Origin of the sequence: Celeribacter halophilus, assembly GCF_900114135.1 — a bacterium.
In the GTDB taxonomy this organism is placed as follows: domain Bacteria; phylum Pseudomonadota; class Alphaproteobacteria; order Rhodobacterales; family Rhodobacteraceae; genus Celeribacter; species Celeribacter halophilus.
This window is the reverse complement of sequence record NZ_FORY01000009.1, coordinates 57,091-157,618: the sequence shown is the minus strand read 5'-3', so window position 1 is coordinate 157,618 and position 100,528 is coordinate 57,091. Positions and strand designations below refer to the sequence as shown.

101 protein-coding genes, 1 tRNA gene and 1 riboswitch (1 of these 103 cut by a window edge) are annotated in these 100,528 nt (G+C 58.0%); of the genes, 41 read left to right on the top strand and 61 right to left on the bottom strand.

All coding sequences use genetic code 11. The features are described from left to right. Positions 1-9 precede the first annotated feature (9 nt). From BM152_RS11420 to BM152_RS11410, 3 genes are all read right to left on the bottom strand, one after another. A complete protein-coding gene (locus BM152_RS11420; RefSeq protein WP_066598943.1) occupies positions 10-237 on the bottom strand; it encodes an IS3 family transposase in 228 nt (75 codons plus the stop codon). Positions 238-667: 430 nt separating this feature from the next. Beyond that, positions 668-744, bottom strand: a tRNA-Pro gene (locus tag BM152_RS11415). A gap of 69 nt (positions 745-813) precedes the next feature. Continuing rightward, a complete protein-coding gene (locus BM152_RS11410) occupies positions 814-1,758 on the bottom strand; it encodes a DMT family transporter (protein ID WP_066601233.1) in 945 nt (314 codons plus the stop codon). A gap of 327 nt (positions 1,759-2,085) precedes the next feature. On the opposite strand from BM152_RS11410, the gene BM152_RS19535 reads away from it, so the two are divergent. Continuing rightward, positions 2,086-2,259: a hypothetical protein gene (locus tag BM152_RS19535; protein ID WP_231730488.1), complete on the top strand. Its 174-nt coding sequence runs from the start codon at positions 2,086-2,088 to the stop codon at positions 2,257-2,259. A 57-nt stretch (positions 2,260-2,316) separates the two neighbouring features. Here BM152_RS19535 and leuB read toward each other — a convergent pair whose 3' ends face one another. The 3 genes from leuB to BM152_RS11390 form a co-directional block, all read right to left on the bottom strand. Next, complete coding sequence (gene leuB, locus BM152_RS11400) at positions 2,317-3,420, bottom strand: 3-isopropylmalate dehydrogenase (protein WP_066601229.1); 1,104 nt, start codon at positions 3,418-3,420, stop codon at positions 2,317-2,319. Between the two features lie 63 nt (positions 3,421-3,483). Beyond that, positions 3,484-4,464 carry an endonuclease/exonuclease/phosphatase family protein gene (locus tag BM152_RS11395; protein WP_231730487.1) on the bottom strand — a complete coding sequence of 327 codons (981 nt, stop codon included), beginning with the start codon at positions 4,462-4,464 and terminating at the stop codon, positions 3,484-3,486. A gap of 59 nt (positions 4,465-4,523) precedes the next feature. Further along, complete coding sequence (locus BM152_RS11390; protein ID WP_066601247.1) at positions 4,524-5,360, bottom strand: hypothetical protein; 837 nt, start codon at positions 5,358-5,360, stop codon at positions 4,524-4,526. Positions 5,361-5,981: 621 nt separating this feature from the next. On the opposite strand from BM152_RS11390, the gene BM152_RS11385 reads away from it, so the two are divergent. After that, a complete protein-coding gene (locus tag BM152_RS11385; RefSeq protein ID WP_066601225.1) occupies positions 5,982-6,221 on the top strand; it encodes an EF-hand domain-containing protein in 240 nt (79 codons plus the stop codon). A gap of 37 nt (positions 6,222-6,258) precedes the next feature. Here the strand turns inward: BM152_RS11385 and BM152_RS11380 are convergent, their stop codons facing one another. From BM152_RS11380 to leuC, 3 genes are all read right to left on the bottom strand, one after another. After that, the gene (locus tag BM152_RS11380) at positions 6,259-6,777 is read right to left on the bottom strand and encodes an HdeD family acid-resistance protein (protein ID WP_066601222.1); all 519 of its coding nucleotides are present in this window, start codon (positions 6,775-6,777) and stop codon (positions 6,259-6,261) included. A gap of 104 nt (positions 6,778-6,881) precedes the next feature. Next, positions 6,882-7,487 carry a 3-isopropylmalate dehydratase small subunit gene (gene leuD, locus BM152_RS11375; protein ID WP_066601218.1) on the bottom strand — a complete coding sequence of 202 codons (606 nt, stop codon included), beginning with the start codon at positions 7,485-7,487 and terminating at the stop codon, positions 6,882-6,884. Between the two features lie 11 nt (positions 7,488-7,498). After that, positions 7,499-8,926 (bottom strand): 3-isopropylmalate dehydratase large subunit, encoded by a 1,428-nt coding sequence (gene leuC / locus BM152_RS11370; protein ID WP_066601217.1) that lies wholly within the window; start codon positions 8,924-8,926, stop codon positions 7,499-7,501. A 405-nt stretch (positions 8,927-9,331) separates the two neighbouring features. On the opposite strand from leuC, the gene rsfS reads away from it, so the two are divergent. The 6 genes from rsfS to BM152_RS11340 all read left to right on the top strand — a co-directional run bounded on the left by rsfS (position 9,332) and on the right by BM152_RS11340 (position 14,893). Then, positions 9,332-9,721: a ribosome silencing factor gene (gene rsfS, locus BM152_RS11365; protein WP_066601215.1), complete on the top strand. Its 390-nt coding sequence runs from the start codon at positions 9,332-9,334 to the stop codon at positions 9,719-9,721. After that, on the top strand, positions 9,721-10,191 hold the full coding sequence (gene rlmH / locus BM152_RS11360) for a 23S rRNA (pseudouridine(1915)-N(3))-methyltransferase RlmH (protein ID WP_066601213.1): 471 nt from the start codon (positions 9,721-9,723) through the stop codon (positions 10,189-10,191). Before rsfS ends, rlmH begins: the two co-directional genes overlap by 1 nt. A 150-nt stretch (positions 10,192-10,341) precedes the next feature. After that, the gene (gene gpmI / locus BM152_RS11355; protein ID WP_066601212.1) at positions 10,342-11,868 is read left to right on the top strand and encodes a 2,3-bisphosphoglycerate-independent phosphoglycerate mutase; all 1,527 of its coding nucleotides are present in this window, start codon (positions 10,342-10,344) and stop codon (positions 11,866-11,868) included. Further along, complete coding sequence (locus BM152_RS11350; RefSeq protein ID WP_066601211.1) at positions 11,865-12,995, top strand: murein hydrolase activator EnvC family protein; 1,131 nt, start codon at positions 11,865-11,867, stop codon at positions 12,993-12,995. The genes gpmI and BM152_RS11350 overlap by 4 nt, the downstream gene beginning before the upstream one ends. Before the next feature lie 41 nt (positions 12,996-13,036). Beyond that, entirely contained in the window at positions 13,037-14,362 is a 1,326-nt protein-coding gene (locus BM152_RS11345; protein WP_066601208.1) for a S41 family peptidase, read from the top strand. 51 nt (positions 14,363-14,413) lie between these two features. Beyond that, the gene (locus BM152_RS11340) at positions 14,414-14,893 is read left to right on the top strand and encodes an RNA pyrophosphohydrolase (protein ID WP_066601206.1); all 480 of its coding nucleotides are present in this window, start codon (positions 14,414-14,416) and stop codon (positions 14,891-14,893) included. 25 nt (positions 14,894-14,918) lie between these two features. Here the strand turns inward: BM152_RS11340 and BM152_RS11335 are convergent, their stop codons facing one another. The 4 genes from BM152_RS11335 to dapE all read right to left on the bottom strand — a co-directional run bounded on the left by BM152_RS11335 (position 14,919) and on the right by dapE (position 20,205). Further along, complete coding sequence (locus BM152_RS11335) at positions 14,919-16,175, bottom strand: lytic murein transglycosylase (protein ID WP_066601201.1); 1,257 nt, start codon at positions 16,173-16,175, stop codon at positions 14,919-14,921. A 94-nt stretch (positions 16,176-16,269) separates the two neighbouring features. Further along, complete coding sequence (gene rnr / locus BM152_RS11330; RefSeq protein ID WP_066601197.1) at positions 16,270-18,525, bottom strand: ribonuclease R; 2,256 nt, start codon at positions 18,523-18,525, stop codon at positions 16,270-16,272. A gap of 112 nt (positions 18,526-18,637) precedes the next feature. Further along, positions 18,638-19,063, bottom strand: a complete 426-nt coding sequence (locus tag BM152_RS11325; protein WP_066601194.1) for a GNAT family N-acetyltransferase — start codon at positions 19,061-19,063, stop codon at positions 18,638-18,640. Then, on the bottom strand, positions 19,060-20,205 hold the full coding sequence (dapE, locus tag BM152_RS11320) for a succinyl-diaminopimelate desuccinylase (protein WP_066601193.1): 1,146 nt from the start codon (positions 20,203-20,205) through the stop codon (positions 19,060-19,062). Before dapE ends, BM152_RS11325 begins: the two co-directional genes overlap by 4 nt. 260 nt (positions 20,206-20,465) lie before the next feature. Here dapE and BM152_RS11315 point away from each other — a divergent pair, with 260 nt between their 5' ends. Next, positions 20,466-21,518 carry a transporter substrate-binding domain-containing protein gene (locus BM152_RS11315; protein WP_066601191.1) on the top strand — a complete coding sequence of 351 codons (1,053 nt, stop codon included), beginning with the start codon at positions 20,466-20,468 and terminating at the stop codon, positions 21,516-21,518. Positions 21,519-21,567: 49 nt separating this feature from the next. On the opposite strand, the gene BM152_RS11310 is transcribed toward BM152_RS11315, so the two are convergent. Beyond that, positions 21,568-21,918, bottom strand: coding sequence for a hypothetical protein (locus BM152_RS11310; protein ID WP_066601189.1), 351 nt, complete (start codon positions 21,916-21,918; stop codon positions 21,568-21,570). Positions 21,919-22,045: 127 nt separating this feature from the next. On the opposite strand from BM152_RS11310, the gene BM152_RS11305 reads away from it, so the two are divergent. Both BM152_RS11305 and BM152_RS11300 read left to right on the top strand, forming a co-directional pair. After that, the gene (locus BM152_RS11305; protein WP_066601187.1) at positions 22,046-23,251 is read left to right on the top strand and encodes a GTP-binding protein; all 1,206 of its coding nucleotides are present in this window, start codon (positions 22,046-22,048) and stop codon (positions 23,249-23,251) included. Then, positions 23,248-23,511: a DUF6525 family protein gene (locus BM152_RS11300; RefSeq protein WP_066601245.1), complete on the top strand. Its 264-nt coding sequence runs from the start codon at positions 23,248-23,250 to the stop codon at positions 23,509-23,511. The genes BM152_RS11305 and BM152_RS11300 overlap by 4 nt, the downstream gene beginning before the upstream one ends. On the opposite strand, the gene BM152_RS11295 is transcribed toward BM152_RS11300, so the two are convergent. Further along, a complete protein-coding gene (locus BM152_RS11295) occupies positions 23,504-23,746 on the bottom strand; it encodes a GlsB/YeaQ/YmgE family stress response membrane protein (protein ID WP_066601186.1) in 243 nt (80 codons plus the stop codon). The genes BM152_RS11300 and BM152_RS11295 overlap by 8 nt on opposite strands. A gap of 158 nt (positions 23,747-23,904) precedes the next feature. Continuing rightward, entirely contained in the window at positions 23,905-24,732 is an 828-nt protein-coding gene (gene dapD / locus BM152_RS11290; RefSeq protein WP_066601243.1) for a 2,3,4,5-tetrahydropyridine-2,6-dicarboxylate N-succinyltransferase, read from the bottom strand. Between the two features lie 120 nt (positions 24,733-24,852). On the opposite strand from dapD, the gene BM152_RS11285 reads away from it, so the two are divergent. Beyond that, positions 24,853-25,713 carry an LOG family protein gene (locus BM152_RS11285; RefSeq protein WP_066601184.1) on the top strand — a complete coding sequence of 287 codons (861 nt, stop codon included), beginning with the start codon at positions 24,853-24,855 and terminating at the stop codon, positions 25,711-25,713. A 112-nt stretch (positions 25,714-25,825) separates the two neighbouring features. On the opposite strand, the gene rlmN is transcribed toward BM152_RS11285, so the two are convergent. Continuing rightward, positions 25,826-27,010, bottom strand: coding sequence for a dual-specificity RNA methyltransferase RlmN (gene rlmN / locus BM152_RS11280; RefSeq protein ID WP_066601182.1), 1,185 nt, complete (start codon positions 27,008-27,010; stop codon positions 25,826-25,828). A 228-nt stretch (positions 27,011-27,238) separates the two neighbouring features. Then, a complete protein-coding gene (locus BM152_RS11275) occupies positions 27,239-27,778 on the bottom strand; it encodes an invasion associated locus B family protein (RefSeq protein WP_066601180.1) in 540 nt (179 codons plus the stop codon). A gap of 179 nt (positions 27,779-27,957) precedes the next feature. Between BM152_RS11275 and BM152_RS11270 the strand changes: the two genes are divergently transcribed. Continuing rightward, positions 27,958-28,956, top strand: a complete 999-nt coding sequence (locus BM152_RS11270) for an asparaginase (protein WP_066601178.1) — start codon at positions 27,958-27,960, stop codon at positions 28,954-28,956. Positions 28,957-28,999: 43 nt separating this feature from the next. On the opposite strand, the gene BM152_RS11265 is transcribed toward BM152_RS11270, so the two are convergent. The 4 genes from BM152_RS11265 to BM152_RS11250 form a co-directional block, all read right to left on the bottom strand. Continuing rightward, a complete protein-coding gene (locus tag BM152_RS11265) occupies positions 29,000-29,758 on the bottom strand; it encodes a TSUP family transporter (protein WP_066601176.1) in 759 nt (252 codons plus the stop codon). Then, on the bottom strand, positions 29,751-30,629 hold the full coding sequence (serB, locus tag BM152_RS11260; protein ID WP_066601174.1) for a phosphoserine phosphatase SerB: 879 nt from the start codon (positions 30,627-30,629) through the stop codon (positions 29,751-29,753). Before serB ends, BM152_RS11265 begins: the two co-directional genes overlap by 8 nt. A gap of 141 nt (positions 30,630-30,770) precedes the next feature. Further along, positions 30,771-32,231, bottom strand: coding sequence for a sodium:solute symporter family protein (locus BM152_RS11255; protein ID WP_066601172.1), 1,461 nt, complete (start codon positions 32,229-32,231; stop codon positions 30,771-30,773). Beyond that, positions 32,228-32,413 (bottom strand): hypothetical protein, encoded by a 186-nt coding sequence (locus BM152_RS11250; RefSeq protein WP_066601170.1) that lies wholly within the window; start codon positions 32,411-32,413, stop codon positions 32,228-32,230. The genes BM152_RS11255 and BM152_RS11250 overlap by 4 nt, the downstream gene beginning before the upstream one ends. A gap of 510 nt (positions 32,414-32,923) precedes the next feature. Here BM152_RS11250 and BM152_RS11245 point away from each other — a divergent pair. From BM152_RS11245 to BM152_RS11220, 6 genes are all read left to right on the top strand, one after another. Further along, positions 32,924-34,066 carry a phosphoserine transaminase gene (locus BM152_RS11245; RefSeq protein WP_066601169.1) on the top strand — a complete coding sequence of 381 codons (1,143 nt, stop codon included), beginning with the start codon at positions 32,924-32,926 and terminating at the stop codon, positions 34,064-34,066. 127 nt (positions 34,067-34,193) lie between these two features. Continuing rightward, positions 34,194-35,786, top strand: coding sequence for a phosphoglycerate dehydrogenase (serA, locus tag BM152_RS11240; protein WP_066601167.1), 1,593 nt, complete (start codon positions 34,194-34,196; stop codon positions 35,784-35,786). Between the two features lie 143 nt (positions 35,787-35,929). Continuing rightward, the gene (locus BM152_RS11235) at positions 35,930-37,060 is read left to right on the top strand and encodes an S-(hydroxymethyl)glutathione dehydrogenase/class III alcohol dehydrogenase (protein ID WP_066601164.1); all 1,131 of its coding nucleotides are present in this window, start codon (positions 35,930-35,932) and stop codon (positions 37,058-37,060) included. An 11-nt stretch (positions 37,061-37,071) separates the two neighbouring features. Further along, positions 37,072-37,911 (top strand): S-formylglutathione hydrolase, encoded by an 840-nt coding sequence (gene fghA / locus BM152_RS11230; RefSeq protein ID WP_066601163.1) that lies wholly within the window; start codon positions 37,072-37,074, stop codon positions 37,909-37,911. A gap of 12 nt (positions 37,912-37,923) precedes the next feature. After that, positions 37,924-38,667: a metallophosphoesterase family protein gene (locus BM152_RS11225; RefSeq protein WP_066601158.1), complete on the top strand. Its 744-nt coding sequence runs from the start codon at positions 37,924-37,926 to the stop codon at positions 38,665-38,667. Between the two features lie 273 nt (positions 38,668-38,940). Further along, on the top strand, positions 38,941-41,106 hold the full coding sequence (locus BM152_RS11220) for an ATP-binding protein (RefSeq protein WP_066601156.1): 2,166 nt from the start codon (positions 38,941-38,943) through the stop codon (positions 41,104-41,106). A gap of 18 nt (positions 41,107-41,124) precedes the next feature. On the opposite strand, the gene recQ is transcribed toward BM152_RS11220, so the two are convergent. Further along, a complete protein-coding gene (recQ, locus tag BM152_RS11215) occupies positions 41,125-43,164 on the bottom strand; it encodes a DNA helicase RecQ (protein WP_066601154.1) in 2,040 nt (679 codons plus the stop codon). 73 nt (positions 43,165-43,237) lie between these two features. Then, on the bottom strand, positions 43,238-43,525 hold the full coding sequence (locus tag BM152_RS11210; protein ID WP_066601153.1) for a YggT family protein: 288 nt from the start codon (positions 43,523-43,525) through the stop codon (positions 43,238-43,240). 129 nt (positions 43,526-43,654) lie between these two features. On the opposite strand from BM152_RS11210, the gene BM152_RS11205 reads away from it, so the two are divergent. From BM152_RS11205 to arfB, 6 genes are all read left to right on the top strand, one after another. Then, entirely contained in the window at positions 43,655-44,188 is a 534-nt protein-coding gene (locus tag BM152_RS11205; protein ID WP_066601242.1) for an acyl-CoA thioesterase, read from the top strand. Between the two features lie 95 nt (positions 44,189-44,283). Continuing rightward, the gene (locus BM152_RS11200) at positions 44,284-45,666 is read left to right on the top strand and encodes an MFS transporter (protein ID WP_066601151.1); all 1,383 of its coding nucleotides are present in this window, start codon (positions 44,284-44,286) and stop codon (positions 45,664-45,666) included. Then, complete coding sequence (mepA, locus tag BM152_RS11195) at positions 45,659-46,567, top strand: penicillin-insensitive murein endopeptidase (RefSeq protein ID WP_066601149.1); 909 nt, start codon at positions 45,659-45,661, stop codon at positions 46,565-46,567. The genes BM152_RS11200 and mepA overlap by 8 nt, the downstream gene beginning before the upstream one ends. Continuing rightward, entirely contained in the window at positions 46,540-47,418 is an 879-nt protein-coding gene (locus tag BM152_RS11190; RefSeq protein WP_074914214.1) for an esterase-like activity of phytase family protein, read from the top strand. The genes mepA and BM152_RS11190 overlap by 28 nt, the downstream gene beginning before the upstream one ends. A gap of 163 nt (positions 47,419-47,581) precedes the next feature. After that, positions 47,582-48,223 carry a queuosine precursor transporter gene (locus tag BM152_RS11185; protein ID WP_066601146.1) on the top strand — a complete coding sequence of 214 codons (642 nt, stop codon included), beginning with the start codon at positions 47,582-47,584 and terminating at the stop codon, positions 48,221-48,223. Positions 48,224-48,464: 241 nt separating this feature from the next. Beyond that, the gene (gene arfB / locus BM152_RS11180; RefSeq protein ID WP_066601144.1) at positions 48,465-48,881 is read left to right on the top strand and encodes an alternative ribosome rescue aminoacyl-tRNA hydrolase ArfB; all 417 of its coding nucleotides are present in this window, start codon (positions 48,465-48,467) and stop codon (positions 48,879-48,881) included. Between the two features lie 137 nt (positions 48,882-49,018). Here arfB and nqrF read toward each other — a convergent pair whose 3' ends face one another. The 6 genes from nqrF to BM152_RS11150 are packed head-to-tail and all read right to left on the bottom strand — an operon-like array spanning position 49,019 to position 54,869. Then, entirely contained in the window at positions 49,019-50,242 is a 1,224-nt protein-coding gene (gene nqrF, locus BM152_RS11175) for an NADH:ubiquinone reductase (Na(+)-transporting) subunit F (protein WP_066601142.1), read from the bottom strand. A 13-nt stretch (positions 50,243-50,255) separates the two neighbouring features. Next, positions 50,256-50,864 (bottom strand): NADH:ubiquinone reductase (Na(+)-transporting) subunit E, encoded by a 609-nt coding sequence (gene nqrE, locus BM152_RS11170; protein ID WP_066601138.1) that lies wholly within the window; start codon positions 50,862-50,864, stop codon positions 50,256-50,258. Further along, positions 50,864-51,517, bottom strand: a complete 654-nt coding sequence (locus BM152_RS11165) for an NADH:ubiquinone reductase (Na(+)-transporting) subunit D (protein WP_066601134.1) — start codon at positions 51,515-51,517, stop codon at positions 50,864-50,866. The genes nqrE and BM152_RS11165 overlap by 1 nt, the downstream gene beginning before the upstream one ends. Next, entirely contained in the window at positions 51,517-52,329 is an 813-nt protein-coding gene (locus BM152_RS11160; protein WP_066601133.1) for a Na(+)-translocating NADH-quinone reductase subunit C, read from the bottom strand. The genes BM152_RS11165 and BM152_RS11160 overlap by 1 nt, the downstream gene beginning before the upstream one ends. Further along, complete coding sequence (locus tag BM152_RS11155; protein WP_066601132.1) at positions 52,322-53,521, bottom strand: NADH:ubiquinone reductase (Na(+)-transporting) subunit B; 1,200 nt, start codon at positions 53,519-53,521, stop codon at positions 52,322-52,324. The genes BM152_RS11160 and BM152_RS11155 overlap by 8 nt, the downstream gene beginning before the upstream one ends. Positions 53,522-53,525: 4 nt before the next feature. Then, positions 53,526-54,869 (bottom strand): Na(+)-translocating NADH-quinone reductase subunit A, encoded by a 1,344-nt coding sequence (locus BM152_RS11150; RefSeq protein WP_066601130.1) that lies wholly within the window; start codon positions 54,867-54,869, stop codon positions 53,526-53,528. Between the two features lie 169 nt (positions 54,870-55,038). Between BM152_RS11150 and BM152_RS11145 the strand changes: the two genes are divergently transcribed. Further along, complete coding sequence (locus tag BM152_RS11145; RefSeq protein ID WP_066601127.1) at positions 55,039-56,070, top strand: FAD:protein FMN transferase; 1,032 nt, start codon at positions 55,039-55,041, stop codon at positions 56,068-56,070. A gap of 36 nt (positions 56,071-56,106) precedes the next feature. Further along, positions 56,107-56,343: a (Na+)-NQR maturation NqrM gene (gene nqrM, locus BM152_RS11140; protein WP_066601125.1), complete on the top strand. Its 237-nt coding sequence runs from the start codon at positions 56,107-56,109 to the stop codon at positions 56,341-56,343. A gap of 106 nt (positions 56,344-56,449) precedes the next feature. Here nqrM and BM152_RS11135 read toward each other — a convergent pair whose 3' ends face one another. From BM152_RS11135 to mutM, 9 genes are all read right to left on the bottom strand, one after another. Beyond that, positions 56,450-58,915, bottom strand: a complete 2,466-nt coding sequence (locus BM152_RS11135; protein ID WP_066601122.1) for a calcium-binding protein — start codon at positions 58,913-58,915, stop codon at positions 56,450-56,452. A gap of 200 nt (positions 58,916-59,115) precedes the next feature. Further along, a complete protein-coding gene (gene gyrB, locus BM152_RS11130) occupies positions 59,116-61,551 on the bottom strand; it encodes a DNA topoisomerase (ATP-hydrolyzing) subunit B (protein ID WP_066601118.1) in 2,436 nt (811 codons plus the stop codon). Between the two features lie 101 nt (positions 61,552-61,652). After that, complete coding sequence (locus BM152_RS11125) at positions 61,653-62,273, bottom strand: LysE family translocator (protein WP_066601117.1); 621 nt, start codon at positions 62,271-62,273, stop codon at positions 61,653-61,655. Continuing rightward, positions 62,270-63,379, bottom strand: a complete 1,110-nt coding sequence (gene recF / locus BM152_RS11120; protein WP_066601116.1) for a DNA replication/repair protein RecF — start codon at positions 63,377-63,379, stop codon at positions 62,270-62,272. Before recF ends, BM152_RS11125 begins: the two co-directional genes overlap by 4 nt. Positions 63,380-63,413: 34 nt before the next feature. Next, a complete protein-coding gene (gene dnaN / locus BM152_RS11115; protein ID WP_066601115.1) occupies positions 63,414-64,532 on the bottom strand; it encodes a DNA polymerase III subunit beta in 1,119 nt (372 codons plus the stop codon). A 178-nt stretch (positions 64,533-64,710) separates the two neighbouring features. Then, on the bottom strand, positions 64,711-66,096 hold the full coding sequence (dnaA, locus tag BM152_RS11110) for a chromosomal replication initiator protein DnaA (protein WP_066601113.1): 1,386 nt from the start codon (positions 66,094-66,096) through the stop codon (positions 64,711-64,713). Between the two features lie 783 nt (positions 66,097-66,879). Beyond that, a complete protein-coding gene (gene rpsT / locus BM152_RS11105; protein ID WP_066601111.1) occupies positions 66,880-67,143 on the bottom strand; it encodes a 30S ribosomal protein S20 in 264 nt (87 codons plus the stop codon). 169 nt (positions 67,144-67,312) lie between these two features. Beyond that, the gene (locus tag BM152_RS11100; protein WP_066601109.1) at positions 67,313-68,089 is read right to left on the bottom strand and encodes an enoyl-CoA hydratase; all 777 of its coding nucleotides are present in this window, start codon (positions 68,087-68,089) and stop codon (positions 67,313-67,315) included. A 60-nt stretch (positions 68,090-68,149) separates the two neighbouring features. After that, positions 68,150-69,001: a bifunctional DNA-formamidopyrimidine glycosylase/DNA-(apurinic or apyrimidinic site) lyase gene (gene mutM, locus BM152_RS11095; RefSeq protein WP_066601240.1), complete on the bottom strand. Its 852-nt coding sequence runs from the start codon at positions 68,999-69,001 to the stop codon at positions 68,150-68,152. Between the two features lie 87 nt (positions 69,002-69,088). On the opposite strand from mutM, the gene ubiE reads away from it, so the two are divergent. Both ubiE and ubiB read left to right on the top strand, forming a co-directional pair. Next, positions 69,089-69,838 (top strand): bifunctional demethylmenaquinone methyltransferase/2-methoxy-6-polyprenyl-1,4-benzoquinol methylase UbiE, encoded by a 750-nt coding sequence (ubiE, locus tag BM152_RS11090; RefSeq protein ID WP_066601107.1) that lies wholly within the window; start codon positions 69,089-69,091, stop codon positions 69,836-69,838. Next, on the top strand, positions 69,838-71,373 hold the full coding sequence (gene ubiB / locus BM152_RS11085; RefSeq protein ID WP_066601105.1) for a 2-polyprenylphenol 6-hydroxylase: 1,536 nt from the start codon (positions 69,838-69,840) through the stop codon (positions 71,371-71,373). The genes ubiE and ubiB overlap by 1 nt, the downstream gene beginning before the upstream one ends. Here the strand turns inward: ubiB and BM152_RS11080 are convergent. Together BM152_RS11080 and BM152_RS11075 are read right to left on the bottom strand one after the other, a co-directional pair. Continuing rightward, complete coding sequence (locus BM152_RS11080; protein WP_231730489.1) at positions 71,370-72,215, bottom strand: aminoglycoside phosphotransferase family protein; 846 nt, start codon at positions 72,213-72,215, stop codon at positions 71,370-71,372. The two genes, ubiB and BM152_RS11080, sit on opposite strands and share 4 nt — an antisense overlap. 37 nt (positions 72,216-72,252) lie before the next feature. Beyond that, positions 72,253-72,450 (bottom strand): hypothetical protein, encoded by a 198-nt coding sequence (locus tag BM152_RS11075; RefSeq protein WP_231730485.1) that lies wholly within the window; start codon positions 72,448-72,450, stop codon positions 72,253-72,255. Positions 72,451-72,528: 78 nt separating this feature from the next. On the opposite strand from BM152_RS11075, the gene BM152_RS11070 reads away from it, so the two are divergent. From BM152_RS11070 to tenA, 5 genes are all read left to right on the top strand, one after another. Continuing rightward, entirely contained in the window at positions 72,529-73,050 is a 522-nt protein-coding gene (locus tag BM152_RS11070) for a CBS domain-containing protein (RefSeq protein ID WP_066601103.1), read from the top strand. A gap of 118 nt (positions 73,051-73,168) precedes the next feature. Continuing rightward, positions 73,169-73,266: riboswitch (TPP riboswitch) on the top strand. Positions 73,267-73,334: 68 nt separating this feature from the next. Next, positions 73,335-74,120, top strand: coding sequence for a hydroxyethylthiazole kinase (thiM, locus tag BM152_RS11065; protein ID WP_066601102.1), 786 nt, complete (start codon positions 73,335-73,337; stop codon positions 74,118-74,120). Then, complete coding sequence (gene thiE, locus BM152_RS11060; protein WP_066601101.1) at positions 74,120-74,743, top strand: thiamine phosphate synthase; 624 nt, start codon at positions 74,120-74,122, stop codon at positions 74,741-74,743. Before thiM ends, thiE begins: the two co-directional genes overlap by 1 nt. Continuing rightward, positions 74,740-75,549 (top strand): bifunctional hydroxymethylpyrimidine kinase/phosphomethylpyrimidine kinase, encoded by an 810-nt coding sequence (gene thiD, locus BM152_RS11055; protein WP_066601100.1) that lies wholly within the window; start codon positions 74,740-74,742, stop codon positions 75,547-75,549. Before thiE ends, thiD begins: the two co-directional genes overlap by 4 nt. Further along, positions 75,546-76,235: a thiaminase II gene (gene tenA, locus BM152_RS11050; protein WP_066601094.1), complete on the top strand. Its 690-nt coding sequence runs from the start codon at positions 75,546-75,548 to the stop codon at positions 76,233-76,235. The genes thiD and tenA overlap by 4 nt, the downstream gene beginning before the upstream one ends. 21 nt (positions 76,236-76,256) lie before the next feature. Here tenA and BM152_RS11045 read toward each other — a convergent pair whose 3' ends face one another. Genes BM152_RS11045 through BM152_RS11020 form a run of 6 tightly spaced genes read right to left on the bottom strand, consistent with a single transcriptional unit; the run spans position 76,257 to position 82,030 of the window. Beyond that, complete coding sequence (locus BM152_RS11045; protein WP_066601092.1) at positions 76,257-76,718, bottom strand: phosphatase domain-containing protein; 462 nt, start codon at positions 76,716-76,718, stop codon at positions 76,257-76,259. Beyond that, positions 76,715-77,257, bottom strand: coding sequence for a histidine phosphatase family protein (locus BM152_RS11040; RefSeq protein WP_066601091.1), 543 nt, complete (start codon positions 77,255-77,257; stop codon positions 76,715-76,717). The genes BM152_RS11045 and BM152_RS11040 overlap by 4 nt, the downstream gene beginning before the upstream one ends. Beyond that, positions 77,254-78,270 carry an MBL fold metallo-hydrolase gene (locus BM152_RS11035; RefSeq protein WP_066601089.1) on the bottom strand — a complete coding sequence of 339 codons (1,017 nt, stop codon included), beginning with the start codon at positions 78,268-78,270 and terminating at the stop codon, positions 77,254-77,256. The genes BM152_RS11040 and BM152_RS11035 overlap by 4 nt, the downstream gene beginning before the upstream one ends. A gap of 51 nt (positions 78,271-78,321) precedes the next feature. Then, positions 78,322-79,371 (bottom strand): ABC transporter ATP-binding protein, encoded by a 1,050-nt coding sequence (locus tag BM152_RS11030; RefSeq protein WP_066601085.1) that lies wholly within the window; start codon positions 79,369-79,371, stop codon positions 78,322-78,324. Beyond that, positions 79,359-81,062: an ABC transporter permease gene (locus tag BM152_RS11025; protein WP_066601082.1), complete on the bottom strand. Its 1,704-nt coding sequence runs from the start codon at positions 81,060-81,062 to the stop codon at positions 79,359-79,361. Before BM152_RS11025 ends, BM152_RS11030 begins: the two co-directional genes overlap by 13 nt. Continuing rightward, entirely contained in the window at positions 81,062-82,030 is a 969-nt protein-coding gene (locus BM152_RS11020; protein ID WP_066601080.1) for an ABC transporter substrate-binding protein, read from the bottom strand. The genes BM152_RS11025 and BM152_RS11020 overlap by 1 nt, the downstream gene beginning before the upstream one ends. Before the next feature lie 168 nt (positions 82,031-82,198). Between BM152_RS11020 and BM152_RS11015 the strand changes: the two genes are divergently transcribed. Together BM152_RS11015 and aroC are read left to right on the top strand one after the other, a co-directional pair. Continuing rightward, positions 82,199-82,966 (top strand): DeoR/GlpR family DNA-binding transcription regulator, encoded by a 768-nt coding sequence (locus tag BM152_RS11015; protein WP_066601076.1) that lies wholly within the window; start codon positions 82,199-82,201, stop codon positions 82,964-82,966. A 108-nt stretch (positions 82,967-83,074) separates the two neighbouring features. Continuing rightward, positions 83,075-84,175 carry a chorismate synthase gene (gene aroC / locus BM152_RS11010; protein ID WP_066601074.1) on the top strand — a complete coding sequence of 367 codons (1,101 nt, stop codon included), beginning with the start codon at positions 83,075-83,077 and terminating at the stop codon, positions 84,173-84,175. A 54-nt stretch (positions 84,176-84,229) separates the two neighbouring features. On the opposite strand, the gene BM152_RS11005 is transcribed toward aroC, so the two are convergent. The 7 genes from BM152_RS11005 to BM152_RS10975 all read right to left on the bottom strand — a co-directional run bounded on the left by BM152_RS11005 (position 84,230) and on the right by BM152_RS10975 (position 89,024). Then, positions 84,230-84,694, bottom strand: a complete 465-nt coding sequence (locus BM152_RS11005; protein ID WP_066601072.1) for a PTS sugar transporter subunit IIA — start codon at positions 84,692-84,694, stop codon at positions 84,230-84,232. Between the two features lie 43 nt (positions 84,695-84,737). Next, positions 84,738-85,313: a ribosome hibernation-promoting factor, HPF/YfiA family gene (gene hpf, locus BM152_RS11000; protein WP_066601069.1), complete on the bottom strand. Its 576-nt coding sequence runs from the start codon at positions 85,311-85,313 to the stop codon at positions 84,738-84,740. A 246-nt stretch (positions 85,314-85,559) separates the two neighbouring features. Beyond that, positions 85,560-86,291 (bottom strand): LPS export ABC transporter ATP-binding protein, encoded by a 732-nt coding sequence (gene lptB / locus BM152_RS10995; RefSeq protein WP_066601067.1) that lies wholly within the window; start codon positions 86,289-86,291, stop codon positions 85,560-85,562. Then, entirely contained in the window at positions 86,291-86,803 is a 513-nt protein-coding gene (gene lptA, locus BM152_RS10990; protein ID WP_111481371.1) for a lipopolysaccharide transport periplasmic protein LptA, read from the bottom strand. The genes lptB and lptA overlap by 1 nt, the downstream gene beginning before the upstream one ends. Before the next feature lie 17 nt (positions 86,804-86,820). After that, on the bottom strand, positions 86,821-87,387 hold the full coding sequence (gene lptC / locus BM152_RS10985; protein ID WP_158527961.1) for an LPS export ABC transporter periplasmic protein LptC: 567 nt from the start codon (positions 87,385-87,387) through the stop codon (positions 86,821-86,823). Positions 87,388-87,429: 42 nt separating this feature from the next. Beyond that, positions 87,430-88,392: a KpsF/GutQ family sugar-phosphate isomerase gene (locus tag BM152_RS10980; protein WP_066601060.1), complete on the bottom strand. Its 963-nt coding sequence runs from the start codon at positions 88,390-88,392 to the stop codon at positions 87,430-87,432. A gap of 20 nt (positions 88,393-88,412) precedes the next feature. After that, positions 88,413-89,024, bottom strand: coding sequence for a ribonuclease D (locus BM152_RS10975; RefSeq protein ID WP_066601237.1), 612 nt, complete (start codon positions 89,022-89,024; stop codon positions 88,413-88,415). A gap of 225 nt (positions 89,025-89,249) precedes the next feature. Here BM152_RS10975 and BM152_RS10970 point away from each other — a divergent pair, with 225 nt between their 5' ends. The 4 genes from BM152_RS10970 (at position 89,250) to BM152_RS10955 (ending at position 92,894) form a co-directional block, all read left to right on the top strand. Next, a complete protein-coding gene (locus BM152_RS10970; RefSeq protein ID WP_066601059.1) occupies positions 89,250-90,152 on the top strand; it encodes a siderophore ABC transporter substrate-binding protein in 903 nt (300 codons plus the stop codon). A 6-nt stretch (positions 90,153-90,158) separates the two neighbouring features. Beyond that, positions 90,159-91,130 (top strand): ABC transporter permease, encoded by a 972-nt coding sequence (locus BM152_RS10965; protein WP_066601058.1) that lies wholly within the window; start codon positions 90,159-90,161, stop codon positions 91,128-91,130. A 61-nt stretch (positions 91,131-91,191) separates the two neighbouring features. Beyond that, positions 91,192-92,118 (top strand): iron chelate uptake ABC transporter family permease subunit, encoded by a 927-nt coding sequence (locus BM152_RS10960; RefSeq protein WP_244524888.1) that lies wholly within the window; start codon positions 91,192-91,194, stop codon positions 92,116-92,118. Then, positions 92,115-92,894: an iron ABC transporter ATP-binding protein gene (locus tag BM152_RS10955; protein WP_066601052.1), complete on the top strand. Its 780-nt coding sequence runs from the start codon at positions 92,115-92,117 to the stop codon at positions 92,892-92,894. The genes BM152_RS10960 and BM152_RS10955 overlap by 4 nt, the downstream gene beginning before the upstream one ends. Before the next feature lie 67 nt (positions 92,895-92,961). Here BM152_RS10955 and BM152_RS10950 read toward each other — a convergent pair whose 3' ends face one another. The 3 genes from BM152_RS10950 to BM152_RS10940 all read right to left on the bottom strand — a co-directional run bounded on the left by BM152_RS10950 (position 92,962) and on the right by BM152_RS10940 (position 96,072). Beyond that, positions 92,962-94,509 (bottom strand): tripartite tricarboxylate transporter permease, encoded by a 1,548-nt coding sequence (locus BM152_RS10950; RefSeq protein WP_066601048.1) that lies wholly within the window; start codon positions 94,507-94,509, stop codon positions 92,962-92,964. Further along, a complete protein-coding gene (locus tag BM152_RS10945; protein WP_066601045.1) occupies positions 94,510-94,998 on the bottom strand; it encodes a tripartite tricarboxylate transporter TctB family protein in 489 nt (162 codons plus the stop codon). 69 nt (positions 94,999-95,067) lie between these two features. Then, entirely contained in the window at positions 95,068-96,072 is a 1,005-nt protein-coding gene (locus tag BM152_RS10940; RefSeq protein WP_066601043.1) for a Bug family tripartite tricarboxylate transporter substrate binding protein, read from the bottom strand. 251 nt (positions 96,073-96,323) lie between these two features. Between BM152_RS10940 and BM152_RS10935 the strand changes: the two genes are divergently transcribed. Further along, positions 96,324-97,325, top strand: a complete 1,002-nt coding sequence (locus BM152_RS10935; RefSeq protein WP_066601042.1) for a Gfo/Idh/MocA family protein — start codon at positions 96,324-96,326, stop codon at positions 97,323-97,325. A 75-nt stretch (positions 97,326-97,400) separates the two neighbouring features. Here BM152_RS10935 and BM152_RS10930 read toward each other — a convergent pair whose 3' ends face one another. From BM152_RS10930 to BM152_RS10915, 4 genes are all read right to left on the bottom strand, one after another. Further along, complete coding sequence (locus BM152_RS10930; protein WP_066601039.1) at positions 97,401-98,096, bottom strand: GntR family transcriptional regulator; 696 nt, start codon at positions 98,094-98,096, stop codon at positions 97,401-97,403. Positions 98,097-98,251: 155 nt separating this feature from the next. Beyond that, positions 98,252-99,559, bottom strand: a complete 1,308-nt coding sequence (locus BM152_RS10925) for a TRAP transporter large permease (RefSeq protein WP_066601037.1) — start codon at positions 99,557-99,559, stop codon at positions 98,252-98,254. Then, the gene (locus BM152_RS10920) at positions 99,556-100,050 is read right to left on the bottom strand and encodes a TRAP transporter small permease (protein ID WP_066601035.1); all 495 of its coding nucleotides are present in this window, start codon (positions 100,048-100,050) and stop codon (positions 99,556-99,558) included. The genes BM152_RS10925 and BM152_RS10920 overlap by 4 nt, the downstream gene beginning before the upstream one ends. Positions 100,051-100,139: 89 nt before the next feature. After that, positions 100,140-100,528 carry the final stretch of a TRAP transporter substrate-binding protein gene (locus BM152_RS10915; RefSeq protein ID WP_082715303.1) on the bottom strand. It continues 613 nt past the right edge of the window, so only the last 389 of its 1,002 coding nucleotides appear in the window; the start codon falls outside the window, past its right edge; its stop codon occupies positions 100,140-100,142.

Genomic DNA, 100,528 nt, shown 5'->3' with positions numbered 1-100,528 from the left:
CCCCACGATCTAGGCGTGGAGTTCCTTCACCTGCTCCTCATTGATCTCGGGATTCTTTCTGCCACCGCGTTCAAACACGCCGGAGGCGCCCTCAAAGAGCGCACGTTTCCATTGATGGATCATCGTCGGATGCACCCCGAACCGGCTTGCCAGCTCGGCGGCGGTCTCCTCACCCTTCAAGGCTTCCAGCGCGACCTTCGCCTTAAATTCAGGCGCATGTTGTTTGCGTTTCGACATCTCTGATCTCCTTTTCGTCGAAGATCAGCAGACTGCAAATCGTAGCTTACGTCACTGTCCGAATTTCGGGGGGTAGCTCAGTGTGGGTAATCGCGTATCGCAAATAGGCTACCGCCCCTTTGCTTAGGCCGAGAACCCGACGGCCGCTTTCGATCATTTTCAAGAGGTCCCAGCGCGTCATGCCAGCCGGCAACCCCCGGTGCGTCAACTGATTACTCATGCGGCACCTCCACGAATAAAAGTCGCAAAGATTGCATGCTTAGGCAGAAGCGGGTAAACTGAGATTAGACAGCTTAACTGAGAGCTTGTGACCCCGATCGCGCCCGCCAGCGCGTCGGGGTTTTCTTTTGGAAATTTGCGAATCTGTGTGACCGCACAGTTTCGTACATTTACGAAACCTGCGGAAAATCCCGTAAGCGATTGATTTAATTGGTCGGAGCGAGAGGATTCGAACCTCCGGCCCCTGCCTCCCGAAGACAGTGCTCTACCAGGCTGAGCTACGCTCCGACCGTGAGGGGCGGAATATAGCGACATTGCGGGTTTTGCAAGAGCCAATTCCATGTTTCATAACATGGTTCAGCGAAGTTTTCCGCGTCTGACAAAGGGAGATATTCGGAAGGACGCTGCCGAAGAGGCGCGGGAGCGGGTTCGGAGTACGGGGGTGTTCTCCGAATGACCTCCGTGCGACTCGCGGAAAACAATGTAAAGACCCGAGAGGATGATGATGCCTGCCCCGATGACTGTCGGCGAATCGATCGTTTCGCCAAAGATGAAATAACCGAAAATCGTGGCCCAAATGATCTGGGAATATTGCATAGGCGCAACGATGGCGGCTTCGGATGCGCGATAGGCAAAGATCAGGATCACACCGCCGCTAAAGCCCAGAATCGAGACCATCCCGATACCCCCAAGATCCATAAGCGGCAGCGGCTTGTAGAAGAAAGTCATTGCCAGCCCCATCACGAGGAAGTTCGCGATCAACGGGTAGAGCATCAGCACCGCAGTCCGCTCTTCGCGGCCCACCTTACGCACGACGACGGAGGCAAAGGCCCCGAAACCCGCGCAAGAGAGTGCAGCCAAATGTCCGGGAGTGATCTCCGTGGAGCCGGGGCGCAGAACCACAAGCACACCGACCAGCCCCATCACGACCGCAGCCCAACGGTGAAATCCAACCCGTTCACCCAACACCGGAATGGAGAGTATTGTGACGACCAAAGGCGTGGCAAAGATAAGCGCATAGACCTGCGCCAGAGGAAGCACAGAGAAGGCATAAAAGGCGGCGAGCGTGTTGCACATGGCCGCCAGCGTGCGAAACAGCGTCCACCACGGATGCACAGGGCGCAAATGGCCTTCGCTCCGGTCGCGGATCAACATGAACATCACAAGCGGAAAGGAAAACAGTGTAGAGAAAAAAATGATCTGGAACGGCGCATAGGTCCCGCCAAGGAATTTGATCACCACGTCATGCGTCGAAAAAACCGCGAAAGCGGCGAGGGCATAGAAAGCTCCCGTGATGTTCATGCGTCGGTCCTCCTCGGATGGCGCGGTCAGGTTAGAGTGTTTCACGGGAAACCCGAGTCACAGATTTTCGAGAAACGCTTAAAACGTAGTAATGTAGCGGGTCTGTCACAATCACCTTATGACACATAGATCATTGAGAAAGCGCTTTATCGCTGCATTTCGACAAGCTGCAAACACTCTCTTGCGTTTTCAACGCTTCAAACCCACATGTGTTCCATGTATCGCACGCAAAAATCTGCAACTTGTTGTTATTGTGGTTCCAGGACTGTTCTTACGCTCGGGAATGGTGTCCGCCACGAATTGAAATGTGCGGCCTGTGGCGCGCCTTTGTCGAAGATGAAATCCCTCCATCGGAGCTATGAGCAGGATTCGTTCAAGATCAAAGGCAAGAAATCGAAAAAATCCCACCCGACCACACGAGGCAAAGCCAAGAAGAAACGCAAATCCACCGCATACCGGTTGTTTGACCTTGCTGAAGACATTTTCGACTTATTCGACTAAATGAAAAAGGACGCCCGTAGGGCGCCCTTTCCTGTTCTTGTTCCGTGATACGTCAGATCAGAGCGACGCATCCAGAGCGGCCAGAATGGCGTCGCCCATACCCGAGGTCGAGACAGGCGTCACGCCCTCATCCGCCAGAAGGTCGGCTGTGCGCACACCGTCGGCCAGCACGTTCTCGATAGATTGCTCCAGACGAGTCGCCTCAGCGCCCTCATCGAACGAATAGCGCAGCGCCATCGCGAAGGAGAGGATACAGGCGATCGGGTTCGCCTTGCCTTGTCCTGCGATGTCAGGCGCAGAGCCGTGCACCGGCTCATACATGGCTTTCGGACGACCATTCGCCATCGGCGCACCAAGAGACGCAGAGGGCAACATGCCAAGCGAACCGGTGAGCATGGCGGCGCAATCGGAAAGCACATCGCCAAAGAGGTTGTCGGTCACGATCACGTCGAACTGTTTCGGCGCACGCACCAGCTGCATCGCGCCATTGTCGGCATACATATGCGACAGCTCGACCTCGGGGTAATCGGCGGAGACTTCGGTCACCACATCACGCCAGAGAATGCCCGATTCCATCACATTGGCTTTTTCCATGGAGCAGAGCTTCTTGTTCCGTTTCATCGCCAGTTCAAAAGCGGCAATCGCTGCGCGGCGGATTTCCGACTCGGTGTAACGCTGGGTGTTGATGCCGACACGCTCGTTGCCCTCGGTGATGATGCCACGCGGCTCACCGAAATAGATGCCAGATGTCAGTTCGCGCACGATCATGATGTCGAGACCGGCCACCACATCTTTTTTCAGCGAGGAGAAATCCGCCAGCGCGTCAAAGCATTGTGCCGGACGCAGGTTGGCAAAAAGGTCCATTTCTTTGCGCAGGCGTAGCAAGCCACGCTCCGGTTTCACGGAGAAATCGAGCACGTCATATTTCGGCCCGCCCACAGCGCCCAGAAGCACCGCGTCGACCTCTTGTGCCTTCGCCATGGTTTCGTCGGAGAGCGGCACACCATGTTTGTCATAGGCGGCCCCGCCCACGAGAGCGGTGGTCACATCGAACTTGAGGCCACGTTTTTCGCCAAACCAGTCGATAATGCGAACGACTTCGGCCATCACTTCAGGGCCAATACCGTCACCGGGGAGAATGAGAAGAGAAGGCGTGCTCATGATCGCGTCCAGTCCTTGTTGTTCTTAAGGTCGCAAGCGGCGTAGCGCCTGCCCGCCGCCGCGTCAAGGAAGCCGCGCCAGATCGACCCAGACAAGGCCGTGCCGAAAGGTGTTTTTTTCATTCGCGGCGTCAACCCAAGCGACACCGGCATCGAGAACCTCAAGACCGGAAGAAGGAAGCACATAATCCACACGCAGGTTTCCCGGCTGCGGATCATCCCAGTCGGCAGTGTCCAAAGCAGGGTCTCCCAGATGACCGGGATTGGCGACGGGGCCGCGCTGCGCCCGCGGTTGCGGGTCCTGAATACGGGGATCGGAAAGCAACGCATGCATCACCTCGCGCCGCCCGTCTCCGTCATACGGATCGAGATTGCTGTCTCCCAAAATGACGAAATCACCTTCGGGCGAGGAGAGCGGCAAGCCCCCGTCAAGATAGTGCAGCCAAAACCGCGTCTCATCCGCATTGCGCCGCCCGTTGCGGTCTTCCTCACCGTCAAACACTGGGGAGGTGGCCGTATAGCTGAACAGATGGAGCGGCGCCCCGTTCCACATCACAGGGACATCCCAATGTGCATGCGACGACAGACGCAGAATCTCCAAGTCATCATCATCAAAATATCCCTCCGGCAGAGCCGCCTCTGGCAGATCGCGCCAAAGCATCTCGGAAAAGTCGCGCACTTCCTGCGCTGCAATCGGCAAACGCGACAAAAGCGCCATTCCGCCCTGCCCTGTAAACTCGCCATAGGATTGCGCATCCTCGGGTTCGCCAAAACGGCCATCCTTATCCAGATCACGTCCTGTTGGGCGACCGGAGTTTCCGGGATGGGTAAAGATGGCGGGATAATCGAGATCTTGGGCAAAGGCGCGCAGACCGTGCCCGTCAAAGTCGGTATCAAACCCCGTGAGCAGCAAAATATCTGGAGAGACCACACGAATATGATCTTGCGCGGCTCGGATTTGCGGATCATCCCCTTTGAGAATATCGCGCAGCAAAAGCCCCGGCCCGTTACGCGTCAGTTCCACGGTCCAAGTGGCAACACGCAAGCGCTCCTGCGCGGCAGTTCCGAGGGGCATCAAGAGCAGAACAAGCGCCAGCCACCGCATTACGCAGGCGCATGATCCAGTTCGGCACGCGCATAGGCTTGACGCCGCTTTTCCGCGATCATCGAGGCAATCCGCCCCATCGCGATCCCGCGCATGAACAGAGACGAGGGCAGAAAGGCCCACGCCGCAACGGCCCAGATCAGGGATTGATCGCTTTCAACGCTTAGTGCGCCAAACGTGCTTGCGGCTGCTTTCAAGACCACAGGAATAAGGAAAGGCAGCAAAAACCCGATCACAACATTGATCCGTGCATCGCGTTTCAACCGCTTAACCACATCGCCGCCTGCGGTTGGGTCAAAGGTCGGAAGATTGATCCAGACATTAAAAGAGCCGGACCGGGACGGCCAATGTCGCACGCCCAGAACAATCAGGAAGATCGCCAGAGAAAGAAGAGAAATAAGATAGCTCAAGCCCGCCGCCTCGCGCATCAGTTCAATCTCTTGCGCAGAGCTGCCCGCAGGCAGGGCCAAGACCATCAGACGGACGGGCGAATAAGGGAAATCAAGGACGTAACCGATCAGCGCTCCGATGGCTCTGATAAATTCGGTCACGATGGTTGGGCTATAGGTGCCGCGGACAATCAACGCCAAAAACAGCACCGTGACAAACAACGCGGCAAAGCGCACGCGGTTGAACGGCGGCGCATCGCGAAATTCGACAAGCCCCGGATAGACCGACACATATTCAAAAAAGGTCAATGCCGCCGCGAAAAAAGCGACAAGGGCGATCACCTGTGCGGTATCTGCGGTCACGCTTGGCAAAAGCATAGACGGCACGATGACCAACAGGACCACCAAAAATGCGCGTAAAAGCGCTCCCAGCACGCGACGAACCACTGCCAATTTCCCTTCAAACTGGTTGAGCACGATACGACGCCGCGCTCTTTTCCCATTTTGATCCCGCCAAATATGACGGATTGCCTCAATATTGCCCAACTTTTGCCTTCTTTCGTCTTGTGCAGCAAGGATTGGTTAAGGTTAACGGGGCAAATCGGGCGGTTTCATGGAAGAAGCGGTGCGAAATTGCATCATTGCGCCCTGATTTCCATGTTTTTTCAAGGTATCTGCCACGTTTCAGAAAAAGAGGCGGGCCCGAAACGACTTGCAATGCGCGAGTCGGGGCCATGTCAGAAACGGCACGCCTGAGCCCATAGGACTAAAAATCACATCGGTGTCGCGCGCCATAGCCAAGCAGCGGAGCATATCAAGATGGCGGCGATGCGACCGCTCTCTGGCTGGCATTTTCCCGCCGGAATTGACGGGGAAATCTCGCCTATTTGCGAACCCCCGCGCAAAATTGCGCGACATTCCGCACCGCTACGGCGAGCAAATGCGCAAAATCTTTCTATTGTTTTCAGCTTCTTGAGACCTTGAGCGCGGGCTGTATCTCTCAGGGCAACGGTTCATAGCCGTTTCAATTCGCCCTTCACGGGCATCACACATGAAAGGACACACAATATGAAACCTATTGCTCTGACCCTCGGCGCTCTGACCTTCTTCGCGGCTCCGACGTTTGCCCAGACCACCTTGCTGGATAGTGACGAAAACGGCACCTACTCCATGGAAGAGATGCTGATGGTCTATCCCGACCTGACCGAAGAAAACTTCGCCCTGATTGACGCCGATGCAAGCGGCGAAGTCACCATCGAGGAACTGGCTATGGCGCAGTCCGAAGGCCTGCTTCCCGCGATGGAATAAGCCCTACGGAGGCGGCGGCCCATAAGGGTCGCCGTTTTCACAAACGATGGTTGCGCAGGAAAAGCCCGAACCCGATCAGGCCAGCCCCGTCCACCAACAGCTCGATGCCAAAGAAAATACCCAGAAGCGACAGGGAAATAGCCGCGAAATTCGCGAGGATATAGCCCCCCAAAAGCACCGTCACGGCTCCGGAGAGCAGCAGCGCCCAAAACAACCGGCTCTCCCGCATCCGCCACGCCATCAGCAGGCGGATCACACCGGAGGCGAGCAGAAACCCTGTGACCAGCATGGTCAGCGACACAGTGCCCTCCAAAGGATTGGCAATGAAGCTCACGCCGATCAACAGGCTGATCAGCCCCCAAATCAGCGTAAAGACCCGATTGTCATGCACAACACCGGAAAATCCAGCCCAAAGCTGCGCCACGCCGGCAATGGCGAAAAGCGAGCCCAGCATGATCGTGATCGCAAGCGAGGTCACAACCGCATTGCCCAGCGCAAGCAGGCCAAAGAGAAACATCAGGACACCGATTCCAACCCATGTTTTCCAATTCGTCATGACACTCTCCTATCTGTTTCAACCTAGATATAGGCATGCCGCCCCAAAAGAAAACGGCGACCAATGGCCGCCGCTTCACGATTCATGTCAATCTCTGTCCGAACTCAGACCCAAGGACGTTCCTGAGCCAGTTTGCTTTCAAACGCATCAATGTCTTTGACGTTGTTCATCGTCAGACCGATGTCGTCCAACCCTTCGAGCAGGCAATGTTTCTTGAACGCATCCACCTCGAAAGGGAACTCCTGACCGTCCGACGTGGTGACGACCTGATTTTCCAGATCCACAGTCATGCGGGCGTTGGAGCCTTTTTCGGCATCCTCCATCAACACATCCACAACCTCTTGCGGCATCACGATCGGCAGGATGCCGTTCTTGAAGCAGTTGTTGTAGAAAATGTCGGCAAAAGAGGTGGAAATCACGCATTTGATGCCAAAGTCGGCAATCGCCCAAGGCGCGTGTTCCCGCGAGGAACCACAACCGAAGTTGTCACCCGCCACAAGGATTTCCGCGTTGCGATATTGCGGTTTGTTGAGCACGAAACCGGGGATTTCATTGCCCTGACGGTCATAACGCATCTCGTCAAAGAGATTCACACCAAGGCCCGACCGCTTGATGGTCTTCAGAAACACTTTCGGGATAATCATATCCGTGTCGATGTTCACGAGCGGCATAGGGGCCGCGACGCCGGTCAGTTTTTCGAACTTTTCCATTTTGCGGCTCCTCAAGCAGTCTCGGTTTCGGTCATCAGCTCGCGCACATCGGTCAGATGACCGGTGATCGCAGCAGCAGCGGCCATCGCGGGAGACACAAGGTGCGTCCGCCCTTTATAGCCCTGACGGCCTTCGAAGTTGCGGTTCGAAGTCGAGGCGCAGCGCTCCCCTTCCGACAGTTGGTCGGGGTTCATGGCCAGACACATGGAACAACCCGCCAGACGCCATTCGAAACCGGCGTCCTTGAAAATATCGGCAAGACCTTCTTCCTCGGCCTGTGCACGCACAAGACCCGAACCCGGCACAACCATGGCCCGCATACCGTCTTTGATCTTCTTGCCTTTGAGGATCTCGGCAGCAGCGCGCAGATCTTCGATCCGGCCATTGGTGCACGACCCGATAAAGACCGTGTCGATCTCGATATCGGTGAGTTTCTGACCCGGTGTGAGGCCCATATATTCAATGGCACGTTTCGCCGCGTCGACCTTACCACCGGAGAAGCTCTCTGGATCAGGCACATTCGCGGTGATCGGCAGAACATCCTCGGGCGAGGTGCCCCATGTGACAACGGGCTCGATGTCTTCGCCCTTGAGCGTCACAACCTTGTCGAAATGAGCACCCTCGTCGGTATAGAGCGTTTTCCACCAGTTCAGAGCCGCTTCCCACTGTGCGCCTTTCGGTGCATGCGGACGACCTTTGACATATTCAAAGGTGGTTTCGTCGGGCGCGATAAGACCGGCACGGGCGCCGCCTTCAATCGCCATGTTACAGACGGTCATACGGCCTTCCATCGAAAGATCGCGGATCGCCTCACCACAATATTCGATGACATAGCCCGTGCCGCCAGCAGTGCCCGTTGCACCGATCACGGCAAGGGTGATGTCCTTGGCGGTCACGCCCGGCTTCAACTTGCCGGTGATCTCCACCTTCATATTCTTGGACTTCTTCTGGATCAGCGTTTGCGTGGCCAGAACATGCTCGACTTCGGAGGTGCCGATGCCGTGGGCCAGCGCACCGAACGCGCCGTGGGTGGCGGTGTGGCTGTCGCCGCAGACCACCGTCATACCCGGCAGGGTCCAGCCCTGTTCCGGCCCGACAATGTGCACGATCCCCTGACGCACGTCAGAGACCGGATAATAATGGATGCCGAAATCCTTGGCGTTCTTGTCGAGCGCATCAACCTGAATACGGCTTTCCTCGTTGGCGATCACGCCGGACACGCGATCCAGAGTGGTCGGCACGTTGTGATCCGGCACGGCAATGGTCTTGTCCGGCGCGCGCACGTCACGACCGGCAAGGCGCAGCCCTTCAAAGGCTTGCGGTGAGGTCACTTCGTGAACGAGGTGGCGATCAATATAAAGCAGGCAGGTGCCATCTTCCTGCTCATGGACAACATGGGCGTCCCAGATTTTATCATAGAGTGTCTTCGGGGCGGTCATTTCGCTCTCCCGTGGATGTTCTGTGGAATTTGTATGAAGTCAGCAGGCGCGCCGTGCACGCCAAACACCCCGCATCAAAGTCGGGCTAGGACGGAGTTCATCGCTCCGAAGAATCGCCAGGGCAACCAGGCCCGGTCCGTGATCTCAAACATGCGCTTCATAAGGTGTCACATATAGGCTGTGCGCGCGTCTCGCAAGGGAGATGCGCATCTATCCTCTTATTCGTGCATGTCTCGCAAAGGCAATGGACCGAAGGCGAGGGCCTAAACATTGAGATTTCACCAAAGCAATGCTATCTTAGTGTCATGCCCAGTGCCGGGGCGGACCGGCGCGTATCCCAAGGAGGACTATGTCCTGTCTCACGTACAGAGCGCGGCTGAGAATGCCGCAACACCGGAGGCGCCCATGACGGGAGCCATACCGGACCAGATCGGAGGCGAGCAATTGCTCGATTTCGTCACCAAGACCCTTGACCAAGACAAAGCCGAAGACATCGTGTCCATCGACCTTCAGGGCAAATCCGAAGTGGCCGATTATATGGTCATTTGTTCGGGTCGTTCGACCCGTCAGGTTTCGGCTATGGCAGAAAAACTGTCCGACACGCTGAAACAGCGGTTCGGTATCCTGTCCCGTGTCGAGGGCAAAGAGCAAGGCGATTGGGTGCTGATCGATGCGGGTGATGTGATCGTCCACATTTTCCGTCCGGAAGTGCGCGATTTCTACCAGCTCGAAAAAATGTGGATGTCTCCGGAAGACGCGAAAGCGGCGCTTGCGGGCAAAGCCAGCGAGAACTGATGCGAGTGCAGATTTGCGCTGTGGGCCGGCTGCGTGCCGGTCCCGAGGCGTCTCTGATTGACGATTACACCACCCGCTTCGACCGCACCGGACGGGCCTTAGGTCTTGGGCCGTTGAGCATCTCCGAGGTTGAGGACAAAAAGGGTGGCGGCATGAAAGCCGAGGCCACCCTCTTGCAACGCGCCCTGCCAAAAGGTGCCGTTCTCGTCACTATGGATGAGCGCGGCAAGCTTTTGTCCTCTCCGGAATTTGCCAGCAAACTGGCCGAATGGCGCGACGCGGGGCGCTCCGATGTGGCGTTTGTCATCGGAGGTGCGGACGGAATTGATCCGTCTCTGCGCGCGCAGGCAGATTTTTCCATTTCTCTGGGCAAGATGGTCTGGCCGCATATGCTGGCCCGCGCCATGTTGTGCGAACAACTATACCGCGCCGCCTCCATTTTGGCCGGTTCTCCCTATCACCGGACATGATTTAAATATTTTTACCACGAAGGAGCACAAATAAGTGCGCAAGTCGCATTAAACTCGTGGCGCTTGCGCAATCAACTTGTGCTTCAAGTCGAGTGTGAAAGGCTTTAGATAGAGTGCAACTGCTTTGCTCTTCACAGAAGGAAGCCCGCTATGGCCACACCGAAACCCGTCGTCCTGTGTATTCTCGATGGTTGGGGCATCGGCCCGACAAAGGAAGCGAACGCACCGGCCATTGCGAAGACGCCCACCTTTGACCGGTTGATGGCGGAATGTCCGCACAGCACGCTGATCACCTTCGGCCCTGACGTGGGACTGCCGAGCGGGCAGATGGGCAACTCCGAAGTCGGGCACACCAATATCGGTGCAGGACGTGTTGTGGCGATGGATCTGGGGCAGATTGATCTGTCCATCGAGGACGGATCCTTCTTCGACAATGAAGCAATTGTGCGCTTCGCCAAGAACGTCAAAAAAGCGGGCGGCACCGCACATCTCATGGGGCTCATCTCCGACGGTGGAGTCCACGGCCATATCGAACACACACTGGCCGCGACCAAAGCCGTGATCGCCCAAGGTGTTCCGGTGGTCATCCATGCAATCACAGACGGGCGCGACGTACCCCCACAATCAGCAGCGGATTTCATCGCGGAGCTTGAGGCGCGTCTGCCCGAATACGCCACCATCGGCACGGTGATCGGGCGCTATTACGCTATGGACCGTGACAACCGCTGGGAACGTGTCTCCCAAGCCTATAACGCGATTGTCAAAGGTGTCGGTGTAGAACGTGCTAACACAGCGCATGAAGCAGTGGAAAACGCCTATGCGCGCAGTGACACAGACGAGTTTATCACCGCGACCGTTATTGGCGATTACGACGGGATCGTGGATGGGGACGGGTTCTTCTGCAACAACTTCCGCGCCGACCGTGCCCGCGAGATCCTGCGCGCTATCGGGGAGCCGGGGTTCAAGGATTTCGACACCGGCCCGCGTCCGAATTACTCGGAACTGCTTGGCATGGTGGAATATTCCAAAGGCCACAACGCCTATATGCAAACCGCCTTCCCGCCACGCGATCTGAAGAACACGCTTGGCGAATGGGTTTCCAAACACGGACTAAAACAATTCCGGCTGGCCGAAACGGAGAAATATCCGCATGTGACCTTCTTCCTCAATGGCGGCAAGGAAGTCCCCGAAGAGGGCGAAGACCGGTTCATGCCGCAATCTCCGAAAGTGGCAACCTATGATCTTCAACCGGAGATGAGCGAACCGGAAGTGGCGGAGAAATTCGTCTGGGCGATTGATGAGGGTTACGATCTGATCGTCACCAATTTCGCCAACCCCGACATGGTCGGTCACACGGGTATCCTTGAAGCCGCCATCGCCGCTTGCGAAGCTGTCGACGACGGTTTGGGCAAGGTGGTCGCAGAGCTCGAAAAGGTCGGCGGCGCGATGCTGGTGATCGCGGATCACGGGAATTGCGAGACGATGGTAGACCCTGTCACAGGCGGACCGCATACGGCGCATACAACAAATCCCGTGCCGGTGATCCTGTTTGGCGGACCTGACGGGGCCAAGCTGCGCGATGGCGGTCGGCTTGCGGATGTCGCCCCGACCATCCTTGAGCTGATGAACCTGCCCCAGCCCAAGGAAATGACCGGCGAAAGTCTGATCATCAAATGAAGGCTCTGATCGCGGCAACTGCGATGGCCGTTCTGGCCAGTTCCGGCTTTGCGCAGGAAAGCCCTGTGGCTCTGGCCGAAGCGGCGGTTGCACAATTCCATGACGCACATAGCCGTTTGGAGGCCGCGCAATCCGCCTCGGATCGGGTGAAGGCCCTGACCGGTGTCGTGCAAGCCTATGAAGAAGGGCTTGAGGCAATGCGGTCGGGCTTGCGGCAAGTCTCCTTGCGCGAAGCCGAACTGTCGCGGGAGTTTGCCGATGAAAGCGGGCAATATGCCCAGCTTCTCGGTATTCTGGTCGGAATGAAACCCGATGCCTCCCCCGAAGCACTGGTGCACCCAAGCGGTCCTCTTGGACAGGCCCGCGCCGGAATGCTGGTCGCCTCTGTCGCGCCGACCGTTCAGGCTCAGGTCGAGGACATGCGCGTGCGTCTCGAAGAGGTGCAAATCCTGCGGGAATTGCAAAACGAGGCGCTCGAAACGCTCTCCCAAGGTTTGCAGGAGGTGCAGCAGGCACGCACCGAACTGTCACAAGCCATGTCGGACCGCACCGACCTGCCGCAACGCTTCACAACCACCCCCGAACGGATCAAGACACTCATCGACAGTTCGGAGACCCTCGAAGCCTTTGCATCGGGTCTTGCCGTGATGGATGTCGTGGACGGGATTTCCCCCCTGCCCGACCTCGGAAGCGCGCAGGGATCATGGCCAATGCCCGTGCCGGGCCGTATGCTCAGAAACTTCAACGAAGCCGATGCGGCAGGTGTCAAACGCCCCGGCTGGCTCTGGGCCGCGCGGCCTTTGTCCCTTGTGACAACCCCCTGGCCCGCGACGCTGCGCTACAAAGGCCCGTTCCTCGACTACGGAAACGTGATCATCCTTGAACCCGCAAATGACGTTTTGCTCATTCTGGCCGGGCTTGATGAGGTCTATGGTGATATCGGAGCCGTCCTGCCCGCAGGGACGGCAGTGGGTCTTATGGGCGGTGCTGCTCCAGATCTCGATGACTTTGTCGAGAATGCCACACAAGGCACTGGCGTGAGCCTTTCAGAGACGCTTTATATAGAAGTAAGAGAAGGCGGACAGCCCGTGAACCCCGAACACTGGTTCGCCGGCGCTCCGCTTTGAGACGATCAAGGGCCGGCAGGGGCCCGAGAAAGAGGAAAGAGATGAAGAAATACATGATGGCTGGCGTGGCTGGCATTCTGGCCGGAACGTTGATCTCGACCCAGTTCGCCGGGCCGCTTTTGGCACAAGAAGCGGAGAAAACGTCGAATGTCTATGAACAACTCGACCTCTTCGGTGACGTGTTCGAGCGCATCCGCGCGCAATATGTCGAGGAAGTCGATTCCGAAGAGCTCATCGAGGCCGCCATTGACGGCATGCTCTCTTCTCTCGATCCTCATTCCTCTTACCTCTCTCCGCAAGACGCCGCTGACATGCGAGTGCAGACGTCCGGCTCTTTCGGCGGTCTCGGCATCGAGGTCACGCAGGAAGAAGGCTTCGTCAAAGTGGTCGCACCGATGGACGGCACCCCAGCCGATATTGCCGGTATTGAAGCGGGCGATTATATCACCGCTGTGGACGGACAAAGCGTCCTTGGCATGACTTTGGATGAAACCGTCGAGATGATGCGCGGGCCGGTCGGCTCCGAAATCGTGATCACCGTGGTGCGCGAAGGCGTCGATGATCCTTTCGATGTCTCCATCATCCGCGACACGATCAAGCTCACCGCCGTGCGTTCGCGAGTTGAGGGCAACTCCATCGTGCTTCGCGTCACAACCTTTAACGACCAGACCTATCCGAACCTCGAAAGCGGGCTGAAAGAAGGTATCGAAGAACTCGGCGGCATCGACAATGTCGATGGCATCATCGTCGATCTGCGCAACAACCCCGGCGGCTTGCTGGATCAGGCGATCAAGGTTTCCGACGCCTTCCTTGACGAAGGAGAGATCGTTTCCACCCGTGGACGTTCGCCCGAGGAAAGCACCCGCGTCAACGCCACCGAAGGCGATCTGGCACAGGGCAAACCGATTGTCGTGCTGATCAATGGCGGCTCCGCGTCGGCTTCCGAAATCGTGTCCGGCGCATTGCAAGACCATCACCGCGCTGTGGTTGTCGGGACGAAATCCTTCGGCAAAGGCTCCGTGCAAACGGTTATGCCGCTGCGTTCCGACGGGGCCATGCGCCTGACCACCGCGCGCTATTACACGCCGTCGGGCCGCTCCATTCAGGCTTTGGGCATCTCCCCCGACATCATCGTCGAACAGCCGCCGCGTCAGCCTGTCGCCGAAGAGACCGAAGAGACACCGAAGTTCCGTTCCGAAGCCGATCTGCGCGGAGCCCTCGACAATGACAGCCTCACCGAAGATGAACGTGCCAAGATCGAAGAAGAACGCGCCGAGGCCGAAGAGGCCGCCAAACTGCGCGACGAGGACTTCCAACTGGCCTATGCGATCGACCTTCTGAAAGGTCTGTCGAAAATCGGTGACTGATAACACGAGGGGCGCCCAACAAAAGCGCCCCTCTTTTCCAAGGCAGGCCTCATGAGCAAAGATTTCTCCACCCTTCCCTATCGTCCCTGTGTCGGCGTCATGCTTTTGAACGACAAGGGGCAGGTCTTTGTCGGTGAACGCATCGACACCCCCGGCGCATGGCAAATGCCACAGGGCGGGATTGATCCGGGCGAGGAACCGCAAGAGGCCGCTTTGCGCGAGCTTTGGGAAGAAATCGGTGTAACCTCCGATCAGATCGAAGTGCTTGCGCAGACCGCCGACTGGCACACCTATGACTTGCCCGATCATCTTTTGGGAAAGGTCTGGAAAGGGAAATATCGCGGACAAAAACAGCTCTGGTTTGTCCTGCGCCTGACCGGCCCCGAAAGCGCCATCAATATCGAGACCGACCATCCGGAGTTCGGCCAGTGGAAATGGTCGAGTTCGGCGGAATTGGTCTCTGATATTGTGCCGTTCAAACGCGATATTTACGAGGCTTTGGTGGCCGAATTCTCAGACCACCTCGCCTGATACTTTATTCGATGCGCAAAACGCTTCAGCGCAACTGTTTCAGCAATGTCTGTGAGGGGTAGCCGTCCGGCGTAATCCCGATGGACTTCTGAAACGCGCGGATCGCATTGGTCGTGTTCGGCCCGATGATGCCGTCCACCTTGTCATCCAGAAAGCCTTTGCGCTTCAAAATCCGCTGCATCTGCTTTTTCTCTTTGAAAGAGAGAGGCTGATAACCGCGCGGCCAAGAGGCCTGAATGGCCGGCCCGCCTTTGAGCCGGTCCGACAGATGCCCGACCCCGATCACATAGGCATCCGCCTTGTTGTAGCGCTCAAGCACAGCGAAGTTGTCAAAGATCATGAACGCCGCGCCGGACGCTCCCGCAGGCAAAAGGATCGAAGCCCGTCCGTAGTTCGGCACGGCTCTCCCATCGACCCCAACCACGCCCAAAGCGGCCCAATCCGACGGGCTACGCATGTTATCACGGCGTGCCGAACTATAGTCGAACCCGCTGGGAAGACGCACTTCAACGCCCCAAGGTTGCCCCTTGTTCCAGCCATGCCGCGCCAGATAGGCGGCAGTGGACGCCAGCGCATCGGTCGGGTCATTCGACCAGATGTCACGCTTCCCATCACCGTCACCATCTACCGCAAAGGCCTCGAAAGAGGTCGGGATGAACTGCGTGTGACCCATAGCGCCGGCCCAGCTTCCCTTCATATTGCGCGGATGGGTGTCGCCCTTCTGCAAAATCTTGAGCGCGGCGATAAGCTGCTGTTCAAAGAACGCGCCGCGCCGCCCGTCATAGGCCAGCGTCGCCATCGCTTCGATCACATTCACATCGCCGCGATGTTCGCCGTAGGCGCTCTCCAACCCCCAGATCGCGGTGACAACATATTTATCGACCCCGAACCGCCGCTCGATCGCATCAAGCGTCTTGGCGTATTTGCGCATGGCTTTCTGACCATTCGACACCCGAGTCGGCGACGCGGCACTGTCGAGGTAGTCCCAGATCTGCTTGGTGAACTCGGATTGACGCCGGTCCTTGGCAATCACATCCGTGTTGTAGCGCACGCCGCGAAACGCCTGGTTGAGCACCGTTTCGGAAATACCTTCACGCCGCGCGCGCTGTTTGAAATTCGTGATCCAAGTCTCGAATCCGGCCTGAGATGCCACGTTTTGCACCAAATGAGCTCCCGGTAACTGAGGCGGTGTCTCCGCCATACGTCCGGCAGTTTGCGCGAACGCGGAAGTGAGGCCAAGCCCCAGAGAGATGCTGATGGCACCGATAACAAGAGAACGCATACTGACTGCTCCGTTTGATTTTGGCTCAGGCTAAACTGAATCGGCACCGGCCTTGAACTGGGCAAATTTCGAGCGGCGATTTTCCGCTACGATCTCACTTTCTCCGGCGCTGCACCTTTTTCTTGAGCTTGGCTTTCTTTGCCTTGGACTTGTTATATTTGCGCGAGACCGGACGCCCCTTTGCACGGCGCGGACCGCGCGGCAACATGGCCCCGTCGATGGACAACAGTTCCAGTTCCAGCCCGCCCGTCTCGGGCACCGCTTCCGCGATTCGGACGGTGACTTTCTGGCCAACAGAAATCACGATGCCGGTCTCCGCACCCATGAGGGTTTGTTCCTCCGGATCGAAATGGAAGAACTCCGCCCCCATCGTCCGCACCGGCACAAGCCCGTCCGCCCCCGTCTCGTCGAGTTTGACGAAAGCGCCAAACTTCTGGATGCCGGAAATATGCCCCGTCATCTCGTTGCCGACGCGCTCGCTCAGATAGGAGGCGAGATAACGGTCATTGGTATCCCGCTCGGCCACCATAGAGCGCCGCTCGGTCTCGGAAATATGTTTTGCGGTGGCTTCGAGCCTGTCGATCTCTTCCGGCGACAAGCCGTCCTTGCCCCAGCCGTGCGCCGAAATCAGTGCGCGGTGCACGATCAGATCGGCGTAACGACGGATCGGAGAGGTGAAATGGGCGTAAGACCGAAGCGCGAGGCCAAAGTGCCCGAAATTCTCGGGGAAATAATACGCCTGCGACATCGAGCGCAGCGTCGAGATGTTGATCAGCTCGTCGTGATCCGTCCCTTCAGCCTGCGCCAGAAGTTTGTTCAGATGCGACGTATGGATCACCTGCCCCTTCGCCAGCGTAAAGCCCGAAGCCTGCGCCACTTCGCGCAGGGCATCCATTTTCTCGTCCGAAGGCTCTTCGTGAACACGATACAAAAGCGGGCGGTTGCGATGGAACAACTCTTCAGCGGCCGCCACATTGGCCAGCACCATGAATTCTTCGATCAGCTTGTGCGCGTCATAGCGTTCCGACAGAGCGACGGAGGACACACGTCCGTCTTCGTCAAGAACGATCTTGCGCTCGGGAAGATCCAAATCCAGCGGCTGACGGGCCTTGCGCGCCCGTTTGAGGGCTTCGTAAGCCTCGAACAGCGGCGTGATGACGGTCTCCATCAGCGGGCCGCATTTGTCATTCACATCACCATCACGCGCCGCCTGAACTTCCGCATAATTGAGCGAGGCTGCGGATTTCATCAAACCGCGAACAAACCGGTGCGAAAGTTTTTTGCCTTCCGCATCAATAACCATCCGGACCGCAATACAAGCACGCGGCACACCCTCATGCAGCGAGCACAGATCACCGGAGAGGCGGTCCGGCAGCATGGGCACCACGCGATCGGGGAAATAGGTCGAATTGCCCCGATTCCACGCCTCGCGATCCAGCGCCGAGCCGGGCGTTACATAATAGGCCACATCAGCAATCGCGACCCAAAGGACAAAGCCGCCTTCATTCTTTGGATCAGTGTCGAACTCGGCCCAAACCGCGTCATCATGGTCTCGCGCATCCGCCGGATCAATGGTCACAAGCGGCATATCGCGAAGGTCTTCGCGACCATTGAGACCGGCGGGTTTGGCCTTGTCGGCCTCTGCGATGACCTCATCGGGGAATTCGTCGGGGATACCGTGTTGGTGAATCGCGATCAGCGACACCGCCTTGGGCGCCGTCGGGTCGCCCAGACGGTTTATGATCCGCGCGTTCGGCAGACCCATACGGTTCTTCGGTCCGGCCTGTTCAGCCTCGACCAACTCGCCATCCTGTGCGCCGTAGTCATTACCCGCGCGCACAAGATAGTCTTTCTCATTGCCCTTATCGATGGGCACAACACGCCCGCCCTCCGCGCCTTTACGGTAAACGCCAAGGATTTTGCGTGGATTAGAGCCTATTTTCCGGATCAGCCGCGCCAGATATTGATGATCCTCGCCCTTCACTTCCTGAAGTTTCGCAAGGATGCGCTCCCCTTCGCCAAGCGCGGGATCGCTGTCTCTGAGCGACAAAAGAACCCGCGGCTCGGGGCCGTCTCCGGTCCACTCCAAAGGACGCGCGAAGAGATCACCGTTCTGGTCCGGTGCGAGCACAGACAGCACAGACACCGGAGGCAGTTTGTCGGGATCGCGATAGGTTCTACGCTGTTTGCGCAGATGGCCCTCGTCCTCAAGCTCTTTGAGCACGCGTTTCAAATCAATGCGCGCAGCGCCTTTGATGCCGAAAGCCTTGGCAATGTCGCGTTTCGCGGTTTGGGTCGGGTTGTCCGAAATCCACTGGAGGATTTCGTCCTTGGTTGGGATCCTGCTCATACATCAAAGCTATCACGAGGTGATCCGCCTCACCACTGGCAAAGCGATCTCCCGTCAGGATTTCACAGGCACAGTTGCGCACACAGGCAGTCTGCCGCCACCTGAAACGTGCTTACAGGTCCAGAACCATATCGTGATGCGGGATGCCCCCGTCCAGATATTCCTCGCCAATCACGCGAAAACCGAAACGTTCGTAAAACCCGATTGCATGGTTTTGTGCGCCGAGCTTGGCCTGCTTCAGATGCGGACGCTGGCGCAACTCTTCAAGACAGGCCTCAATCAACCGCGCACCAAGCCCTGTGCCACGCTGTGATTTCACGACACAAACCCGACCAATCTTGCCGATCTCTCCGACCTCAAAAATGCGCGCCGTGCCAAGCGCCGCGCCATCCGTATCCTTGGCAAGAAGATGCGTTGAAATATCGTCGAGATCATCAATCTCCTCTTCAACGGGCACCTTTTGCTCCTCGACGAAAACGAGCATTCTCAGCTTGTGACAGGCGTCGATATCTGAGGTTTTCGAGATTGTGACAGTCATGCGAAATAGTCTCCAATCAGGCTGGAATAGACATCTTTCAGGGCGGTGATATGGGCGACCTCCACATGTTCATCAACCTTGTGCATGGTCTTTCCGACCAGTCCGAATTCGACAACGGGGCAATGGTTTTTGATGAAACGCGCATCCGATGTGCCGCCTGTGGTGGACAGCTCCGGCGTGACACCCGTGGATTTGGCGACCGCCTCCGCAACCAGATCAACAAAACGACCCGGCGGGGTCAGGAAACTTTCGCCGGAAATCTGGAAGCTCACATCAATCGCGACGCCTGTTTTCTCGGACACCGCTTTCGCCTTGGCACGCATCCAGTCACTTAAAGACGCGCCTGAATGGGCATCGTTGAAGCGGATATTAACCGTCGCCTGCGCTGTGGCGGGCACGACATTGGTGGCCGCGTTGCCCACATCAAAGGTCGTCACCTCAAGATTGGACGGGTCGAAATGTTCAGTGCCCTGATCAAGGCAATGCTCGGACAGATCCGACATCAGCTTCGCCAGAGCCGGCACCGGATTGAGAGTCTGATGCGGATAGGCGACATGGCCTTGCGTCCCGTGCGCCGTGAAATAACCGGTGATAGAGCCGCGCCGGCCGATCTTGATCATCTCGCCCATCGTGTTCGGACAGGTCGGCTCACCGACCAGACACACGCTCATCTTCTCGCCTGCCTCTTCCATATAATCCAGAAGGGCGATGCTCCCGTCCGTAGCGTCCCCCTCTTCATCACCGGTGATGGAGATGATGATAGCAGTCTCATCGGGCTGATTTCGGGTCGTATAATCACACGCCGCCGCAACAAACGCGGCCACGCCGGACTTCATATCGGTCGCCCCGCGTCCCCAGAGCTTGCCATCCTTGATCTCGCCGCCGAACGGATCGACTGTCCACACGGCCTCGTCGCCAACAGGCACAACATCCGTATGGCCGTTGAAACCCAGCGTGCGCGGCGCGGCCTTGTCGCCCCATCGTGCAAACAGATTCGGCGTCCCGTTACGATCAACCCTGACACAGCTAAATCCGGCCTCGCTTAGGGTCTTTTCAAGCAATTCGAGTGCGCCAGCCTCAAGAGGGGTCACACTTGGACAGCGGACCAAAGCGGAGGTCAATTCAACGGGATCTAGGGCCATGATACGTCCTCTGGGATTATTGCCCCATAGACCTACCGAGGCTTGCGCCGGTGAGCAATGCAAAGGTTAATCCAATGTGACCCAACATCTCCACACGCCCCAAAATAGATTGTGTCTGCTCTTTGTGCACCCGAGACGCGAAGTCGTTGCACTTTTGTCACCCCTCTCCCGACCCGCAACGTCAGGCAGGCTGTCTTTTCTTCCGTGATTGAAAACGCCCCCTGTCCTATGCCATATGCACGGGCAGATGAGGGACGACTATGAAACACGTTTTGCGCATTTTAGCGACATTTTTTGTGCTGTTCGGCCCATTCTCCGCGACAGCCCAAGACCATAAAGTCATGACCGTAACCCGCGTGCCGTTTTCGATGGAGGAAGACGGCGAGCAAACCGGATTTGCTATGGATCTGTGGGATGCACTCGCGAAAGATCTCGGCTGGTCCTATACGGTTTCCCGCGTCGACAACTTCCCCGAAATGCTTGAGACCATCGAGAACGGCGAAGCTGACGCCGCCGTGGGCAACATTTCGATCACGTCCAGCCGCGAACTGGTGATGGATTTCACCCAGCCGATCTTTGAAGCGGGCCTTCAGATCATGACCCGCGCCGATGGCGGGGAGATTTCGATCTGGTCGGCGATTATGTCACGGGACATGGTTCTGGCGATTGCCGGTGCATTTGCCCTGCTGTTCGGTGGCGGCATGTTGATGTGGTATTTTGAAAAGCATCATCAGGAATACTTCGCCCTGCCCGCACGAAAGGCCATGTTCCCCGCATTCTGGTGGGCGCTGAACCTCGTGGTAAATGGCGGTTTCGAGGAGCGCCAACCGCGTTCCCCACTGGGACGCGTGTTTGGTGTCTTTCTGGTGATTTCGTCTCTGTTTCTCGTGTCTGTCTTTGTCGCACGCATTACCGCGGTGCTGACGATCGAAGCCATCCAGTCGAATGTCTCCGGCATTGGCGATCTTTACGGTAAAACCGTAGGCACGGTCGAAAACTCCACCGCCGCCGAATTTCTTCTCCGGCGCGATCTGAACTTCGACCCATATTCCAATCCGCAGGAACTGATTGAGGCTTTCGAACAAGGTGACATTGATGCCGTTGTCTTTGACGCACCAATCCTCGCCTATTACGTCAGCCACGAAGGGAAAGGGATTGGACGTGTAGTCGGGCCGATTTTCCTGCCGGAAAACTATGGTATCGCGCTACCGACCAGTTCTCCGCATGCCGACCAGATAAACCACAGCCTGCTCAAGCTGCGCGAAGACGGCACCTATAACCAGATTTACCGCAAATGGTTCGGCCAGAAATAAGGCGGAACGAGACAGGTTTTAGAGACTGATCCGGCGGAAAACCGTCACGTTAGTGGCGGGTCCCGTTGTCGCCTTCGAAAAACGGGGTCATCTGCGCGACGATCACCGAGTTTTCATCCAGCGCGCGCTGCATCAGCTCTTTTTCCTCATCAGAAATCTCGTGCCCTTCGGCGATACGTTCTTCGAGCGTGCCGTATCCGGTCACATCCAGCGGCGCTACATCCGCCTGTTTCAGGATCGCGACAGTCTCGCGCACAGCTTCCGCCTCGTCCACGCCAGAAGCGTAGATCATCAACGCGCCGCCCGTGGCCCCTTTGGGCAAGCCGTCACCGTCCTTGCGGCCAACTTCGACCAGAAGGGTGTAAACTTTTTGACGGGAAGGTTTTGCGGATTTTGACATGCCTTCCCTTTGCGGAGGCTCGGGTGAAAAGTCAAGCAGGCAAATCGTGGTGCAGCTTCGGGAATGAGTCTTGACGTTATGTTATTACATACCTATTTTGCGACGTCTCTCACGAAGGAACACCCAAATGCCCGAACGCTTGCCTGTCACTGTCCTCTCCGGTTTCCTCGGCTCCGGCAAGACCACCTTGCTCAACCGCCTTCTGAACAATCGCGCCGGTCTGCGCGTCGCGGTGATCGTCAATGATATGTCCGAGGTGAATATCGATGCCGATCTGGTCCGTCAGGGTGGAGCGGAGCTGTCGCGCACCGAGGAAACTCTGGTCGAAATGAGCAACGGCTGTATTTGCTGCACCTTGCGGGACGATTTGCTGACAGAAGTCCGACGTCTCGCCGACGCCGGAAAATACGATTATTTGCTCATCGAATCGACCGGCATCGCAGAGCCCATGCCCGTTGCTGCGACCTTTGCCTTCCGTGATGAAAACGGGGAAAGCCTCGACGACATCGCCCGCCTCGACACGATGGTGACGGTGGTTGATACGGTCAACATGCTCAATGACTACAGCAGTCACGACTTCCTCGGAGATCGCGGCGAGGTTGCTGGCGAAGGAGACACACGGCGCATCGTTGACCTTCTGGTTGACCAGATCGAATTTGCAGATATCATCATCCTGAACAAGATCACCGATGCGGGGCCGGATAAACTTCTGGCAGCGCGCAAAATTGTCGCCGCCCTCAACCCCGACGCCAAGGTGATCGAAACCGACTACTCCGAAGTTGCCACCAAGGAAGTGCTCGGCACCGGTCTGTTCGATTTCGACCACGCCCATGAACATCCGCTTTGGGCCAAAGAGCTTTACGGCTTTGCCGACCATACGCCCGAAACCGACGAATATGACGTCACATCCTTCGTCTATCGTGCGCGTCGACCCTTTGATCCGACTACCATCGAAACCGTTCTGAACGGTGATTTGCCCGGTGTGATCCGCGCAAAAGGGCATTTCTGGCTGGCCACCCGTCCGGATTGGGCCGCGGAATTTTCCATGGCGGGCGCACTCAGCACGATCAAGCCCTTGGGCCGGTGGTGGGCGGCGGTGCCTGAGAAATATTGGCCAGATCATCCCGAAGGCCGCTTGCAGATCGCAGAAGTCTGGACCGACGGGTTCGGAGATCGGCGTCAGGAGATTGTCTTTATCGGTTCCGGCATGGACGAAGCACTCATCCGCGCCAAACTCGATTCTGCCTTGATCGGGCCGGAAGATCGGGTCGATTTAGAGCTGGCCCAAATCCTCAATGATCCGTTTCCGAAATGGGGGGCTGCGGCGGCATGAGCAATCTGAACACCAGTTTGCGCAAGCGGCGGCGGGCAAACGACCCTATGCGGGAGTTTGACCGCCTGCCGCGCCCGTTGCGGCTCTGGCTGATGGAGGCGGCTTTACCGTGGTCCCCGCGTTCCGTGCGCAGACTTTGGGCGGGTGCGCTGTCCCTCTATGGCGGCTGCGAGGAACGCGCTCTGGCCCATCTGTCGCGTATTGAGGCGCAGCGCCTTGCAAAGGACGCCTACACGTTCGACGCCGACGGAACTACCTGAGCTTGCGGGTTACCCAGATCAAAAGGATCGCACCGAATGTCCCAACAATGAGCTGCGGCAGCCAACTATTCGCGGCGTAAATGCCCAGCAGGGAGAGGATCAGGTTGAGGACAAACGCCCCGATGATCCCCAAAATGATATTCATAAAAATTCCGGTTTTGGCGTCCATCATACGGCTGGCAATCCAACCGGCTAAGCCCCCGACGATGATCGACGCAATAAGTCCAAGTCCCATGTGACCCTCCTGTTTCACCCTAAACACTCCGCAATGAACTCGGATCACGAATTGATTGCGGACGATCTACGGCATCAAAAATATTTCAGACAAATATATAACGAAACGGGCGCGAAAAGGTTCCCCTTTGCACGCCCGTCTCTTGAGTTTTATTCGCCTTAGTCGCGCAGAAGCTCGTTAATGCCGGTTTTGGAGCGGGTTTTGGCATCCACACGCTTCACAATCACCGCGCAATACAGGTTCACACCGTTTCTCGACGGCATCGTCCCCGCAACAACAACGGAATAGGGCGGCACTTCACCGTAGAAAACTTCACCCGTTTCGCGATCCACGATCTTGGTGGACTGACCAAGGTAAACGCCCATGCCCAGCACGGAGCCTTCGCGGACGATTACGCCCTCGGCCACCTCGGCGCGCGCACCGATGAAGCAGTTGTCTTCAATGATCACAGGACCGGCCTGAAGCGGCTCAAGCACGCCACCGATGCCAGCACCACCCGAAAGGTGGACGTTCTTGCCGATTTGCGCACAGGACCCGACAGTTGCCCATGTGTCGACCATCGTGCCGCTGTCCACATATGCACCGAGGTTCACGAAGGACGGCATCAGCACCACGCCCGGCGCGATATAAGCAGACTTGCGCACAACGGCATTCGGCACGGCGCGGAAACCGGCTTCGGTAAACTCGGCTGTGCCCCAGCCTTTGAACTTGCTGTCGACCTTGTCCCACCAGCCGGAGCCTTGCGGACCGCCGTCATGCAATTCCATATCCTTGATGCGGAAGCCCAGAAGCACAGCTTTCTTGGCCCATTGGTTGACGCTCCAGTTGCCGTCTTCCTGCTTTTCAGCCACGCGAATTTCGCCATGATCGAGCGCATTCAATGTCGCTTCAATGGCTTCACGGGTCTCACCGCCGGTCGCGGGCGTGATGGTATCGCGCGCGTCCCACGCGGCTTCGATGGCGGCTTCGAGCTGTGCATTCGACATGTTGGTCTCCGAGGTCATCGTGGAATATTTGTTCCTGAAGGCTATAGTCGCTCAGGCCCCCCCACGCAACGCGTGAGAGTGCACAGGTAACGAGACAAAACGACATATGAGGCAGCACACATGACTGACACCAAACCAATGGATCGCCGCCACCCCCTGCGTAACAGCCGGGTGGATCAGGAAACCGCACGCCATATCCCCGACACACCGCAAACCCGCTCACCATCCTATAAGCTCGCCTTTACGGATGATGAGTTCATGTTTCGGGACGAATTGCGCCCCGTCCGGTTGCAGTTGGAACTTTTGAAACCTGAAATTCTGATGGAAGAGTTCGGGGTGGAAAGCACCATCGTTCTTTTCGGTGGCGCACGGATTCCGGCCCCTGACAAGAAAGAGACGGCCAAGACCGAGACGCTGGCAGAGCTGTCGAAATATTATGACGAGGCACGGGATTTCTCGCGAATCATGACCGAGCGCGCCAAAGGCAACGGGCATCGGGAGAACGTCATCGTGACCGGCGGTGGCCCCGGTGTGATGGAAGCCGGAAACCGTGGCGCAAAAGATGCGGGCGGGCTGTCCATCGGCCTCAACATTGTGCTGCCGCACGAGCAGGCCCCGAACGAATATGTCACGCCGGAATTGTGTTTCAACTTCCACTATTTCGCGATCCGCAAGATGCACTTCCTGATGCGTGCCAAGGCGATTGTAGTCTTTCCGGGCGGGTTCGGGACACTGGACGAGATGTTCGAGAGCCTCACCCTCATTCAAACGGGCCGCATGAACCGTGTGCCGTTTTTGCTGTTCGGGCGTTCCTTCTGGGAAAACATCATCAACTGGGAAGCTTTGGCCGACGCGGGTACCATTTCCCCCAAAGATCTGGAGCTGTTCAAATTCGTGGAAACCGCAGAGGAGGCCGTTCGCGCGATTGATGGGTGGCCTGAGGAAGGACCGCGCGATGAAATCGTCGGGCGCGAAAGCTAACCCTGTGTCGCGGCAATCGTGCCACTGACGGCGTTAAGTGCCATCATCTCTGATTCGCACCCATTCCATGCCCGTAGGTTACCACGGGCATGGTTAAATCAACGCTACCAGTTCAAAGACCGGCTTCAGCTGCGATCTGTTTGCGGGATTTGCGCGCGCGTTCGGTCGCGGATTTGAGCTGACCACAGGCCGCCATAATGTCTTCGCCACGCGGCTTGCGAATAGGCGAGGCATAGCCCGCCTCCATCAAAATCGCGGCAAAAGAGCGGATGCGGTTGTTCGAGCTACGCTTGTAGGCGGAGCCGGGCCATTCGTTGAAGGGGATCAGGTTGATCTTGGCCGGAATCTTGTAGTCTTTCAGGTGCTGAACAAGGCGACGTGCATCATCATCCGTGTCATTCACCCCGTCGATCATCACATATTCAAAGGTGATACGTTCGGAATTAGAGGCCTTGGGATACTCAGCCAGCGCCGTCAAAAGCGCGTCGATGTTCCAGCGCTTGTTGATCGGCACCAAAACATCGCGGGTCTCGTCCGTGGTCGCGTGGAAAGACACAGCCAGAAGACAGCCGATTTCTTTCGCCGTCCGGTGGATTTCCGGCACGACACCAGAGGTCGAAAGGGTGATACGGCGACGGCCCAGCTGAATGCCTTCAGGATCCATGACGATCTTCATCGCATCGCGCACATTTTCGAAGTTATACAAGGGCTCGCCCATGCCCATCAGGACAATATTGGACAAGAGACGCGCTTCAACGGTTCGGGTGCCGCGCTCGGGCCATTCGTCCAGATCGTCCCGCGCCATCATCACCTGACCGACAATCTCGCCCGCAGTCAGGTTCCGCACCAGCTTTTGCGTGCCCGTGTGACAGAAAGAACAAGTCAGCGTGCAGCCCACCTGCGACGACACGCACAAGGTGCCGCGCCCGTCTTCGGGGATATACACCACCTCGACCTCATGACCGCCCGCAATCCGCACCAGATATTTGCGCGTGCCATCTTCGGACACGAGTTTGGACACCACTTCGGGAATGCGGATTTCGAATTTCTCCGCCAGTTCTTCGCGATAGGCTTTCGAAAGGTTGGTCATCTCGGCAAAATCGCGCACGCCCCAGAGATACACCCATTGCCAGATCTGCCCCGCACGCATCTTTGCCTGCTTTTCGGGTGCGCCGTGCTCGATCAACACCTGACGCAACGCATCACGGGTCAGCCCGACAATGTTGATCTTGTCGGACGGCTCTTCCTTGCGCGGAAAGGTCATTACATCCTGCGTAATCGGTGCGCTGGGTTCCATGGCGGCTCTCTTCAAACCGGTGATAAATGCCTGACGGGATCAACTTGAAACACAAGTCGATGACGGAAGGCTTACCACATCAAATAGGTTACACGGCGTCTCCCGAAAGCCTGCACGCAGACCTTTCGCGAAACGATTTAAGCGGTTCATTTACAGGATTTTCAGCCAGAAAGCCATATGAAAAGGCCCCGCAGATGCAGGGCCCTCATCACTTCTGTTGATAAACCTTTACTTGCCGCAGCGCTTTGCAGCTTCCTCGACCGAGGCGGTAAAGCCCAAAAGCGAGAACGTGTCCTTGGTGATCGTGCCCCGCGAAGACCGGCCCGTGAGCGTCGCCGTTGCTCCGCGCTTCATCGCCGCGATGATCTTGGCATCGTCTTCCGGCGTAACAGCCCAAGCCGTTTCATCGTCGGAATTGGTGAACAGGTTAAACTCCGAACCACCGATTTCCATGGTCACATTCGACCCAGGCGCAAATGGATAGCCGCCAAGGAAGGACACCTGTCCGTTGACCCCATTGCCGGGACCATAGGTGACAAACAGCAAAATCTCGGAGCGCACCACAGATTTCGGACGCCCCGCGCTATCGGTGTTCAGGGTCTCTTTCGGAACCGACACAGCCCAGCATGTCTTGGTCGGCTGGCTCTCTTCATAGACATACCAATCAGTGTTCGATCCCACTTGATTGGTGCTTTCCTGCGCGAATGCCGGACCTGTCATCGCCGCAAGGGCCGCCGCAAACAGGGTCTGTTTCACGAAAAAACTCATTGATCTCTCACTGCCTCTCGTTATGTCGGCCTCTGTTGACCACACGCTCCGCTGTCTATAGCTGCGGTTTTCGAATGGGGTCAGGCCAAATCCTATCGTCTGTCGGCACAGTAACGCACTTCCGCCGACTTGGGAAAGGGCCTTGGCAGAAATTCGCTGAAACGTGAAAGGATCGAGAAATGACCGTGACACAAGAGATGGTCGAGGTTTGGCGCGGGCCGGTTCTGGAGAGCCGCCATGCTGGTATCGCCGTGATCTGCAACGCCGAAGGCGAAGTGATCGAAAGCTGGGGCGATCCCGACACGGTGATCCTGCCGCGCTCGTCGGTGAAGATGATTCAGGCGCTGCCCCTGATCACCTCCGGCGCGGCCGATGCCAAGGGCCTGACAGAAGAACAGATCGCTCTGTCCTGCGCCTCGCATCAGGGCGCACCGATCCACACCCAGCGGGTTGGCGCGTGGCTCAGCGATCTGGGTCTGAGCGAGAACGACCTGATTTGCGGCCCACAGACGCCGTGGGACATTCCCACACGCAATGCACAGATCAAGGCCGAAAGCGGGAAATGCCGCATCCACAACAATTGCTCCGGCAAACATTGCGGCTTTCTGACCTTGACCCAACATCTGGGTACTGGACCGGACTACGTTGATCCCGACCATCCTGTGCAAAAGGCCGCGCTTGATGCCTTTGAAACCGTGACGGGAGAGACCTCCCCCAGCTTCGGCATCGACGGCTGTTCCGCCCCCAATTTTGCTACAACCCTGCGCGGATTGGGCCGTGCTATGGGCTATTTTGCCGGAGCCCGCGAAGAGGGCGACAGGATGGAGCGTGCCGCGTTCCGTTTGGCGAAAGCCATGCGCAGCTATCCCGATTTGGTCGCCGGAGAGGGTCGCGCCTGCACCGAGTTGATGCGTGCAGCCAAGGGCAAAGTTACAATCAAAACCGGCGCAGAAGGCGTGTTCACCGCGATCCTGCCAGAACAAGGTCTGGGCGTGGCGCTCAAAATTACCGACGGGGCGACACGCGCATCGGAATGTGCCATCGCCGCCCTTCTGGTGAAGCTTGGTGCGCTCGATGCAAATGATCCGCTGGTGAAAAAGCGCCTCAACCCCGACGTGCCGAATTTCGCAGGAATCAACACAGGCGAAATCAAACCGGCAGCGGGCTTTCCGGCCTGAAATCTCGCGCGCTACGCTCTCGTTTCCTTGGCTGTATAAAGACTCAAAACCACTCGGAAACGAGCTTGAGCGCAAGAGCCGTCGAAGCGATCACCAGCACGGGCTTGATCAGTCGCGCACCGATCCTTGTGGCGAGTGTCGAGCCCACATAGGCCCCCGCGATCTGGGCCATGCCCATAGCGAGACCCAGCATCCACAAGGGTTTGGCGACCAGAACAAACCCGACCAGCCCGCCCACATTTGAAGCAAAGTTCAGCAGCTTTGTGTGGGCGGTGGCTTTCAGGATGCCATAGCCCGCAAGACTCACAAAACCGAGCATGAAAAATGCCCCCGTGCCCGGCCCCAAAAGACCGTCATAAAACCCGATACAAGGCACAAAACTCGCGGCAAACAGGGTTGGCGTGATGCGTTGGGTACGGTCCACATCGTTCAGCCCCGGCTTGAAGGCAAAGAAAAGCGCAATCGCAATCAAAAGCACGGGCAGGCCAAGCCGGATCACATCCGTGGGCAAAGAACTGGCCAGAAGGGCCCCGAGAATGGCACCCGCGAAGGACAGGACCGCCGGCACGATCTGCGTGCGCAAATCGACATGCCCGGCCCGCGCATAGTTGATCGCCGCCATACCGGCCCCGAACAATCCCTGCACCTTATTGGTCGCAAGCGCCTGCACCGGCGGAATCCCTGCAAGCATCAAGGCAGGCACCGTAATCAACCCGCCTCCGCCTGCGATACTGTCCACAAATCCTGCGGCAAACCCCGCCGCTATGAGGATCAGCAGCAGGTCAAGCGAGACCTCAAACATCGGCGAAATCGGCTTTTGCGTAGCCCTGAACATAGAGCAGCGCGGTGAGATCTCCGTGGTTGATACGGATATCGCATTCGGCGGCAACGGACGGTTTGGCATGCAAGGCAACGCCCGCACCGGCCAGTTTCAACATGCCCAGATCATTCGCCCCGTCTCCCACGGCGATCACATCGCCATGCGTCAAACCGAGGCGTTCGGTGATCTCATTGAGCGCTGAAACCTTGGCCTCGCGCCCGAGAATCGGTAGGCCCGGCTTGCCGACCAGCTCGCCGTTCTCGACCAGCAAGGTATTGGCGCGGTTCTCATGGAACCCGAGCGTTTCGGCCACATAGCCTGTAAAGGCCGTAAACCCGCCCGAAACCAGCGCCGCATAAGCCCCGTCGCGCTTCATTGTCGCCAAAAGGGCCTTGCCCCCCGGCATGAAGGTGATCCGCTCGTCGATAACCTTTTGGATGACACTCTCCGGCAAGCCTTTCAAAAGCCCGACCCGCTCGGTCAAAGCTCCCTCAAAGTCCAGTTCGCCATTCATCGCCTTGGCGGTGATCTCCTTGACCCGCTCGCCAACGCCGGCAACATCCGCCAGTTCGTCGATGCATTCCTGCTGGATCATGGTCGAATCCATATCGGCCAGAAGCATCTTTTTCCGGCGCTCCTCTGCGGGTTGGGCAACAAGGTCGATACCTTGTGTCTGGAGACCTTCCCAGACATCCCAAAGGTTGGATGGCACCTGCTCGACCATGAATTCAGCGGCCTCGCCCAAAGCAAGCCACTTCAGATCACCACCTCCCCAAGCCGAGCGCAGAGCCTCCGCCGTCGAAAGATTGAGCGCGGGGGCGGCAGGGTTGGTCAAAAGCGTGACGGCATACATGGGAGGCTCCGAAATATCTTTGCGCCCGCCTGATACCGCGCACGGCACAGGCTTTCCAGCCTTTTCGATACGGGCAAGGGTCGACAGTCAAAGCGGCCCCGAAGGGCCGCTTGTGGTGATGTGGAGGTCATGAGACGTCGCTCAGGAGGTCCGCTTGCTCTGCGCGGCTGACAGAAACTCTTTCGCTCGCATCGCATCAGGACGGGTTAACAGACTGCCCCCGACAAAAAGCGCTACAGAAACGGGCAAGGCCAGCACTCCGGCATTGAGGCCCCAGAGTTTGTTTCCGGTCAGATACATGGTGATGACAAAGGCAACCCCGCCCAAAATCGACAACAAAGCCCCCGCCGATGTGCCGCGCGTCCAGAAAAATGCGCCGATAATCGCAGGCACTGTCACGATCAGCCCGACAGAGGCGGCCACCGACAGGATCGCGATCATTGAAATCTGGAAGGAAGCAAAAGCCAACGCCAGAACCGAGATCACGGGGATGACGAATTTGCCGACCTTGAGTTGCGCCGCATCCTTCGACGGGGACATGTTGCCCCAGACATCACGGGCAAAGACCGATGACAGCGTCAACAGAATCGAGTCGATGGTCGAAACCGCAGCCGCAAGAATACCGATCATCACGATCACCCCCAGAAGTGGCGGCACATAATCCGACGCCAGAAGCGTCGCTGTGGCCAAGTCCGGTTTCTCAAGGTCCGGAAAGGCAACATAGGCCGAGAAGCCCCAGAGCACGGAGACAACGGTGTAAACCAGTCCGAAACAGAGAAAGATCAACAGCATATGTCGCAGCGCACGCAGGGACTTCGGCATGAACAGGCGCTGGCTGACCTGCGGATTCGAAATCGAGAAAAAGAACCACGGGATCGTCAGTCCAAGGAAGGTCTTGAAGCTGAACAGACCCGGTCCCGGCACGGTTAACATCTCCGGGTTGCGCGCGGAAACCGCGTCAAACAGAGCGTTGAATCCGCCAAGTTCGGAGATCACGAGGACACAAACGATCACGGCAGCAAGGATCATCACCAGAGCTTGCAAACTGTCAGTCCACATAACGGAGCGGATGCCTGCGATATAGGAAAACAGGATGGCAAGAACTGTTGCGATTACGATGCCCCAACCAAAGGGGATCGCACCGCCGGTCATGCCAGAGAGCAGATAGCCGACACCGGAAAGCTGCACCGAGGAGTATGGAATGAGGAAGACAAGGCTGACCAGCCCCGCCGCCACGGCCACCCATTTGCTGTTGTAGCGATGGCCGAGCATCTCGGAGGGGGTGACGAAATTGAAGCGCTTGCCAACCGCCCAGAAACGCGGGCCGAAAATGGCAACGAGTGACACCCCTGCGAAATACACGATTTCAAACCCGAGAGCACCCACCCCGCCTTTGTAGGTCAAGCCAGCCAGCCCCACCATCATGAAGGCAGAATAGGTTGTCGCGGAGTAGCTCAACGCCGACAGAACGCCGTTCATGGCGCGGTTTCCGAGGAAGTAATCGGACATCGAAGACGATGATCCGGCGCGGGAAACCCATGCGACCGTAAGGCCGAGGATCACATAGAGGGCAACGCCCCAGAGCACGAGAGCGGTATTCATTCGTCGCCCTCCCCGAAACCGGAGGTGGCCACGACATTGAGAAGGATCACGGCGAGGCCTGCTAGGGTCCAGAACAGGAAGGCCCCCGTCCAATGCGCGACGGAGCCGAGCAGGAAATATGGCACAACATAGCATGCAAGGATGACGATGCCCCAGAGGGCTATAGCGATTCGGAATGACATTTTTCGGGTCTTGTCCTGATGTTTGGAAACGGTCCGACCATCTTTGTCTGCGTCCTCTAGCCGCAGACCTGATCGGATCGGGGCAAGTCACAACAGGCAGGCAAGCCGGACTGTTGCCGGGAGATTCCGGCCCCGACAGCCTCTCTCCCTCCCCCGCGCCCCTCTAAGGCGCCGAGTGGAGGGATGTTTACGCAAAAAATCCCGAAAATGATACAAAAACATGACAATTCCGGCCAAAAACATTTGACCCATCAGTCAGATTTCAAGGCCACCCTTAGGGGTGAAGCCCCTCAACAATCACGTCATAGGGTTACAGTTTGGCGCACAGAAGATGCCAGGAAAGCCTCATGGGACAGCCCCGCGCAATCCCGCGCCCTGACGGGTGCGGATGTTGCGCTGCGGCGAAAACAGGTGCGAAAGAACAGTTGCTTTTTCTTTTGCATGGGAATATCTGCGGCGGCGGGACACCTCTCCCCAACGAGAGGCATTATATCTGGAAGGATAGCAGATATGGCTACCAAGCATCCGCAGGCGCGTCCTGCGAACCCGCGTTTTTCGTCCGGCCCTTGCGCCAAAATCCCCACATTTTCTCTGGATCTGCTGGCTGACGCCCCACTGGGCCGTTCGCACCGTGCCAAGGTTGGCAAGGACAAGCTGAAAGCCGCGATCGAGACGACCCGTGAGGTCCTCGGCATTCCCGCCGATTACAAGATCGGCATCGTGCCGGCCTCTGATACCGGCGCTGTCGAAATGGCGCTCTGGTCTCTCTTGGGCGCACGCAAAGCGACCATGTGCGCATGGGAATCCTTTGGTGCAGGCTGGGTTACAGACGTTGTCAAACAGCTCAAAATCGACGCCGAAGTGAAAACCGCTGACTACGGTCAGATCGTCGATTTTGCGGATGTCGATTTCAACACCGACGTTGTCTTTACGTGGAACGGCACAACATCTGGTGTGCGCGTCCCCAACGGCGACAAAATCCCCGCTGACCGGGAAGGGCTGACCATCTGTGATGCGACCTCTGCGGCCTTTGCGATGGACCTGCCTTGGGACAAGCTCGATGTGACCACCTTCTCCTGGCAGAAGGTCATGGGCGGCGAAGCGGCACACGGGATGATCGTGTTGTCCCCGCGCGCGGTCGAGCGTCTGGAAAGCTACACCCCTGCATGGCCGCTGCCGAAAATCTTCCGCATGACCAAAGGCGGCAAGCTGATCGACGGGATCTTCACCGGTGCAACGATCAACACCCCGTCCATGCTGGCGGTTGAGGACTACCTCGTGGCGCTGGACTGGGCGAAAACGGTTGGCGGGCTGGAAGGTCTGATCAAGCGTTCGACCACCAATGCCAAGGTGCTTTGGGATTTCTGCGACCGTCATGACTGGATCGCCAACCTCGCTGAAGACGAGGCGACGCGCTCCAACACCTCCGTGTGTCTCAAGTTCACCGACGACCGCATCACGGACGGTGCTGCCTTTGCGAAGGCCGTGGCCAAGAAGCTCGAAGACTACAACGCTGCTTACGACATCGGTGCCTATCGCGACGCCCCTGCAGGTCTGCGCGTGTGGTGTGGTGCGACGGTGGAAGCCTCCGATCTTGAGGCCCTGACACTCTGGCTCAAATGGGCCTTCGAAGAGTGCATTGCTGAGCAATAACACCTGATTTTTGGCGGTCGGCAAACTGTCGGACTTCTGTCGGACTTTTGTCGGCCCCCACAGGATCAAAGCGCCGGGCGTCTACGCCCGGCTCCCAATCCCAACATATTCCCGAGGAGCGCCCAACATGGCCCCCAAAGTTCTCGTCTCCGACAAACTCTCGGAAACCGCAGTCCAGATCTTTCGCGACCGTGGCATCGAAGTCGACTTCATGCCCGAGCTTGGCAAAGACAAAGAGAAGCTGGCCGAAGTCATCGGCAAATATGACGGTCTGGCAATTCGCTCTGCCACCAAAGTGACGCCGTCGCTTCTGGAAAAAGCCGACAACCTCAAAGTGGTCGGCCGCGCCGGTATCGGCACCGACAACGTCGACAAGGAAGCCGCGTCGAAAAAAGGTGTGATAGTAATGAACACGCCGTTCGGCAACATGATCACCACCGCAGAACACGCGATTGCGATGATGTTCTCCGTGGCACGCCAGATTCCCGAAGCCTCCGCCTCCACCCACGCGGGCAAATGGGAAAAGTCCAAATTCATGGGCACCGAGCTGACCGCGAAAACCCTCGGCGTCATCGGCGCGGGCAACATCGGTGGTATCGTTTGTAACCGCGCGATTGGCCTGAAAATGAAAGTGATCGCTTACGATCCCTTCCTCTCCGAAGAACGCGCCAATGAAATGGGTGTGGAAAAAGTCGAACTCGACGAGCTTCTCAAACGCGCCGACTTCATCACGCTGCACGTTCCGCTGACCGATTCGACCCGCAACATCCTCTCGAAAGAGAACCTTGAGAAAACCAAAAAAGGCGTGCGGATCATCAACTGTGCCCGTGGCGGTCTTGTGGACGAGGTCGCTCTGGCCGAATTGCTGAAATCCGGCCATGTCGCTGGCGCAGCTTTCGACGTGTTTGCTGAAGAACCCGCGAAAGAGAACGTGCTCTTCGGTCTGCCCAATGTGGTCTGCACCCCGCACCTCGGTGCGTCCACCACGGAAGCTCAGGAAAACGTGGCGCTGCAAGTGGCCGAGCAAATGTCCAACTACCTGCTGGACGGTGCCGTTGAAAACGCACTGAACATGCCCTCCATGACCGCCGAAGAAGCGAAAGTTATGGGGCCGTGGGTGAAACTGGCCGAATATCTCGGTTCCTTCATCGGTCAGGTTACCGAAGAAGCCATCGAGTCGATCAACATCACCTATGACGGTGTTGCCTCCGAGATGAACCTCAAGGCGCTCGAAGCGGCTGTGGTTGCAGGTATCATGCAAGCGGTGAACCCCGACGTGAACATGGTTTCCGCACCGCTGATCGCCAAAGAGCGCGGGATCCAGCTTTCCAAAACCACACAGGATGCCTCCGGTTCCTTTGAAGGCTACATCAAGCTCGACATCCAGACCGTCGAGAAATACCGCACCATCGCCGGCACGGTGTTCTCCGATGGCAAGCCGCGCTTCATCCAGATCAAAGGCATCACCATCGACGCCGAAGTGGGCGAGCATATGCTCTACACCACCAACAAGGACGTTCCGGGCATCATCGGGAAACTCGGCACGCTTCTGGCCGAGCATAATGAAAACATCGCCAACTTCACCCTTGGCCGCGCCGAAGAAGGTGGCGATGCGATCGCAATGACCTTCCTCGACACGCCGGTGAAAGAGGAAACGGTGAAGGCGCTCAAAGACTCCGGTCTGTTCCAGCGCGTGATCCCGCTGCACTTCAAAGTCTGATTTCAGGCGGACGTCTGATTGCACAGGCGTTTTTTACAAAACGATCAGGGGGGCCGCTGGACAAACCAGCGGCCCTTCGTTTTACGTCATGTGACCAAACACAAACGCAGATGCGGCCCAGCGCCGCAACGGGAGAACACGCCATGAGAACGAAAGCCGCCGTCGCTCTTGAAGCCGGAAAGCCGCTTGAAATTATGGAAGTGGAGCTTGAAGGCCCGAAGAAGGGCGAAGTTCTGATCGAAGTGAAGGCCACCGGCCTGTGCCACACGGATGAATTCACCCGCTCGGGGGCCGATCCAGAAGGGATTTTCCCCTGTATCCTCGGTCATGAGGGCGCGGGTGTTGTGCTGGAAGTGGGCGAAGGCGTCACCACGCTGAAACCCGGCGATCATGTGATCCCGCTCTATACACCGGAATGCCGCGAATGTCCCTCCTGCCTGTCGGGCAAGACCAACCTGTGCACCGCCATTCGCAACACGCAGGGTCAGGGCCTGATGCCCGATGGCACCACGCGGTTCAAGATGCTCGATGGCACGCCGATCTATCACTACATGGGGTGCTCCACCTTTGCGAACCACACGGTGATGCCGGAGATCGCGCTGGCGAAGGTGCGTGAGGATGCTCCCTTTGACAAGATTTGCTACATCGGTTGCGGCGTGACCACGGGGATTGGTGCGGTGATCAACACCGCAGGCGTCGAAATTGGCGCAACAGCGGCGGTGTTCGGTCTTGGCGGCATTGGTCTCAATGTCATTCAGGGTCTGCGCATGGCTGGTGCCGATATGATCATCGGTGTTGATCTGAATGACGACAAGGCGGAGATGGCCCGCAAATTCGGCATGACCCATTTCGTGAACCCCTCGAAGATTGGCGGCACGGTGGTCGAAGAGATCGTCAACCTCACCAAGAAGGGTGCGGACCAGATCGGCGGCGTGGATTATTCCTTTGATGCAACCGGCAACGTCAATGTGATGCGGGACGCACTGGAATGTTCGCACCGTGGTTGGGGTGTGTCGGTCATCATCGGCGTGGCCCCTGCGGGTGCGGAGATTTCGACCCGTCCGTTCCAGCTTGTCACCGGTCGCGTCTGGAAAGGCACGGCGTTTGGCGGGGCGAAGGGGCGCACGGATGTGCCGAAATTCGTCGACTGGTATATGGACGGCAAGATCGAGATCGACCCGATGATCACGCACAAGCTGAAGCTGGAAGAGATCAACCACGGCTTTGACTTGATGCATGAAGGCAAATCGATCCGTGCGGTAATCGAATATTAAGAGGTGATCCGATGCAGGTAAAATCCACGAATCGCAGCCACGGCGGCACGCAAGGGGTCTATACCCATGCGTCGACATCGACCGGAACGGAGATGGAGTTTTCCGTTTTCGTGCCCGACCATGCCGAGGGCGAGAAACTTCCGGTGGTGTTTTACCTGTCCGGCCTGACCTGCACGCAGGCCAATGTCACTGAAAAAGGCGAGTTCCGCGCGGCCTGTGCGGAGCTTGGCCTCATCTTCGTAGCACCGGACACGTCTCCGCGCGGCGAAGGTGTGCCGGATGATCCCGACGGGGCCTATGATTTCGGTCTCGGCGCAGGGTTCTATGTGAACGCCACCGAAGCCCCCTTTACGCAACATTACCGGATGCGCGACTATATCGAGAAAGAACTGCCCGCGCTGATCGGTGCACAGTTTCCTGCCGATATGGAGCGCATCTCGATCATGGGGCACTCGATGGGCGGGCATGGCGCGCTGACCATCGCGCTCAGAAATCCGGACCGCTACAAGGCCGTCTCGGCCTTCGCCCCCATTGTCAGCCCGCTGAACTGCCCGTGGGGCGAGAAGGCGCTGACAGGCTATATCGGCGCGGACAAATCCACATGGCGCCAATACGATGCCTGCGCACTGATCGAAGGCGGGGCGCGTGTGCCGGATATTCTCGTCGATCAGGGGAGCGCCGACAATTTCCTCGAAGGGCAACTCAAACCGGAGTTTTTGACACAGGTTTGTGAAAAAAGCGGACAGCCCCTAACACTTCGGATGCAAGAGGGCTATGACCATAGCTATTATTTCATCTCCACCTTCATGCGCGACCACCTCGAATGGCATGCGATCCGCATGAAATCGTAACAGGAGGCTCTCTTGCGTATTTACGCGATTGGCGACATTCACGGTCAACTCGACATGCTCAAAGCTGCGCATGCACGAATTGACGCGGACAAGGAACGTGTCGGAGACCACGACGCACGGGTTCTGCACTTAGGCGACTATGTCGACCGCGGGCCCGATAGCGCAGGGGTCATCCAGTATCTGATGGATGGCATCGACGAGGGCAAACCGTGGCGGGTGATCCGTGGCAATCACGACCGCATGTTCACCCGTTTCGTGCGCCACGGCATCGCCCATGACGATCACATCAAATCCGGCAAAAGCTGGCTGCATCCGGCCTTGGGCGGGACAAACACACTGGCTTCCTACGGGGTCGAGGCCGAAGACGGTGCCTTCGAGATCGCCCATATGCGCGCCGCCAAAGCCGTGCCCGAAGCACATCTCGACTTCATCGAAAACGCGCCTTTGACCTATGCTTGGGGCGATTATCTTTTCGTCCACGCAGGCATCCAGCCGCGCCTGCCTGTAGAGCGGCAGACCGAAGATGATCTCATCTGGATCCGCGAAGGCTGGCTCGATTATCACGGCCCGCTGCCCTTCACCGTGGTGCATGGCCACACCGCGCTGGACGAGGCCACCCATTTCGGCAACCGGATCGACATTGACACGGGCGCAGGCTACGGGCGTCCGCTGACGGTTCTGGTGATTGAAAACAGCCACGAGCAAATCGTGACCGAAACAGGCCGTGCGCATCTGACCCACGCCAATCCGGGTTGAAACGAAGGCCCATTGCCTCCTTTCGCCCGCGCCGAGGCAGGTTTTCGGCCCGCCTCGCACTTTGACGGGCAATTTCCAGCCACGCTTTAAGACTCTTTTCACCCTGTTCTGATCCTCTAGGCGCACGCCCGAGAGGATCGGGCGGGGTGAAAGCCTTTCGCACCGCATTTGACACAAGCTGATTGCGAAAAGCTCGCCACATCGAAACATGTGCGGCGTTGCCCGAACATCTGGGAACCAGAATGTGCGGGACGCGCTTGAGAAGAGGGCCAGATGTCGCTGTCGGATAGATTGTCTCAGGAACGCCGCGCCCGCCTCGCTGCGGAACGGTTGCTGGAACTCAAACAGGCGGAACTGTTTGAGGCCAATCGCAAGCTCTCCCGCCACGCACGCTCCCTATCGGACCAGATCATCGTCAAACGCGAAGAGACCGAGGTCTTGCGCGACGAGAACCTGCGCACAAAACAGGACCTCGAAAAGGCCACAGTCGCCGTCCATATCGCCGAACGCCGCCTCTGGGATTCGATTGAAACCATCGAGGACGGGTTTGCAGTCTTTGATCCGTCAGATGTCATGATCGCCGCGAACTCCGCCTATCTGCGGGTTTTCGACGGGCTTGAAGATATCAAACCCGGCATCGCCTATCCCGACATCGTCCGCCTCGCCGTGGAAGAGGGGCTGATCGACATCGGCGAGACCACAAGAGACGCCTTTATCGACGCCGCCCTCGCCCGCTGGCACGCGCCCACACGCGATCCGCAAACCATCCGGCTCTGGAACAACCAGTTCGTGAAACTGGTCGACCGGCGCTCTTCGGACGGGGATATGGTGTCTTTGGGCCTCAACATCACCTCGACGATCCGCTACGAGCGGCGGCTGAAAAAAGCACGCTCCAAAGCCGAGGCCGCAAACCGCGCCAAGTCCGCCTTCCTTGCCAATATGAGCCACGAAATCCGCACGCCGATGAACGGCATGGTGGGCATGGCCGACCTTCTGGCGGACACCGATCTCGACGAGGAACAGACGCTCTATGTCGAGACGATCAAATCCTCCGGCGAGGCGCTTTTGAACCTCATCAACGATATTCTGGACTATTCGAAAATCGAGGCCTCGAAACTGTCCCTGCATCCCGAACCCTTTGATCTGGAACGCTGTATTCAGGACGTCATGATGCTTTTACAGCCCACAGCCGCGCAAAAGGGAGTCGATCTGATCATCGACTACGACATGTTCATGCCGACCGTTTTCATGGGCGATCAGGGACGCATGCGGCAGGTCCTGACCAACCTGATCGGCAATGCGGTGAAATTCACCCCCGCAGGTCATGTGATTGTGCGGGTCGTCGGCCTGCCCGAGGAAAACAGCACACGCCAGCGCATCCATGTTTCGGTCGAGGACAGCGGCATCGGCATTGCGCCCGATATGATCGAGCATGTTTTTGGCGAGTTCAATCAGGTCGAAGGCGCCCATAATCGCAAGTTTGAAGGCACCGGACTGGGCCTCGCCATCACCCGCCAGCTTGTGCAGCTGATGGGCGGCGAGATCTGGGTGGATAGCGAGGAGGGCATCGGCTCCTGTTTCGGCTTCCGCTTGACGATGGATGTGGTGGAGGAGGAGGCAACCCCTGCCCTGCCCACATGGATGCACAAAGCCGCGCTTGTCGATCATATCCATGCCCATGCGCTGATCCTTGAGAAACACCTCACCGCCTTGGGCTTTGACGTGTCGCCCTTTTCCTCTGCTGACGATGTTCTGGCCTCCGCGCTTGATTTCCACGTCTATCTCATCGATGCCAAACTGCCCGACGCCGATCTGAAAGAGACCATCTCCACGCTCCGCGCCCGCGGGGTTTCGGCCCCTGTGGTGCTGATGACTGCGGGGCCGACAAAGGCGGAACGGCTCGACATGGACGGCGTCACGATCCTGCAAAAACCACTGCTCAGGGCCGATCTCTGGCAAGCCCTCTCCAAGCTTCTGCCCGTGTCCCCGCCCGCGCAAGAGGACAGGGGCGGACGTGTGATGCGTATTCTGGCGGCGGAGGACAACAAGACGAACCAGCTTGTGTTCAGCAAGATGATCAAGGCGCTCGACATCGATTTGCGCTTTGCCAATAACGGGCGCGAGGCGGTGGACCTGTATCAAACCTTCCGGCCCGACATGATCTTTATGGATATTTCCATGCCCGAAGTGGATGGCAAGGAGGCCACACGGCAAATCCGCGCGATTGAACAGGAAAGCGGCGCCCATGTGCCCATTGTGGCGCTAACCGCTCATGCGATGGCAGGCGACGATACGGAGATTCTTGCGGCGGGACTGGATCACTACATGACAAAACCCCTGCGCAAAGCCGCGATTCTTGACCGGATTCTCGCCGAACGCCCCGATGGATGCCGTCCGGTCCTACCGGAGCAGCCCGTGGAGGTGATGGCCGGAGAATAGTTTGGCAACAGGCGCGGGTCAGGCGGCGCGAATAGCCTCGATCATCGCGGGGCCGAAGTGTTCGGCGGGCTTTTCACCGACGAGTCGGGCAAAGCTGGCCATATCTGCGGGGCGCATTTTCACGATCTTGGTGATCTGCGCGGGGGTGAGGCTCATGGGTTTGAGCGTCCCGCAATCGCCGCGCGTGAGATCATTGTGAATCCCCTGCAAACGGTCGAAAAGATCGCCCCCGCCGGAGCCCGCAAGTTTGCGGCGGGCGGGGTGCATCTGTGGCGCGGGGGCACCGAGAATGACAGAGAGGAACAGCGCGCCGTAACGCTCCAGCTTTTTCGCACCGACACCACCGATACGAGCCATATCGTCCAGCGTCTGCGGCCGTTTTTCGGCCATTTCGATCAACGTCCGGTCGGCAAAGACCACATAGGCGGGCACACGCGCCTCCTCGGCCAGTGCGCGGCGTTTGGCCTTGAGCGCGGACAAAAGCGGCGCGTCTTCTTCGGAAACCAGCGCCTTGGCAACCGGCCCCTTGCGCGATTTCGCAAGCGTATCCTTGCGCAAGGTCACTTCCGCCTCGCCTTTGAGAATCGGCATGGCCGGTTCCGTCATATACAGCGCACCGTGGCGTTCCGGATCGGGACGCAGAAGGTCCGCGCCCATCATCTGCCGGAAAATCGCGTTCCACTGGCGCTTGTCATATTCCTTGCCGATGCCGAACACCGAAAGCTGGTCGTGGTTCCACTGGCGCACCTTGTCGGTCATTTTGCCCATCAGCACGTCAATGAGATGCCCCGCGCCAAACCCCTGATCGCAGCGCAGAACGGCAGAGAGCGCCTTGCGCACCGCCGTGGTGCCGTCGAACAGCTCCGGCGGGGTGTCGCAAAGGTCACAATGGCCGCAGGGCGAGGTCTCTTCGCCAAAGAATTTCAAAAGCGTCTGACGCCTGCACACCTGCGCATCCGCAATGCCGAGCAGCGCGTTCAGCCGCGCATGATCTGCGGCGCGGCGCTCCGGCGGGGCGAGGCTTTCGTCGATCTGTGTGCGGCGGAAACGGATGTCGTCGGGGCCAAAAAGCGTCAGCGTCTCCGCGGGCGCACCGTCACGTCCCGCACGCCCGATTTCCTGATAGTAGCTCTCGACGCTCTTGGGCAGATCAGCATGCGCCACCCAGCGGATGTCCGGCTTGTCGATCCCCATGCCAAAGGCGACCGTGGCCACGACGATCAACTCGTCCTCCTGCTGGAAACGCCGCTCGACCTCGCGGCGGCGGTCGGGCTCCATCCCGCCGTGATAGGCAAGCGCCAGATGACCGGCGTCCGAGAGAGCCTTGGCGAGGCTCTCGGTCTTGGCCCGTGTGCCGCAATAGACGATGCCGGACTGGCCTTTGCGCGCCGCCGCGAAACCGAGGATCTGACGCCGCGGGCTGTCTTTCACCGCAAAGGCGAGGTGAATGTTCGGACGGTCAAAACCGCGCAGGAAACTCTCGGGCTGCACCCCGTCAAAGAGACGCCGCACGATTTCGGCCTGCGTTTCCTCGTCGGCGGTGGCGGTGAAAGCGGCCAGAGGCACGCCCAGCGCCCGTTTGAGATCACCGATGCGCAGATAGTCGGGCCGGAAATCATGGCCCCATTGTGAAACACAATGGGCCTCGTCCACAGCGATCAGAGAGACATTCGAACGCCGCAACAGCGGCAATGTCCCGCCGGATGCGAGACGTTCTGGCGCCATGTAGAGCAGTTTCAGCTCCCCTGCAGTCAGCGCAGCGAAGACAGCGTCGTTTTCTTCTTCGGTATTGCCGGAGGTCAGCGCACCCGCCGCGACACCGGCGGCCTGAAGCCCCTGCACCTGATCGCGCATGAGGGCGATGAGCGGGGAAATCACCACGGTCAAACCGTCCCGCATCAGCGCAGGAAGCTGAAAACAAAGCGACTTGCCGCCCCCCGTGGGCATGATGGCAAGCACATCACGGCCCGCAGCGACCGCCTCCACGATCTCTTCCTGACCGGGACGAAACCCGTCGAATCCGAAAACGGAGGATAAAAGCCCCTGAGTGTCCATCATGCCTGCTCTTTTTTGTTGAGAGCAGAATCGCACGCAGGGGCGCGAGGCTCAAGGGCGTTTACGCAGGGATGGCTTAGTAGAACATGCCCATATTGTTGTAGATGATCCGCTCGATCGCATAGATCGCGATAAAGGCCACCAGCGGCGCAAGGTCCAGCCCGCTCATCGGCGGCAGGACTTTGCGGATCGGGCGATAGATCGGCTCAAGCAGACGCGAGAGACCTTCCCAGATCTGATAGACCAGAGGCTGACGCACGTTCAGAACCTGAAAATTGATCAGCCAACTCATGATGATCTGAACGATCATGACGAATTTCACGACGCCGAGGATCATCAGCAGGATTTGCATCAAAGACAGCATATTTTTCAGATTCCCAAATTGTCAGTCGTCATTCACCTAAGGTCTCTGCCCTCCACGCACAAGGGTGAGGATGGCCGTGCCGCCACGTTCCCTCTTGACCTTTGCGCCTGCAGCAACATGCTGGCGCGCATGTATCCATTCATCCGCATGTTCTATCAGGCGTGGAAAGTCCGAAACGCCCCCAAACTTGGTCTCTTCGAGCCACATCACTCGCGGCATATCTGTATGCCGTGGGACATTGACCTCTGGCTCGAACTGAATAACGGCAGAACCTTAACAATCTTTGACCTCGGACGTGTGCCGATGTCGATCCGCAACGGCACCGCGAAGGCCGCCAAGGACGGCGGCTATGGCATGGCCGTGGCGGGCGCGTCCGTGCGCTACCGGCGGCGCGTGACGACCTTTCAGACCGTGGACATGGTGACCAGCCCCATCGGGTTTGATGACAAGTTCCTCTATATCGAACAGTCGATGTGGGACCAGAAGGGCGAATGCTGCAATCACATTCTGCTGCGCGGCGCGGTCATCAAGAAGCGCAAAATGGTGCCTCCGAAAGAGCTTCTGGAGCGGCTCGAACCCGGCATTGAAAGCCCGCCCTTGCCGGAATGGGTGCAAAACTGGATCGACGCGGACAATACACGACCTTGGCCACCGGTGCGGTGAACCTTGGTTAATGCCTTTTGCACAAGGCTTTAACCATTGCACAGATGGCACATTCCCTGTTCTATCGCCTCAACCGAGGAAAAAGGGCAAAGGTCATGGGCCAACCAAGTCACCGCAAACGCATTTGGGGCTGGATGATGTATGATTGGGCAACGCAGCCCTTTCATACGCTGATCCTGACCTTCATTTTCGGGCCTTATTTTGCAGAACAAGTGATCGCGCATCTGATGGCGGGCGGTATGGATGCGGCCCACGCCAAAGCCGAGGCCCAGTCGATCTGGGGCTATGGACTGACGGTGGCGGGACTGATGATTGCCGTGAGTGCGCCGATCCTCGGGGCGATTGCCGATGAGAGCAAGCGCCGTATGCCGTGGATATGGCTGTTTTCGGTGCTCTATGTGATCGGATCAGCCGGACTTTGGATGGCCTCGCCCGAGAATTTCCCGACCATGCTCGTGCTCGTTTTCTTCGGTTTGGGCCTGATCGGGGTCGAATTTACCACGATTTTCACCAATGCGCTTCTGCCTGCGCTCGGCACGCGTGAAGAGATCGGCAAGATTTCCGGCAACGGATGGGCATGGGGCTATGTCGGCGGGATTGTCGCGTTGGTCATCATGCTTTTGCTGTTTTCCGAAAATGCCGACGGAGTCACGCTTTTGGGTCATGCGCCGCTGTTCGGGCTTGATCCGGCCATGCGCGAAGGCACCCGTTTTGTCGGGCCGTTTGTGGCGCTGTGGTTTGTGCTGTCGATGATCCCGTTTTTCCTGTGGGTCCGCGAGCCGGCATCGAAGAGCGTGCCGATGGCCCGTTCGGTCAAAAACGGGATGCGCGATTTGACGAAAACCCTGCGCAGCCTGCCGTCGCGTCATTCGCTTTTTGCCTTTCTCGGGTCTTCGATGTTTTACCGCGACGCCCTGAACGGTGTGTTTACCTTCGGCGGCATCTATGCGCTCGGCGCGCTGGAATGGAGCGTGGTGCAGATCGGCGTGTTCGGTATTCTGGCCGCTTTCACCGGTGCGGTTTTCACCTTTGCTGGCGGATTCGCGGATCAGAAATTCGGGCCGAAACCCGTGATTATCTTCTGTATTCTGGTGCTGATCTCGGTCTGTCTGGTCATTTTGACCATCTCCCGCGAGAGCGTCCTGTTCCAGACGGTCGAGACCACAAGTCATCTGCCCGATATTGCCTTCTACATCTGCGGTGCGGTTCTGGGCGCGGTGTCCGGCGTTATCCAGTCCGCGTCACGCACAATGATGGTGCGGCAAGCCGACCCTGCGCGTGTGACCGAAGCGTTCGGACTTTATGCACTGTCCGGCAAAGCGACGTCTTTTCTGGCACCGGGACTGATTGCACTGGCCTCGGATGTGACCAATTCCCAGAGACTCGGCATCACCCCGCTGATCGCCCTTTTCATTGTGGGGCTGGTGCTGTTAGCGTGGGTTCATCCTGAAGGCACAAAGGTTTCTGAAAATGCGTAAATGGTTGAGCGTCGCGTTGGTTCTGGCATTGGCTGGCTGCGTCGGCAGCGAGAAAGAAGACGTTGCCGCCGTGCCGAAAGTGTCGGTGTCTTCCTCGGACCAGAGGCCGGCCAAGCTGTTGTTCGGACCGGTGGCCACGCCGTCGTCCCACACGTCGGAGTCTTTTGGCAGTTATTCCAAAGGCTGTCTGGCGGGTGCTGTGGCGCTGCCGGAGAGCGGGCCGACATGGCAGGCCATGCGTTTGTCGCGCAACCGCAACTGGGGTCAGCCGGTTCTGGTCGATTTTCTCGAAGACCTGTCGCGCAAAGCCGCCGCACAGCCGGGTTGGAAGGGCATTTATATCGGAGACATGAGCCAGCCGCGTGGCGGGCCGATGTCCTCGGGTCATGCGAGCCACCAGATCGGGCTGGATGCCGATATCTGGATGCTGCCTGCAACGCAGCTTGATCTCACACGGGCGGAGCGCGAGAGCCTCTCGTCCATTTCGACACGCCGCGCCGCAGGGGCCTATGTGAACGACAACTGGACGCGGGCGCATCACGAAATCCTCAAAGCCGCCGCTTCCGACCCGCGTGTGGCGCGTATTTTTGTGTTCCCCGGCGCGAAAGTGCAGATGTGCAAGGACGAGACGGGCGACAAAAGCTGGCTCCGGAAAATCCGGCCCTGGTGGGGGCATCACTACCATTTCCATGTGCGGCTGAACTGCCCGAAGGGCGATTCCTCCTGTGTGGATCAAGCCCCGCCACCCCCCGGAGACGGGTGTGACGATGCGCAGGACTGGGTGAATAACATCCTCAACCCACCGCCGCCCGATCCCAATGCGAAACCGGCCAAACCCAAGCCGCCGATTACTCTTGCCACCTTGCCTGCGCAATGCTCCGCCGTCTTGTCCTCGCGCTGATCGCGAGCCTTCTTGCCAGCCCGTCTCTTGCAACCGAGGCGCGTCTTCTGGGCTCCCATACATGGGTCTCGGATGACGCCTCTGTGGGGGGGCTGTCCGGCCTTGAACTCTCCGAGGACGGGCGCAGCTTTGTGGCGCTGTCGGATCGTGCCAAGTTTTTCACCGGCACACTCACGCGCAACGAAAAGGGTGTGGTCTCCGGCGTCACGCTGGAAAAGGGCATCCCGCTCTCGGCGCAAGATGGCGGGACGTTGAAACGGTTCGAGGCGGATTCCGAAGGCTTTGCCCTGTCAATGGACGGCAAGGCCTATGTCAGCTTTGAAGGTATCCACCGGATCGCGCAGCTTGATCTCGACACGGGACGGTTGACCGATTTGCCGAAACATCCCGATTTCGAGAAGATGCAGAACAACTCCTCGCTGGAAGGCGTGGCTGTGGACGCAAGTGGCACAATCTACACCCTTCCCGAACGCTCCGGCGCGGTTGGTCGGCCTTTTCCTCTGTATCGCTATATGAACGGGCAATGGGATGCCTCATGGTCCATCCCACGTGACGAAGACACGGATTTCCTGCCCGTAGGTCTCGACATCGGACCGGACGGGCGTCTTTACCTGCTAGAACGCTGGTTCACCGGATTGGGGTTTGCCACCCGCGTGCGGCGCTTTGATCTTGGCCCGCAGGGACCGGAGAACGAAGTCACGCTCTTGCGCACACTCACCGCCACCCATGACAACCTCGAAGGCATCGCGGTCTGGGCGGATGAGACGGGGATCCGGCTGACGTTGGTGTCGGACAACAATTTCCGCTTTTTCCAGCGCACCGAATTTGTCGATTACCGCGTTATCGAATAGCGCAACAAGCGGTCGGACCATAGCTGTGCGCGACCTTCCACCAATCATGCCACATCTTCGCGCACCGCTTTAGTCTTGATTTGCCCGCGTGCGGCGGGTAAACGCCCACATCGCCCCGCTCGGGGCCGAGTTGCCGTCACCTTCGATAAAAAACGGGTACATCATGAAACGTCTTCTTCCTGGCATCCTTGCCATGGCCGCCATTGTCGTGGCTTCCAATATCCTCGTTCAGTTCCTCATCATGGATGGGCTGCTGACATGGGGCGCATTCACCTATCCTTTCGCCTTCCTCGTCACCGATGTGATGAACCGCGTTTATGGCGTCGCCGCCGCGCGCAAAGTCATCCTTGCGGGTTTTGTCACGGGGATTGTCTGCTCCCTCATCGGGACACAGATCACCCTGCAAGGTGACGGCTATAGCTATCAGGCCGTTGCCATGCGCGTCGCGGCCGGATCCGCTACGGGCTTCCTTATCGCCCAGCTTGTCGATGTCTTTGTCTTTGACCGCCTGCGCAACGGCTCATGGTGGAAGGCGCCCTTTGCCTCCTCCATCATCGGCTCTGCGCTCGATACGACAATTTTCTTTGGCATCGCCTTCTCGCAAAGCATCACCATTTTCGGAGAAAACGCCGATATGGAAGTGTCATGGGCGTGGGATGCTGTTCCCTTCCTCTATATCGGCGCGCCTGTGCCGCTCTGGGTCTCGCTCGCGGTGGCCGATTGGGGTGTGAAACTCGCCCTTGCTTTGATCGCGCTCGTGCCTTTCCGCCTAATTGTTAAGCGACTGACAGCACGTATGGTATAATTTTACTTGCCATATACCAAATCTGTGCCACCATGAACCTATCGGCAATTCATCGAAAGGAGGTGGTCCAGTGTCTAGAGTGATGTTGGAGAGCGAGGTCAAGACAGTCGGGAGGGCCGCCACCTAGAGGAACAATCTAGTGTGAAACACTCCTGATTGGGCTTCCTAATTGGCCCATCTCCTGAGATCTCGGAGGGCTGCTTTATCTGGCAGCCCTTTTCCTTTGCTGTATAGATGCCCCATGCCCCTGACCGTTACAGAACAAATCACCATCGCTGACTGGGAACTGACCGAGCAATTCGTGCGAAGCTCCGGTCCCGGCGGGCAGAATGTGAACAAAGTCTCCACCGCTGTTGAGTTGCGGTTCGAGGCGGCGCGTTCTCCGAACCTGCCCGAACAGGTCAAGCACCGTCTGCGCAGGCTGGCGGGGCGGCGCTGGACCAAGGACGGGGCGATCATCATTCAGGTGGAGGAGACCCGCTCCCAAGCCCGCAACCGCGAGATTGCGCGGGAGCGTCTGGCCGATCTGATCCGCAAAGCCACCGAGAAACCCAAACGCCGGATCAAGACGAAACCGACACGCGGCAGTATCGAGCGGCGGATCAAGGCCAAAAAAGTGCGCAGCGAGGTCAAGAAACTTCGCGGGAAACCGGAGTGATCTGACACGCCGAATCGCCGGCGCTTCCTCAATTCCATCCGTCTTAAACGCATTTCGGCCAGCCCCCGCAAAACAGGGTCTGGCCGATTTTTGTGTCGGGGTTTTATCGGCAAGTCTGAAACCCTGCCAGATAAAGATCAGCCCCCGAAATCATCCAACATGATGTCTTCACGATCCACACCAAGATCCAGAAGCATGTTGATCACGGACTGGTTCATGATGGGCGGACCACACATGTAGTATTCGCAATCTTCCGGTGCGGGGTGGTTCTTGAGATATTCTTCATACAGCACGTTGTGAATGAAGCCGGTGTAACCGCCCCAGTCATCTTCGGGCAGAGCATCCGACAGCGCCACATGCCATGTGAAGTTCGGGAACTCCTTGGCCAGCTCGTCGAAGTCCTCGACAAAGAACATCTCGCGTTTCGAACGTGCACCATACCAGAAGGTGATCTTGCGATCCTTGTTCTTCAGGCGTTTGAGCTGATCGAAGATATGCGACCGCATCGGCGCCATACCGGCCCCACCACCGATGAAGACCATTTCCTTATCCGTATCGCGGGCGAAGAATTCACCGAACGGACCGGAAATCGTGACCTTGTCACCGGGTTTGAGGTTGAAGATGTAAGAGGACATCTGACCCGGCGGGATGCCTTCAGAGCCCGGAGGCGGCGAGGCTACGCGGACGTTGAGCATGATGATGCCCTTTTCATCCGGATAGTTTGCCATGGAATAGGCGCGCTCGATCGGCTCTTCGACAACGGATTCATATTGCCAGAGGTTAAACTTGTCCCAGTCGGCACGATATTCTTCTTCAATATCGAAGTCCTTGTAGGACAGTTTGTGGGGCGGAGCCGCGATCTGGATATAGCCACCTGCGCGGAAGTTCACATCCTCGCCTTCGGGCAGTTCCAGCACCAGCGCCTTGATGAAGGTCGCCACGTTGTGGTTCGAGCGCACGGTGCACTCCCACTTCTTGACGCCGAAGACCTCTTCTGGGACTTCGATCTCCATGTCCTGCTTCACAGCCACCTGACAGGACAGGCGGTCGCCACAGGCGGCCTCACGTTTGGTAATATGGCTTTCCTCGGTCGGCAGGATCGACCCGCCGCCTGACTTCACCCGCACACGACATTGCGCACAGGTGCCGCCGCCGCCACAGGCCGAAGGCACAAAGAGCTTTTCGGCTGCAAGCGTCTGCAACAGTTTGCCACCGGCGGGGACGGTGATCGTCTTTTCGCCGTTGATGGTGATGTTGACGTTGCCCGTACTGACGAGTTTCGAGCGTGCGACAAGAATAACCGCCACAAGCGCAATCACGATCAGAGTGAAAAGGACAACGCCCAGACTGAATGTCATCATGAGTCCGGCCCCCTTAAAGTTTCACGCCGGAGAAGGACATGAAGGCCATAGCCATCAGACCCGCGGTGATAAAGGTGATGCCGAGACCCTGAAGCCCGTCGGGGATGTCAGAGTATTTCAGCTTTTCGCGCACACCCGCCATCGCGGTGATGGCAAGCGCCCAACCAAAGCCCGAAGACAACCCGTAGGTGGCGGATTCGGCAAAGTTGTAACCGCGTTCCACCATGAACAGAGAGCCACCCATAATGGCGCAGTTCACGGTGATCAGCGGAAGGTAGACACCCAACGCGTTGTAGAGCGGCGGGAAATACTTATCGAGCACCATTTCGAGGATCTGCACCAAGGCGGCGATCACACCGATGTAGGAGATCAGACCAAGGAAGGTCAGATCGACATCGGGGAAGCCCGCCCATGCAAGCGCACCGGGCGCAAGCAGTTTGGTCAGGATCAGGTTGTTGGCTGGCACGGTCAGCGCCTGCACCACCATCACGGAGATACCCAAGCCCATCGCCGTCGAAATCTTTTTCGACACGGCGAGGAATGTGCACATGCCGAGAAAGAACGACAGGGCGAGGTTTTCAATAAAGACGGCTTTGACCGCCAGTGAAATGAGACCTTCCATCAGTGGCCCTCCACCGTCTGGATTTTATATTCACGCTCTTCGACCTGTTCCGGCTTCCATGTGCGCACGGCCCAGATGATCAGCCCGATCACGAAGAACGCCGACGGCGGCAGAAGCAGCAGGCCATTGGGCACATACCAGCCACCGTTGTTCACGGTTTTGAGGATGGTGATGCCCCACAGCGAACCGGAACCGAACAGTTCGCGGATCACGGAGACGACCATGAGCAACAGCCCGTAGCCAAGCCCGTTGCCGACACCGTCAATGAAACTCGCAATCGGCGGGTTCTTCATGGCAAAGGCTTCGGCGCGCCCCATCACGATACAGTTGGTGATGATCAGCCCGACGAAGACCGACAGCGTTTTCGAGATTTCGTAGGCATAGGCCTTGAGCACCTGATCCACGAGGATCACGAGCGAGGCGATGATGACCATCTGCACGATGATCCGGATCGAGCTCGGGATCTGGTTGCGCAGCATGGAGATGAACATCGACGAAAAGCCGGTCACCAAGGTCACAGCAAGCGCCATGACGAAAGCCACCTGCATCGAAGAGGTCACAGCAAGCGCGGAACAGATGCCCAGAACCTGCAAAGTGATCGGGTTGTTGTCGACCAACGGGTCGATCAGTTGCGAACGGTATGTCTGTGCCATCAGTTCACCTCTCCTGCTTGCAGATGCTCAAGGAAGCTGCCGTAGCCGGCCTGCCCCATCCAGAAGTGGACAAGGTTGTCCACCCCGCGCGACGTCAGGGTCGCACCCGCAAGTGCGTCCACATGGTAATCGGTGCCTTCGGGCGGGGGCGTTTTTGCCACAGTGATGGCAAGATCACCATCTTCGGCAAAGAGCTTCTTGCCGTTCCAAAGCGCCTTCCAGCGGGGGTTGTCCACCTCGGCCCCGAGGCCGGGCGTTTCACCTTGCTGGTAGAATTGCAGACCAAAGATGTCGTTGCCGTTCTCTTCCAGCGCGATAAAGCCGTAGAGCGTGGACCAAAGCCCGTAGCCCTCGATCGGCAAGACCACCTTGTCGATCTCGCCATTCCCGTCACGCAGGAGATAGACCAGACGATAGACCTGCATCTGACCGCCCAGACCCGCAGGGTCGTCGTCGAGCGGCCGCATGATTGAAGGGTCCTTTTTCGCGGCAAGAGCATTGAACTCGTCCAGATCGAAAGCATCGGTGAATTCGCCCGTGGAAAGATCAAGCACATGCGGCTCGAAAGCTTCGAACGCGTCATTCACCGGCACGTTTTCGTCATAGACGCCCGCGACCTGAAGAACGTTGATGCGTTTGTCGCGCAGCTTGTTCTCTTCCTGAACCGGACGCAGCGCCACTGCGGCCGCCGACACGATCATGGATGCCACAAGGCAGAGCGCGACAGCGACGAAAATCGTCTTGCCAACACTGTCCGGCGGCGCATCCAGAAAACGACGAATGAGGCCTTTGTTTTCAGTTCCCTCAGGCATTGCGCTTGGCCCTCCGTTTGATGTTGGCCTGCACGACGAAGTAATCGATCAGCGGGGCAAACACGTTGCCGAACAGGATGGCAAGCATCATGCCTTCGGGGAAGGCCGGGTTCACCACGCGGATCATCACCACCATGAAGCCGATCAGCGCACCGTAGATATAGCGCCCTGTGTTCGTATGTGCGCCGGAAACAGGCTCGGTCACCATGAACACAAGACCGAAGGCGAAGCCGCCCGTCACGAGGTGCCAATACCACGGCATGGCAAACATCGGGTTCGTGTCGGAGCCGATCAGGTTCAGCAGACCGGAAAAGGCCATCATCCCCAGCATACAGCCGACAATCAGTCGCCAGTTTGCAATCTTGGTCAACAGAAGGAAGGCCAGACCAATCAGACAGGCGATGGTCGAGGTTTCCCCGAACGACCCCTGAATGGTGCCCACGAAAGCGTCCATCCAGCTGATGCCATGTGCTGCGAATGCGCTGACACCATCGGACGCCCCGATGGCCAGTGCGGTTGCGCCGGAAAAGCCGTCAACGGGCGTCCAGATCGAGTCGCCTGACATATAGGCCGGATAGGCGAAATACAGGAAGGCGCGACCCACCAGTGCGGGGTTGAGAAAGTTCTTCCCCGTGCCGCCAAAGACTTCCTTGCCGATCACGACACCGAAGATGATGCCCAATGCGACCTGCCAGAGCGGCGCGGAGGCGGGCATGATCAGCGTGTAAAGCATGGAGGTCACGAGGAAACCTTCGTTCACCTCATGGCCGCGCACGACCGCGAAGATCACTTCGAAAATCCCGCCCGCGATCAGCGTCACGATATAGATCGGCAGGAAATACATCAGCCCGTGCGCCATATTGGCCAGCACATTGTTCGGGTTGAAACCGATGCCCAATGCCTCGATCACCGCAGCGCGCCAGCCCGACGGGCCGTATTCGGCAATCGCCAGATTGGTCTGAAGGCCGGTGTTATACAGGCCGAACAGGATACAGGGGATCGTTGCAATGACCACATAGGTCATGATCCGCTTCATATCGATATAAGATCGCGCGTGAGGCGCGACGGTGGTGACCGTTTTCGGCGTATAGATGAAACTTTCCACCATCTCGTAAATGGCAAAATATTTCTCATACTTCCCGCCCTTAACAAAGTGCGGTTCGATCCGGTCGAAGAAATTGCGAAGACCCAAAGCCTTACCCCTCCTTCTCGATCTTGGTGAGGCTGTCGCGAAGTGCGAGGCCATATTCATATTTTGCCGGGCAGGCAAAGCCGCACAGCCCGAGATCTTCTTCGTCCAGTTCCAGCGCACCAAGCGCCTGCGCCTGATCCGTGTCCATCACCAGAAGCGCGCGCAGCAGTTGCGTCGGCAGGAAGTCCTGCGGCATCAGCTCTTCGAACGTGCCCAGCGGCACCATCGCACGACGCCCGCCGTTCAGGTTCGAAGTCAGGGCATAGAGCTTTTTCGAGAAAGCCGAGCCAAGAACCGGTTGGAACGCGTATTTCGACGGCATCGGACGAATCCAGCCCATCGGGATCTGCTTCTGATCTTCTTCGATCAGAGTGATCTGGCGGGCATAACGCCCGAGATAACCCGTTTGCCCCTCACCCGCGCGCCCGCTCAGGATCGAGCCGGAGATCACGCGAATGGGTGTGTCCGTTTTCAGGTCATCGCCGCAAAGATCGATCATCGACGCGCCCGACACTGTGCGGACGAGACGCGGATCGGAGCACATGGGGCCGCACAGCGCGATGATACGGCTCGAATCCAGCTTGCCTGTGAGCATCAGTTTCCCGATGGTGATCACATCATGATAGCCGATGGTCCAAACCGTCTTGGACGCCGAGGGCGGCTCAAGGAAATGCATATGCGTACCGGCCAGCCCTGCAGGATGCGGACCGGAGAAGCCGACTGGCGTGATGCCGTCAAGGTCAGCGCCCGGAATATCGGCCCCGATCTCCTGACAGAGGTAGGTCTTGCCCTCCGTGAGCACCGCCACAGCGGACAGGCCGCGAGCAAAGGCTTCGGCGTCTTCATTGATGATCTGCGCGGCATCGCCCGAAAGCGGCTCGCTATCTATCGCGGTCACATAGATCGCGGCAGGTCTCGATTCCAGCGCGGGCACCTTGGAATAGGGCCGCGTGCGGAACGACGTCCAAAAACCGGAAGCGCACAGTTTTTGCACAATACCGTCGGCGGAATGATCGTCACCAATTTGTGAAAAATCAACCGGCTCGGCCGCTGCGGGATCCACCTCGATCTCGACAGAGACCAAAACCCGACGAGCGCCGCGATTGATTGCTTTGATTCGTCCGGAAACCGGCGCGGTCACTTTCACGTCCGGCGTGTCCTTATGCGCCAGAATCGGAGCACCAGCGGCAACGACATCTCCCTCTTCAACCGCAAGGCGCGGTTTAAGCCCAAGGTAGTCTTGCCCAAGTATGGCCACGGTTCGGACCGTTGCTGCATCGTCGATCCTGGCGTCGGGTGCACCCAGCACCGGAACGTCGAGACCTTTCTTCAACACATGTTGCTGCACGTCTTCTTGTCCTGTCCAAAATTCGGCTACCTTATGCGACACCAAGGCGCGGTTTGGAAGACTTCGCGGTGCAGTTCTTCAAATTTTGTGTTGAAACCCATGCCAATCTGCCGCAGAAGCATGCGCAATACCTAATTTTGTAACTTCGCAGCTTAAGTGGAGCAGACCCTTGTCCAACTCTCTTCTCCTTTCTCGCCGTAGCTTCATGGTCATGCCGCTCTGTCTGGCCGCCTGCAAGAAAGGCTGGTCTGTTCTGGAACTCACCGGACTGACGATGGGCACGAGCTACTCCATCGCGGCCGTTGATCACACCAAAGACGTGAACAAAGCAGAGCTGCAAAAGGCCGTTGATCTGGCGCTGGCCGAGGTCAACACCCAGATGTCGAACTGGGATGCTTCCTCCGAGATTTCCCGCTTCAATGCCGCCGCCGCTGGCGACAGCGTGTCCGTCTCGCCCGAGTTGGAGCATGTCATGCTCGCCGCCGAGCATGTGAACGCAGCAACCGACGGGCGTTTCGACGTCACGGTTGGCCCGCTCATTGATCTGTGGGGCTTTGGCGCACATGGTACGCGTGCAGATGCGCCGAGCGATGCGCAGATTGCAGACGCTATGGCCTGCTGTGGTCAGTCACGCGCTCTGAAAGTCGAGAATGGCGCCCTGAAAAAGCTGAACGACGGGGCGGAAGTCTATCTCTCTGCAATCGGCAAAGGTTTCGGCGTCGATCAGGTGGCCCGCACGCTCAAGAGCTTCGGTATCACCGATTACATGGTTGAAATCGGTGGCGATCTCTACACCGCAGGCCGCAACCCTGAGGGCAAGGCTTGGCAAATCGGCATCGAAACGCCGGAAGCCTTTGATCGCGGTGTAGCGAAAGTTGTCGGCATTTCCGACATGGGCATGGCGACCTCGGGCGATTACCGCAATTTCTTCGACTTTGACGGCAAGCGCTACTCGCACATCATCGACGCGACCACAGGCCGCCCTGTCACGCACAACACAGCCTCTGTGACCGTGATGACGGAAAATGCCATGCTGGCCGATGCTTGGGCCACAGCCCTTCTGGTGCTGGGTAGCGAACGCGGTCTCGAAATCGCAAATCAACGTGATCTCGCGGTGCTCTTCATTGACCACGCCGTGAAAGACGGCGAACATGGCCGTGTGAGCTACGCCTCCGACAAGTTCACCGCGCTGACCGCGTGATCTGTAACGGGTACTTAAACTTCTGGGAGTCGATTCATGTCGACGTTCATTCTCACCTTCGGGATTCTTTTGATCGTAATGGCCGGTATGGCGCTTGGCGTCATGTTCAGCGGGCGGACGATCAAAGGAAGCTGCGGTGGCCTGAACGCGATCTCCGACGCAGACCATTGCCTTGTCTGCAACAAGGAAATCGACCCCGACAGCCCCTTGCGTGAACGCCTGAAGTGCCCGCGGGCGCGCAAGATGCTCGAAAATATGGAAACCGAAGCCTAGCGCCTGTCTCCATAGGCCAGTTTTCAAAGATGTTTTGCGCTGCTTCGTCTCCCTAAGATGAATGAACCATGGCGTGGAAAACGTCTCTAAACCTGCCCATAATATCTTAAAATATCAGCATATTTTCAATTTGCGACATATGATCGACTCCCTGAAAAAGAATGGTGTCGCCATATCCGAAATCCAGCAGATAGCCGTCTTCTGTCACCTCTCCGAAAGTCTTTAAAATGGCGGACAAATCCGTCCGCCCATCGGTCAATTCCGAGCTTAGGGAGAGAATGTCGATGCTTTCGAAATCGCGAATCTGATCGGCACCATGGCCCTCCTCGAACACAAAGGTGTCGGCATGACTGCCGCCGATCAGCACGTCATCCCCCTCTCCACCTGACAGAATATCCGCGCCATTGCCGCCGTAGAGACGATCTGCACCTGTGCCGCCGTAAAGCTCGTCATCCCCCGTGCTGCCGCGCAGGATATCGTCGCCCGCGCCACCGTAGAGTTGATCAAGCCCCATATTGCCGACGATCTCATCATCGCCCTCTTCGCCATAGATCACATCTCCCCCAGAGCCGCCTGCGATATAATCATCGCCCAAACCGCCGAAGATGCTATCTATGCCTTCGTTGCCGTAAATTACGTCATCACCATCCCCGCCATAGAGTTGGTCGGCGGCACTTCCTCCGCTTATCCAGTCATCGCCATCCCCGCCTGAAATCGTGTCCCGACCCTGACTGCCGTAGAGTTCATCATCTCCCGCACCGCCGTCGATGAAATCCAGACCGGACAGGCCAATGATTTCATCATCCCCGTCACCACCATACAGCCTGTCGCCCGCATCACCGCCGCTGATATAATCGTCACCGTCACCACCGTAGATTTCATCAAAGCCGGTGTTGCCATAGATCACGTCATCTCCGACGCCGCCATAAATGACATCGACACTATTCCCGCCGGAGATATAGTCATTGCCATCGCCGCCATAGATGAGGTCATTTGCGCCACGGCCTTCTATGTGGTCGTCTCCGGCAAAGCCTTCCAAGACATCCTGACCGGGCGTGCCTATGAGTGTGTCGGGGCCATTGGTTCCCTTGCTCTCATCTGCCTCTACCTCTTCGTCAGGGTCCGCCCGATCCACGGTGGAAACCGGCGTGAGTTCGTCCGATTCCCAAAAGGGTATGTTGAAAATCTTTTCTTTCTCGATATCCAGCGGGGTCAATCCATACCCGTCATGGGTTTCAACCACGACGGTTTCCGCGCCATAACGAATCTCCATACCGGTAGATGTGTAGGTCAACTCAAGCTGGTCAGTGGTATAGAGACCCGACCAAAGTGATAGATCAATCAGATCCACACCGAGTTCAAAATCCACGATTCGATCCGGTGCCGCGTCCGATGTCAGAACGAACCAATCCGCCCCGGCACTGCCCGTCAGCCTGTCCTCACCACCCGCATCATAAATAATATCCGAACCGTTGGTGCCTTGCAGGGCGTCATTTCCCTCGGTGCCAAGTACAATCGGTCTCGCGGACGGATCAACAGTGAGCTGCGTTAGCCCCGCTTCGTGAGATGATGTGACAAATATCTCGATCAGGTTCCCTTTTGCTCGCACGTCCAAAGCGTTTAGGTTCATCAGCCCCAGCGCATCGCTATCCACAACCTGCTCAAGAAAGACGAGGTTTCCGTCAGGGAGAAGGGTGAAAAGCGACAAACCCCCATCATTTCCGCCCGCGATGACATAGACATTCTCTCCGACCACGATGGACTTCAAAACACTAATGCCGCCGAATCGTGTGGTGAGATCGTCCAGAATGTGATCGGTCGTCGACAGGGTGCCATTCGCGGCCATTTCATAGACCGTGATCGTGCCCGACCCATAGCCGCCCAACAACACATAGGCCCTGTCGTCGGGCATTGTGAGCGTTGTCAGGACATTGGGCGTTGCGATGCCGATGTCCACATCTTCCTGCGTGACAAAATCAAGTGCGCCATCCTCGTGAAGCCGGAAAACCGAAACCGCGCCCTCTGTGGCGGAGGCTACTGCCAGATAGCAATTCCCTTCGAGATGAAGCGTGGCCACTGCCGTCGGGTCTGACAGGAACAGCGTGGAACTGTCCGCAACATAATTGATTTCCTCATAGCCGCTTTCGCCCGTTTTCTGCACGGAAAGACCCGGCATCTCCGGCGTGATGGCGATCACCAGATCGGTGCCTCCGATTGTCACCGGAAGCAGTTGGATACGATCTTTTTCCTGACCGCTGAGAGCGGAATAGCTGGTCACCATAGACTCGCCTTGTGCGCCGCTCTGGCCTTCCAAAGCGGCCATCACATAGTCCGGCAACAGATAGCTTTCCCCGTTGAGCGTCAGCCCGACCCAATTCAGTGTCGCATTTCCGACCTCAAATTCGACGAGCTGCCCGCCTACAGACCTGTATGTCTGATAGGTGCTGCTCGCCCCGCTATAGACCGTCACCCGCGTGTCATGCTCTGAACCTTGCATCACGAGATAAGGGACGGTCGCATCCCATACATCCAGATTGCCGCTGATGTGCTCCTGTCCAATGAACAATGCCATTTTGCCCCACTCCATTACCCGAAATGGAACGTGGCACATCTATCGACAGGATTTAGAGGTGGGAATGTGGTGATATTTTGGACTATGTGATTGTTTTTAAACTGTTTTAAATACAATTGCCCGAAATATATTAGGGTTTCATAAAGACAACCCGATCCCGTTCGGGCGCATGGAGAACCTCCCCCATACGCCCGACAGGTTTACGCATCCAGATTTTCAACATTCAGCGCATTGTCTTGAATGAATTCACGACGCGGTTCCACAACATCGCCCATCAGCTTGGTGAAAATGTCGTCGGCTTCGACGAAATCCTCAATTTTCACCTGCAAAAGTGTGCGGGCATCGGGGTCCAGAGTGGTTTCCCAAAGCTGTTCGGGGTTCATCTCCCCGAGACCTTTATAACGCTGGATCGAAAGGCCTTTTTCGCCCTCTTCAAGGATGGCGTTCAACAAGTCGATCGGTCCGTAGATCGCGGTTTCCCGATCCTTGCGCACAAGTTTGGACGGGTCCGTATAGCGCCCTTCGGTGGCTTGCACTTCCTGATTGATCCGGCGGGCTTCGCCGCCACGCAGGATCGCACCATCAAGTGTCCGCACCTCTTCAACACCGCGCAAAACGCGGGTGAGGCGAATGCCGACATCCTGCGTCGGACGCCCTGTCCACCCCCGCTCATATTCCAAGGCAATCAGGTCGAGACGTTTCGCCACGGCATCGGCTGTGCCCGTAAGATCGGCATCAACACGACCCGGCTCGAACGCTCCGGCCAAAGCTGCCTGTTCCAGAATGTGACGCGGGTAATGAGTCGGGAAGGCTTCGAGAATCCGCTTAAAGCTCCGCGCACCCTCGACCACGCGGGCGAGATCCGCACCGGCAATTTCCTCGCCGGATTTCAGCCGCAGCACAGCGCCCTCAACCCCTTGCTGGATCAGGTAATCCTCCATCGCGGCCTGATCCTTGAGATAGACCTCGGACTTGCCACGCGCGACCTTGTAGAGCGGCGGCTGGGCGATAAAGAGGTGCCCCGCCTCGATCAACTCCGGCATCTGACGGAAGAAGAAGGTCAGCAAAAGCGTCCGGATGTGTGCACCGTCAACGTCAGCATCGGTCATGATGACGATCTTGTGGTAACGCAGCTTGTCGAGGTTGAACTCGTCGCGCCCGATCCCCGTGCCCAGCGCCATCACAAGGTTGCCGATCTCTTGCGAGCCGAGCATCCGGTCAAAGCGGGCACGCTCCACGTTCAGGATTTTACCTTTGAGCGGCAAAATGGCCTGCGTCTGACGGTCCCGCCCCGTTTGTGCGGAGCCACCAGCGGAATCACCCTCGACGAGGAAGACTTCGGTCTTGCTCGGATCTTTTTCCGAACAATCTTTGAGTTTTCCGGACAGGAAGTTCACATCCAGCGCCGATTTGCGCCGCGTCAACTCCCGCGCCTTGCGGGCGGCTTCACGAGCGTGTGCAGCTTCGACAATCTTGGAGACGATCATCCTCGCCTCGTTCGGGTTCTCGTCCATCCACTCCGTGAGCTTTTCGCTTACAAGGTTCTCGACCGCAGGACGGACCTCGGAAGACACCAGTTTGTCCTTGGTCTGGGACGAGAATTTCGGATCAGGCACTTTAACCGAAAGGACGCAAGTCAGACCTTCACGGGCATCATCCCCTGTAAAGCTCACCTTTTCCTTTTTCGCGATCCCGCTTTCCTGCGCATATTTCGTCAGCGTGCGCGTCAAGGCACCACGGAAACCCGCAAGGTGCGTGCCGCCATCGCGCTGCGGAATGTTGTTGGTAAACGGCAGCACATTCTCATGGTAGCTGTCATTCCACCACATCGCGACCTCAACCCCGATATCATCACGCTCACCTGTGACAAAAATGGGTTCGGGCATCATCGCCGTTTTATGACGGTCAAGGTATTTTACGAATTCCTTCACACCGCCATCGTAATACAGCTCGGTTTTAACCGGCTCCGCAGGGCGGTGATCTTCGAGAATGATCCGCACGCCGGAGTTCAGAAACGCCAGTTCGCGCAGACGTTTTTCCAGCGTCTCGAAGGAGTATTCAAGGTTGGAGAAAGTGCCTTCCGGATCGGAGGTTTTGGCCGATGCGAGGAAACGGACCTCTGTCCCTGTTTCGTCACCGGCGTCACCGATCACTTCGAGATGCTCCGCCGTCTCGCCTTTGACGAACTTGGCTTTGTGGATCTTGCCATTGCGCCAGACCTTGAGTTCCAGCCACTCGGACAGCGCGTTCACCACGGACACACCCACACCGTGCAGACCGCCGGAAACCTTGTAGGAGTTGCTGTCGAACTTACCACCGGCGTGAAGCTGGGTCATGATGACCTCGGCGGCCGAGACCCCTTCTTCGTGGTGCATGTCGGTCGGAATGCCCCGCCCGTTATCGCGCACGGAAACGGAGCTGTCTTTGTGAATAATCACCTGAACGAAATCGGCGTGGCCCGCGAGAGCCTCGTCAATCCCGTTATCAACGACCTCGTAGACCATGTGGTGCAAGCCAGACCCGTCATCCGTGTCCCCGATATACATACCAGGGCGTTTGCGGACAGCTTCCAAGCCTTTGAGAACCTTGATAGAATCTGCGCCATATTCGGTGGACTGCTGCGGCGTGTCGGTCATGCGGTTTTCCCTATTCTTGCTTGCCTAATTTATACGCGAGCCGGCAGGGAATGTCACGCAAATGACATGGAAAAAGCGGGGAAAACCGCTGCCTGTTCCGCTCATACAAACGGCAGGATCAGCGCGACAAATATCAACAGGCATCCGGCGGAAATATTCATCCGGCGCAGCGCCTTCGGGGCCGTCATAATTTTACGCACAGCCCCGATAGAAGCGCCGAGAATAAGGTTTCCGACCAAGGGCACCACAGCGGAAATTCCGCAGATCGCAACGATATCGGGAAGGCGCAGTCCGGAAAGATCGAAGAAGCCCGGCAGGAAGCCCATGTAAAACAAGATGGCTTTCGGGTTGCTCAGGATCACCACCAGCCCTGCGACAAAACCCGCCCACATACCGGGGCGGGTGAGGCGGCTGTCGGCTGCGATTTGCTTGTCCGCATGACGGATCAGGAGCGCGCCCATGACAAGGAACATCCCCACAGCAACCCAGCGCAACACAGTGAGAAAGCCCTCGAACTCCGACACAATCCAGGACACACCCAAAATGGCCAACAAGGACCACAGCACATCGCCAACCACCACGCCGAGCGCCAAGGGCCACGCGGCTTTGAAGCCCCCTGACAGCGAGCGCGCCAACATCGCAAGCCACACAGGGCCGGGCGTCAGAAACAGGATCAAAAGCGCAAAGGCATAGAGACCCAGATCGCTATAGGTGACTGTCATACCCGTTCCTTCACAATGGAGCTTCCGCTCTCTTCCGTCACCTCGAACGCCGCTGCCCGTGTGCCCAGCTCTGCAAACAGTTCGGGCCCAGTGCCCGTCATGAACGCCTGCGCCCCCAGAGCACAGATCTCGTCGTAAAGCGCGGCGCGACGGTTCGCGTCAAGATGCGCCGCCACCTCGTCGAGCAAAAAGATCGGAGCCGCCCCGAAATCTTCAGCCAAAGCACGGCCATTGGCGAGGATCAGCGAAATCAGAAGCGCCTTTTGCTCTCCCGTCGAACACTGGTCTGCGGTCACGCCTTTGGCAGTATAGACCCCTTCCAAATCCGCACGATGCGGCCCGACCAAGGTCCGCCCTGCCGCCAGATCACGCGGCCGTCCGTCGCGAAACGCCGACAAAAGCGCCTCCTGCGTCTCGGGGAACATCATGCCATCGGAGGCTTTCAACGAGAGCGCCGCCGTCGGGAACGCTGTCTCCGCCCCCTCTTGCGCTTGTGCAATTCTCTCTAGCGTTGACAGGCGATTGGCCATGATGGCCGCCCCGTGCTCTGCCATCTGCCCCTCCAGCGCACCATACCAATGGGCATCGCGCACCATATCCTTGAGCAGCCGGTTGCGTTCCCGCATGGCCTTCTCATAGGCCAGAACCACTTCAGCATGACGCGGCTCGAACGACATCACCATACGGTCAAGAAACCGCCGCCGCCCTTCCGGCGCTTCGATCCAGAGCCGGTCCATCGCCGGAATCAGCCAGACAACCCGCGCGATCCGTCCAAGCGCCACCTGCGCTGCCGCCTTGCCATCAATACGCACGGATCGGGAGCTTCCGGGTTCAGCCCAGGTCTCCAACTCGTGAAACTGATGCAAGGAGTGAAGGTCGGCGCGCACCTTCCAGCCCACGCCCTCGGGCTTACGGGCGATCTCATCCGGCGCGGCCCGCCTGAGGCCACGTCCCGGAGACAAAAGAGAAACAGCTTCGAGAATATTGGTCTTGCCCGCACCATTGGCACCCCAAATGGCGACAGGCCGCCCGTCCAATTCTAGACGCGCGGCCCTATGGGAGCGGAAATGCGACAGGCTCAGCTCTTCTATGAACAGGCCACCCATCGCGCCTCACTCGTTTCCTTTGCTGCGAAAATACTCACACGCGCATCGGCATGACGACATAGACAGCGGACGTATCATTGCCTTCACGCATCAGGGTCGGGTCACCCGAAGAGTTGAACAGGAACACCGCGTTTTCGCGATCCACCTGAGACGCGATTTCCAACAGGTACTTGGCGTTAAATCCAATTTCCAGCCGTTCGTCATTATAGGCAACCGCCAGTTCTTCTTCGGCGGCTCCGCTATCGGGCGCATTGACGGACAGGGTCAGCTTGTCTTCGTCCAGCGTCAGCTTCACCGCACGCGAGCGTTCCGAAGACACGGTGGCCACACGATCCACAGCCTTGGCAAAATCGGACGCATCAACTTCCAGCTTGCGGGTATTTCCGACGGGAATCACGCGGGTGTAATCCGGGAAAGTGCCATCAATGACCTTGGAGGTCAGGGTGATTTCCGGCGTTGCAAAACGGATCTTGGCCTCAGACACGGAAACCGCGATGGTCATGTCGTCATCATCCAGAAGCTTGCGCAACTCGCCCACGGTTTTGCGTGGCACAATCACACCCGGCATATCAGACGCTTCCGGCGGCAGTTCAGCATCAATGCGCGCAAGGCGGTGGCCATCAGTTGCCACACAACGAAGCGCCTTGCCGTTTTCGCTATCCGCTACATGCATATAAACGCCGTTCAGATAGTAACGCGTTTCCTCGGTCGAGATGGCGAATTTCGATTTGTCGAAAAGGCGGCGAAGAACCGGCGCAGGAACCGCAAAATTGCTTTCGTATTCGGCAGAGGCCATCACGGGGAAGTCTTCTTTCGGCAAAGTCGCCAGAGAGAAGTTCGACCGCCCCGCCTCAACCGTCAGACGGCCATTGGCGCCATCATCGGTAAGCTGGACCATCGCCCCGTCGGGCAGTTTGCGGACAATCTCGTGGAGCGTGACGGCGGACACAGTTGTTGCTCCGGCGCGTTCGACCATCGCCGCACATTTGTCCACGACCTCGATGTCGAGATCGGTTGCGCGGAAGGACACCGTATCCCCCTCGGCCTCGATCAAAACATTGGCCAAGATCGGAATGGTGTTCCGGCGCTCGACAACAGATTGCGCCTGACCGACGGCTTTCAAAAGCGTGCCGCGTTCGATGCTGATTTTCATACCATCCTCGTATGTCTCATGAGCCGGGGCGTTGAAGGTAAACGATCCAACGCCGGGCGCAATAGTTTGTTTGCACAGACTGTGTGGATAACAGTCGGGATCGTCAAGAGAAGCCCGCACACCACGAGACATTTGTCGTGTCAGTGCAGCGATTTGGACTCAACTTCCATCAAACGGATCAGGCTTCAAGCGTCCGGCGCAACATTTCCAGATCATCCGCGATCTGGCTGTCTGTCCCTTTCAGCTCCTCAATCCGCTTCACCCCGTGCATGACCGTGGTGTGATCACGTCCACCAAACCGGCGACCGATCTCCGGTAGGGAGCGGGTTGTCATGTGTTTCGCAAGATACATGGCGACCTGACGCGGGCGGGCGATAGAGCGCACACGTTTCGGACCGATCATGTCGGACAGACGAATGGCGTAATGCTCAGAAACTTTGCGCTGGATTTCCTCGACAGTGACCTTGCGCTCGGATGCCTTGAGAATATCGGCAAGGCACTCCTGCGTCAGATCCAGATCAATCTCACGACCAACCAGAGAGGCAAAGGCAAAGAGCCGCATCAAGGCACCTTCAAGCACGCGCACGTTGGTCGAAATGCGATGGGCAAGGAACTCAAGCACGCCATCCGCGAATTTCAGCCCCGGATATTGGTTGCGATAGCTTTCGGCCTTGGTTTGCAAAACACCCAGACGCAATTCATAATCCGTCGGGTGCAGGTCCACCACAAGGCCACATTGCAGACGCGACTTGATCCGGTCTTCGAGACCGACAATTTCTCCCGGCGCACGATCTGCCGAAATAATGATCTGCTTGTTCTGGTCCACCAGCGCGTTGAACGTGTGGAAAAATTCTTCCTGCGTCGAATCCTTACCAGCGATGAACTGGACATCATCCACCATGAGGACATCGACAGAACGGAAAATCTGTTTGAAATCAATCATCTGACGATCACGCAACGCCTGCACAAAGCGATACATGAACTGTTCGGCAGAGAGATAAAGAACCCGAAGCTCGGGGTCGCGTTCACGAATTTCATGGGCGATGGCGTGCATGAGGTGGGTCTTACCAAGGCCAACGCCGCCATAGAGGAACAAAGGATTAAAGGTCACGGGGCCGCCCTCGGCCACGCGGCGCGCAGCAGCATGGGCCAGTTCGTTCGGCTTCCCGACAACGAAATTATCAAATGTGAAACGCGAATCGAGCGGCGCTCCGGGCAGCTCATCGGCGCGCGGTTCCGGGCTGGGCGCTACGGCTTGCGCAGGCTCTGCTGATTTGACCGCCGGTTTTGCCGTTGGAGCCGGTGCGGACGCCCCCGCCTGATGCGGCTCGACTTTAAATTCTACGCGAGACGCAGACTCATTTGCGGCTTTGAGGTGAAGCAGGATCGTATCGGAAAAGTTACGAGAGACCCAGTTCGCCATAAAACTTGTCGGCACGGAGAACACCGCCACGCCATTATCTAATGTTTTGAGTTCGAGCGGCTCGATCCAGTTTGCGTAGTTATTGCGGCCCACGCTTTCGAGAAGTTGCTGCTTAACACGTCCCCACGTATCGTTTTTCATTTTCTTTTTTCGACCCATTATCGATATTCGTTATCGTTTTTATGTAACCAACGCTTTACAAGCGTCGGACCCCTGCGGTTGCCCGCAAAGATCACGGCTCGTGCGTTTCGAATCGTCTTGAGTCTACGGGACGGAAAAGACCATCGGCCACGCGACGACCCTCACAAGTCGCGTGTTGCCGACACCGGCTCCCATAATTCGTGTCCCGTTCAAAACCTGTCACAGCGCCAAGACCTCACTCTTCGGCGCACAAGCTCCACAACGACGACACGGGTTTTTGCGGACAGACCGGCTGGTCATTTGCTTTGAAAGCATGATCAGGCACGGACAGCCATAGCCCGGATACCCCTATCCGAAATATGACCTCAGGGACGTGCCATTGAATTTCCCGGATCGAAGATACGGCAGCGCACCTTCTCAATATCCAAGAATTTGAACGACACGATTCTGAATGTCCCCCCAAGACGACGTGAATCGCATGGACAAGCTAGCAACCTGTCGAGCAGAGTCGCAATCTATCTTCGCGCTTGACTCTGTCTTTACGAAAACCGAATCCAGATTCCTCAATAACGAGCCGTTCAACGTGGCGGTTTTGCCTCATTCGAGGGGGCATCGTATATTTTTTCAGTCAGGGGAATTGCGCTAACAGCGCCGGATTTGCTAGCCGCGTTTCTCTCGAAAGATTCGCTGCATCTGCGCAATAAATAGAACGTATTTATAAGGCAATACGCACAAAAAACGCGCCCTCAGGCGCGTTTTCATCTTAGCATCAATGCGTTGCGATTAGCCGAGAGCTTTAACACGCGCGGCAAGACGGGAAACCTTGCGGGATGCTGTGTTCTTGTGAACCACACCTTTGGTCACACCGCGCATCAGTTCCGGCTGAGCGGCTTGCAGAGCGGCTTTCGCTGCGGCCTGATCACCAGACGCAATCGCTTCTTCAACTTTGCGCAGGTAGGTGCGGATACGGGAGCGACGGGCTTTGTTGACGTCGGTGCGACGGACGGCCTGACGGGCGCGTTTTTTGGACTGGGGCGAATTAGCCATGATCTATTCCTCTTCGAGGTCGTGTTACAATTTCGATTGCGCGAACGGCCTCGCCACCCTTTCGGGGAGGATTATCATAGCCTAAAGCGGGCTCCACGCGCATGTAAGACGTTCCTTTAGGCGAGAATCACTTGAAAGGAAAGCCTGTTTTTCACTTATCCGCGCCCGATCACTTATCGCGGAACTGCGGCTCGCGTTTTTCCGCAAAAGCCGCCATGCCTTCTTTCTGGTCTTCCGTCGCAAACAAACCCTGAAAACTCGCGCGTTCAAAGCGCACCCCCTCGGTCAGCGTCATCTCGTAGGAGCGGTTCACAGCCTCTTTCGCAGCCGCCACGGAAATTGCACTTTTCTCCGCGATCTTGTCCGCGACAGATACCGCTTCCTCGACCAGTTTTTTGGCCGGAACAATGCGCGACACAAGGCCCGCGCGCTCAGCTTCCTCGGCTTCCATGAACCGTCCGGTCAGAATCATTTCCATCGCCTTGGACTTTCCGACGAAACGGGTCAGGCGCTGTGTCCCGCCAATGCCGGGAATGATGCCAAGATTGATTTCCGGCTGCCCGAATTTCGCATTATCCGCAGCAAGGATGAAATCGCACATCATCGCCAGCTCGCAACCGCCGCCCAGCGCATACCCCGCCACAGCCGCAATCACAGGCTTGCGGGTGGCTGTAATCCGGTCGGCATCATCCGCAAACAACCGCTCTGCCGCCAGATCTGCATAGGATTTCTCCGACATTTCCTTGATGTCGGCGCCTGCGGCAAAGGCTTTCTCCGATCCGGTGATCACAATGGCGCGGACTTTCGGATCAAGATCCGCCTTGCTCAGCGCATCCGCCAGCTCCGAGAGCAATTCGGAATTGAGCGCATTGAGCGCCTCCGGCCGGTTCAGCCGGATCAATTCGACATTGTCCTTGGTCTCGATAAGAAGCGTTTTGTAGGCCATATCGCCCTCCGGTTCTGGTCTATGCTGGGGAGTCCTAACATCTGCCTCGAACGGATCAAGTCATCTTTGGCAGCTCGGACAAAAGAAGCTGGAACGCCCCGATTGCGTGATTCTTTTGATTCCGGATGCACAATCCGGCGTCACACAGGGCTGCCCCTCACGGCCATAAACGCGGAAATTATGCTGGAAATAGCCAAGCTCACCGTCAGCCTGCCGGAAATCCTTGAGCGAAGACCCGCCCGCGTCAATCGCCTCCAGCAACACCTCACGAATGATCGGGACAAGCGAGGCGATCCGCGCCTCAGAAATGCGAGAGGCTTTGCGCGCCGGATGAATCCCCGCCCGAAACAGCACTTCGCAGACGTAGATATTGCCCAGCCCCGCGACGATATGCTGATCCAGAAGCGCCGATTTGATCGGACTGTTCTTGCCCTTGAGCGCAGCAATCAGGTGATCTTCGCTGAAACGGTTGCCCAAGGGCTCGGGCCCCAGCTTGGCCAGAAGCGGATGCGTTCCCTCGGCACCCGTTGCCATAAGGTCCATCGCGCCAAAACGACGCGGGTCGTTAAAGGTGATGCGCGCACCGTTTTTCATGTGAAACACGACATGATCATGCTTTCCCTGTGCCGGATGCTCATGCACAAACTGCCCGAGCGGATCGCCGGACACAGTCATCCGCCCCGACATACCAAGATGGATCAGAAGCGTCTCCGCGCTGTCGAGATCGGCAAGGATGTATTTCGAACGCCGCCGCAACTGCAAAACCGTGGCTCCGGTCAGCCGCTCCGCCATCCGTTCAGGAAATGGCCAGCGCAAATCAGGCCGGTTCACATCGGCGCGCAGGATCGTCTCCCCTGCCATAGAAGGTTCCAACCCGCGACGAACCGTCTCGACTTCTGGCAATTCCGGCATTTTGGCCCCTTCGCTTTGCGACATGCGATTGTCACGCCCGACATGAGCCCTATAAGAAGAGTGAGTTTCGAGAAAGGTTCAAGAGCAATGAGCGAGAACGGCAAAACCACCCATTTCGGTTTCAAGGACGTGGCCGAGGATCAGAAGGCAGGTCTCGTCCATGGGGTGTTCACCTCCGTTGCCTCGAAATACGACATTATGAACGATGTCATGTCGATGGGCATTCACCGCGTCTGGAAAGATGCCATGATGGACTGGCTCGCGCCGCGCCCCGGACAACGTCTTCTGGATGTTGCGGGCGGGACTGGCGACATTTCTTTCCGCTTCCTGAAACGTGCGCCGGGGGCAAAATCCGTTGTGCTCGACATGACCGAATCGATGCTGGTCGAAGGGCGCAAACGTGCCGAAGCCGCGCAAATGGCCGACAGTCTCGACTGGGTCACGGGCGATGCCATGCAGCTTCCGTTCGAGGACAACCAGTTCGACGTTTACACTATCTCCTTCGGCATTCGGAACGTCACACGCATTCAGGACGCCCTGTCCGAAGCCTACCGCGTTCTCAAGCCGGGCGGACGCCTCATGGTGCTGGAGTTTTCGCAACTTCCCAACCCGATGATGCAGAAAGCCTATGACCTCTATTCGTTCAACGTCATTCCTCGCATGGGGCAGATGATCGCAGGCGACCACGACAGCTACCAGTATCTTGTGGAAAGCATCCGGAAATTCCCGGATCAGGACACTTTTGCACAAATGATCCGCACCGCCGGATTTTCCAACGTCAAATATCGCAATTTGACCATGGGCATTGCAGCCTTGCATTCCGGGTGGAAACTCTGATGCGCGGGCCTCACAACATCTGGCGGCTCATCCGCACCGGCGCAACGATGGAACGCACGGGCGCGATGACGCAGGCCATGGACGCTATGGACGCACCGAAAGCCCTTCGTGTTATGGCCCGCACTCTGGCGTGGCCGTTCCGGTGGCTGGGCTACAAAGGCGATCCGAATCTGCCGCCGGTAACGCGCGCGATCACCGCACTGGGGCCGGCCTATATCAAATTCGGCCAGATTCTCTCGACCCGACCCGATGTTGTCGGAGTTGATCTTGCTAAACAGCTTCAGGTGCTTCAGGATCGGATGCCGCCCTTCCCGCGGGATGCGGCCGTCAAAACCATTGAGGCCGAGCTTCAGGCGCCGATCTCCGAACTGTTTTCCGAATTCTCGGAACCGGTCGCTGCCGCCTCGATCGCACAGGTCCACAAGGCGGTCCGCGCGGACACGGGCAAAGCTGTTGCGGTCAAAGTGCTTCGCCCCGGTATCGAAAAAGCATTCCGCACCGACATCGACGCCTTTTACTTTATGGCTTCCGTCATCGAATTTTTCTCTCCGGCGTCACGCCGCCTGCGCCCCACTGATGTGATCGCGCATTTTGAAGGGGTCGTGCATGGAGAGCTGGACCTGCGGCTGGAAAGCGCCTCTGCCTCCGAATACGCGGCCAATACGGCGAAAGACGAAGGGTTTTCCGTGCCTGCCGTCGATTGGAACCTGTCCGCGAAACGGGTGATGACACTCGAATGGGTCGACGGGATCACCGCCTCCGACATCGACGAAATCGTCGCAGCGGGTCATGATCGCTCCAGCCTCGGTCCACGGGTCTTGCAGATGTTCCTGACCCATGCGCTGCGTGACGGTTTTTTCCATGCAGACATGCACCAAGGCAACCTCAAGGTCGCCCCGAATGGTGACATTGTCGCGCTGGATTTCGGCATTATGGGCATGCTCGACGAGTATACACGGCGTGTTTACGCCGAGATTTTGTATGGCTTTATCAAAAAAGACTACAAACGGGTTGCCGAGGTCCACTTTGAAGCGGGCTATGTGCCTGCGGATCGTGATGTGGACGAATTCGCCCGTGCACTGCGCGCTGTAGGCGATCCGATTTTCGGCATGGACGCCAGCCGTATTTCTATGGCGCGCCTGCTGTCCTACCTATTCGAAGTCACCGAACGGTTCGGCATGCAGACCCGCACGGAACTCATTCTTTTGCAGCGCACGATGGTGGTGGTTGAGGGCGTTTCCCGCTCGCTTGATCCGCATATCAACATCTGGGAAGTGTCCAAACCCGTGGTCGAAGAATACATCAAGTCCAATATTGGTCCGCGCGCACTCAGCCGCGACCTGCTACGAACCGCGACTGTTTTGGCCCGTTTCGGCCCGCGCCTGCCGCAACTGGCCGAATCTCTCCTGATCGCCCAGAGCAAGGCCAATGAAGAACCCACCAAGCCGTCCAACCACTGGCAAGCCGCTTGGCTGGTCGCGGGCGGAGTGGTGTCTGCCGGTCTCGGCGCGGCAGTGGTGCTGATCTTTGGTTAAGGCGCGTCACGCAAAGCGTTAAGCTCGGCCTCAAACGCCTGTGCATAAACAGCCTCCCCTTGCGCTGCTTTCCATGCGCAATAGGCCGCCATGCGCCAGTGGTAGTAAGGTTTGAGCGCCTGATACCGCGCTATGGTTTCTGTGTCGGAATAGCCCTGAAGCGCCTTGACCTCGGCTTCCCGCGTCAACGGCTCCATGCCGTAAACCACATGCATCGCAGGCGAGAGCGCAATCGCCAGATCTGCTGTTGCATCGCCATATGCAGGACATTGCCAATCAATCAGAACACGCTCCGAACCCGCAGCAATGACATTCGCGGGCACAGGGTCTCCATGTAAGAAAACATCAGGTCCGGTTGCTATGTCTTCCGGCTCCGGCATGTGACGCAAAAGCCAGCCCGCCTCATATGTTGCCAGCCCTGACAGGAAAACCATGCCTTCTTGCAACAGCTCCTCGGGCGTAATGCAAACCCGTCGCACAGTCATAGTCGGCTTGAGAATGTGAAGACGCGCAAGCGCTCGCATCGTGGCCGCATCGGTTGTCGCGGTCCTCTCTCCCTCAACATACCGATAGACCAGACACATTCCGCAACGGGTCTCAAACGAGGTCTCGAATTCTGGCGCCAACCCTGTTCCGTGCAAAGTTTTCAGGGTTGAAACTTCTGCCGGCGCCTCATTCGGAAACAAGCTATTGCCACGCGTGGGGTCAAAAAGTTTGAACACCCGATCATCCGCGCCAACACGCAAGTGCCAGGACCGATTACTCCGCCCGCCGGAAAGAGGTCTCCACTCCTGCGGCGTGCCGTAAGTCTGTGTCGCAAAGGCCTGTAACGCGTCAGGCACTCCATCAGGATTTTGTTTCACACGCGCGACCTTCTACTCAACGGGTCACCGGCACAAACCCAAGCACAAGCAAGATCACAGCCGCGATCAACCCGTAAATCCAGAGCTGTGCACGCGGCCCCTCGGCTTTCCAGACGCTGCGATAGCGGTAGCCCGCGAGGCAGGCGATCACGAAGAGAATCGTTGCCGTTACAGGCGTAAGCGACAGCGGCGATCCGGTCAGGGCTTCAATCAAAACGGGTCTCCCGGCTGGAAAAAGTTTACTCAGGCGCGAATCTCTCTACCCTAGGAGTCAGCTTAGGGAGGAAAAGACATGCCAGCTTCATACACACCAAAGACGCGGGGAGCCATGGCGCATGAACACAGCCATAGCCAAACCGTCGAGACCAACACATCCGCCGCAGAGGCCACTGTCGCGGATGTTCTGGCGCAGAAGGGCGCCGAAATATTTGCAGTCAAACCGCTGGACACCATCAAACACGCCGTCGAACTGATGCGAGACAATCGCATCGGGATTGTTCTGGTCAAGGATGCACAAGACGCATTGGTCGGCGTCCTGTCGGAACGTGACATCGTGCGGCAGCTTGCGGATACACCGGGCCAGACCCTGCCCAAAACCGTGGCGGACCTGATGACGCGCGAGATCGAAACCGCGACATCTCAGGAACAGCTTGTAAGCGTTTTACGTCGCATGACGGACGGACGGTTCCGGCATATGCCCGTGATAGACGACGGGGCGCTGGTGGGGCTGATCTCCATAGGGGATGCGGTGAGCTACCGTCTGGCCGCGTTGGAATACGAAGCTTTGAAGCTCAAGCAACTGATTGTCGGCTGAAACCCGAACGCAGGCTGCGATATCCGCGCGTCTGTTTCCATCACGCAGACGCGCTATCTGCACTGCCCTGCGTCAGAAGGCTTGACGCCCGCCCGAATGGATGCCAGCACTAGCGCACGAATAGCGACAGGGGCGCTCGGAAGATTTCCGGGCTGAGACGAACCCTTAGAACCTGAACCGGATAATGCCGGCGGAGGGAGGCGCGTAAGACGATTGCGGGCTTTTACTCGGTGCCTGCGCTCCTCTTTCGATCTCCTCCCCTGCCAGCGCGAGAGGAGATTACGATGGAAGACCTGGGCCAATCGCTTGACCATATGCGGCACACCGCGCCGCTGGTTCATAACATCACCAATTATGTCGCGATGAATGTCATGGCGAATGTCATGCTCGCCGCCGGTGCATCGCCCGCCATGCTACATGCCCGCGAAGAGGTCGAGGAATTTGCCGCCCTTGCGCAGGCCATCACGATCAACATCGGCACCCCCTCCCCCGCGTGGGCCGAGGCGATGGAAATGGCCGCCAAAACCGCCAACGCGCACAAAACCCCGTGGGTGTTTGATCCTGTTGCGGTCGGGGCCACCGCCTATCGCCGCGAACTCGGGCCACGGCTTCTTGCGCTTTCGCCCAGCGTGATTCGGGGCAATGCCTCCGAAATTCTGGCGCTTGCGGGCGTGGGCACTGCAGGAAAAGGCGCCGATGCAACGGATTCTGTCGATGCGGCCCAAAATGCCGCCCGTGATCTGGCGCACCAAAGTGGTGGCATTGTTGCGGTCACAGGACCGGTTGATTTCGTCACAGACGGGGATCGCACGGCTCTCATCGCAAACGGCCACGAGATGATGCCGCGCATTACGGCGCTGGGATGTTCTTTGAACGGGATCATCGCCGCGTTTCTGGTCGGTCAGGACCCGTTCGACGCCACCGTGGCCGCGCTGGCCTATTACGGTTTGGCCGGCGAGCAGGCGAGCCAGAAGGCTGAGGGGCCGGCCTCGTTCCAGACCGCCTTTATCGACGCGCTCTACCAGCTTGATCCGGCGGCATTGACACAAGGTGCGAGGGTCACGGTGTAATGACGCTCCAGAATATCCCGCCCCTTTGTTTTATCACCGAAGCTGCGGACAGCCCCTCCATGCTCGCCCAATGCCGCGCTGCCGCCAGAGGTGGCGCGGGGTGGATACAGTTGCGTCACAAGACCCTGCCTGACACAGAGTTTGCCGCGCTGGCCCGTCAGATCATGGCGGAGATCGCGCCTTACGATGCCAAACTTCTGGTGAACGACCGCATTGATGTGGCCATCGAAGTGGGTGCGCCGGGGCTACATATTGGGCAAGGCGATGGCGACCCCGCCGAAATCCGCCGCCGCATCGGCTCCGGAATGCTGCTCGGCCTTTCTGTCGAGGAGGCAGAACATATCCAAGCCGTGCCGGACGGGGTCGATTATCTAGGTGTCGGGCCGATCTATGCGACCGGATCAAAACCCGACCACGCAGCCCCTATCGGGGTCAAAGGCTTTGCCAAGATCGCATCACTGACCCCTCTGCCCTGTCTCGCCATCGGCGGCGTCACAGAGCGCGATGCCGCAGCGATCAAACGCGCCGGAGGGGCCGGACTGGCCGTCATCTCCGCCATTTCCCGCGCCCCTGACATGGAAGTCGCAACCCGCACACTTCTGAACACATGGAGAGAAGCATGATCCCGAACATCCTGTCGATTGCAGGGTCCGATTGTTCCGGCGGGGCCGGTATTCAGGCGGATATCAAATCCATTTCGGCCAATGGCGGTTATGCGATGTCTGTCATCACTGCCCTGACCGCCCAGAACACACAGGGCGTCTCTGCTGTCAGCTTGTGTGACACAGGAATGATCGCCGCCCAGATCGCCGCCATTCGTGACGATATAAAAATTGACGCCATCAAGATCGGTATGCTGGGAGATGCGCAGATCATCGACTGCGTGGCACAGGGCATTTCCGGTCTGGACTGCCCCGTTGTGCTCGACCCTGTGATGGTGGCCAAGGGCGGGGACCGACTGTTGCAGCAAGAGGCTGTTTCCGCGCTCCGCAGCCTTTTGCCGCAAGCCACGCTCATCACCCCCAACCTGCCGGAAGCCGCCGACCTTCTGGACTGTGACGAAGCCTCCACAACCCGAGAAATGCAGGCACAGGCACAGGCCCTGCTCGACCTTGGACCCGAGGCGGTTCTGCTCAAAGGCGGGCATCTCGGTGGCGCTGACAGCCCCGACCTTCTGCTCACGCACAAGGGCGGGAAAGGGGTCTGGTTCGAAAGTCCTCGCGTTGCGACGAAAAACACCCACGGAACGGGCTGCACCTACGCCTCGGCTCTGGCGACCTACCTTGGCGCGGGGCTGGCGCTTGAGGAGGCCGCACGACGCGCAAAGGCCTATATCAGCGCGTCCATCGCGGCGGCGGACCAACTCCACGTCGGGTCGGGTCATGGCCCCGTCCATCATTTCCACTTTCTGAAAGACAACACACAATGAGCTTTACCCAAGAACTGGCCGCGCACACCCAAGAGCTGCGCCAGCAGATTCACGCGATGCCCTTCAACCGTGCTTTGGCTAATGGCAGTCTGTCGCCGGAGATTTTCCAAGGCTACATCATTCAGGATGCCCATTACCTCGAAGGTTTCGCCCGCGCCCTCTCTCTGGCGGCCTCCAAGGCCCCCGAGGCGCAGTCCATTGCGCAGCTTGCAGGCTCTGCCGCCGGAGCCATCGCGGTCGAACGCGAACTTCACGCGCATTACATGGGCCTGTTTGGTGTCACTTCCGACGATTTCGAGGGAACCGATGTGTCAGCCGCCTGCGATCACTACGTCTCTTTCCTGCTCCGCTCCGCCGCGATCGGAGATTTCCCCGAAGCGGTCACGGCTCTTTTGCCCTGTTTCTGGATCTATCGCGATATCGGCAAGGAAATCGCGCAAACCAGTCGCGCGGACAATCCCTATAGCGCGTGGATTGCCACCTATTCCGGCGAAGCCTTTGACCAAAGCGTCCAGCGTATGCTCGACCTCGTCAACAGGGTGGCGGATGATGCAAGTGATGCGACCCGCGCGCGGATGCATCACGCCTTTCAACGGAGTTGCTGGCACGAATGGCGGTTCTGGGACAGTGCTTATCATCGGGAAGGCTGGAAACAACCGCGCCCTGAAGATGTGGTGACGGGCTAACCAGAGCACATCACGCCCTCATCAAAAATCCCCTGGTGCGCATTGCAGGCAAACAAGCCCTTCGGCGCGCCAGGCCTCCACAACAGAACTTCGGTCGTCGATCACCAGCCAAGGGATCAACCCGTCGGCCTTCATCTCCGCCAAGGCGCGGCGTTTGACGTCCGGATCGCTCGCCTCGTCCTGATCCTCGGCCCGCAAATAGATGCCATCGAACGGCAGATCATGCTTGCGCAGCCACGCAATCGTATACTCCGCCCAGCCGCGCGGTCGGCCCGAACAAATCACAATGGTTTCGCCACTGTCTTTCAGACGCCGCATGAGTTTCGCAACAGGGGCAATCAAAGGGGCATCAGCCATCGCGTCGTGAAACGCATCCCATTGCTTTTCGACCCCATGCACAAAATGGCCGAGCCGGCCGGCGTCAAACTCCGCCAGCGTTCCATCAACATCAAACACGACACAAGGTTTGGCTGGATTTGTCATAACTCTTTTTCCTCAAAGGTTTCTCCTGCCCTCTCGAACAGAATCGGCGTTGCGTTGGGCGGACGTGTCCCGACATCGCCTGTGGTCCAAAGCACCCGCGCGGCGCGGATCACGCCGGAATGGCACACAAGAACCGGCAATCTGTTCTGTGACACCGCGCAAATTTCGGTGATTGTGCGCCGGATTCGAGACAACATGGCGGGCCAGCTTTCGCCGGACTCCGGCGTATCTTCGCGCGCAGGTTGCTGATCCAGAGGGCGCATTTCAAAGACGCCCCAATCGCGTTCCCGCAACCCGTCGTGACGCGTAAATTCTCGATCAGGAAAGGCCAGCTTACAGGTCTCCTGCGCCCGCGACATAGGGCTTGCATAAAGCGCGATCCGCTCCGGCCAGTGTCGACGGGACAGGTCACGCGCTTGTTGCCTGCCTCGCTCGGTCAAGGCCACATCCGTGCGCCCCGCAATGATCCCGTCCGCATTGGCCGTGGTCTCGCCGTGACGAATCAAACAGAAACTTCCGGACGGCAAAGGCGCGGTCATAGCCGCACCGGATCATGCAGGAAAATCTCCACACCGAGATCTTCCACCAGATAGTCTTCGGGCTGCGCACAAAAGGCTGGCGCAAAGCGTTTCGCGCCGAGGCGCTCAAGCATCCCGACCTGATCACGCAACGGCGGATGCACATTCCAGCGCTGGAAATATCCCCCCGGCACAGCACAGATGCCGCGTGCATGGGCGGTCATGTGGCCTGTGAAAACCACATGCGCATCGCGACCCAAACGCCCACTTTCATTCCATGCCCGCACATAGCCCCAAGCGGCACCACCATCGGCATTGGGTGTGTCGCAGATAAGAAAACGCGCCTGTTCCATCGGACCCCGCTCCAAAAGCGGCGCGATTTCCTGCACATCGGGGCTTAGCGTCTGGCTGGCAAGCGCGGCTCTTAAAGCGGCTTGGCATTCAGGATCGAGCATCACGCTTTCGACCCCGAAGCGCCGGATCAGATGCAGGGCCATTTCACCGGCCCGACCGGACGGCGGTACCGGTAAAAGCACCTGCCCGTGCAAACCGTCCAACAATGCATCCAGCGCCGCGAACCGTTCAGACTGGGGCACATCGTCCAGATGATAGGAGCAGTCCAGAATAGCCGTCGCAGCAGCGGGCGGAGGGTCAAAGGGGAACCAGTCGGATTCCTCGGACCAGTCACCCGAATAGAAAAACCCCTCGCCCAGCGCAAAATGCATCCAGACCCCGCCCATCGCATGACCATTGCGTCCGGTGGTGAGCGTCACACCATCAATGACCGTTTCCCCTTGCTCGGGCAAAAGATGCACCTTGGCCGCAGGGGGCAAGGACTTGGCCGTCTGGGGCGTGGCATAGATCGGCAATCCCGCCTCAACCGCATAGGAAGCGCCACCGATGTGGTCGATATGGTCATGGGTGATAAACACCGCTTCCGCACCCTTGAGCCATGCGGGGTTGAAATGCGCATTGGCCTCGGGACCAAAACCGCAGTCAAGAAGCCAGATGCGATCTTCCAAAGTCAGCTGCATACATGCAGGGCCCTTGTCCCCGATGCCAGAGAGTAATCTTACAGTTTGCATTTAGTCCTCTGAGAAAGCCCAAGGGGTTGTGATGGTCAGGCCGAGCTGTGCGCCGACATCGAATTTCGCACGCGTTTCCGCCAAAAGCCGCGTGCCGCATTCGGACACGGTTTCCAGCAGGTATTTTCCGCCCAGATAAGTCACCCGCGCCACCTTGGCCCGCAGGTTACCCGTCTCCGCAATGCTGAGGTTTTCAGGCCGCAAGCAGACATGGCTGACACGCGATTTTTCCGGATCGGTTTGCACAGCAACCTCCGTTCCCAAAATCTGCGCCCGAAGCTCCTCGCCCCTCCGTGCGACCCCGTGCACAGGCACCACAGCCCCGCGCCCGACAAACTCCGCCACAAAGCGGTTCTTGGGACGCTCATAGAGGGTTTGAGGCGTATCAAATTGCTGAATTCGCCCCTGATCCATCACCGCAATCCGGTCCGCCATCGCCATCGCTTCGGCCTGATCATGGGTGACATAGACCATGGTTGCGCCGGTGCGTTTGTGAAAATCCGCGAACACCCCCTGCATAGAGGCCCGCAGCGCCACATCCAGATTGGCGAGCGGCTCGTCGAGCAAAACAGCGCAGGGATCAGACACGAGGCACCGCGCCAACGCCACCCGCTGCCGCTGTCCGCCAGAGAGATCGGATGGCATACGGTCCGCATAATCACCCAGCCCCGTTGCCGCGAGGGCGGCGTCGGTCTGTGTTGCAATGTCGGCTTTGGAAAACCGCCGGATTTCGAGCGGATAAGACACATTGCGGCGCACGGACATATGCGGCCAGAGCGCGTAGGACTGGAACACAAAGCCGATGTTGCGCTCTTCGGGCGGCATCATCACGCCTGTGTCAGCATTGGCCATGTCACGCCCGCCGATGCGGATTTGTCCACGGGTCGGAAGTTCGAACCCCGCCAGAATCCGCAGCAACGTGGTCTTGCCACAGCCCGACGGCCCCAGAAGCGCGATAAATTCGCCATCTTCGAACCGCGTGGTGATGTCTTGCAACGCAGGCGTGCCCGCGAATGTTTTGCCGACAGAGGACAGGTCTATGTCTGCCATGGGACAACTCCTTTGGGAAAGCGGCGCGACAGCAGCTGGATCACCGCCATAAGCGCCATGACAACCAGCACGATGGTCATGGCAAGCGCACTGGCCATCGCAGTTTCGCCGCTGTCATCGAGATTGAAAATCACCACGCCAAGCGTCTCTGTGCCCGACGACCACAAGAGCGCGGAAACCGTAAGTTCATTAAATGCGGTGAGGAACACGAGGATCGCCCCCGCCGCAGCAGCCGGCGCCGAAAGCGGCAGGATCACATCGCGCAGACGACGGAACAAAGAGGCTCCGACCGATTGCGCCGCCTCATTCATGGCCGGATCAAGTTGCTTCAGACTGGCCTGCACAGGGCGGAACATGACCGCGAAAAACCGTGCGAGATAGGCGAGGAAGATGATCCAGATCGTGCCGTAGAGCGTGGCTTCGGTAAAGGGCAGCTTGATGAGCAAAAGGATCATCGCAATCGACAGAACAACCCCCGGAAGCGCGTAGGGCAGGTCCAGAAGACTGTCGAAAAGGCGCGAGAGCCGTGTTTTGTGCCGCTCCATTAACCACGCTAAAGGCAGGCAGACCACCATCAGAACCAGCGAAGCCCCAACCGCCAGACTGAAGGAATTGACAAAGGCCCGCGATGTCGAAGGCTGGCGGAACAAAACCTCATACCATGCAGTGAAGGTCACCGTGTCCAAGCCCAAGGCAACGCCATAAGCAGGCACCAAGGAGGTCGCAAGCAGACCTGACATTGGCAGCACGAGGATCACAAGAACCACAGCCCAGAGCAAAAGCTCCACCGGCAGACGTGCCGCACCCAACGGAATGGCAAGCGGGCGGGAGGTGGCCCCTACAAGATGCAGTTTCTGGCGGCTCTGAAAGAAACGCTGCAACAGAATACCGATCACGGCCACCGCTCCGATCAGCATGGCGAGAACAGAGACTTCGGCCAGCACCGTTGTGCCCATTCCGGCAAGCTTCTGATACACCAATGTCGGAAGCGTCACATAGCCCGCAGGTATCCCCAACATGGCCGGAATACCGAAATTGCCCAGCGCAGTGACAAAGGTGATCGCCGTCCCTGCGGCCAAACTCGGCAATGTCAGAGGCATCACCACCTGCCACCATGTGCGCAGCCCCTTGGCACCGCTGACCCGAGCCGCTTCGACCACTTCTTGCGGAATTGACCGCAGCCCCGCACGCAGGGTCAGAAAAATGATCGACATATGCTGGATGCCCAAAAGTACAATGATGCCTTCTGCCGAATAGAGCGGTTGCGGCGCACCCAGTGGCGGCGCGATGCCGAGTGTTTTCAACAGGACCGAAGATGGCCCCATGATCTGTGTCCATGAGAGCGCGGTGATTTGTGGCGGGATCATCATCGGAATCATCAGGCAAAAGACCAACGCCGCCTTGGCGCGCAAATCTGTCAGCGCGACCAGAAAGGCAAACGCCGCGCCAAGCACCAACGACAGGACAGTGCCTAAACCCGCAGTGATGAGCGAATGTTTGAGCGCACTCATCGTCGAGGGTTTTGACAACACATCTCCCATCAAGGACAGGCTCGGCGCACCCTGATCCGTCACCCCTTCGACAAAGAGGCGCAAGACTGGGGCCATCGTCAGACAGATCGCGACAATCAGAATCGCGGAGAGCAGCCGACCTTCTGACCGGCTGCCTCCCATTTGCATCGAGACACCCATCACTCAGCGCCGAAAAGTTCTGCGAACCTGGCCTTGTTGGCCTCGGCGTTTTCCAGTGCGGTGGCCGGATCGAATGCCATCAGCTTGATGTCTTCGCGGGCGGGAAAGCCTTCGGGCACACCCATGCCGTCGCGTGCCGGAATATAACCCATATCGAGGACGAGATCCTGCCCCTCTTGGCTGATCAGGAAATCAACGAACTTCTGTGCGCCGTCCATATTCTTCGCACTGGACAGAATAGCCACAGGCTCGGTCACATAAGATACACCCTCTTCAGGGAAGACGAAATCAACCGGAGAACCGTCCGCCTTGTTCCGGATGGCGAGGAAGTCCACGACCATGCCGTAAGGCTTTTCGCCCGATGCCACCGCTTTGAACGTGCCGCCGTTGCCACCTTGGGCGCGGGCATCATTGGCCGACAGATTTTCGTAATAGTCCCAGCCAAGGCTCTCGTCGCCCGTCAACGTGGCGAGGTGGATCAACGCAGCACCCGAATACAGCGGCGAGGGCATGGCGATCTGACCTTTGATGACCGGATCCACGAGATCGGCCCAAGAGGTCGGCGCGGTTTCAATGCCTGTGTTATACACGATGCCGGTGGTGATGAGCTTGGTGGAGTAGTAGTAACCCTCCGGCGAATAGAGAGCTGCGTCGTAGTTTGCGGCCTCCGGCGACTGATACGCGGCCAAGAGCCCCTCCTGCGCCATGCCTTCCAGCGTGACCGTGTCGGCAATCAAAAGCACGTCAGGCTGTGGATTGCCCGCTTCGATTTCCGCGCGCAGACGGGCCATGAGCTTCGTCGTGCCGTCACGCACCCAATCCACCTCTGTGCCCGGATTGGCCGCCATAAAGGCATCGACTGTCTTCTGGGCATCGGCATTGGGCTGGGAGGTGTAAAGCGTGATCGTATCGGCCATGGCGGTGCTGGCCATGAGGGCAAAAGCGGTGGTGGTGAGGAAGGACTTCATCGGGCTCTCCTGAGGGTTTTGCTTTCGTTCGAAAGTAATTCACGAGAGCCTTATTCCTTCGGAGTGCTAAGGTTTTGTGACAAAACTGTAACTTTTTTAATGATATTGCGCGGGATTTGTTTCCTTTCTACCATCCCTGCAAGCACAGTTTGTTTTCGAAGGAAAGTCATGAAGCGGCTGGATATGACAGAGCGGCGCGACCGCATCATTACGCTCTTGTCGGAGAACGGTGAGCTGTCGGCTGCGGAACTGTCCGAACGCCTTGCCGTGTCGGTTCAGACGATCCGCACCGATTTGCGCGATCTGGATGCGGCCGCGCTCGTGCAGCGGCGGAATGGCTCGGCGCGGTTGAGGCAGCAAAGCGAGAATATCGGATACCTGCCCCGCGAAAGCATATCGCGGCAAGAAAAACAGCGGATCGCATTGACAGTGAAAAACCTGATCCCGAATGGCGCGCGCATTGCCCTCGGCACCGGCACCACGGTCGAACATTGCGCACGTCTGCTGGCCTCTCACGAAGACCTGTTCGTTGTGACCAACAGCATCCACGCCGTCTGCGCCCTGCAAAACGCACCAAGGGTCGTCGTCGAGATGGCGGGCGGAGCTGTGCGTATGCGGGATCTGGATATGATCGGCGTTGCGGCGTTAGAGTTCTTTGCGAAATATCGCGTGGATTATGCGATTTTCAGTTGCGGCGGCCTGTCGGAGAGCGGTGCGGTGATGGATTATAACTCCGAGGAGATTTCCACGCGAAAGGCCATCTCAGGTTGCGCGAACACAATGATTCTGGTCATGGATTCCGAAAAGTTCGGTCTCGATCTGGCCTGCCACCACGCGCATCTGCGCGATTATGACATGGTCGTCACCGGCGCGCATTTACCAGATGATGTGTTGCGCGCCTGCGATCAATCCGGTTGCCGAATTATCAAGGTGTAAGCCTTCCTCATGCCTGTCGCAAAGCAGCTTCTTCCCTCCATCCTTGCGCACATTGATTGCCCAACGATGTGACATCGGATAAAGCACATGTAACGTGAGGAGCCGCCCATGAGCATGAATACATTCGGACATCTTTTCCGCTTCACCACTTGGGGCGAAAGCCACGGGCCCGCATTGGGGGCCACGGTTGATGGCTGCCCTCCGGGAATCGAGATCAATGAAGAGATGCTTCAGGTCTGGCTCGACAAGCGCAAACCCGGCACGTCGAAGTTCACCACCCAGCGTCAGGAGCCGGATCAGGTGGAAATCCTCTCCGGTGTCTTCGAGGGCAAGACCACCGGCACACCGATCCAGCTTATGATCCGCAACACGGACCAGCGTTCGAAAGACTACGGCGAGATTGCACAGGCCTTTCGGCCCGGACATGCCGACATCACCTATTTCCAGAAATACGGCATTCGGGACTACCGTGGCGGCGGGCGTTCCTCGGCGCGGGAAACGGCGGCGCGCGTGGCCGCTGGCGGTATCGCGAGAGCCGTTCTGGCCGAATTGGCACCTGATCTGGAGATCAAAGGCTATATGACGCAGATCGGCCCGCACGGGATCGAGGGCCCCCGTGACATGAGCGAAATCGACAACAATCCGTTCTGGGTGCCCTCCGCGAAAACCGCTGAGACCTGGGCAGATTATCTGAGCGCCATTCGCAAAAACGGCTCCTCGGTCGGCGCTGTGATTGAAGTGGTCGCAAAAGGCGCACCTGCCGGGCTTGGCGCACCGATTTACGCCAAGCTGGACACAGATCTGGCTGCGGCGATGATGTCTATTAATGCTGTCAAAGCTGTGGAAATTGGCGAGGGCATGAATGCCGCTTGCCTAACCGGCGAGAAAAACGCGGACGAGATGCGCATGGGGCCGGATGGTCCCGAGTTCGGTTCCAATCACGCGGGCGGTATTCTTGGCGGGATTTCTACGGGACAGGACGTGGTGGTGCGGTTTGCGGTCAAGCCGACCTCTTCAATCCTGACCCCGCGTAAGACCGTCACGAAGTCCGGCAAAGAAACCGACTTGATCACCAAGGGACGTCATGATCCCTGCGTCGGTATCCGTGCGGTTCCCGTGGGCGAAGCAATGATGGCCTGTGTCATCCTCGACCACCTTCTGCTGCATCGCGGGCAAGTCGGCGACGGTCCGCGTGGTCACATCGGCTAAGAAGATCGCGAAAGGCGTTAATTCAAACCCTTTCGCGAAACACGCCGGATCATGTCAGGCCGCTTTCGTGGCCGGACCTTCTGTCAGAATTGCGTGGAGTGTGGCCGCCTCACTATTGGCTCGCAGCTTCGCGCAAATGTCAGCGTCGCGCATAGTGCGGGACACGAGAGCCAAGGCTTTGAGGTGATCGACACCGGATTCAGCCGGAGCAAACAATGCAAAAACCAAATCAACGGGCTGACGGTCTACAGCATCAAAATCCATAGGGCTTTCAAGCCGCAGGAACGCACCGACGACAGAATCCAGCCCCTCGATCCGCGCATGAGGCAGAGCAACGCCATGGCCCACACCAGTCGGGCCAAGGCTTTCTCGTTCCTGAAGCGCATCGACCGTCTCGTTCAAAGACAAATCATAGGCGCTTGCTGCAATCTCTCCCAGATCTTGAAACAAGCGCTTCTTGCTGGTCATTTTGCCCACAACCTTAACGGCCTGTGGATCCAAAATCTTCGAGATATCCATCTAAAAACTACCCGCCTCGACCCGTCGAGGCGGGTCGGTTTCATTAAGTCGCGTCGTTAGGGTCAATCCAGCCGATGTTCCCGTCAGGGCGGCGGTAGACCACGTTCACTCCAGTTTTTCCTTCCTTGCGGAACACAAGGACCGGAGCTTCGGCAAGTTCCATCTGCATTACAGCTTCCCCTACCGTAAGGGTCGGAATCGATGCCTCCATCTCGGCAATGATCATCGGCTGCAAGCTTTCGGGCTCTTGCTCGTCTTCATGCTCCGATGCGGCGAGGATATACTGGGAACCGCCGAAGAGTTCAACAGGCTCCGAGCGCTCCTTGTGGTGGTCTTTCAACCGGCGCTTGTAGCGACGCAGTTGTTTGTCCATTTTCTCGGCGCAGGCATCAAAGGCGGCGTAGATTTCATGCGCACGCGCACTGGCTTGTGCTGTCAGACCGGTCGACAAATGAACCACAGCCTCACAGCTGTATTCCGCCCCACTCTTGGAAAAAACGACATTCGCATCCGTCGGACGTTGTGCATATTTTTCCAGCACGGCGCCAAGCTCGGTTTTTACATGCGTTTGAAGCGCACTACCGATGTCGATTTGTTTTCCGCTGATTTGGTACCGCATATGATACCTCCTTCTTTGTTCAGACCCGTCTTCCGACGCCTCCTCCGGCGTTCAAGAGTGGTCTTGGGGTTTTGTTTGAAGCGGGATGACGATGCAAACGCTTGAGAGAGTGCCCAGACAGCTTGTCGGGGTGCTTTTCCGGCGCCTTGTGACGTCTACTGGTCGTGGCGCAGAGTGTCATTCTTACGTCATACATCTACTCTATTTGGCGTCAGAATCCGGGGGAATGTCAATCAAAACCCGCCGTTAAATCCGGAAATTGTCACCAAGGTAAACGCGCCGCACAGTTTCATCGGCAACAATGTCTTCCTTGCTGCCGGACATAAGAACGTGCCCGTCATGCAAAATATAGGCGCGGTCGATAATTCCCAATGTTTCCTGCACATTATGATCCGTAATCAAAACACCGATACCGCGGGTCTTGAGGGTGGAGACAAGCCCGCGAATTTCCGCCACAGCGATGGGGTCAACGCCTGCGAAAGGCTCGTCGAGCAGCACATAGGACGGGTCTGACGCCAGACAACGCGCGATTTCGACTCGCCGGCGCTCACCGCCAGACAGCGACAAAGCCGGTGCGCGGCGCAGATGGGAAATGGAAAATTCGGAAAGGAGGTCTTCCAGCTTCTCGCGCCGCAAAAGCGGATCACTTTCGGAGACTTCGAGAATGGCAAGGATGTTGTCCTCAACACAAAGGCCCCGAAACACGGAGGCCTCCTGTGGCAGATAGCCGACCCCGAGTTTCGCGCGGCGATACATAGGCAAGAGCGTAATATCGCGCCCGTCCACGATCACCTCGCCGCCCTCCGGCATGACGAGACCCGCGATAGAATAAAAACACGTCGTCTTGCCGGAGCCGTTGGGGCCAAGCAAAGCCACCACTTCGCCGCGCTCCAGATCGAGAGAAACATCCCGGATCACGGTGCGCTTGCGATAGCCTTTGCGAAGATTACGGACCTTGAGCCCCGAGGTGTCGCCCATCAGTCTTTTCCGGATTGCAGGATCGTTTTCACACGTCCATCCATCCGCCCTGTGCCGGTGTTGAGATCAATCACCATGCGCTCGCCGGACAGAGCGCTATTTTCCTGCGTCAAAAGCACGTTGCCCGTGAGCACCACTGTGCCTGATTCGAGATCATATTCCGCACGCTGGGCCTCCGCCGCCTCACCCGCATTGGTGATCGTGACGCCACCAGAGGCCAAAAGACGCGCAATCTCGCTGCTCTCGCTGCTCTCGCTGGCATAGACCACTTCAACCGTCTGCGCCGAAAGCCGCATAGCCCCCTGTCCGATGATGACATTGCCGGAAAACAATGCTTTTCCGGTGCCCTGATCCACGCTGAGCTGGTCAGACGTCACCTCGATCGGCAGGCTACTGTCATGTTTGAGGCCGCCGAACGCAATCTGCGTGCCTTGGGCCTGCGCAGGCAGGCTATAAAGGCCAAGCGTGCAAACCAGCGCGGCTGTGAAAGACATGGTACGAATGATTGTCACGGCAAAGTCCTCGAAAGTCAGGGCTGATATACCAGCTTTACACCGTCCTTGAAAACCAGAAGGTAGGCTTCTGTCTCGGCATCTTGTGAAATAACCATGGAACCCGCCGTCAAATCGCCCGCGGGACCAATCGCATCAACGGTTCCGGGGCTTTCGATTTTCGAGATATCCAGCATCGTGGCGATCCGCTCCGAGGTGATCGTGTAACCGGTTGAGGTTTCGATCTCGACATGGCCGGACAGCTCGGCAACCTGACTGGATCCATCAATGACCCCATCGTCGGCCTTGAGCGTCACGGACCCATTTCCGGGCAGTCTGAGTGCGCCGCGAACCGTAGTTGAGTTGGCCACATCTTCCGCGGAAAGATCGGGACGCACCAGATCGGCAGAGATTTCAAGCTCGGCGCCATCTTGCGTGACCGTGGCAAAGGCCGGCCCCTCGACACGTTGTTCGCGGGCCAGCGTTTCAATGTCGACATCCGCATAGGGAATGGAGAGATCGACTTCGCGCCCGCGTGCGAACAGGAAAAGCGTGGCCAGAATCGCAAGACTGCCCAAAGGCAGGGCAATTTTGGCAAATGCCACAAATTTAGAATACCTGTTATCGAACCGCGCCATAAGGACGTCTTACACGACACCAGCGCGAAGGCAGTCCTGAATTTTCAAAATTCCGCAAGGCCGCCCGTCTTCGGCAGGATCCCGCACAAACAGACAGGTGATGGCGCGTTCATCCATGCGCGCAACGGCTTTTTCGGCCAGTGCATCGGGTGAAATGGTCAGCGGATCGGCGGTCATGATGTCGCCCGCTGCCTTTTCCAACAACCCGTCGATATGGCGACGCAAGTCACCATCTGTAATAATCCCGCGCAGATGACCTTCGGCATCGACAACACCGACGACACCGAAACCTTTCGCGGACACGACCGATAGAGCCTCCCGCATCGGCGTGTCGGTGGGCACCAAGGGCATATCGCTGTGCATAAGGTCACGCACTTTTGTAAGCCGCGACCCGAGTTTGCCGCCCGGATGCAGCACGCGGAAATGATCAGCGGTGAAGGCACGGTGTTCCATCAGAGCAATCGCCAAAGCATCGCCCAGCGCCAGCGTCATGGTGGTCGACGTGGTCGGCACAATGCCATGACCACAGGCTTCGGGCGCTTTGGGCAGAATAAGAGCCACATCACAGGCGCGGATCAGCGTGCTGTCAGGGTTGGACGCCACACCGATCATCGGGATTTTGAACCGCCGCGTATAGGCAATGAGATCGGCCAGTTCCGGGGTTTCACCGGAGTTGGACAGAACAAGACAGATGTCGCCATCACCGATCATGCCCAGATCCCCGTGGCTCGCCTCTGCCGGATGCACGAAATACGCAGGCGTTCCGGTGGATGCCAGAGTGGCGGCAATCTTGCGCGCGATATGGCCGGATTTGCCCATACCTGTGACAATGGTGCGGCCCTTCGCTGAAAGGACGGTCTCGATGGCTTTGGTGAATTCCTCACCAAGACTGTCGGACAAAAGGCCCAGAGCTTCGGCTTCTTGGGCAATCACCCGTTTCGCCGTGGACAGAAATGCGTCGGATTTGGTCATGTTTCGATCCTTAAAGGGCCTCAATGGGCGAAAATGTCAGTGTCGGGCCAGCCTTCGAGATCCAGCTTGGCACGGGTCGGCAGGAAATCGAAGCAGGATTGCGCGATCTCCATACGACCTTCACGGACCAGCATCTCGTTCAGCTTGTCCCGCAGCCGGTGCAGGTAGAGAACATCGGACGCCGCGTAGTCGAGTTGCGCTTTGGTGAGATCCCGCGCACCCCAATCGCTCATTTGCTGATACTTGGAAATATCCACCTTCAACAACTGATCCAGCAGGTTTTTCAACCCGTGCCGGTCGGTGAAGGTGCGCACGAGTTTCGACGCGATCTTGGTGCAATACACGGGCTCGGCCAAGGTGCCGAATGCATGATACATCGCCGCAATGTCGAACCGCCCGAAATGGAACAATTTCAAGACATCGGGATCGGCAAGCATTTTGCACAGGTTGGGCGCTTCTGTCTGTCCACGTTCGACCTGGACCAGATGCGCACTCCCGTCGCCGCCGGACATTTGAACAAGGCAAAGACGGTCCCGATGCGGGTTCAACCCCATGGTTTCGCAATCAATGGCAACGACCGGCCCGAGGTCGAGATCGTCCGGAAGATCGTTTTTATAGAGAAAATTCGCCATCATCATGCCCTTGCTCTGTCAAATGCATTGAAACAGGGTCTTAAGGCTTTGGCCCAGAAGGGGCAAGAGAGCTGGCTGTTTTCCACGCCCGCGCGCAGTTTAGTGAACACGAGGCAAAACTTTATGCTTTTTGTCAGTTAAAACACTTGCTATCAACACGCCCGATATGACCGCGCGTCCAGCCGCCGCCAGACAGCCGGCCTCACAATAGCGAAAGAGATCGTCATGTTTGCTCATTTTGTCAGAGGCGCAGCCCTCGCCACGACCCTATGCACGGCGGCGGCGGCCACCGAAATCACCACCATCTCCGGCCCTGTCACGGTTGAAGGCACTCCCGAAACAATCGTCACCTTTGATGTGGGCGCGCTTGATACGCTGACCGCTCTAGGAGTTGATGTTGCGGGCCTCCCCGCCCCCAACCGCGTTCCGGCTCTCGAAGGGCTTTATGACGGGTCGCGCACGACTGTCGGATCTTTGTTCGAGCCGGATTTCGAACAGATTTTTGCGCTCAAGCCCGACCTGATCATCACAGGGACACGCACCCGCGACCAGATTGAACCGCTCTCCAAAATTGCCCCCACTGTCGACTTCAGCCCGTTCTCCGAGGATATTGAAGCCGTTGTGAAGACCCAGACTCTGGAATTGGGTGCCCTATTTGGCAAAGAAGACAAGGCCAATGCGCTCGTCGATCACCTGCACAGTTCATTGGAGGAGCTGCGCGGTCTGACCAAGGACGCGGGCAAGGGTCTCGTCGTGATGACCAACGGGCCGAAAATTTCGGTCTTCGGGCCCGGTTCGCGCTTTGGCTGGGTCCATGACACGCTCGGCGTCGAGCCGCTTCTGGAAGATGTGGAGGCTCAAACCCACGGTGAGGCTGTCAGCTTCGAATTCCTGCATGACGTGAACCCCGACTGGCTGATCGTCTTCGACCGGACTCGTGCGGTCAATGCAGATGGGCCGAAAGCCGATGAGACCCTCGACAACGAACTGGTCGCTGAAACCACCGCGATGCGAAAAGGTCAGGTGATCTATGTGCATCCCGCCGATTTCTACATTGCCACCACAGGGGTGCGCTCGCTTCAGGACACGGTGGACCAGTTCATCGAAGCCTTCAAGGACACGAAGTAAACGCGCATGAAATCGCCCGCACTGCATATGCTGCTCGCCTTGACGAGCCTTGTCATAATGGCGGCGCTGAGCCTCATGATCGGAGCCTCCGACATGAACCTCGGCGCGGTCATCCGTGGTGAGGGCGATGATACGCTTATTTTGCTGGCCAGCCGCATCCCGCGCACGCTGGCCATCATTCTGACCGGCGTCTCTATGGCCATCTCGGGTCTGATCTTTCAGATGCTCACGCGCAACAAATTCGTCGAACCCGCCACGGCAGGCACCGCCGAAAGCGCGGGGCTCGGCCTTTTGATCGCCATTGCATTTTTCCCCGCAGCGCCCTTGCTGGCCAAAATGTCCATCGCCGCGCTCTGTGCGATTGCGGGCACGCTTTTGTTCCTGCGCATCCTTGATCGCCTGCCGCCGCATGAACCTCTTCTCGTACCCTTGGTCGGATTGATGTTGGGCGGGGTGATCGGCGCGGTGGCGACTTTTTTCGCTTATCAGGCGGATCTTTTACAATATCTCGGCATTTGGACCACTGGAGAATTTTCCGGCGTTCTACGAGGGCGTTACGAGCTTTTGTGGATCACAGGCATTCTGGCTCTGATCGGGTATCTTTATGCGGATCAGTTTTCGATCATGGGTATGGGGCGTGACGTGTCGATCACGCTTGGTCTTGACCACCGCACGGTGATGTGGATCGGGCTGATCATCGTATCTGTCACCACCGCCGTTGTCGTCGTCACAGTCGGCGCGATCCCGTTTTTGGGCCTGATCGTGCCCAATATCGTCAGCCGCATCATGGGGGACAACCTGCGCGCCGCCGTGCCGTGGGCCGCCAGCCTTGGTGCAGGGGCGCTTTTGTTGTGCGACATTATCGGTCGGGTGATCCGCCAGCCGTATGAAATCCCGATTGGCACAATTTTTGGCGTCGTCGGGGCCGCTGTCTTCCTCTACCTTCTGCTCGGACGTCAAAGCCATGCCGTCCGATAGCGCCCTCCCCCATACAACCGTGCCCAAACCGCGTTTGTCTCAACAGACAAAGCGTCTGACCTTGCTGGCTCTGCTCGCCGTTTTCGCGGTCGGGCTGTTTCTCACGCTGGGCGTGCCCTCAGGGGCTTGGGAATTTGCCCTGAGCTTTCGGGCAGGCAAGCTCGCCGGGCTGATCCTTGTGGCCTTTGCCATCGCCGCCTCGACGCAGCTTTTTCACGCCGCCACGCGAAACCAGATTCTGACCCCTGCCATCATGGGCTTTGACGCGCTCTATATGATGATCCAGACCCTTCTGGTGTTTGGGCTGGGCTCTATGGCGATGCTGGATATCGATCCGATGACCAAATTCGCCGCCGAGACCTTTGTCATGATGGCCTTCTCAACCGGTCTTTTTCTCTGGCTTTTCACGGCGAAATCCCGCGATTTGCATCTGCTGGTGCTGGTCGGGATCATCTTTGGCACGTTGTTCCGTAGCCTCTCGAATTTCATCGCGCGCATGATCGACCCCAATGAATTTGTTGTCGTGCAAGGCGCGATGTTTGCGCGGTTCAATTCCGTGAACATCGATCTGTTGTGGGTCGCGATTGCACTCACCGCGCTCACCCTGCCGGTGCTCTGGCACATGCGGCACCAGTTCGACGTGCTGGCTCTGGGGCGCGAAACCGCGATTGGCTTGGGCCTGCACTACCGGCGCGTGATGCTCAGCGCCTTTGCCATCATCGGCTTGCTTGTGTCGGTCTCCACCGCTCTTGTCGGGCCTGTAACCTTTTTTGGTCTGCTGGTCGTGCATCTGGCCTATCGCCTTTTGCCCGGCGCACGTTTCGCGCCAACCCTCCTTGCCAGCTCCCTCGTTGCCATAGTCACGCTGGTGGGCGGGCAGGCCATTTATGAGCATGTGCTGGGGCTGCAAGGCACGTTGTCGGTGGTGATCGACGCGCTCGGAGGCATCACCTTTCTCTACCTTCTGCTCAAAGGGGTCAGACGATGATCGAAATCTCGAATGTGAGCCATAACATCGACGGAGCTCCGATCCTGAGCGATGTATCCTTAACGATTCCGCGCGGCGGAATCACGGCTCTAATCGGGCCGAACGGGGCGGGGAAATCTACGCTTTTGTCGTTGATTGCGCGGTTGGTTCGGCTGCAAAGCGGGGTGATCACGGTGGACGGGGCGGATGTCACAACGACGCCTACGGATACCCTCGCGCGCAAACTGTCGATCCTGCGTCAGGACAATTCCGTCGCCGCGCGGCTGACCGTGGCCGACCTCGTGGGCTTTGGCCGCTATCCACATCACAAGGGCCGCCCCGCGCCGGAAGATCATGCGCTGGTCGATCATGCGCTTGAGATGATGGGACTGACACAGCTGCGCGACCGCTTCCTTGACGAACTGTCCGGCGGTCAGCGTCAACGCGCCTATGTGGCGATGGTTCTGGCGCAGGACACGGATTATGTCCTTTTGGATGAACCACTTAACAATCTCGACATGAAACACGCCCGCGAGATGATGGAACGCCTGAAAGCGGCGGCCTCACAGGGCAAAAGCTTTGTCATCGTCGTGCATGACATCAACTTTGCCGCCGCATATGCGGACCTGATCGTGGCGCTCAAAGACGGGCGGGTCCACTCGCTTGGCACTCCTGCCGAGATCGTCACCCGCCCCAAACTGGGCGAAGTCTTCGACCTCGATATTGTCGTGGAAACCGTGGGCGGCCACCCGCTGGCACTCCACCAGATCGCCCCGCCCCCACAGACGGGGACGTGAGCGAACAGCGCCGCAAAAGCCCGTCGGCAAAACGTCGGACTTTTGTCGGACCTCTGTCGGGCAAAAGTCAGGCCGGTGGCGAGGTGTCCTCCGCCTCCAGCTCCGCCACAACAGCCACCGGAGCGCGACGCTTGCGCAGAGCCTTGACGATCGAAACCGTCCAGATCAGCAGCACACAAATCCCCAAACCGGCGGCAATGGGACGTTCGAAGAACGCCAGAAGATCACCGTTCGACTTGATCATCGAAGTCATGAACATGCGCTCGAACATCGGACCGAGCACGAGACCCAAAATGATCGGAGCCACCGGCACGCCGTTCTCTTCGAGTATCCAGCCCGTCACACCCATCCCAAGCATGATGACAATGCCGAAAACAGAATTGGTCATGGCAAAGGCCCCGACGATGCACAGGCTCATGATGATCGGCAACAACACCCGAGACGGCACGCGCAGCGCCTGTTTGGCGAGCTTCACCGCGCCCCAACCCAGCGGCACCATCATCAGCGTGGTCAGCACAAAGATGATGAACACGGCGTAAATCAGCTGCGGGTTTTGCAGGAACACGGTCGGACCGGGATTCATGCCCTTCATATACAGCACACCGATGACGATGGCGGTCACGCTGTCGCCGGGTATCCCGAACACCAGCGCGGGAATCCACGATCCGCCAATCGCGGCATTGTTCCCTGCGGAAGCATCCACCAACCCCTCGACATGGCCGGTGCCGTATTTCTCGGGCGTCTTGGAAAACTTCTTGGACACCGCATAGGACATCCATGCGGCGATATCGGCCCCTGCACCGGGCAACGCACCAATCAGCACCCCCATGAGAGAGCCGCGCACCACATTGGTCGGGTGACGCCGGATAATGCCGCCAACCCCTTTGAACAGCGGGCCGGGATTCTTCGGCATGTTGATCGGCGCTGTGCCGCCATGCAGACGGATCATCCCGCGCATGACCTCAGCCAATGCGAAAAGACCGATCATCGCCGGAATGAACTCGATACCCGCCAGCAGGTTCGTCTGGCCAAAGGTGAAACGCGGCACACCGGTTGTCGGGTCAAGACCGACCGTAGCCAGAGCAAGCCCCAACAAAAGCGCAATCGCCGCTTTCAAAGGGTCGCTTGATGCTACGAAAATGGCACAGGACAGACCCATCGTCGCCAGCCAGAAATATTCATAAGAAGTGAACCGCAGGGCAAACTCTGCCAGCATCGGTGCGGCGATGACCAACACGGCAATGCCGATCAGCCCGCCGATGCAGGACACAATCAGATTGACGCCCAGCGCCTCGTTCATCCGCCCGCGCATGGTCAGCCGGTAGCTGTCCTCGACATAGGCGGCGGAGGCGGGTGTGCCCGGAATACGCAGCAAGGCACCGGGAATATCTCCGGCAAAAATCGCCATGCCACTTGCGGCCACAATAGCGGCCAGAGCCGGAATCGGGTCCATGAAAAAGGTCAGCGGCACCAGAAGCGCGGTTGCCATCGTGGCGGTCAGACCCGGCATGGCTCCGACAAACAGGCCGAATGCACCGGCCAGAAGCGCGGTCAAAAGCACTTCGGGGGTGAGCACCAGATCCAGCGCCTGAAGAATAATGTCAAAACTGCCCATTTAGAGAACCCCCTCAAGAAATCCGCGCGGCAAAGGCACACGCAACAGGCCGACGAAGAGCCACCAACAGACCAGAGTGACGCCAAGCGCGAGAATGAATGATTTCACGAATGACAAACGCAGCAGGAGAAAGAGCACACAAAGCCCGACAAGGGAGACGGGTAGATACCCGATGCTCGGAGCCAGAAAAATCTGTGCGAGGATATTGCCGAGAACAGCCAAAAGAGCGGGAGTGCCGCCGTTTTTCAGATCAGACACAAAGGCAAAGACGGGCCGACTGACCCCGTTTGGCGCGGGAAGGCGTCGCACCCTGACATCACGCAGCACCAAAAGCCCGCCCGCGAGCATGAAGCCTACGGCCAGAATCGAGGGCAGAAAGGAGGCCCCGTAGGGCTGGCCCTGAAAACTGGGGAATTGCGATACCATCCATAGCATCACGCCTCCGAACAAGATGAAAAATCCACCCAATAAGGCGTCGGTAAGTTTCATGGCACCCTCGCATCGAAAGGGCGACCGGACCTTGGTGATCCGGTCGCACGGTCTTTTGGATTTCGTCGATTACATGGGTTTCTGAATGAGACCGGCCGCGGCCATTGTCTCGCCCATCTGCGCGTCGGCCTCTGCCATCATCTGACCATGTGCGGCCGGATCGAGATAGGAGATGTTGAACCCGCGACCGTTCATGAACTCGATAAACTCCGGCTCGACCGCGATCTCGGCCAGTGCGGCTGCGACCTTGTCGGCGGCCTCTTGCGGCATGTCTTTCGGGCCACAGATACCGCGCCATGTTGCCAGCGCGAAATCGGCGGCACCGGTTTCGATGAGCGTCGGCACATCAGGGTGGCTGGACGCCCGTTCGGAGCCCATCAGCGCGATGTTAAGGGCACGACCCGCATCCACCATCGCTTTGGTTTCGGCCAGAGAAACGGTGACAATATCGACACCACCGGCAATGAGATCCTGCATCGCTGGGGCGGAACCTTCGGAGGGCACCCATGTGACGTGGTTGCCTTCGAGACCCAGAGACTTGAGCCAGCCGACCAGAGCCAGATGCCAGATGCCGCCTTGCGATGTGCCGGAGGCTTTGAAGGCGCCCGGCTCGGAATTGACCACGGCTTCGGTGAGGCTCTCGATGTCTTTATAGTCGCTCTTGGCGGAGACGGTGATCGCGGGGCTGTCCGCGTTCATCAGGCCGAGCGGGGTGTAATCTTCATAGGTCAGCTCGGTCAGGCCGAGGTGGTGCATCATGGCGATTTCCACCGTGACCACGCCGAGGGTGTAACCGTCGTTGGGTGCGGTGGCGATGGCCGAATGGCCGATGACGCCCGCGCCGCCGGTGCGGTTGACCACGTTGAAGGGCTGGCCGAGGCGGCGTTCCAGCAGGGCTGAGATCATGCGTCCTGTCGCATCCGTGCCGCCGCCAGCGCCCCAAGGCACAATCATCGTCACCGGACGCGTCGGATAATCCGCCGCCCAGCCGGGACCGGCCATCAGAGCCAGAGCAGAGACCGTTGCAGCCCCTTTCATGAATCCGCGACGCGAGGTTTTGTAAGAATTAGTCATGTAGTCCTCCCAATGAACTGAAACCCCACAAGGGGCCGCAAGGTCTCACCGTTTGGGTCTCACCCGTTCGATTCGACCTTTGTAGAATGTTGGGCCCAAAGCTCCTCCTCCGGGCACAACCGTCATCATATCACACATCCGGTTTTCGATCCGCCGCGTGATATTTGTCTGAATTTGTAACTGGTGGACTTGATTTGTCAATACTAGTATCCTAGTTGGGCGCAAGGAAATTTCTCAGGAGACAATCAGGGATGGCTTACGAAACGCTAAAGGTCGCCGTGGCAGGTGCAGGGGCGATCAGCCAGTTCCATCTGAAAGGATGGCAGGCGCAAAACGGTGTCGAACTGGTGGCGATTTGCGATCCTGATGGTGAAAAGGCGCAGGAGCAGGCGGATGCCTTCGGGATTCCGCAGGTGTTCTCCGACATGGGGCAGATGCTGGAAGCGGTGCAGCCCGATGCGGTGGACATCATCACCCCCGTCAACAGCCATGCCCCGCTGGTGCGTCTTGCGGCGGATCATGGTGTGCATGTGATGTGTCAGAAACCCATGACTCCCACCGTGGCCGAAGCCGAATCCCTGATCAAAGATGTGGGTGAACGGGTGCGCTTCATGATTCATGAAAACTACCGATTCCGCCCGCATTACGCCGAACTGGCCCAACGGATGCGGGCCGGAGAGGTTGGCCGCCTGCGCCATGCGCGTCTCACAGTGCGCGCCTCTGCGGTTCTGGACTATCCGGGCAAGGTGCCCTTCCTGCTCAACCGCCAACCCTACCTCGCCGACTTCCGCCGCCTGTTGGTGTTTGAAGTGCTGATCCACCACCTCGACGCGCTGCGCGCAATTCTGGGCGAAATGACTGTTATCAATGCGACTCTCGACCGGATGAACTCCGATCTCAAAGGGGAAGATGTGGCTCTAATCCAGCTTAAAACCGAAAACGGCGCCCTTGTGGTCATCGACGCGGACATCGCCGCACCCGGCCATCCGCCGCTGCCGACAGATCGACTGGAACTGCTCGGAGACACCGACACGGTGATCTATGACAAAGACCGGATCACACGGCTCTCGGAGCCGGACAACGTGTCTCTGCATGATCTCACGGCCAATTATCAGGCCTGTTTCACAGGGGCGGTCACGGATTTCACCGAAGGGCTGCGCACGGGGCGCGCGTTCCAGACTGACCGTCTGGACAACCTGAAAACCCTGCGCCTGATGGAAAGCATCTATCGCGCCGCAGGTGTCGAAATCTGACACGCGCCAATCAGGCACAAATCGCCGGACTTCGCCTGCGGGCGGGTGCTACCTCTCACGAGAGACAAAACCCGCTCAGCGGCGGCTGTCACTCTCGAAATAGGCTGCGTTCTGCTCCCTGATCCGTTCGATCGTCGAATCGAGCCGCGACAAATGGAGCTTTCCGGCGGCGACCGCTTCCTCCGGCTCGCCCGCAATGACATGGCGGGCAATGGTCTCGTGATCCTCGATCAAAAGCGGCATCCGGTTTTCTTTTTCAAGACCGAGCATGCAAAGCCTGTCGACCTTGGATTTCTCCGCACGAATGACATCGAAGGCAAAGTCGGCACCGCTGATGTCGCAGAGCAATTTGTGAAAGTTGTAATCCATCGAGGCGAAGGAATCGTAGTCGCAATTCTCCAGCGCCGCACGTTGTTCGGCCAGCGCGGCCTCAAGCGCAGCCGCATCTTCGGCATCACAACGAGCCGCAGCACGGCGCAGCACTTCCGCCTCCACGGCGGCGCGGATAAAGCGGGACTTTTCAATCGAGCGCGTGGAGAAGCGTTTGATCTCTGTCGCCTTCTGCGGACGAATAACCAGAAGATCCATATTGGCCAAACGGGTGAAGGCATCACGCACAGGCTGTCGCGACACCCCGAACCGCGCGGCGATTTCCGCTTCGGATATTTTCGTGCCGGGCAGCAGTTTAAGCGAAATGATTTCCTCGTAGAGGTGATCTGTTACCACATCTACGCCGGTGCGACGGTCCCAGTTTGTATTCAGATCTGCCATTCGTCTCGCTCTTTGTTGCTTCGCGCACAATAGGGGTAGAGTGCCGTAAGTTCCAGTTCCTTGACCCCGCCTGACACACGCATTTGCTCATGCGGCCTATGCAGTTTCGGGCGGTCGCGCTTTGCAACCGCCCGCGTGCTCCGTCAAGACGCCGGTCAGACAGCTCCGGGCATCAGTTTACGCGGCAACCACAGGGCAAGTTCGGGAAACAGGATCACCAGCAAGAGGATGATGAGCATCGGGAACAGGATGATCACAACATCACGCAGCACTTTGACCACGTTGATCTCCCCGATGGCCGCCGAGATCAGAAGACAAAGCCCGTAAGGCGGTGTCACCAACCCGAAGGCCAGAGAGATAATGCCGATGATTGCGAAGGTGACCGGATGGATTCCGGCGCTTGCGGCCACAGGCATCAGGACCGTGCCAAGAATGATGATCGTCGGGATCGCGTCGATGAACAGCCCGAAGAGCAAGAAGAGCAAGGCGATGACAAGCCCTGTGCCGAAAGGCCCTGCGTCGAGCATGGTCATCCATCCCACAATCAGGGTTGGCACTTTGTAAAAGGCCAGTAGCCAACCGAAGGCCGTTGCCGTGCCGATGGCGAACAGCGAGATGGAAGCGAAACGTCCGGTGTCATAGAAGATTTCGCCCAACTGCCGGAAGCTGACCGTGCGGTAGACGAACAGGCCGAGGATCATGGAATAGAACGCGGCGATGATGGCGCTTTCGGTCGGGGTCACGATGCCGCCGATGATGCCGCCGACCACGAAAACAGGGGTGAGCAGCGCAAGGATCGCGCCACGCAACGCGGTCCAGAAGCTGGCCAGTGTCGGGCGGTCGCTAATCGGGTAGCCGTAGACCTTGGCATAGCCATAGACGGTTGCGAGCAATGCGCCGCCGATCATCAGCCCCGGAATGGCACCGGCAAGGAACAGCCCGCCAACGGAGATTTGCATGACACCACCCCAGACCACCATCAGGATACTCGGCGGGATAATCACCCCCATGACAGAGGAACAGGCGGTAATCGCAACGGCGAAGCGCAGATCGAAACCCTCGCGTTTCATCGCGGGAATGAGGATTTTGCCACAGCCCGCCGCATCTGCGGTGGAGGAGCCGGAAATCCCCGCAAACAGCATGGAGACCATGACATTCACATGACCCAGACCACCCGGCATCCAGCCGGTGAGCACACGGGCCAGATTGATGAGCTTGTCGGTGATCTTGCCGGAATTCATCAGGTTGGCGGCCAGCAGGAAGAACGGCACGGCCAGAAGGATGAAGGAATTATAGGACTGGAACATGCGGTCCAGCAGGATGAAAGGGGTCAGCCGCAGGTCCAGCACCACGACGGGCACGGTGGCGAGGCCGAGCGCAAAGGCAACGGGCACGCGCAGCATGACAAGGAGAAGAAAGCAACCCACGAGAACCGCGCAGGCCATTCCGGTTGAAACGATCATACTGCGGCGCTCCTTGCGTTGCGGAAATTGGCAATCACCTGCGTCAGGCGATAGCTTGCAAAGATGGCCCAGACAGCGCCCGCGATGGGGACCGACACATGGGTGACGAACATATTGGCGTTCATCATCACCGAATGCTGGAGTGCGCCGAATTTGGCATAGGCAACGCCATACCATGCAAACATGATGCCGAAGGCGATCAACAGGACGAGGACAAAGCCGTTCTGGATCAGCGTGCCGAGGGGCGAGGTTGCGTCAGGAAGCACCAGCACCGCGAAATGGGTGCCGTCCCAGACGGCGATCATGGACCCTATCATCACGACCCAGACAAAGATGAAGGTCGCCAGTTCTTCGGTCCACAAATAGACCGGAATGACACCGGTGTAGCGGGCGAGAACCTGTGCGGCGACCGGAATGGCCAGCGCCATAGTGAGGAGTGCGATCACGACCCTCAGGCCACGGCAGAACTGTTCGAGAAATTTACCAATCATGTGTTGTGCCTATTCTTTCTGCGCGAGAAAGCGCGAAGGACAAAACGAAAATGCCGGGAGCGATACTCCCGGCATTTCAGATATGCGCCTTATTTGCTGCGGATCGCAGCCAGCAGCTCGTTCGCTCCAAGCTCCGCGGCGTAGGCGTCCTGCACGGGTTGGACGATTTCGAGCATCTGGTCACGGCCCTCGAACTCGCTCACCGTGATCTGACCGGCGTCAATCATCTGTTGCAGTTTCTCGCCATCCTCGCGGCTTTCGAGATCACGACCGAAGGCACCGGCTTTGGCGCCGGCATCAAGCACCACCTGTTGCAGGTCTTCCGGCAGTTTGCGGAAAGTCTTGCCGCTCATCACCACCGGACGCACCGTGATCGTGTGCTTTGTCAGGGTGACGTTCGGGGCGACTTCATAGAACTTGAGATTCTGGATAGAGGCCGCTTCGTTCTCGAACCCAGCAATCACGCCGGTCTGGATGG

Coding starts and splice junctions, on each gene's coding strand:
- BM152_RS11420 (WP_066598943.1), bottom strand. CDS start 237: ATGTCGAAACGCAAACAACATGCGCCTGAATTTAAGGCGAAGGTCGCG.
- BM152_RS11410 (WP_066601233.1), bottom strand. CDS start 1,758: ATGAACATCACGGGAGCTTTCTATGCCCTCGCCGCTTTCGCGGTTTTT.
- leuB (WP_066601229.1), bottom strand. CDS start 3,420: ATGAGCACGCCTTCTCTTCTCATTCTCCCCGGTGACGGTATTGGCCCT.
- BM152_RS11385 (WP_066601225.1), top strand. CDS start 5,982: ATGAAACCTATTGCTCTGACCCTCGGCGCTCTGACCTTCTTCGCGGCT.
- BM152_RS11380 (WP_066601222.1), bottom strand. CDS start 6,777: ATGACGAATTGGAAAACATGGGTTGGAATCGGTGTCCTGATGTTTCTC.
- leuD (WP_066601218.1), bottom strand. CDS start 7,487: ATGGAAAAGTTCGAAAAACTGACCGGCGTCGCGGCCCCTATGCCGCTC.
- leuC (WP_066601217.1), bottom strand. CDS start 8,926: ATGACCGCCCCGAAGACACTCTATGATAAAATCTGGGACGCCCATGTT.
- rsfS (WP_066601215.1), top strand. CDS start 9,332: ATGACGGGAGCCATACCGGACCAGATCGGAGGCGAGCAATTGCTCGAT.
- rlmH (WP_066601213.1), top strand. CDS start 9,721: ATGCGAGTGCAGATTTGCGCTGTGGGCCGGCTGCGTGCCGGTCCCGAG.
- gpmI (WP_066601212.1), top strand. CDS start 10,342: ATGGCCACACCGAAACCCGTCGTCCTGTGTATTCTCGATGGTTGGGGC.
- BM152_RS11350 (WP_066601211.1), top strand. CDS start 11,865: ATGAAGGCTCTGATCGCGGCAACTGCGATGGCCGTTCTGGCCAGTTCC.
- BM152_RS11345 (WP_066601208.1), top strand. CDS start 13,037: ATGAAGAAATACATGATGGCTGGCGTGGCTGGCATTCTGGCCGGAACG.
- BM152_RS11340 (WP_066601206.1), top strand. CDS start 14,414: ATGAGCAAAGATTTCTCCACCCTTCCCTATCGTCCCTGTGTCGGCGTC.
- BM152_RS11335 (WP_066601201.1), bottom strand. CDS start 16,175: ATGCGTTCTCTTGTTATCGGTGCCATCAGCATCTCTCTGGGGCTTGGC.
- rnr (WP_066601197.1), bottom strand. CDS start 18,525: ATGAGCAGGATCCCAACCAAGGACGAAATCCTCCAGTGGATTTCGGAC.
- BM152_RS11325 (WP_066601194.1), bottom strand. CDS start 19,063: ATGACTGTCACAATCTCGAAAACCTCAGATATCGACGCCTGTCACAAG.
- dapE (WP_066601193.1), bottom strand. CDS start 20,205: ATGGCCCTAGATCCCGTTGAATTGACCTCCGCTTTGGTCCGCTGTCCA.
- BM152_RS11315 (WP_066601191.1), top strand. CDS start 20,466: ATGAAACACGTTTTGCGCATTTTAGCGACATTTTTTGTGCTGTTCGGC.
- BM152_RS11310 (WP_066601189.1), bottom strand. CDS start 21,918: ATGTCAAAATCCGCAAAACCTTCCCGTCAAAAAGTTTACACCCTTCTG.
- BM152_RS11305 (WP_066601187.1), top strand. CDS start 22,046: ATGCCCGAACGCTTGCCTGTCACTGTCCTCTCCGGTTTCCTCGGCTCC.
- BM152_RS11300 (WP_066601245.1), top strand. CDS start 23,248: ATGAGCAATCTGAACACCAGTTTGCGCAAGCGGCGGCGGGCAAACGAC.
- BM152_RS11295 (WP_066601186.1), bottom strand. CDS start 23,746: ATGGGACTTGGACTTATTGCGTCGATCATCGTCGGGGGCTTAGCCGGT.
- dapD (WP_066601243.1), bottom strand. CDS start 24,732: ATGTCGAATGCACAGCTCGAAGCCGCCATCGAAGCCGCGTGGGACGCG.
- BM152_RS11285 (WP_066601184.1), top strand. CDS start 24,853: ATGACTGACACCAAACCAATGGATCGCCGCCACCCCCTGCGTAACAGC.
- rlmN (WP_066601182.1), bottom strand. CDS start 27,010: ATGGAACCCAGCGCACCGATTACGCAGGATGTAATGACCTTTCCGCGC.
- BM152_RS11275 (WP_066601180.1), bottom strand. CDS start 27,778: ATGAGTTTTTTCGTGAAACAGACCCTGTTTGCGGCGGCCCTTGCGGCG.
- BM152_RS11270 (WP_066601178.1), top strand. CDS start 27,958: ATGACCGTGACACAAGAGATGGTCGAGGTTTGGCGCGGGCCGGTTCTG.
- BM152_RS11265 (WP_066601176.1), bottom strand. CDS start 29,758: ATGTTTGAGGTCTCGCTTGACCTGCTGCTGATCCTCATAGCGGCGGGG.
- serB (WP_066601174.1), bottom strand. CDS start 30,629: ATGTATGCCGTCACGCTTTTGACCAACCCTGCCGCCCCCGCGCTCAAT.
- BM152_RS11255 (WP_066601172.1), bottom strand. CDS start 32,231: ATGAATACCGCTCTCGTGCTCTGGGGCGTTGCCCTCTATGTGATCCTC.
- BM152_RS11250 (WP_066601170.1), bottom strand. CDS start 32,413: ATGTCATTCCGAATCGCTATAGCCCTCTGGGGCATCGTCATCCTTGCA.
- BM152_RS11245 (WP_066601169.1), top strand. CDS start 32,924: ATGGCTACCAAGCATCCGCAGGCGCGTCCTGCGAACCCGCGTTTTTCG.
- serA (WP_066601167.1), top strand. CDS start 34,194: ATGGCCCCCAAAGTTCTCGTCTCCGACAAACTCTCGGAAACCGCAGTC.
- BM152_RS11235 (WP_066601164.1), top strand. CDS start 35,930: ATGAGAACGAAAGCCGCCGTCGCTCTTGAAGCCGGAAAGCCGCTTGAA.
- fghA (WP_066601163.1), top strand. CDS start 37,072: ATGCAGGTAAAATCCACGAATCGCAGCCACGGCGGCACGCAAGGGGTC.
- BM152_RS11220 (WP_066601156.1), top strand. CDS start 38,941: ATGTCGCTGTCGGATAGATTGTCTCAGGAACGCCGCGCCCGCCTCGCT.
- recQ (WP_066601154.1), bottom strand. CDS start 43,164: ATGATGGACACTCAGGGGCTTTTATCCTCCGTTTTCGGATTCGACGGG.
- BM152_RS11210 (WP_066601153.1), bottom strand. CDS start 43,525: ATGCTGTCTTTGATGCAAATCCTGCTGATGATCCTCGGCGTCGTGAAA.
- BM152_RS11205 (WP_066601242.1), top strand. CDS start 43,655: ATGTATCCATTCATCCGCATGTTCTATCAGGCGTGGAAAGTCCGAAAC.
- BM152_RS11200 (WP_066601151.1), top strand. CDS start 44,284: ATGGGCCAACCAAGTCACCGCAAACGCATTTGGGGCTGGATGATGTAT.
- mepA (WP_066601149.1), top strand. CDS start 45,659: ATGCGTAAATGGTTGAGCGTCGCGTTGGTTCTGGCATTGGCTGGCTGC.
- BM152_RS11190 (WP_074914214.1), top strand. CDS start 46,540: ATGCTCCGCCGTCTTGTCCTCGCGCTGATCGCGAGCCTTCTTGCCAGC.
- BM152_RS11185 (WP_066601146.1), top strand. CDS start 47,582: ATGAAACGTCTTCTTCCTGGCATCCTTGCCATGGCCGCCATTGTCGTG.
- arfB (WP_066601144.1), top strand. CDS start 48,465: ATGCCCCTGACCGTTACAGAACAAATCACCATCGCTGACTGGGAACTG.
- nqrF (WP_066601142.1), bottom strand. CDS start 50,242: ATGATGACATTCAGTCTGGGCGTTGTCCTTTTCACTCTGATCGTGATT.
- nqrE (WP_066601138.1), bottom strand. CDS start 50,864: ATGGAAGGTCTCATTTCACTGGCGGTCAAAGCCGTCTTTATTGAAAAC.
- BM152_RS11165 (WP_066601134.1), bottom strand. CDS start 51,517: ATGGCACAGACATACCGTTCGCAACTGATCGACCCGTTGGTCGACAAC.
- BM152_RS11160 (WP_066601133.1), bottom strand. CDS start 52,329: ATGCCTGAGGGAACTGAAAACAAAGGCCTCATTCGTCGTTTTCTGGAT.
- nqrM (WP_066601125.1), top strand. CDS start 56,107: ATGTCGACGTTCATTCTCACCTTCGGGATTCTTTTGATCGTAATGGCC.
- BM152_RS11135 (WP_066601122.1), bottom strand. CDS start 58,915: ATGGCATTGTTCATTGGACAGGAGCACATCAGCGGCAATCTGGATGTA.
- gyrB (WP_066601118.1), bottom strand. CDS start 61,551: ATGACCGACACGCCGCAGCAGTCCACCGAATATGGCGCAGATTCTATC.
- BM152_RS11125 (WP_066601117.1), bottom strand. CDS start 62,273: ATGACAGTCACCTATAGCGATCTGGGTCTCTATGCCTTTGCGCTTTTG.
- recF (WP_066601116.1), bottom strand. CDS start 63,379: ATGGGTGGCCTGTTCATAGAAGAGCTGAGCCTGTCGCATTTCCGCTCC.
- dnaN (WP_066601115.1), bottom strand. CDS start 64,532: ATGAAAATCAGCATCGAACGCGGCACGCTTTTGAAAGCCGTCGGTCAG.
- dnaA (WP_066601113.1), bottom strand. CDS start 66,096: ATGAAAAACGATACGTGGGGACGTGTTAAGCAGCAACTTCTCGAAAGC.
- rpsT (WP_066601111.1), bottom strand. CDS start 67,143: ATGGCTAATTCGCCCCAGTCCAAAAAACGCGCCCGTCAGGCCGTCCGT.
- BM152_RS11100 (WP_066601109.1), bottom strand. CDS start 68,089: ATGGCCTACAAAACGCTTCTTATCGAGACCAAGGACAATGTCGAATTG.
- mutM (WP_066601240.1), bottom strand. CDS start 69,001: ATGCCGGAATTGCCAGAAGTCGAGACGGTTCGTCGCGGGTTGGAACCT.
- ubiE (WP_066601107.1), top strand. CDS start 69,089: ATGAGCGAGAACGGCAAAACCACCCATTTCGGTTTCAAGGACGTGGCC.
- ubiB (WP_066601105.1), top strand. CDS start 69,838: ATGCGCGGGCCTCACAACATCTGGCGGCTCATCCGCACCGGCGCAACG.
- BM152_RS11070 (WP_066601103.1), top strand. CDS start 72,529: ATGCCAGCTTCATACACACCAAAGACGCGGGGAGCCATGGCGCATGAA.
- thiM (WP_066601102.1), top strand. CDS start 73,335: ATGGAAGACCTGGGCCAATCGCTTGACCATATGCGGCACACCGCGCCG.
- thiE (WP_066601101.1), top strand. CDS start 74,120: ATGACGCTCCAGAATATCCCGCCCCTTTGTTTTATCACCGAAGCTGCG.
- thiD (WP_066601100.1), top strand. CDS start 74,740: ATGATCCCGAACATCCTGTCGATTGCAGGGTCCGATTGTTCCGGCGGG.
- tenA (WP_066601094.1), top strand. CDS start 75,546: ATGAGCTTTACCCAAGAACTGGCCGCGCACACCCAAGAGCTGCGCCAG.
- BM152_RS11045 (WP_066601092.1), bottom strand. CDS start 76,718: ATGACAAATCCAGCCAAACCTTGTGTCGTGTTTGATGTTGATGGAACG.
- BM152_RS11040 (WP_066601091.1), bottom strand. CDS start 77,257: ATGACCGCGCCTTTGCCGTCCGGAAGTTTCTGTTTGATTCGTCACGGC.
- BM152_RS11035 (WP_066601089.1), bottom strand. CDS start 78,270: ATGCAGCTGACTTTGGAAGATCGCATCTGGCTTCTTGACTGCGGTTTT.
- BM152_RS11030 (WP_066601085.1), bottom strand. CDS start 79,371: ATGGCAGACATAGACCTGTCCTCTGTCGGCAAAACATTCGCGGGCACG.
- BM152_RS11025 (WP_066601082.1), bottom strand. CDS start 81,062: ATGGGTGTCTCGATGCAAATGGGAGGCAGCCGGTCAGAAGGTCGGCTG.
- BM152_RS11020 (WP_066601080.1), bottom strand. CDS start 82,030: ATGAAGTCCTTCCTCACCACCACCGCTTTTGCCCTCATGGCCAGCACC.
- BM152_RS11015 (WP_066601076.1), top strand. CDS start 82,199: ATGAAGCGGCTGGATATGACAGAGCGGCGCGACCGCATCATTACGCTC.
- aroC (WP_066601074.1), top strand. CDS start 83,075: ATGAGCATGAATACATTCGGACATCTTTTCCGCTTCACCACTTGGGGC.
- BM152_RS11005 (WP_066601072.1), bottom strand. CDS start 84,694: ATGGATATCTCGAAGATTTTGGATCCACAGGCCGTTAAGGTTGTGGGC.
- hpf (WP_066601069.1), bottom strand. CDS start 85,313: ATGCGGTACCAAATCAGCGGAAAACAAATCGACATCGGTAGTGCGCTT.
- lptB (WP_066601067.1), bottom strand. CDS start 86,291: ATGGGCGACACCTCGGGGCTCAAGGTCCGTAATCTTCGCAAAGGCTAT.
- BM152_RS10980 (WP_066601060.1), bottom strand. CDS start 88,392: ATGACCAAATCCGACGCATTTCTGTCCACGGCGAAACGGGTGATTGCC.
- BM152_RS10975 (WP_066601237.1), bottom strand. CDS start 89,024: ATGGCGAATTTTCTCTATAAAAACGATCTTCCGGACGATCTCGACCTC.
- BM152_RS10970 (WP_066601059.1), top strand. CDS start 89,250: ATGTTTGCTCATTTTGTCAGAGGCGCAGCCCTCGCCACGACCCTATGC.
- BM152_RS10965 (WP_066601058.1), top strand. CDS start 90,159: ATGAAATCGCCCGCACTGCATATGCTGCTCGCCTTGACGAGCCTTGTC.
- BM152_RS10955 (WP_066601052.1), top strand. CDS start 92,115: ATGATCGAAATCTCGAATGTGAGCCATAACATCGACGGAGCTCCGATC.
- BM152_RS10950 (WP_066601048.1), bottom strand. CDS start 94,509: ATGGGCAGTTTTGACATTATTCTTCAGGCGCTGGATCTGGTGCTCACC.
- BM152_RS10945 (WP_066601045.1), bottom strand. CDS start 94,998: ATGAAACTTACCGACGCCTTATTGGGTGGATTTTTCATCTTGTTCGGA.
- BM152_RS10940 (WP_066601043.1), bottom strand. CDS start 96,072: ATGACTAATTCTTACAAAACCTCGCGTCGCGGATTCATGAAAGGGGCT.
- BM152_RS10935 (WP_066601042.1), top strand. CDS start 96,324: ATGGCTTACGAAACGCTAAAGGTCGCCGTGGCAGGTGCAGGGGCGATC.
- BM152_RS10930 (WP_066601039.1), bottom strand. CDS start 98,096: ATGGCAGATCTGAATACAAACTGGGACCGTCGCACCGGCGTAGATGTG.
- BM152_RS10925 (WP_066601037.1), bottom strand. CDS start 99,559: ATGATCGTTTCAACCGGAATGGCCTGCGCGGTTCTCGTGGGTTGCTTT.
- BM152_RS10920 (WP_066601035.1), bottom strand. CDS start 100,050: ATGATTGGTAAATTTCTCGAACAGTTCTGCCGTGGCCTGAGGGTCGTG.